Consider the following 113,674-nt stretch of genomic DNA (forward strand, 5'->3'; position numbering starts at 1 on the left):
TCGCGATCGCCCTCCAGCAGGGCCTGGAGCTGGGGCCGGTCGCCTCGGGCGCGGCCCTCGCGCCGATGGCGCTCGCCTTCTTCGCCGCCTCGCTCGCGGGGCCCCGTCTGGTGGCCCGCTGGGGCACCCGGGTCGTCCCGGCGGGCGCCCTGCTCCAGGCGGCCGGCCTCGGCACGATGGCCTGGACTGCCTGGTCCTCCTGGCCGGACGTCACCCCGTGGACGCTGGCCCCGGGCATGGCGGTGGCGGGCCTCGGCCAGGGGCTCCAGCTGCCGGTCCTGTTCCGGGTGGTCCTCGCCGAGGTCCCGGCGGACCGGGCGGGCGTGGGGAGCGGGGTCATGGTCACGACCCAGCAGGCGGCGCTCGCGCTGGGCGTGGCGACGCTGGGGTCGCTCTTCCTGACGCTGGCGGCGACGGTCCCGATGGGCACGGCCCTGGCGGCGACCCTCCTCGTCCAGCTGGCGCTGGCCCTCTTCACCGCCGCGTACGCGCTCCGTCTGCCGAGGACGACGGCCTGAGCGGACACGACGGAGGGCCCGGGCCGCTGGCGTGCGGCCCGGGCCCTCCGGTGCGGTCTGCTACTCGGCGGCGCCGTCCTGGTTGCGCTCGCGCATCTTCTGGAGGAGGTCCTGCTTCTTCTCCTCCGCGGAGCGGAGGTCGGCGGCGCGGCCCTGCCGGGCGCCGTTCTGTTCGGCGCGGGACAGCTTCTTGCGCTGTCCGCCGACGCCGAGGAGGTTGTTACGGCCCTTGGCCATGGGGTGCTCCCCTTCGGTGAGGTGTGCGGTGGTCGTCGGTCCGCCGGGGCGGCGCCGCTCTCACTCGTAGATCGGGAGATGTGCGTGCATGCCCGCACGGTAGCGGTGCGGGCGGGCCCGGCGCACCCGGTTTTCCGTTCCCGGACGCGGGGGAGCCCCCGGTCCGGGTCCGGACCGGGGGCTCCTCCGCGGGTGACGCGGCCGTCCGGTTCAGCAGCCGATGAGGCGGGTGGCGAGGTAGCCCTGGATCTGGTCCAGGGAGACGCGCTCCTGCTTCATGGTGTCGCGCTCGCGCACGGTCACCGCGTTGTCCTCGAGGGTGTCGAAGTCGACGGTGATGCAGTACGGGGTGCCGATCTCGTCCTGGCGGCGGTAGCGGCGGCCGATGGCGCCGGCGTCGTCGAAGTCGATGTTCCAGTTCTGCCGCAGGTCCGCCGCGAGGCCCTTGGCCTTCGGGGAGAGCTGCGCGTTGCGGGAGAGCGGCAGGACCGCGGCCTTGACCGGGGCCAGGCGGTGGTCGAAGCGCATGACGACGCGCTTCTCCATGACGCCCTTGGCGTTGGGGGCCTCGTCCTCGGTGTACGCGTCGAGGAGGAAGGCGAGCATGGTGCGGCCGACACCGGCGGCGGGCTCGATGACGTACGGCGTGTAGCGCTCGCCGGACTCCTGGTCCAGGTACGTCAGGTTGGCGCCGGACGCCTTGGAGTGGGCGGTCAGGTCGTAGTCGGTGCGGTTGGCGACGCCCTCCAGCTCGCCCCACTCGCTGCCGCCGAAGGAGAAGCGGTACTCGATGTCGGCGGTGCGCTTCGAGTAGTGGGAGAGCTTCTCCTGCGGGTGCTCGAACCAGCGCATGTTCTCCTCGCGCAGGCCGAGGTCGGTGTACCAGTTCCAGCGCTGCTGCATCCAGTACTCCTGCCACTGCTCGTCCTCGCCCGGCTTGACGAAGAACTCCATCTCCATCTGCTCGAACTCGCGGGTCCGGAAGATGAAGTTGCCCGGAGTGATCTCGTTCCGGAAGGACTTGCCCATCTGCGCGATGCCGAACGGGGGCTTCTTCCGCGCGGTCGTCTGCACCTGGGCGAAGTTGGTGAAGATGCCCTGGGCGGTCTCGGGACGCAGGTAGGCGATGGAGCCGGAGTCCTGGGTCGGGCCGAGGTGGGTGGAGAGCAGGCCGGAGAAGTTCTTCGGCTCGGTGAAGGTGCCCTTGTTGCCGCAGTGGGGGCAGTTGAGGTCGGCGAGGCCGTTCTCGGGGAGACGGCCGTGCTTCTCCTCGTACGCCTCCTCCAGGTGGTCGGCGCGGAAGCGCTTGTGGCAGGAGGTGCACTCGGTGAGCGGGTCGGTGAAGGTCGCGACGTGACCGGAGGCCTCCCAGACCTCGGTCGCCAGGATGACCGACGAGTCGATGCCGACGACGTCCTCGCGCGAGGTGACCATGTAACGCCACCACTGGCGCTTGATGTTCTCCTTGAGCTCGACGCCCAGGTGTCCGTAGTCCCAGGCGGCGCGCTGACCGCCGTAGATCTCACTGCAGGGGAAAACGAAGCCACGGCGCTTGCTCAGGCTGACGATGGTGTCGATCTTGTCGGCGGCCACGGTGCTCTCTTCATTACGACGACGAAGTGCGAATGCCACAGGTTACCGGCGCCCATGGGCCCGGTATCAAATCGGTATGCCGGTCGCTCCGGGGTGGCCGGGACCACACCCCTGAACCGCCCCGGGCAATTGACAACCGTTTCCAATTTTGTTGAAAATGAGTGTCATGAACGTACGCCGTCTGATACCCACCACCGCCGTCGCCGGAGCCGTCGCCCTGGGCCTCGTCACCCTCACCGCCTGCGGCGGGGACTCCTCGGCCGCCGACAAGGGGACGGACGGCAAGCTGGACGTCGTCGCGTCGTTCTACCCGGTGCAGTACCTCGCCGAGCAGATAGGCGGCGGCCACGTGGCCGTCCAGACCCTGACCAAGCCCGGCGTCGAGCCCCACGACCTGGAGCTCAAGCCCCGGCAGATCGGCGAGCTCTCCGACGCCGACGTCCTCCTCTACCTCAAGGGCGTCCAGCCCGCCGTCGACGAGGCCATCGCCCAGGCCGGCGTGAAGCACACGGTCGACGCCGCCACCCTCACCACCCTCGAAGCCCACGGCACCGGCGAGGGGCACGCGCACGAGGGCGAGGAGCACGCGGGCGAGGAGCACGGCGAGGCGTCCCACGAGGGGCACGACCACGGCTCCGAGGCCGGCGCCGACCCCCACGTCTGGCTCGACCCCGTGAAGTACGCCGAGGTCGCCAAGGGCGTCGGCGCCGCCTTCGCGAAGGCCGACCCCGACCACGCCGCCGACTACGAGAAGAACACCGCCGCCCTGGTGAAGAAGCTCGGCGACCTGGACACCGAGTTCGAGACGGGCCTGAAGAACACCGCGACCCGCACCTTCATCACCACCCACTCCGCCTTCGGCTACCTCGCCGAGCGCTACCACCTGGACCAGGAGGGCATCTCCGGCGTCGACCCCGAGTCGGAGCCGAGCCCCGCCCGCGTCAAGCAACTCCAGGACATCGCGAAGGAGGACAAGGTGACCACCGTCTTCTTCGAGACCCTCGCGAGCGACAAGACCGCGAAGACCCTGGCGCGGGACACCGGTCTGAAGACCGACGTCCTCGACCCGCTGGAGGGAATCACGGACCGGTCCGAGGGCGATGACTACATCGAGGTCATGCGCGCGAACCTCGCCGCGCTCAAGACCGCCCTCGGCGCCAAGTAGGAGGACCCCACCGTGCGCGACGACGACCCCGTCATCTCCGTCCGCGGCGCCACCGCGGCGCTCGGCGCCCGGCCCGTGCTGCGCGGCGTCGACCTCACCGTCCGCCGCGGCGAGGTCGTCGCCCTGCTCGGCGCCAACGGCTCCGGCAAATCCACCGCCGTCCGCGCGGTCATCGGCCAGGTACCGCTGACCGGCGGCTCCATCGAGCTGTTCGGCACCGAGCGGAAGCGGTTCCGCGACTGGGCCCGGGTCGGCTACGTCCCTCAGCGCACCACGGCCGCCGCCGGCGTCCCCGCCACCATCCGCGAGGTCGTCTCCTCCGGCCGGCTCTCCCGCCGGAAGTTCGGCTGGGCGACCAAGGCCGACAAGGCCGCCGTCCAGCGGGCCATCGACCTCGTCGGGCTCGCCGACCGCGCCGGGGACTCCGTCTCCGCGCTCTCCGGCGGCCAGCACCAGCGGGTCCTCATCGCCCGCGCGCTCGCCTCCGAACCCGAACTGCTGATCATGGACGAGCCGATGGCCGGCGTCGACCTCGCCAGCCAGGAGATCCTCGCCGAGACCCTGCGCGAGCAGGTCGCCGGCGGGACCTCGGTCCTCCTCGTCCTCCACGAACTCGGCCCGCTGGAGCCCCTCATCGACCGCGCGGTCGTCCTCCGCGACGGCTGCGTCGTCCACGACGGCCCGCCGCCCGAGGCCCTCGGGCAGCACGCCCTGCCCGGCCACGACCACGTCCACCCCCACGCGGCCGGAGAGCCGCTCCGCACGGGACTGCTGACCTGACCATGGACTTCCTCGAACCTGCCTTCATGCAGCGGGCGCTCCTCGCGGCCGTCCTCGTCGGCATCACCGCCCCCGCCGTCGGCATCTACCTCGTCCAGCGCCGCCAGGCGCTGATGGGCGACGGCATCGGCCACGTGGCCATGACCGGCGTCGGCCTCGGCTTCCTGCTCAACTCCAGCCCGGTCTGGATGGCGACCCTCGTCGCCGTCGCGGGCTCCGTCGCCATGGAGCTGATCCGGGCGTACGGCAAGACCCGCGGCGACCTCGCGCTCGCCCTGCTCTTCTACGGCGGCATGGCCGGCGGCGTGCTGCTGATCAACCTCTCGCCGACCGGCTCCAACGCCAACCTCACCTCGTACCTCTTCGGCTCGCTGTCCACCGTCTCGTCCGAGGACGTCACCGCCATCTCGGTCCTGGCCGCCTTCGTGGTCCTGGTCACCGTCGGACTGCGCCGGCAGCTCTTCGCCGTCAGCCAGGACGAGGAGTTCGCCCGGGTCACCGGACTGCCGGTGCGGCTGCTCAACCTGCTGATCGCGGTCACCGCCGCCGTCACCGTCACGGTCGCCATGCGGGTCGTCGGCCTGCTCCTGGTCAGCGCGCTGATGGTGGTCCCGGTCGCGGCCGCCCAGCAGCTGACGAAGTCCTTCCGGGCCACCTTCGTGATCGCCGTGGCGACGGGCGTCACCGTCACCCTGGCCGGCACCGTCACCACGTACTACGCCGACGTCCCGCCCGGCTCGACGATCGTCCTCTACGCGATCGGCGTGTTCGTCCTCCTCACCCTCCTCGCCGCCCCGCTCGCCCGCCGGCGGGCCCGGGCCGCCGCGGCGGCGGCCGTCGACGGCTGCGACACCACGGTCCCCGCGGGGCGCGAACCGACCGACGACGTCAGGGTCTGACCGGGCCCAGGGGGGACTGGCAGAATGGCGGGGGCAACGGATACATCAAGGAGGCCCCCGTGGCGACGGCAGGACCCCCCGTACGCGGCCGCTCGACCAGGCAGCGCGCTGCCGTGTCGGCCGCGCTGAGCGAGGTGGACGAGTTCCGCAGCGCCCAGGAGCTGCACGACATGCTCAAGCACCGCGGCGACTCCGTCGGCCTGACGACCGTCTACCGCACCCTCCAGTCCCTCGCGGACGCGGGCGAGGTGGACGCGCTGCGCACCAGCGACGGCGAGACCGTCTACCGCCGCTGCTCGTCCGACGACCATCACCACCACCTCGTCTGCCGCGCCTGCGGCAAGGCCGTCGAGGTCGAGGGCCCGATGGTGGAGCAGTGGGCCGAGACGGTCGCGGCGGAGCACGGCTTCGTGAACGTGGCGCACACCGTCGAGATCTTCGGCACCTGCGCGGAGTGCGCGGCGAAGTAGCCGGGAGCCGACAGGGAACGGGCCCGCACCGGACGATTCCGGTGCGGGCCCGTTCCGCTCTCCCGCCGGCCGCCTACGCCTTGTCGAGGACGGCGAGGTCCGCCGGGTCGACGCCGCCGAAGCGGCGGTCGCGCTGGGCGTACTCGACGCAGGCGCGCCACAGGTCGCGGCGGTCGAAGTCGGGCCACAGCACGTCCTGGAAGACCATCTCGGCGTACGCGCTCTGCCAGATCAGGTAGTTGGAGGTGCGCTGCTCGCCGCTGGGCCGCAGGAAGAGGTCGACGTCCGGCATGTCCGGGTAGTACAGGTACTTCTGGATCGTCTTCTCGGTGATCTTCGCCGGGTCGAGCCGGCCCGCCCTGACGTCCTCGGCGAGCGCCTGCGCCGCGTCCGTGAGCTCGGCGCGCCCGCCGTAGTTCATGCAGAAGTAGAGCGTGAGCTTCGTGTTGTCCTTGGTCTGCTCCTGGGCGACCTGGAGCTCCTTGGCGACCGACTTCCACAGCTTGGGCATGCGGCCCACCCAGCGGACCCGGATGCCGAGCTCGTCGAGCTGGTCGCGGGTCTTGCGGATGAAGTCGCGGTTGAAGTTCATCAGGAAGCGCACCTCCTCGGGGGAGCGCTTCCAGTTCTCGGTGGAGAAGGCGTAGAGCGAGATCGCGCCGACGCCCATCTCGATGGCGCCCTGGAGCACGTCGAGCACCTGCTCGGCGCCGACCTTGTGCCCCTCGGTGCGGGGCAGTCCGCGCTCCTTGGCCCAGCGGCCGTTGCCGTCCATGACGATCGCGACGTGCTGCGGCACGAGCTCGCTCTGCAGCTTCGGCGGGCGGGCGCCGGACGGGTGCGGCTCGGGGGTCCTGTACTCCCGACGCTGGCGCCCGAGGAGTCGTGCGATGGCCATGACGTGGTCTCTCCTAGCTTTTCTCTACGTACCGCAGGGAGCGCAGGCCGCGCTCCAGGTGCCAGTGCAGATAGGCGGACACGAGTCCGCTGCCCTCCCTGACGTGACGCGGCTCGCACGCGTCCGCCGTCGCCCAGTCGCCGGTGAGCAGGGCGCTGAGCAGGCCGATGGCCTCCGCCGAGGGTACGACGCTTCCGGGTACGCGGCAGTCGCCGCATATGACGCCGCCCGCGCCGACCGAGAAGAAGCGGTGCGGGCCGTCGAGGCCGCATTTCGCGCAGTCCGAGAAGCTGGGCGCGTAGCCGTTGACGGCGAGGGAGCGGAGGAGGAAGGCGTCGAGGATGAGGTGGGGGGCGTGCTCGCCGCGGGCGAGGGTCCGCAGTCCGCCGACGAGCAGGAGGTACTGCTGGACGGCCGGCTCTCCCTCGTGGTCGGTGAAGCGCTCCGCCGTCTCCAGCATGGCGGTGCCGGCGGTGTAGCGGGCGTAGTCGGTGACGATGCCGCCGCCGTACGCGGCGATGGTCTCGCTCTGGGTGCAGAGCGGCAGGCCGCGGCCGACGAGGTCGCTGCCCCGGGCGAAGAACTGCACGTCCACGTGGGAGAAGGGTTCGAGCCGTGCCCCGAACTTGGACTTGGTCCGCCGCACGCCGCGCGCGACGGCCCGCACCCGCCCGTGGCCGCGCGTGAGGATCGTGATGATGCGATCCGCCTCGCCCAGCTTCTGGGTGCGCAGCACGACGCCGTCGTCACGGAACAGACTCATGGGGCCCATTCTCCCGTACGGGGGCGGCGGCGCGGGCCGCCCGTCTCCGGGGGAGCCCGCCGCTTCAGGGGACCTCGCCGCGGCTGCGGGCGTTGGCGTGCGCGGTGGCGGCGCTGAGGCGCTCCGCGGAGGTGGCCTCGCGGACCTCCTCGGGGGCCACGTCCCACTCCCGCCCGCCGCCGAGCGGGCGGATCTGGACGTAGGGGCCCTCGTGGCCCATCACCCTCGCGACCCGTCCGGTGCGGATCTCGACGACGTACGCACCGATCTGCAGTGCCATGACCGGCCCTCCTCCTCGGCGGCCCCGGGCCGGCGGGGTGCGCCGGGCCGGGCCACCGTGCGGTGTCCCTTGCGAAGGAGCGGCCGAGGGGACGGCGGAGCGGCGGGGCCGGCTGCCGCCGGTCGGGCGGAGGGGATTCCCTCCGCGCCGCTCCGGCGCGATTCCGGCTCCGCGCGCCGCGCTCGCTCCGACTTCCCCCGTGGTCGTTCTCTTCTGGTGTCTTCCTTCACCAACGTATGCCTTTCTGAATCCATTTCCCGCTTCCCCACTCCCGGGGGACCCGTGCTCCGTAGAATCGTCGGACGCACCAGGGGAGTTCGGGACGTTCCCGCACGTCGACGGGGGCGGGATGTTCGAGCGGATGATTCGATTCGCGGCCGTCGGGTCGGTCGTGGAATCGCTGAAGTCCCGTAAATCCGGAGGATTGTCGAACTGCCGTCCCGGGGCGTCGGGGAATTGTTCCCGGCGCCTTCGGTTTTCGCTCCGGCGTGCGCCGGGGGCGCGCGAAGGGAGCGCGCGGGACGGCCCCGGTCGGGAAGCCTTCCGGGGACCCGGACGTGGTGCGGGGCGGGCCGGTGCCCCTACGATCGGCGCGGGAGCGTCGCCCTGCCGCCCGGAGGCGCCCCGGGTCCGACCGACGGCGGCGGAGGAACGCGGACGATGACGGCCACCCCTTCTCTGGTCCTGCACGGTGGCGAATCGGTTCTCCACTTCTCCGGCGGGCCGGTCACCCTGTGCCGGCCGGACAAGGAACACCACATACCGCTGGCGGCGATCTCCTTCGTCCACGCCGAGGGGCGGTCGCTGGCGGTCGTCCTGACGGCCTCGGGCGCGAACGAGCCGACGATCTACCGCGTCACCGGCGTCGACGAGGCCGCCGCGCTCGCCTTCGCGGAGGCCGTGACGGCCGCGCTCCCCGCCGACCCCGCCCCCGACGGCGCCGCGCTCGTCGTCACCCGCACGCCCGCCGCCCCGGAGTCCGCCGGGCCGGCCGGGGCCCGCGGCGGGCCCTGGAAGCCCGTCGCGGCCGCCGTGGTCGTGGCCGCGGCCGTGCTGCTGATCGCCCTGGCGGTGTTCGCCGCAAGGGGCTGACCCGGGCCCCTTCCCGGCTCTACGATCATGCTCATGCCGATACCCATCGCCTCCCTCCCGGTCCTCGTGGGCCGGGACGGGACCGCTCTGTCCGCCGAGAACGAAGGCCTGGTCCTCGACCTCCCGACGGAACAGATCGTCTTCACGGCCGACGGGCTCGGCCGGCTCCGCGCCGAGGGCCGGACGGTCCTGATCGAACTGCGGGCGAAGGCCGGGGCGACGCCGCGCGTCCACCGGATCGACGGCGTCGACCCGGACGAGGCGGTCCTCTTCGCCGACACGATCAACGAGCTGCTCGCCAAGCGGACGGACAACGACGACGTCGACGGCGCCCGCTTCGCCGCGATCCGCTCGCTGGCCCCGAGGTGGCGCCACAGGTTCGCCCGCCGGCTCCTCCGGGGCGTCCTCGCTCATCTGCTCGCGCTGATCGTGCTCGCGGTGGTCGCCGGATCCCTGGGCCACTGGGACGTCGTCATCGTGGAGATCCCGGTGGGCGGCATGAGCTGGCTGGCGCTCGGATTCGGCGCCTACGGGGTCGGGCACAGCCGGCGCGAGCGGTGGCTGGAGCGGCACGGGGTCGCGGTGACCGCCACCCGGGCCACCTCGCCGGGCGCGTACGTCTACCCCGACGGGACCGGCGACTACCGGATCTTCGTCCACGGCATGGCCGGCGCGGCCATCACCGTGTTCCACCCGCCGGAGGACCCGGCGGACGTGCTCGTGCCCTCGCCGCCGTTCACGCGGCTGGTGAACACGGTCGGCGGCGGCTTCCTGCTCGTCTGCGGAATCGCGGGCACGGTCGCGCTCGGGCTGCTGACCGTGTCCTCGTTCAGCACCCCAGGGTGACTTTGAGAAGTCATAAGTCTGCCTTATGAGGGCATAGACCAGGGTCGGGTACCGCTTCCCCCACGCGGTTAATTAGGGTGGCCTAAGTGCCGGCGGCTCCGCCGCACCCCGTATGCGAAGGGAACCAGTCATGCCCCGCCCCCTCCGGGTCGCGATCGTCGGCGCCGGCCCCGCCGGCATCTACGCCGCCGACGCGCTGCTGAAGTCCGACACCGCCACCGAGCCGGGCGTGTCCATCGACATCTTCGAGCGGATGCCGGCCCCCTTCGGCCTCATCCGCTACGGCGTCGCCCCCGACCACCCGCGGATCAAGGGCATCATCACCGCCCTCCACCAGGTCCTCGACAAGCCGCAGGTCCGCCTCTTCGGCAACGTGAACTACGGCACCGACGTCCACCTCGACGACCTGCGGTCCTTCTACGACGCGGTGGTCTTCTCCACCGGCGCCATGTTCGACCGCGAGCTGAGGATCCCCGGCGTCGAGCTGAACGGCTCGTTCGGCGCCGCCGACTTCGCCTCCTGGTACGACGGCCACCCGGACGTCCCGCGCACCTGGGACCTGTCCGCCGAGAAGGTCGCCGTCCTCGGCGTCGGCAACGTCGCCCTCGACGTCGCCCGCATCCTCGCCAAGACCGCCGAGGAGCTGCTGCCGACCGAGATCCCCGCCAACGTCCACGAGGGTCTGAAGGCCAACAAGGCCGTCGAGATCCACGTCTTCGGGCGCCGCGGCCCGGCGCAGGCCAAGTTCAGCCCCATGGAGCTGCGCGAGCTCGACCACTCGCCGAACATCGAGGTCATCGTCAACCCCGAGGACATCGACTACGACGAGGGCTCGATCGCCGAGCGCCGCAAGAACAAGCAGACCGACATGGTCGCCAAGACCCTGGAGAACTGGGCGATCCGCGACGTTGGCGACCGCCCCCACAAGCTCTTCCTGCACTTCTTCGAGTCCCCCGTCGAGATCCTCGGCGAGAACGGCCAGGTCGTCGGCCTGCGCACCGAGCGCACCGAACTCGACGGCACCGGGAACGTGAAGGGCACCGGCGTCACCACCGACTGGGACGTCCAGTCCGTGTACCGCGCCGTCGGCTACCTCTCCGACGAGCTGCCCAAGCTCCCCTGGGACACCGTCAGCGGCACCGTCCCGGACCAGGGCGGCCGGGTCATGGAGGGCGACGAGCACATGGCCTCCACCTACGTCACCGGCTGGATCCGCCGCGGCCCGGTCGGCCTCATCGGCCACACCAAGGGCGACGCCAACGAGACCGTCGCGAACCTCCTGGAGGACTTCGCCGCCGGCCGGCTCCTCACCCCGGCCAGCCCGGAGGCCGACGCGATCGTCGCCTTCCTGGAGGAGAAGGGCCTCACCTACACCACGTGGGAGGGCTGGTACGCGCTCGACGCCGCCGAGAAGGCACTGGGCGAGCCGCAGGGCCGCGAGCGCGTGAAGATCGTCGAGCGCGAGGACATGCTCCGCGCCAGCGGCGCCATCGACTGAGCCGACACGACACCGCGCGGGGAGGGGGCACCCACCGGGTGCCCCCTCCCCGCGTCCGGTCCGAGGCTGGACGGACCGGAAGGGATGAGGTCCGTGTCCCACCCCGTGGTCGCCCGGGCCCGGGGGCAGGCACGCCCGTCGCCCGCGAGGCTCGCCTCGCTGCGGCGGCCGAACGCCTCGGGCTCGCCGTCGCCCGGGACCGCTTCGAGGGGCTCGGAGCCGTGCCCGACGCCCGCCGCCCTGTGCCGCGCCCGCGCTCCGAGGCGGTGGATGCGGGAGCTCCCTGGGCTCCGGCGCCCCGGACGGCGTGTTCCGGCTCGACCGGAACGTCGGGCCGGGGCTCAGGAGACGGTGCGCGCGGTGGCGAGCAGCCGCAGGACGTCCTCGGGCGGCAGGCCGAGCGCCGTGCCGACGGTGCCCAGGACCTCCTGCTCGGCCGGGCTGTAGCCGCCGTCGGCCAGCGCGATCCCGGCCGCCTGGAGCAGCAGGGCCTCCCGGCCGGCCGGCTCCAGGTGCGGGGTGAGCGGGGCGACGGCCTCGTGGATCTCGATGGCGAGGAGGGCGCCCTCGGGGTTGATCTCGGGCATGAAGCGCCCGGTGTCCGCCTCCAGCGCCTCGACCAGGTCGACGAGCTGGACGGCCGTGCAGTCGGCGTACCCGGCGGAGCGGACGGCCCGCACGGCCCGGTCGAGGACCTCGCGGGAGCCGGTGCCGCCGGCCGCGAGGACGGCGAGGGCGACGGTGTGGACGGCGTCCCGCAGCATGGCCGAGAACCGGCCGGTGGTGGGCCGCTGCAGGACCTCGGTGCCGAAGCGGGTCCGGCACGCGGCGCACTCCACCACCGGCCCGGTACAGCCCCGGGGGACGAGCGGGACGCCGAGGACGGCGAACCGGCGGCGGCCGGTGCGCCGGCGGTAGTTGCGGTCGCCGCCGCACTCCTCGCAGAAGAACTCGCCGTCGCCGATGGTGTTCCAGGAGGTGCGGATCCCGCAGACGGTCAGCTTCCCACCACGTGTTTTCCTGGCAGAACGCACGCGCACCTCCTCAACGGCCCGGCTGCACTGCCGGTGCGTTGGCGTGATGTTAGCCACATCCTTGATGTGACGTCAGCACCTCGTCCGTACTTCGCACCGGAGATGGCCGAGACGTGACACCGGGGTTTCGGCCCGGCGGCGCCGCTTCGCGAAGGCCAGGCGGCCTTCACCGGGCGGAAGGGCGCCGACGGAGGCCCCGCCGGCGCCGGGGCCGATGGCCGAACCCGTCGTCGCGAGATCACCCTTCGGGGTGGTCGCGCCGGCGGGCGGGGCGGGGCGCGAAGACGGCGCACGGCGCCCCTCCCCCTCCGCGGGGGCGGGGCGCCGTGCGCCGGTGCGGGGTCAGCGCGCGGAGCGGTTGACCGCCGAGATGACCGCCTTCAGGGAGGCGCGGGTGGTGTTGGCGTCGATGCCGATGCCCCACAGCACCCGGCCGTCGATGGCGCACTCGATGTAGGAGGCGGCCTGCGCGGAGGCGCCCTCGCTCATGGTGTGCTCCTGGTAGTCCAGCAGGCGGGCGTCCACGCCGATCGACTGCAGGGCGTCGAAGAAGGCGGAGATCGGACCGTTGCCGGAGCCGGTCAGGACGGTGTCGACGCCGTCGACGACCGCCTCGACGCGCAGGGTGTCGGTGCCGTCCGTGTCCGAGGTGGACTGGCCGGAGCGCAGCTGGATGCGGCCCCAGGCGTTGTCCGGGTTGGGCAGGTACTCGTCCTGGAAGACGGACCAGATCTGCGCCGGGGTGACCTCGCCGCCCTCGGCGTCGGTCTTGGCCTGGATGATCCGGGAGAACTCGATCTGCATCCGGCGGGGCAGGTCCAGCTTGTGGTCGTTCTTCAGGACGTACGCGATGCCGCCCTTGCCGGACTGCGAGTTGACCCGGATGACGGCCTCGTAGGAGCGGCCGACGTCCTTCGGGTCGATGGGCAGGTACGGGACGGCCCACTCGATCTCGTCGACGGTCCTGCCCCGGGCGGCCGCGTCGGCCTCCATGGCGTCGAAGCCCTTCTTGATGGCGTCCTGGTGGGAGCCGGAGAAGGCGGTGTAGACCAGGTCGCCCGCGTAGGGGTGGCGCGGGTGGACCTCCATCTGGTTGCAGTACTCGCTGGTGCGGCGGATCTCGTCGATCTGCGAGAAGTCGATCTGCGGGTCGACGCCCTGGCTGAACAGGTTCATGCCCAGGGTGACCAGGTCGACGTTGCCGGTGCGCTCGCCCTGGCCGAACAGGCAGCCCTCGATGCGGTCGGCGCCGGCCATCAGGGCCAGTTCGGCCGCCGCCACGGCGGTGCCGCGGTCGTTGTGCGGGTGGACGGACAGGCAGATGTACTCGCGGCGGGTCAGGTTGCGGGACATCCACTCGAAGCGGTCCGCGTGCGTGGACGGCGTCGAACGCTCCACGGTGGCGGGCAGGTTGAGGATGATCTCGCGGCCGGGCCCGGGCTGCCACACGTCGCAGACGGCCTCGCAGACCTCCAGGGCGAAGTCCAGCTCGGTGTCGGTGAAGATCTCCGGGCTGTACTGGTAGCCGAAGGTGGTCTCCGGGCCCAGCAGCTTCTCGGCGTACTCCATCACCAGGCGGGTGCCGTCGACGGCGATCTGCTTGATGTCGTCCTTGGAGCCGCGGAAGACGACCCGGCGGAAGGTCGGCGCGGTGGCGTTGTACAGGTGGACGGTGGCGCGCTTGGCGCCGACCAGGGACTCCACGGTCCGCTCGATCAGGTCCTCGCGGGCCTGGGTCAGGACGGAGATGGTGACGTCGTCCGGGATCGCGCCCTCTTCGATGATGGAGCGGACGAAGGCGAAGTCGGTGTCGCCGGAGGACGGGAAGCCGACCTCGATCTCCTTGTAGCCCAGGCGTACCAGCAGGTCGAACATCTCGCGCTTGCGGGCCGGGGACATCGGGTCGATCAGGGCCTGGTTGCCGTCGCGCAGGTCGGTCGACAGCCAGCGGGGGGCCTTGGTGACGCGTCGCTCGGGCCAGGTGCGGTCGGGGATCTCGACGGCCTCGTAGCGGCCGTACTTGTGGATCGGCATCCCGGACGGCTTCTGCGTGTGCGTCGCGTTGGTGACCGGCGTCGGACGGCTGATGAAGGGCGACTGAGACATTGCGTAGGGCTCCTCGGGGGGTCCTTGGAAGGGACGGCCGACTGTCGAACGCAACACCGAAACCCGCGGGGAGGGGGTCGGCCTACGACTACAGGCCCTCGCCGCGGCAGCTAAGGAGAAGCAGCCCGAAACGCATGATGTGCGTCACCATAGCCCAGGCCGGGGGAAGGCGGACGTCCTGTTTCAGTATGCGGGACGGCCCTGTCGTCAAGCCCTGAAGGTGACCCATCACTCCATTTCACCAATCTCCGTCACTTCTCGTGACAGGTCCGTCGCGCAGTGCCACATTGCCGCTATGACCTCGTCCTTCTGCACGATCGTGCCGCCCCACCTCCTGGAGCACCTCGCGGCCTCGGCGAACCCCGCCGTCGCCGAGGCCGCCCGCCGCACCCTGATCACCGACGCCTCCGCCCGCGCGGCCCGGATCCGGTCCGGTGCGGCCGCCGGCGCCGCCGCACCGTCCGCGGAACCCACGGCCCCGCACCGGACCGTGTTCGACGCCCAGCGCCGCACCAGGCTGCCCGGGGTGAAGGTCCGCGACGAGGGCGACGAGGCGACGGCCGACGCCACCGTCAACCGCGCCTACGCGGGCCTCGGCGCCACCTTCGCGCTCTTCCGGGACGCCTTCGGGCGGGACTCCATGGACGGCGCCGGCCTCCCGCTGCTCGCGACCGTCCACTACGACGAGAAGTACGGCAACGCCTTCTGGAACGGCGAGCAGATGGTGTTCGGCGACGGCGACGGCGAGATCTTCCTCGACTTCACCCTTCCCGTGGACGTCATCGGCCACGAACTGGCGCACGGCTTCACCCAGTACACGGCGAACCTGGAGTACTTCAGCCAGTCCGGCGCGCTCAACGAGTCCGTCTCCGACGTCTTCGGCTCGCTGGTGAAGCAGTACGCGCTCGGCCAGACCGCCGACCAGGCCGACTGGCTGATCGGCGAGGGGCTCTTCCACCCGGACGTGGAGGGGAAGGCGCTGCGCTCCATGAAGGCGCCCGGAACCGCGTACGACGACGACGTCCTCGGCAAGGACCCGCAGCCGGCCCACATGGACGACTACGTCCGCACCGGCCAGGACAACGGCGGGGTGCACATCAACTCCGGCATCCCCAACCGCGCCTTCTACCTGGTGGCGACCGAACTCGGCGGCCACGCCTGGGACCGGGCCGGGCGGATCTGGTACGACGTGATGACCGGCGGCGCCCTCACCCCCGAGACCCGCTTCGCCGAGTTCGCGGCGGCCACGGTGGCGGCGGCCAAGGCGCGGTACGGCGACGCGGCGGAGATCCAGGCCGTGACGAAGGCGTGGGCGGCCGTGGGCGTCCCCACCGACTGAGCCGGGCTGGTAGACAGGGCCCATGCGGATTCGAGTGCGGCGCACCGGTGGTTTCGCGGGCATCGAGCGGTCGGCGGAGGTGGAGGTCACGGGCCCCGAGTGGGAGTCCCTGGCCTCCGCCGTCCTCACGGCGCCGGAGGACGGCGGGCGCGTCCCGGACGGCTTCGCCTACGAGATCACGATCGACGCCCGGACCATGAGGTGCGCCGACCCGCACCTCACGGACGCCCAGCGCGCCCTCGTGACGAGGGTCCTCGAAGAGGGCGCGTGAGCCGGGCGTAGGCATCACCGGCGGTGACGACGCCCGTGGTCAATACCCCCGGCGTCCGAACAGACGGCCCCAGAAGCCGGGGCGTCTCTCCTCGCGCGGCCGGGGCTCCCGCACCTCCAGGGACCAGTCGCCGTCCGCCTCCCGCACCTCCACGAGCAGCGGTCCCTCGGGCAGCCTCCCGGTGGCCCTCAGGGGCGGGCCGTAGGTGGTGCCCAGCGGGGCCGGGGACGGGGCGGGGGCGCCGGGACGACGCGGCCCGTGGCCCCGGACCCGGAGGCTCGCGTGCGGCTTCGACGGGCTCAGCCGGGAGACCAGCTCGCCGGCGGCGCCGGTGTGCAGCAGCACCTCGGTGCCCCGCCCGGTGGCGGCCTCGCCGAGCGGGCGCACCCCGGCGACGGGACGGATCACGATCACCCACTCGGCGCGGTCGTCGCAGTCGACGCGGAAGCGCAGCGGGTAGAGGTTGTCGCACCACATCACCCGCCGCTCGAACCGCCGGGACGTGTCCGAGTCCCCGAGGTCGACGGCCGGCCTGCCGTCCCAGTCGATGGAGTCGAGGTCGAAGTGGCCCCGGCCGGTGCGGGCGAACTCGACCAGGACGTACCCATGCGGGACCGTCTCCGCCATGGCGAACCTGGCGCCGCCCCGCCCCGCGTACACGAGGTCCTCGAAGGTGCCGCCGAGGCCGGCGACGGCCGCGGCCGCCTCCGCGGTGGGGGCGGTCGAGGGGGCGATCGGGTCCGCCCACCAGCCGCCGTCCGCCGGGTCGATCCGGTGCGGGGGCCGGGCGGTGCCCTCCCCCGCCGGGCCGGAACCGGCGGACGAGCCGACCCCGACGGACGAGCCTGCCCCGGTGGCCGGTGCGCCGTCCGCCGCGGAGCCCGTGCCCGGGCCCGGGGCCGTATGCCGGTCCGGGCCGGGGCCCGGCGACTTGCCGACGCCCTCGATCCGCCGTGCCCGCCCGGGATCCGGCGGGCCCTCCCCCTTGCTGATCTCCGTCACGGCGTCATGCTGGCACGCCGCCGCCGGGGAGTCGACGGTCCGGCGCGGTCCGCTAGAAGCCGAGGCGGCGCAGCTGCTTGGGGTCGCGCTGCCAGTCCTTGGCGACCTTGACGTGCAGGTCGAGGAAGACCGGGGTGCCGAGGAGGGCCTCGATGTGCTTGCGGGACTTCATCCCGACCTCCTTCAGGCGGCTGCCCTTGGGGCCGATGATGATGCCCTTCTGGCTGGGACGCTCGATGTACACGTTGGCGTGGATGTCGAGCAGCGGCCGGTCGGCGGGGCGGCCCTCGCGGGGGATCATCTCCTCGACGACGACCGCGATGGAGTGCGGCAGCTCGTCGCGGACGCCTTCGAGCGCGGCCTCGCGGATCAGCTCGGCGACCATGACCTGCTCCGGCTCGTCCGTGAGGTCGCCCTCCGGGTAGAGCGGCGGGGACTTCGGAAGGAGCGGGATGAGCAGGTCGGCGACGAGCTGCACCTGCTTGTCGCCGACGGCGGAGACGGGCACGATCTCCGCCCACTCGATGCCGAGCTCGCGGCCGAGCTGGTCGATGGCGATCAGCTGCTCGGCGAGGGTCTTGGAGTCGACGAGGTCGGTCTTGGTGACGATGGCGACCTTGGGGGTCTTCTTGATCTCGGCGAGCTCCTTGGCGATGAAGCGGTCGCCGGGGCCGAGCTTCTGGTCGGCGGGCAGGCAGAAGCCGATGACGTCGACCTCGGCCCAGGTGGTGCGGACGACGTCGTTGAGCCGCTCGCCGAGGAGGGTGCGCGGCTTGTGGAGGCCCGGGGTGTCGACCAGGATCAGCTGGGCCTCCGGGCGGTGCACGATGCCGCGCACGGTGTGCCGGGTGGTCTGGGGGCGGTTGGAGGTGATCGCCACCTTCTGACCGACCAGAGCGTTGGTGAGGGTGGACTTGCCCGCGTTGGGGCGCCCGACGAAGCAGGCGAAGCCCGCCCGGTGGGGGGCGGTGTTCTCATCGGTCACTTCACTGCGCACGCTCATGGGGGCCATTGTCCCCGATGCGCGGCCCGGTCACGCACTCAGTGCCCCCGGCGGGCCCGGTGGCGTCGGATCCGCCACCCCGCGAGGCCTCCGGCGGCCCCCAGGGCGAGCACCGCGGCGGCGAGCCAGGGCACCGCAGGGGTGCGGGCGCTGCGTGGATGGCGCAGATCTGACGGACCGTCGGACCGTCCGCCGCCTATGGACGCGCAGACGGCACGGGAAGGCAAGAGAAGTCGCGGAGATCCTTCACAAACGCGCAAAGGGTCCGGCCGTGGCCGGACCCCTCCGCGGGAGGAAGCCGCTCTCAACCGGCCGTGAGGGCCGAACGCAGCTGCCCGTCGGGCCCCGCGAGCAGCACCGGCGTCGCCGGCCCGCCCAGGTCCCGCACCGCCGCCCGGTCCTCCTCGGACGCGGTCTCGGCGGCCGACACCACGGCCGCCGCCTCCAGCGACCGCGCCCCGCTCGCGACCGCCATCGCCACGGCGGTCCGCAGCGCGCTCAGCTTCAGCGACTCCAGCTCCACCGTGCCCGCCACGTACGTACGGCCGGTCTCGTCCCGCACGGCCGCGCCCTCGGGCACTCCGTTGCGGGCGCGGGCGCTGCGCGCCAAGGTGATGATCTTCAGGTCCTCGGGGCCGAGGTCGCCATGCTCACTGCCGATTGTCATGGAGCGAGCATAGGTCGGAGCGCCGGCTCAGCCCGCCAGCGGGTACATGGCCCCCCGCCGCCCCTCCGGCGACACCAGCCACTCCAGCTTCTCGGCGGTCCGCGCCTCCGGCAGCGGGGTGTGCAGCACGATCACCAGGTCGGGCCGGGCCGGCACCCTCAGCTGGGTGGCCTCCACGTGGAGCGAGCCGGCCAGCGGATGCTCCAGGACCTTCCGGGTCTGACCGCCCGGCATCACGTCCCGCTGCTCCCACAGCTCCGCGAACTCGGCACTCGCCGCCCTGGCCTCCTCGACCACCGCCCGGAACCCCTCGTCCTCCGGGCTCTCCGAGCACGCGGCCCGGAACTGCGCCACCACCTTCGGCGCGAGCTCCGTCCAGTCGCTCGACCGGGCCCGGTAGATCTCGTCCGTGAAGAAGGAGATGAGGCAGTTCTGGACGATCTCCGGCCGCATCCCCAGCACGATGGACGCCGAGTCGTTGTACATGACCGTGTTCCAGTAGGCGTCCATGATGTGCGCCGGAAAGGGCATCCACGCCTCGATGAGCCGCCGCAACCCGTGGCACATGTCCCGCGCCCCCGGATCGACCTCCGGCGCCGGCGGGTTCAGCCCCGCCAGGACGTACAGATGGCGGCGCTCCGCCGGGCTGAGCCGCAGCACCCGCGCCACCGCGTCGAGGACCTGCGGCGAGACGGTGATGTCGCGGCCCTGCTCCAGCCACTGGTACCAGGACACCCCGACCCCGGCGAGGACGGCGACCTCCTCGCGGCGCAGTCCTGGTGTGCGGCGGCGCGCGCCGCCGTCCGGCAGCCCCACCTCCGCGGGACTCACCCGGGCCCGCCGGCTCATCAGGAACTCGCGCAGCTCGGCCAGTCGGTGCGCCTTGCCGTCGGCGCTCTCCAGCGCTGTGGCCACGTGTGCTTCCTCCCCCGGACGCGTGGTGGTGCGACCAACAGGATAAGTTCCCGCTCCCCAGCGTTGTTCCCGGACCACGAGAGTCCTGGTCATGGCAACCGTGTCCTCTCCCCCGTCCGCCCCCGTCGCCCCCGCGCCGGCGCCGCCCGCGCTCACCGGCCGCGCCCGGCTCGTCCTGGTCGTCCTGTGCGCCGCCCAGTTCATGGTGTCGCTGGACTTCTCGGTCCTGAACGTCGCGCTGCCCGTGCTGGGCGCCGACCTCGGGCTCAGCCCCTCGGCCCTCCAGTGGGCCGTCACCGCCTTCGCCCTGCCGTCCGGCGGCTTCCTGCTCCTCTTCGGCCGGATCGGCGACCTCTACGGCCGCAAGAGGCTGTTCCTCACGGGCCTCGCGGTCTTCGGCGCGGCCTCCCTGCTCGCCACCTTCGCCTGGAGCCCGGCCTCCTTCCTCACCGGTCGCGCCCTCCAGGGCGTCGGCGCCGCCGCGATCGTCCCGACCGGCATGTCCCTGCTGACCACCACCTTCCCGGAGGGCCCGCTGCGCGACCGGGCGCTCGGCATCTCCGGGACCCTGCTCTCGCTCGGCTTCACCATCGGCATGGTCCTCGGCGGCGTCATGACCGACACCCTGGGCTGGCGCTCCACCATGGGCCTGCTCGCCCTCTTCAGCGCGCTGGTGCTGCCCCTCGCCCCCCGGCTGCTCTCCGAGTCCCGCACCCCGGAGCGACCCCGGCTCGACGTGCCCGGCGCGGTGACCGTCACCGGCGGCCTGCTGTCCCTGATCTACGCCCTGTCGACGGCGGCCGAGCGCGGCTTCGGCGGCGCGGACGTCCTGGTCACCCTGGCCTCCGGCATCGCGCTGCTCGTCGCCTTCGCGGTCGTGGAGTCCCGCAGCTCCGCCCCGCTGGTGTCACTGCCGATGCTGCGCCGGCGCACGGTCGCCTTCGGCAACCTGGGCGGCCTCGTCACCTTCTCGATGATGTCGACCGTCATCTTCGTGCTGACCCTGTACCTCCAGGAGACCCTGGGCCTGTCCAGCTTCGCCACCGGCCTGGTCTTCGGCGTCCAGGGCGTCGTGTCGGTCTTCGCGGGCACCGTCGCGCCCCGGCTGATCGGCCGTTTCGGCGCCCGTCGCGCGCTGGCCGCGGCGCTCGCCGGGCAGGGCGTCTTCGTGGCGGCCCTGCTGGGGATCGGCTCCGGCTCGGGCGCCGTCTTCGCGGGCGTCGCCGTCTCGGTCGCCTCGATGTTCCACCTGGTCGCGATCATCTCGTACGGCGTCACCGTCACCTCGGGCGTCCCGGACGACCAGCAGGGCCTGGCGACCGGCCTGGTCACCACCACCCAGCAGGTCGGCCTCACCGTCGGCATCCCGATGCTGGGCGTCCTCGCCACCACCGGCGACAGCCTGTACGACGGGGTGCGGACGGTCATCGCCCTGGACGCGGCGATCGTCCTGGGCGCGGCCGTCCTCGTGGCCCTGGGTCTGCGCCGCTCCCGGTGAACTACGGCCGGTCGAGCCGGAGCCTTACCGCCTTGGGCAGGCCCGCGACGACCAGGTCGTACGAGTCCTCGATGAGCTCCCGGACCATCCGGTCCGGGAGCCCGGCCACCTCGACCGTGTTCCAGTGGCGCTTGTTCATGTGGTAGCCGGGGGTGATCGCCGGATGCTCCTCGCGGAGCCGTACGGCGTCCTCCGGATCGCACTTCAGGTTGACCCGCAGCGGCTCGCCGTCCAGCCAGGACAGCGCGAAGAGCTTCCCTGCCACCTTGAACACCGAGGTGTCGGGGCCGAACGGGAACTCCTCCCTGGCGTCGTTGAACTCCAGGCAGAAGGCGCGCAGCTGCTCGGGGGTCATTCCCCGCCCTCCTCCTCCGCGCCGGCCGGGGCGACCGGCTCGACGAGCACGGTGACGATCTTGTTCCGGCGGCCGGCCGGGGCCTCGGCGGTGAGCCGCAGCTCCCGTCCGTCCGGCAGGGCGACGACGGCGGAGGCGCCGGAGATCGGGACGCGGCCGAGGGCCTTGGCGAGCAGGCCGCCCACGGTCTCCACGTCCTCGTCGTCGAACTCGTCCGGGCCGAAGCCGTACAGCTCGCCCAGGTCGCCGATGTCGAGGCGGGCGGTGACCCGGTGGCGCTCGTCGCCGAGCTCCTGGACGGGCGGCAGCTCCCGGTCGTACTCGTCGGTGATCTCGCCGACGATCTCCTCCAGGATGTCCTCGATGGTGACGATGCCGGCGGTGCCGCCGTACTCGTCGATGACGACGGCGACGTGGTTGCGCTCCTGCTGCATCTCGCGCAGGAGGTCGCCCGCGTTCTTGGTGTCGGGGACGAAGGCGGCGGCGCGCATCGCGGTGGAGACCAGGTCGGCCTCGGCGTCGCGGTTGATGTGCGTCTTCCTGACCAGGTCCTTCAGGTAGACGATGCCGACGATGTCGTCCTCGTTCTCCCCCGTCACCGGGATCCGGGAGAAGCCGGAGCGCAGCGCCAGGGTGAGGGCCTGCCGGACGGTCTTGTACCGCTCGATGCAGACGAGGTCGGTGCGGGGCACCATGACCTCGCGGACGAGGGTGTCGCCGAGTTCGAAGACCGAGTGCACCATGCGGCGCTCCTCGTCCTCGATCAGCGACTCCTGCTCGGCGAGGTCGACCATCGCCCGCAGCTCGGCCTCGGAGGCGAAGGGGCCCTTGCGGAAGCCCTTGCCTGGGGTGAGCGCGTTGCCGATGAGGATCAGCAGTTGCGGGACCGGCCCCATGATCCGGGCCAGCGGGACGAGGACGTACGCGGCGGCGGTCGCGGTGTTCAGCGGGTGCTGGCGGCCGATGGTGCGCGGTGAGACGCCGACCGCCACATAGCTGACCAGGACCATCACGGCGATGGCGACGAGGAGCGCTTCCCAGGTCTCGGGGAAGTACTCCAGGCAGGCGTAGGTGACGAGGACGCCGGCCGCCATCTCGCAGGCGACGCGGACGAGCAGCGCCACGTTGAGGTAACGGGTGGGGTCGGAGGCGACCTGGGAGAGCTTCTCCGCGCCGCGCCGTCCGGAGCGGACGGCCTCGGCGGCGCGGAAGCCGGAGACGCGGGCGAGCCCTGCCTCGGCGCAGGCGGCGAGCCAGGCGACGACGACCAGGGCGACCGCGCCGAGGATCAGCTGGATGCTCATCGGGCGCGCGCGGTCAGTTGATGGTGGGGGCCGGCGACGGGCCGGTGAGGCCCCGCTCGGCGCGCCAGCCGTCGACGATCGCCGCCTGGAGGCCGAACATCTCGGCCTTCTCCTCCGGCTCCTCGTGGTCGTAGCCGAGCAGGTGGAGGACGCCGTGGACGGTGAGGAGCTGGAGCTCCTCGTCCATGGAGTGGTTCGTCGGGGCGTCCTCGCCCTGCTTCTTGGCGACCTCGGGGCAGAGCACGATGTCGCCGAGGAGGCCCTGCGGGGGCTCCTCGTCGTCCTTGGCCGGCGGGCGCAGCTCGTCCATCGGGAAGGACATGACGTCCGTGGGGCCGGGGAGGTCCATCCACTGGATGTGGAGCTGCTCCATCGCCTCCGCGTCCACCACGATCACCGAGAGCTCGGAGAGCGGGTGGATGCGCATGCGCCCGAGGGCGTAGCGGGCGACGTCGAGGATCGCCTGCTCGTCGACCTCGGTGCCGGACTCGTTGTTGACGTCGATCGACATGTGCGGTGCTTCTACTTCCCGTTGCGGCCGGTGCGCTGCTCGTTGGCGCTGTCGTACTTCTCGTACGCGTCGACGATACGGCCGACGAGCTTGTGCCGGACGACATCGTGGGACGTGAGCCGCGAGAAGTGGACGTCGTCGACGCCGTCGAGGATGTCCTGGACCTGGCGCAGACCGCTCTTGGTGCCGTTCGGCAGGTCGATCTGGGTCACGTCACCGGTGATGACGATCTTCGAGTCGAAGCCGAGGCGGGTGAGGAACATCTTCATCTGCTCGGGGTTCGTGTTCTGCGCCTCGTCGAGGATGATGAACGCGTCGTTGAGCGTCCGTCCGCGCATGTACGCCAGCGGCGCGACCTCGATCGTCCCGCTCGCCATGAGCTTGGGGATGGAGTCGGGGTCGAGCATGTCGTGCAGCGCGTCGTAGAGCGGCCGCAGGTACGGGTCGATCTTCTCGTACAGGGTGCCGGGCAGGAAGCCGAGGCGTTCGCCCGCCTCGACCGCCGGGCGGGTCAGGATGATGCGGGTGACCTGCTTGGACTGGAGGGCCTGGACGGCCTTGGCCATGGCCAGGTAGGTCTTGCCGGTGCCGGCGGGGCCGATGCCGAAGACGATGGTGTGCTTGTCGATGGCGTCGACGTACCGCTTCTGGTTGAGCGTCTTGGGGCGGATGGTGCGGCCCCGGCTGGAGAGGATGTTCTGGGTGAGCACCTCGGCCGGGGTCTCTTCGGCGCCCTCGCCGTTCTCGCTCGCCTTGAGCATGGCGATGGAGCGTTCCACTGCGTCCTCCGTCATCGGCTGTCCGGTGCGGAGCACCAGCATCATCTCGTCGAAAAGGCGCTGGATGAGGGCGACTTCCGCGGCGTCGCCGACAGCGCTGACCTGATTGCCCCGGACGTGGATGTCCGCCCGGGGGAACGCCTGCTCGATCACGCGGAGCAGCGCGTCTCCGGAGCCGAGGACGGTCACCATGGGGTGCTTGGCGGGCACCGCGAAGTGGGCCCGGGCCTCGCCCGGCGTTCCGTTGGGAGCTGTGGGTGTCTGCGTCATGGGCCGGCCCTCTGGCCTGCGCCTACCTCCTGCTGCGCGGTTCTCGCTGCTCGACAACCTCTCGCCCCCAGCCTACGACCTGGTACCGGTGTGCCCTAAGCGGTTTACGAGACAGGTGCCCGGAAGCCGATGGTGGGAACCGCGCGGCGGGGCGGCCAGGGGCGCTCGGGGACCGGCAGCAGGTCTTCGAGGAAGGCGTAGCGGGCCCGCAGGGCCTCCGGGTCCTGGCGGTCGTCGCGCTGGACGAGTTGCCACCAGGCGGCGATCTCGGGCCAGGTGGGGGCGGAGAGCGAGCCGCCGAACTCCTGGACGGAGAGGGCGGCGGTGAGGCCGGCGAAGGCGAGCCGGTCGGCGAGCGGCCAGTCGGCGAGGGTGCCGGTGACGAACCCGGCGACGAAGACGTCGCCGGCGCCGGTGGGGTCGAGCGCCTCGACGCGGATGGCGGGGACCTCCGCGGTCTCCCCGGTGCCGCCGTCGACGGCGTAGGCGCCCTCGGCGCCGAGGGTGACGACGGCGTAGCGGACCTTGTCGGCGAGCGCGCGGGCGGCGGCCCGGGGGCAGTCGGTGCGGGTGTAGCGCATCGCCTCGGCCGCGTTGGGCAGGAAGGCCTCGCAGTGCTCCAGGTCGGTCAGGGCCGCCAGGTCCCAGCGGCCGGTGTCGTCCCAGCCGACGTCGGCGAAGACCCTGGCCCCGTCCCGGGCGGCGCGGGCCACCCACTCCTCGGTGCGGCCGGGCGCGAGGGAGGCGACGGCCGCGCGGGCGCGCGGCGGGCTGACCGGGGCGCCGTCGGGCCGGGGTGCCTCGTGGCCGTGCGAGACCATCGTCCGCTCGCCCTCGTAGGCCATGGAGACGGTGACCGGGGAGTGCCAGCCCTCGACGGTGCGGGAGAGCGTCAGGTCGATGCCCTCGCCCTGTTCGAGGGCGTCCCAGCAGTACTCGCCGTAGTGGTCGTCCCCGAAGGCGGCGGCGAGGGAGGTGCGCAGGCCGAGGCGGGCGAGGGCGGTGGCCATGTTGGCGACGCCGCCGGGGCTGGAGCCCATGCCGCGGGCCCAGGACTCGGTGCCGCGGACGGGGGCGCTGTCGAGGCCGGTGAAGATGATGTCGAGGAAGACGGTGCCGGTGAGGAAGACGTCGCAGGCCGGGTCGGCGGGCGCGCGGACCGTCTCCAGCGGGTCGACTCCGCCGGGCTCCCCCGGCCGGTCCTCGCGCGGGTCTCCTCCGGCTGTGTTCACGGACGCCTCCCCGGTCGTGGTGCGGCGGGATCGGCAAGGGGTGCCGATCCGGCCAGTGTGCCCGAAGCGAGGGAGGCGGAGGGGGACGACGCGAAGAGCGGGACGACGCCGGGCGCCGTGATTACCCCCTTCCACCACTATCAAACACATTGTGTCGTACATCACGGAATGAATCGGCGAACAGCACCTTCTCCGCCCATTCGGTTGCTTGATACACATGGTGCCGCGACCCCGTGGCTCACCCGGGCGCCGTCTCATCCCCCTGTTCAGCTCCTGGAACGCCCATGCCGCCGCGCCCGCGTGCCCGTGGGGCGCTCGCCGCCCTCGTCGCCCTCTTCACGGCCGGCTATCTCGCCCCGTACCTGCTCCCCACCGTCGTCGGCCGGCTCGCCGCCGGACTCGGCCTCGGCCCCTCCCGGGCCGGCCTCATCGGCTCGGTGCTGCTGCTCGCCTCGGCCTCCGCCGGGTTCACGCTCGCCGCCCGCGTCCACCGGATCGGCCCGCGCCGGGCGGCCCGCCTCGGGCTGCTCGCCATGGCCCTCGGGTACGGCTCCGCCGCCGCGACCGGCACCCTGCCGCTGGTCGTCGCCGGGGTCGTCCTCGGCGGCTTCGGCTCCGGCACGGCGACGGCGGTCGCCGCCTCCGGGATCGCCGGGCGGGCCGAACCGCAGCGGGCGTCCACCCTGGGCCTGCTGTCGGTCTCGGCGACGGCCGGCGCGCTGTACCTCACGCTGCCGAGGCTCGGCGGCGGCCACGCGCCGCCGCTGCTCGCGCTCGCCTGCGCGGCGCTCCTCGTCTGGCCGGTCACGAGCCGTCTGCCCGGCGGCACGGGCGCGCACCGGGACCTTCCCGCGGCGCGGGCCACCGGTCCACTGCCCCACCGCCGGGCGGGCGCGGTGCTGGCCGCGGGCCTGCTGTGCTGGTCCCTCGCCCAGAACGCCCTCTGGGGCGTCAGCGGCCGCATCGGCACGGTCCAGGCGGGCCTCTCCGAGGTCACGGTGGGCGCGGTCTTCGCCCTCGCGCTCGGCGCGGGCCTGGCGGGCGTCACCGCGGCGGGCGCGCTGGGCCCCCGGCTCGGCCGGGCGGTCCCGATCGGCGCGGGCACGGCCCTGATCGCGATCTGCGTCCTGCTGAGCGCGACCGCCGAGGGGCTCGCGTCCTTCGCCACGGGCGAGATCCTCTGGAACGCCCTCTACCCGGTCGTCCTCTCCTACCTCCTGGGCCTCGCCGCCTCCCTGGACCCGCGGGGCCGCTGGGCCGTCCTGGTCGGCTCGGCCTCCTCCCTGGGCACGGCCTGCGGCCCGGTCACCGGCAGCCTCCTCTCGGCGACGGCCGGCTACCCGGGCATGGGCGCGACGCTGGCGGCCCTGCTCCTGCTGGTGGCGGCGCCGCTGACGGCGGTCGCCCGCCACGCCTCGGGCCGACCTCTGGTCCCCGGCTCCATCCGCCGCCGCGGCGGCGCACCGGCGGCCGCGCTCGCCGCCACGGCCGCCACCCCGACGACCCTGCTCCCCCAGATCGGCGCCCCCGAACAACCGCTCACCCCACACCACCCGAAGCGACCGTCCCACGCCACCCCCGCCCCCCTGCACCTCACCGCCTGACCCCAGACGGCACCCGCTGCCGCTGCGCCCTCACCACCTGGGGCCAGACGCACTCGCCGTCCTGCGCCCTCGCCACCTGGGCAGGGGCGCAGGCGCCACCCCAGGCGGGGAGACGCCCCCGGTGGGGGTGTCAGAAGGTGTAGGTCTCCACTTCGGCGAGGTAGCGCGCGCGGCGGGGCTCGTCGTCGTCGAGGAAGGCCGCTTCGAAGGAGTGCCGCGCCAGCACCCGCAACTGCTCCGGGCCCAGCGCCAGCGCCTCCCGCACCGCCGCGTAGTTGTCACCGACGTACCCGCCGAAGTACGCCGGATCGTCCGAGTTCACCGTCACCAGCAGCCCCGCGTCGAGCATCGCCCGCAGCGGATGCTCCCCGAGCTCGTCGATGACCCGCAGCCGCACGTTCGACAGCGGACAGAGCGTCAGCGGCACCCGTTCGCGGGCCAGCCGCTCGACCAGCGCGGGGTCCTCCATGCACCGCAGCCCGTGGTCGATCCGCTCGACGCCGAGGACGTCGAGCGCCTCGCGGACGTACTCCGCCGGCCCCTCCTCGCCCGCGTGGGCGACCCGCCGCAGGCCGAGCCGCGCGGCCTCCTCGTACACCTCGCGGAACTTCGCCGGCGGATGCCCGACCTCGGCCGAGTCGAGACCGACGCCCGTGATCCGGTCGAGGTACGGCTTCGCGGCCTCCAGCGTGGCGAGCGCCGACGCGGCGGACTCGTCGCGCAGGAAGCACATGATGAGCCGGGTGGAGATCCCGTACCGCTCCTCGGCCCGGTCGAGCGCGGCGGCGAGCCCCTCGACGACCGTGCCCATCGGCACGCCCCGCGCCGCGTGCGCCTGCGGGTCGAAGAAGATCTCGGCGTGCCGGACCCCCTGCGCGGCGGCCCGCTCCAGATAGGCGTCGGCGAGCGCGGTGAAGTCCTCCGGGGTCCGCAGGACCGCCATCAGGGCGTAGTACAGGTCCAGGAAGGACTGGAGGTCGCTGAAGCGGTACGCCTCGCGCAGTTCCTCGGTGGTCGCGTACGGCAGGGTGACGCCGTTCCGCTCGGCGAGGGCGAAGGCCAGCTCGGGTTCGAGGGTGCCCTCGATGTGGAGGTGCAGTTCGGCCTTGGGGAGGGGCATGGGTGGTGCTCTATCTCTTCGGTACGGGGACCCTCATGAGGTCCTGGGCAATGCTGAGCTCGCCCTCGAATCCGGCGGCCCTGGCCTGCCGTTCGAACTCCGACGGGTCGGAGTAGCGCTGCGAGAAGTGGGTGAGGACGAGGTGCCGGACATCGGCGTCCCGTGCGACGGCGGCGGCCTGCCCGGCGGTGAGGTGGCCGTGGTCCCGGGCGAGCCGGACGTCCTCGTCGAGGAAGGTGGACTCGATGACGAGCATGTCGGCGCCCTCCGCGAGGGCGTGGACGCCGTCGCAGAGCCTCGTGTCCATGACGAAGGCGAAGCGCTGCCCGCGCCGGACCTCGCTGACCTCCTCCAGCGTGACGCCGTCGAGGACGCCTTCGCGCTGGATGCGCCCGACGTCCGGCCCCTTGATGCCGTGCGCGGCGAGCCGTTCGGGCAGCAGCCGCCGCCCGTCGGGCTCGACGAGCCGGTAGCCGAGGGACTCGACGGGGTGGGAGAGCCTGCGTGCCTCCAGGGTGAAGGCCTCGGTGACGGCGACGCGGCCGTCCTCGGCGACCGGTGCCTCGGTCAGTTCGACGGACTCCCGGTAGGCGGTGGCGTACCGGAGCCGTTCGAAGAAGTGCTGTCCGCTCGCCGGGTAGTGGGCGGTGACCTGGTGCGGGACCTGGTCGAGGTTGATCCGCTGGATCACCCCGGCCAGGCCCAGCGAGTGGTCTCCGTGGAAGTGCGTGACGCAGATCCGGTTCAGGTCGTGCGCGGCGACCCCGGCCCGCAGCATCTGCCGCTGGGTGCCCTCGCCGGGGTCGAAGAGGAGGCCGTGACCGTCCCAGCGCAGCAGGTAGCCGTTGTGGTTGCGGTGGCGGGTCGGGACTTGGCTGGCGGTGCCGAGGACGACGAGTTCGCGGACGGACACGGCGCGGCCCTATCCGGGGGGCCAGTTGAGGCCGCGACCGCCCAGCACGTGGGCGTGCGCGTGGAAGACGGTCTGGCCGGCGCCGACACCGGTGTTGAAGGTGATGCGGTAGCCGCTGCCGTCGACCTTCTCCTGCTCGGCGACCTCGCCGGCCTCGCGGAGCACGTCGGCGGCGACGCTCGGCGCGGCGGCGGCGAGCGAGGCGGCGTCCGGGTAGTGGAGGCGCGGGATGACGAGCACGTGGGTGGGCGCCTGCGGGTTGATGTCGCGGAAGGCCAGCGTGGTCTCGGTCTCGCGGACGAGTGTCGCCGGCACCTCCCCGGCCACGATCTTGCAGAACAGGCAGTCGCTCTGCGGCTCTCCGGCCATGCTGCGGGCCTCCTCGCCTCCGATGGTCATTGTCCTCGCATGCTATCCGGCGGTCCGGGTCAGTCCTTGGGCATCCGCCGGTTGAGGGCCGAGCGGCTCACCCAGTACGTGATGATCACGGCCCAGAAGAGCGGGGTGCCGAGCCCCGCGACGACGCCGGAGTCGAAGCTCCACAGGGCCAGGGTGACGGCCGAGTACAGCCCGAGCAGCCCGACGGCGGCGGCCATCGCGAGGACCGGACGGCAGTTGCGGGCGACGAGCAGCAGCGGGCGGCGCAGTCTCGGCGGCACCCGGCGGCCCATCCACACGGCCCAGCCCGCCCAGGCGCCGACGAGCACGGCCGCGCCGATGACGAAGGGCACGACGGCGTCGGCGCCGGTGGCGCCGGTGCGGATCGGGGCGGAGCCGACGGCGGAGGCGATGAAGCCGAGGAGGGCGACCCAGCGGGCGCCGGCGGCCGTGCCCCAGGCCATCGCCTCCAGGTTGTAGCGGGCCTTGGTGTCGCCGAGGTCGAGGGCGGCGGAGGCGACGAAGCCCTCGGCGGCCTGGGTCCAGGCCCCGCGCCGCAGCCAGCGGCGGCGCAGTCTGAGGAGGGAGAGGTTGTTGTGGGCCTCGCTGCTCTGCGGGTTGAGCCGCAGGGTCGTCTCGTACGCCGTCCGGGCGGTGGCGTGGTCGCCGCGCCGCTGGGCGGTGAGGCCGACGAGGAAGTGGGCGGCGTCCTCCTCGGGGCCGAGGGCGACGGCGGTCCGCGCGGCCTCGTAGGCGGCGGCGGTCCTGGCCCGGTCGCGGCCGCGGCCGGCCTCGGCGGTCTCGGCGAGCGCGGTGCCGAGCGCGTAGTGGCTGCCCCAGAAGTGCGGGGCCAGCTGGACGGTGCGGTGGGCCGAGGCCTCGGCGTCCCCGTACCGCTTGAGGGCCAGGAGGATCTGGGTGCGCATCAGGTGCGCCATGATCAGCTCGGGTTCGGCGCGCAGCGCCTGTTCGACGGCGACGAGCGCGTCCGCGTGGTGCCCGGCCCGGTGCCGGCACCGGGCGAGCAGGGTGAGCGCGTCGGCGTCGTCGGGGTCCTCGGCGAGGTGCCGGGCGGCGAGCTCCCCGGCCTGCTCGTACCGGCCGGCCTCGTAGAGCGCCTCGGCGCGGGCGAGCGCCGAGGGCGTGGCGGGGCCGGCGGGCGTGGCGGGAGTGGTCACAGCTTGCGCTTCCGCTTCAGGTAGGCGAGGAGGTCGTCGTAGAGACCGCCCTCGTTGGCGAACATGGCGACGTTCCGCGCGGCGGCGAACCAGGGCTCGGTGGAGGGCCGGATCTGCTTGGCGGCGCCGAGCAGGTCCTTGGTGGTGATGAGGCGGACGGAGCCGGTGCGGGCGGAGTCGAGGAGGGCGGCCTCGGCGGCGGTCTCGCAGACGTGCGCGAGGTCGGCGCCGGAGAAGTCCTCGGTGGCCTTGACGAGCTTGCCGAGGTCGACGGCCTCGATGGGCCGCTCGCGCAGGTGGTAGCGGAGGATCGCCTCGCGGGCGGCGGCGTCGGGCGGCAGCACGAGGAGGGTGCGGTCGAGGCGGCCGGGTCGGCGCAGGGCGATGTCGACGTCCCAGGGGACGTTGGTGGCGGCGAGGACGAAGACGCCTTCGTTGCCGGAACCGGAGGCGATGCCGTCGAGCTCGGTGAGGAGCTGGTTGACGACGTTGCGCAGCCCGTTGTTGTGGGTGCGGGAGCGCTTGCCGCCGAGGGCGTCGAGCTCGTCGAGGAAGACGACGCAGGGGGCCTGGCGGCGGGCGGTCTCGAAGATGTCGTGGATGTTCTTCTCGGAGGCGCCGATCCACATGTCGAGGACGTCGGAGAGCGAGACGGTGAGGAAGTTGGCGCCGAGCTCTCCGGCGACGGCCCGGGCGATGAAGGTCTTGCCGCAGCCGGGAGGGCCGTACAGGAGGAGTCCGCCGCGCAGCGACTTGCCGTAGAGGCGGCGGAGTTCGGGGTTGCGCATGGGGGCGAGGAAGGCGGCTTCGAGCCGTTCCTTGACGTCGGTCATGCCGCCGACGTCGGCGAGGCGGACGGCTCCGGGCGCGTCCACGTCCCAGGCGGCGGCGTCCCCCGCGAGCCCGTCGCCCTCGGCCTGCGGCTCCTCCAGGAACCGCGGACCGACGACGTCGGACACCTGTTCCTCGGCGGCGGCCCAGTCGAAGGAGGGCTTCTCCTCGGGAGCGGGAGCGGGCGGGGTCGCCGGGACGGGCGGAACCGCGGTCACCTGCGGGGGCGGCGCCACGGGCGGGGTCTCCGCCACCGGGGGAGCCTCGGGCGCGGCCGGCGGCAGCCCCATCGCGCGGACCATCAGCGCGCGGGCGGCGGCGTCCCCCGGCGCGTGCTGGAGGGCGACGGCGGCCTCCGTGACGGCTTCGTCGCCCCGCCCGTCCGCGAGGAGGAGTTCGGCGAAGTGGAGGCGCAGGGGCACGTCGCCGGGGGCGGCGGCGACCGCGGCGCGCAGACTGCGGATCAGGGGGGACTCGTCGGCCATGCGGCTCAGCCTAGAAAAGACCCGCGCCGCTTGGACAGCGGGTCCCCGATCTGTGGAAAACCACCCCCCGGCCGCCCCCTGTGGACAACCGGCTTCGTGACGGGCTCGCCGCCGGTCTCAGCCCCAGCGGCCGGTGCGGCCGAGGACGAGGGCGGTGGCCGCCGTGCCCGCCGTGGAGGTCCGCAGCACGCTCCGGCCGAGCCGGAACGGCCGGGCTCCGGCCGCCTCGAAGGCGGCCAGCTCCTCCGGGGAGACCCCGCCCTCGGGGCCGACGACGAGCACGATCGAGCCCTTCGCGGGGAGTTCGGCGGTGGCGAGGGCGCCGCTGGGGTGGTCGCGGTCCTCGTGCAGCACGGCCGCGAAGTCGGCGCCGGCGAGCAGCTGGGCGACCTGCTTGGTGGTCATGAGCTCGGCGACGTCGGGGAAGCGCGTGCGGCGGGACTGCTTGCCGGCCTCGCGGGCGGTGGCGCGCCACTTGGCGAGCGCCTTGAGGCCGCGGTCGCCGCGCCACTGGGTGATGCAGCGGGAGGCGGCCCACGGCACGATCGCGTCGACGCCGGTCTCGGTCATGGTCTCGACGGCGAGTTCGCCCCGGTCGCCCTTGGGGAGGGCCTGGACGACGGTGATCCGGGGCTCCTCCGCGGGCTCCTCGTGCGCGGCCGTCACCTCGACGGTCAGCCGGTCCTTGCCCTCGGTGTCCCGCACCAGGCAGTCGGCCCAGTGTCCCCGGCCGTCGGTGAGGACGAGCTCCTCGCCGGCCCGGAGGCGCTTCACGGAGACGGCGTGCCGTCCCTCGGGTCCCTCCAGGACGTGGGTGCCGGCGCCGGGCACGGCGTCGACGACGAAGACGGGGGCGGTCATGAGGCACTCCTGAGGGCCGGGTCGGCGAGGGTGTCGAGGGCGGTGTCGAGTTCGGCGGCGAGCACCCGGACGAGTTCTCCGGCGGGCAGCTCGCGGGCGAGGCGGTGCCCCTGCCCGGCCCACAGGGCCATGCCCTGGGCGTCCCCGGCGGTGGCGGCGGCCTTCCGCAGCGGGGCGGTGAGGTGGTGGACCTCGGGGTAGGCGGCGGGGGCGTACGGGCCGTGCTCGCGCATGAAGCGGTTGACGAGCCCGCGGGCCGGCCGCCCGGAGAAGGCGCGGGTGAGGGCGGTGCGGTGGAAGAGCGGGTCGGTCAGGGCCCGCTTGTGGAGCGGATGGGCGCCGGACTCGGGGCACACGAGGAAGGCGGTGCCGAGCTGGGCGGCGCCGGCCCCGGCGGCGAGGACGGCGGCGATCTGCGCGCCGCGCATCAGCCCGCCGGCGGCGACCAGCGGCAGGGTGGTGGCCTCCCGGACCTGGGCGAGCAGGGCGAGCAGCCCCGTGCCGCGTTGTTCGTCGTCGGGGTCGTCGCGGTACGTGCCCTGGTGGCCGCCCGCCTCGACGCCCTGGACGCAGAGCGCGTCGGCGCCGGCCGCCTGGGCGGTCCGGGCCTCCTCGGCGGAGGTGACGGTGACGATCGTGTACGTACCGGCGCGGTCGAAGGCCTGGAAGGTCTCGGGCTTCGGACAGCCGAAGGTGAAGGAGACGACGGGGACCGGGTCCTCCAGGAGGATCGCCAGTTTGGACTCGTACCCGTCGTCGCGGCCGCCGTCGGTCTCGCCGAGGGCGGTGCGGTACCAGCCGGCCTCCCCGGCGAGCTGGTGGCGGTAGACCTCGATGGCCGCCGGGTCGGCGCCGGGGTCGGTCTGGGGCATGAACACGTTGACGCCGAAGGGCTTTCCGGTGAGCCCGCGGACCTGCTTGATCTCCTGGTAGAGGCTGCCGGCCGTCTTGTACCCGGCGGCGAGGAAGCCGAGCGCGCCGGCCTCGGCGACGGCGCCGACGAGCTCCGGACAAGAAGCGCCACCCGCCATGGGGGCCTGCACGATCGGGTACCGGAAGAGATCGTTCAGTGCGGTGGTGGACATATGGGCATCGTGCCATGCCCGTTGTGGGCACGGGAAAGGGGCGGCACCCGGAGTGCCGCCCCTCTCACTCACCGATCATGCCGGCCGGGTCTCAGCGCCCGTTGAAGGCGTCCTTCAGGCGCGAGAACAGACCCTGCTGCCCGGGCTGGAACTGGCCCGTGGGCCGCTCCTCGCCACGCAGCCCGGCCAGCTCGCGCAGGAGGCGCTCCTGCTCGGGGTCGAGCTTGGTCGGCGTCTGGACCTCGACGTGGACGATGAGGTCGCCGCGGCCGTTGCCCCGCAGGTGGGTGACGCCCCGGCCGTGCAGCGGCACCGACTGCCCGGACTGGGTGCCCGGGCGGATGTCGATCTCCTCCAGGCCGTCGAGCGTCTGCAGCTGCACCTTGGTGCCGAGCGCCGCCGCCGTCATGGGGAGGGTGACCGTGCAGTGCAGGTCGTCGCCGCGCCGCTGGAAGACCTCGTGCGGGGTCTCCTGGATCTCGACGTACAGGTCGCCGGCGGGGCCGCCGCCGGGGCCGACCTCGCCCTCGCCCGCGAGCTGGATCCGGGTGCCGTTGTCGACACCGGCGGGGATCTTCACCGTCAGGGTGCGGCGGGACCGCACCCGGCCGTCGCCCGCGCACTCGGGGCACGGGGTGGGGACGACGGTGCCGAAGCCCTGGCACTGGGGGCAGGGCCGGGAGGTCATGACCTGGCCGAGGAACGACCGGGTGACCTGGGAGACCTCGCCGCGGCCGTGACACATGTCGCAGGTCTGCGCCGAGGTGCCGGGGGCGGCGCCCTCACCCGAACAGGTGCCGCAGACGACGGCTGTGTCGACCTGGAGGTCCTTGGTGGTGCCGAAGGCCGCCTCGTCGAGGTCGATCTCCAGACGGATCATGGCGTCCTGGCCGCGGCGGGTCCGCGAGCGCGGCCCCCGCTGCCCGGCCGTGCCGAAGAAGGCGTCCATGATGTCGGAGAAGTTGCCGAAGCCGCCCGCTCCGAAGCCGCCCCCGCCGCCCATGCCTCCGGACGAGGAGAGCGGGTCGCCGCCCAGGTCGTAGACCTGCTTCTTCTGCGGGTCCGAGAGGACCTCGTAGGCGGCGTTGATCTCCTTGAACCGCTCCTGCGTCTTCGGGTCCGGGTTGACGTCCGGGTGAAGCTCGCGGGCGAGGCGGCGGAAGGCCTTCTTGATCTCGTCCTGGGAAGCGTCGCGGCGCACACCGAGTGTGGCGTAGTAGTCCGTGGCCACTTACGACTCCGCCAGGATCTGTCCGACGTAACGTGCCACTGCGCGTACCGCTCCCATCGTTCCGGGGTAGTCCATGCGGGTCGGTCCGACCACGCCGAGTTTGGCGACTGCCTCGCCGCCCGAACCGTAGCCGACGGAGACGACCGACGTGGAGTTCAACCCCTCGTAGGCGTTCTCATGGCCGATGCGTACGGTCATGCCCGATTCCTTGACCTCGCCGAGCAGCTTGAGGAGCACGACCTGCTCCTCGAGGGCCTCCAGGACGGGCCTGATCGTCAGCGGGAAGTCGTGTCCGAAGCGGGTGAGATTGGCGGTGCCGCCGATCATCAGCCGCTCCTCGTGCTCCTCCACGAGCGTCTCCAGGAGCGTCGCCAGCACGGTCGAGACCGTGGCGCGCTCCTCGGCCTCCTCGAAGGAATCGGGGAGGTCCTGCACCAGCTGCGGCACGTCGGCGAAGCGACGGCCGCCGACCCGGCTGTTGAGCCGGGCCCGCAGATCGGCGAGGGAGGTTTCGCCGAAGGGCGCCGGGCAGTCGATGACCCGCTGTTCGACCCGCCCGGTGTCCGTGATCAGGACGAGCATCAGCCGGGCCGGGGCCAGCGACAGCAGCTCGACGTGACGGATCGAGGAACGGGTCAGCGACGGGTACTGCACGACGGCGACCTGCCGGGTCAGCTGCGCGAGCAGCCGCACCGTGCGGCCCACGACGTCGTCGAGGTCCACGGCGCCGTCGAGGAAGTTGTGGATGGCGCGCCGCTCGGGGGTCGACAGCGGCTTGACGCCCGCCAGTCGGTCCACGAAGAGGCGGTAGCCCTTGTCCGTGGGGATCCGTCCGGCGCTGGTGTGAGGCTGGGCGATGTACCCCTCCTCCTCCAGCACCGCCATGTCGTTGCGCACGGTGGCGGGCGACACGCCCAGCTTGTGGCGCTCGGTGAGCGCCTTGGAGCCGACCGGCTCCTCCGTCCCGACATAGTCCTGGACGATGGCGCGCAGTACCTCGAGTCTGCGTTCGCTGAGCACGCGCACACCTCCCGTTCCGGCCGTTCCGGTTGCTCCGCTTTTGGCACTCGCCCTGCCCGAGTGCCAGGAAACCCCCGGCCAGTGTACGACCGGGGCCGTCGCTCCTGGCAAGGAGGCGGACCCGCTAGCGTCGGAGGCATGGACATCGACGAAGCGGTCTGGGCGGCGCAGGGGTGGGAACGGCTCGCGGCCGGAGTGGGCCGCCGACGGCTCCCCGGCTGGGACGCGACCACCGGACTCGTCGTGGGGGACAAGGCCGTCCTGCTCTACGACACGGGCTCCACCCTCGCCGAGGGCGCCGCGATCCGGGCCCAGGCGGAGGCGATCACCGGCGGCCGGCGCGTGACGCACATCGCACTCGGCCACCCCCACTTCGACCACGTCCTGGGCACCGCCGCCTTCGCCGGCGCGGAGGTCTTCGGCGCGGTCGGCACGGACGAGCTCCTCGCCTCCGCCCGCACCCGCGAGGAGCTGTACGAGGACGCGGTGCGCCAGGGCGCCGACGAGCGGGCCGCGGCGGAGGCGGCGGAGGCCCTGGTGGCCCCCCGGCACACGGTCACCGGCGAATGGACCCTCGACCTCGGCGGCCGGCAGGTCCTCCTGGCCAACCTGGGTCCGGCCCATTCCGGCCACGATCTCGCCGTCTTCGTCCCCGGCGAGCGCGAGACCGTCTTCTGCGGCGACCTCGTCGAGGAGTCCGGCGAACCCCAGGCGGGCCCCGACGCGGCCGGCGCCCACTGGCCGGACGCCCTCGACCGCCTCCTCGCCCTGGGCGGCGAGGACGCCCTGTACGTCCCCGGCCACGGCGCCGTGGTGGACGCGGCCTTCGTCCGACGCCAGCGCGATGAACTGGCACGCCGCTTCGGGGTGTCGTAGCGTCACGAGACGCGCGGCCGCGCCCGGGGCCCGACACCCCGACCGCCGCGCCCTGGCCGAAACCCGCCCAGCGCACCCGGAGGACCGGACCCCTTGCGCCACTACGACCCCGACCTCACCCCCTCCTGGAAGAAGCAGGCCCCCGTCCCCGAGGTCCCGGCCGACCCCGACCTGGTGGTCGAGGAGGTCTCCACGGGCTTCTGCGGGGCGGTGATCCGCTGCGAGGCGGGCACGGTGACGCTGGAGGACCGCTTCGGCAAGCACCGGGTCTTCCCGCTGGACCCGCGCGGCTTCCTCCTGGACGGCCGCGTGGTGACCCTGGTGCGCCCCGCCTCGCCCGGCCCGTCCCGCCCGGCCCGTACGGCCTCCGGCTCGATCGCCGTCCCCGGCGCCCGGGCCCGGGTCGCCCGCGCGAGCCGCATCTACGTCGAGGGCCGCCACGACGCCGAGCTGGTCGAGCGGGTCTGGGGCGACGACCTCCGCGTCGAGGGCGTGGTCGTGGAGTACCTCGAAGGCGTCGACCACCTGCCGGCCATCGTCGCCGACTTCGCCCCGGGCCCCGACGCCCGCCTGGGCGTCCTCGTCGACCACCTGGTCCCCGGCTCCAAGGAGTCCCGCGTCGCCGCCGAGGTCGCCTCGGAGCACGTCCTGGTGGTCGGCCACCCCTACATCGACATCTGGCAGGCGGTGAAGCCGTCGGTGCTCGGCATCCCGGCCTGGCCGGACGTCCCCCGGGGCCAGGACTGGAAGACGGGCACCTGCCGGGCCCTGGGCTGGCCGTCGGACAACACGGGCGCCGTCTGGCAGGCCATCCTGAAGCGGGTCGGCTCCTACAAGGACCTGGAGCCGGCCCTCCTGGGCCGCGTGGAGGAGCTGATCGACTTCGTGACGGGGTAGCTCCCCCTCACGGGCGTACGTCCCCCGGGAGCGGAACGGCGCACCGGGGCGTTTCCTCGGACCGGGCCGGATCGGCGTGCGTGCCGGGCGTCGCGAGCCCGGCATGATCCGAAAGACCCGCCCTAGTCCACCAGGTCCCGCACCACCGCGTCGGCCAGCAGACGCCCCCGCAGCGTGAGCACGGCCCGCCCGGCGGCGTAGGAGCCGGTCTCCAGGAGGCCGTCGGCGAGCGCCCGCTCGGCGGCCGCCCGCCCGGCGGGCTTGAGCACCGACAGCTCGATCCCCTCCCGGAGCCGCAGCTCCAGCAGGATCCGCTCGACCCGCCGGTCCTCCTCCGCGAGCACCTCCCGCCCGGCGCCGGGCGACTTCCCGGCCCCGAGCGCCGCCGCGTACGCGCCGGGGTGCTTGACGTTCCACCAGCGCACCCCGCCCACGTGCGAGTGGGCGCCGGGCCCGGCCCCCCACCAGTCCGCGCCGCGCCAGTACAGCTCGTTGTGCAGGCAGCGCCCGGCCTCCGAGGTCGCCCAGTTGGACACCTCGTACCAGGAGTACCCGGCCGCCTCGAAGGCCTCGTCGGCGATCAGGTACCGGTCCGCGTGCACGTCGTCATCGGTCATGGGCACCTCGCCGCGCCGGATCCGGCGCGCCAGCTGCGTCCCCTCCTCGACGATGAGGGCGTACGCGCTCACGTGGTCGGGGCCGGCCCCGATGGCCGCGTCGAGCGAGGCCCGCCAGTCGTCGTCGGTCTCCCCCGGCGTGCCGTAGATCAGGTCGAGGTTGACGTGCTCGAAGCCGGCCGCCCGGGCCTCCGCGACGCACTCCTCGGGCCGCCCGGGCGTATGGGTCCGGTCGAGGATCCTCAGCACGTGCGGGCGCGCGCTCTGCATGCCGAAGGAGATCCGGTTGAACCCCCCGGCGCGCAGCTCGGCGAGGTACTCCGGGTTCACGGACTCCGGATTCGCCTCGGTCGTCACCTCGGCGTCGTCCGCGAGCCCGAACTCGTCCCGGATCGCCCCCAGCATCCGTACGAGGTCGCCGGCGGCGAGCAGGGTGGGCGTGCCGCCGCCGACGAAGACCGTCCGCACCGGCCTCGGGTCGTCCCCGAGGACCTTGCGGGCGAGCCGGATCTCCTCGACGACCTGCCCCGCGTAGTTGTCCCGCGAGGCGAGCACCCCGCCGGCACCGCGCAGCTCGCTCGCGGTGTACGTGTTGAAGTCGCAGTAGCCGCACCGGGTGGCGCAGTACGGCACGTGCAGATAGAACCCGAGCGGTCGCTCCCCCGCGCCCTCCAGGGCGTGCGGGGGCAGCGCCCCGTCCTCGGGCATGGGCTCACCATCGGGCAGTACGGAAGGCATGGGACCCATTGTCCCGTACCGCCCGCCCGTACCGCCCCGGACGGCGGCGGCCCGCGCCGGTCAGGCCTCGCGCGAGCCCGTGTACATGTCGTCGATCAGGTTCTTGTACTCGCGCTCGACGACCGGGCGCTTGAGCTTCAGGGACGGGGTGAGTTCGCCGTGCTCGATGTCCAGGTCGCGGGGCAGGAGGCGGAACTTCTTGATCGTCTGCCAGCGCTGGAGGCCCTCGTTGAGGCGGTCGACGTAGCCCTGGATCAGCTTGACGGTCTCCGGGGCGGCGACGACCTCGGCGTACGACCGGCCGCCCAGGCCGTGCTCGGCGGCCCAGCCGAGGAGGGTGGGCTCGTCGAGGGCGATGAGGGCGGTGCAGTAGTTCCGGTCCGCGCCGTGGACGAGGATGTTGGAGACGAAGGGACACACGGCCTTGAACTGGCCCTCGACCTCGGCCGGGGCGATGTACTTGCCGCCGGAGGTCTTGATGAGGTCCTTCTTGCGGTCGGTGATCCGCAGGTAGCCGTCGGCGGAGAGCTCGCCGATGTCGCCGGTGTGGAACCAGCCGTCGGCCTCCAGGACCTCGGCGGTCTTCTCGGGGAGGCCGTGGTAGCCCTCCATGATGCCGGGGCCGCGGAGCAGGATCTCGCCGTCGTCGGCGATGCGGACCTCGGTGCCGGGGAGCGGCTTGCCGACGGTGCCGGTGCGGTAGGCCTCGCCGGGGTTGACGAAGGAGGCGGCCGAGGACTCCGTCAGGCCGTATCCCTCCAGGATGTGGACGCCGGCGCCGGCGAAGAAGTAGCCGATCTCGGGGGCGAGGGCGGCGGAGCCGGAGATGCAGGCGCGCAGCCGGCCGCCGAAGGCCTCGCGGATCTTGGCGAAGACGAGGGTGTCGGCGACCTTGTGCTTGGCGGTGAGGCCGAAGGGCGCGGAGGCGGTACCGGTGCGGCGGAAGTTGTCCTGGGTGACCTTGGCGTACTCGCGGCCGACGCCCGCGGCCCACTGGAAGATCTTGTACTTGGCTCCGCCGCCGGCCCGGGCCTTGGCGGCGACGCCGTTGTAGACCTTCTCGAAGATGCGGGGGACGGCCGCCATGTAGGTCGGCCGGACCACCGGCAGGTTCTCGATGATCTTGTCGACGCGGCCGTCGACGGCGGTGACGTGGCCGACCTCGATCTGGCCGGAGGTGAGGACCTTGCCGAAGACGTGGGCCAGCGGCAGCCACAGGTACTGGACGTCGCTCCGGGTGACGAGGCCGGTGGCGGCGATCGCCTTCGCCATGTACGACCAGTTGTCGTGCGGGAGACGGACGCCCTTGGGGCGGCCGGTGGTGCCGGAGGTGTAGATGAGGGTGGCGAGCTGCTCGCGGGTGATCGCGGAGACCCGCTCCTTGACCGCCTCGGGGTGCTTCTCCAGGTACGCGGCTCCGCGCGCCTCCAGCTCGGCGAGGGTGAGGACCCACTCCGCGGAGGTGTCGGCGCCCTCGGGGTCGATGACCACGACGTGGTGGAGGCCGGGCAGCTCGGCGCGGCGCTCGACGGCCTTGGCCAGCTGGGCGGCGTCCTCCGCGATGAGCACCTTGGACTCGGAGTCCGAGAGGATGAAGGCGGACTCGTCGGCGTTGGTCTGCGGGTAGACCGTGGTGGTGGCCGCGCCGGCACACATCACGCCCAGGTCGGCGAGGATCCACTCGACGCGGGTGGCGGAGGCGAGGGCGACCCGCTCCTCGGGCCGGACGCCGAGGTCGACCAGGCCGGCGGCGATGGCGAAGACCCGCCGGGCGGCCTCGCCCCAGCTGAGCGACTTCCAGTCGTCCGGTCCGGTGCCGGAGGCGGCGGGCACCGGGTAGCGGTAGGCCTCCGCGTCGGGTGTGCGCTCGACCCGTTCGAGGAAGAGAGCCGCGACGGAGGGCGGCCGGTCGTCGATCTGGATCTGGTTGTCGCTCACGTCGTCCTCCGGGCGGCGGCGATGCCTGTTGGCGGTGCGGTGGTCATACAACTGCGGATGTGCGGCCACGGCCGCGTAACTAACTCACGAGTAACCTGTGGGGGGCTTCAGATTAGAGCGCCGACGTCCGGTGCGTAAGAGCCTGTGGATAACGGTGGATAACGAACGGGCCCGCGCGCCGGAGGCACGCGGACCCGTTCGTGACGAAGAGGTGGCCGATTCCTGCCACTCCTTCCCGTCACTTCTTCGACTTGCCGCCGGACTCGTCGCTCGACAGGACGGCGATGAAGGCCTCCTGGGGCACCTCCACCGAGCCGACCATCTTCATGCGCTTCTTGCCTTCCTTCTGCTTCTCCAGCAGCTTCCGCTTACGGGAGATGTCACCGCCGTAGCACTTGGCGAGGACGTCCTTGCGGATGGCGCGGATGGTCTCGCGGGCGATGACCCGGGAGCCGATGGCGGCCTGGATCGGCACCTCGAACGCCTGCCGCGGGATCAGCTCGCGCAGCTTGGCGACGAGCCGCACGCCGTACGCGTACGCGGCGTCCTTGTGGGTGACGGCGGAGAAGGCGTCGACCTTGTCGCCGTGCAGCAGGATGTCGACCTTGACCAGGCTGGAGGCCTGCTCGCCGGTGGGCTCGTAGTCGAGGGAGGCGTAACCGCGGGTCTTGGACTTCAGCTGGTCGAAGAAGTCGAAGACGATCTCGGCGAGGGGCAGGGTGTAGCGGATCTCCACCCGGTCCTCGGAGAGGTAGTCCATCCCGATCAGCGTGCCGCGGCGGGTCTGGCAGAGCTCCATGATCGCGCCGATGAACTCGCTGGGGGCGAGGATCGTGGCGCGTACGACGGGCTCGTACACGTCGCTGATCTTGCCCTCGGGGAACTCGCTCGGGTTGGTGACGGTGTGCTCGCTGCCGTCCTCCATCACCACGCGGTAGACCACGTTCGGCGCGGTGGCGATCAGGTCGAGCCCGAACTCGCGCTCCAGCCGCTCGCGGATCACGTCGAGGTGGAGGAGGCCGAGGAAGCCGACGCGGAAGCCGAAGCCGAGCGCGGCGGAGGTCTCCGGCTCGTAGACCAGCGCGGCGTCGTTCAGCTGGAGCTTGTCGAGCGCCTCGCGGAGATCCGGGTACTCCGAGCCGTCCAGCGGGTAGAGACCCGAGAAGACCATCGGCTTCGGGTCCTTGTAGCCGCCGAGGGCCTCGGTGGCGCCGTGGTGCAGGGAGGTGATCGTGTCACCGACCTTGGACTGGCGGACGTCCTTCACACCGGTGATGAGGTAGCCCACCTCACCGACGCCCAGACCGTCGGACGGCGTCATCTCCGGGGAGGAGACGCCGATCTCCAGCAGCTCGTGGGTCGCGCCGGTCGACATCATCCTGATGCGCTCGCGCTTGTTGAGCTGTCCGTCGATGACACGGACGTAGGTGACGACGCCCCGGTACGAGTCGTACACGGAGTCGAAGATCATCGCGCGGGCGGGCGCGTCGGCGACGCCGACCGGCGCCGGGATGTCCCGGACGACCCGGTCGAGCAGCGCCTCGACGCCCATGCCGGTCTTGGCGGAGACCTTGAGGACGTCCTCCGGCTGGCAGCCGATGAGGTTGGCCAGCTCGTCGGCGAACTTCTCCGGCTGGGCGGCCGGCAGGTCGATCTTGTTGAGGACCGGGACGATGGTGAGGTCGTTCTCCATCGCCAGGTAAAGGTTGGCGAGGGTCTGCGCCTCGATGCCCTGCGCCGCGTCGACCAGCAGGATCGTGCCCTCACAGGCGGCCAGCGATCGCGACACCTCATAGGTGAAGTCCACGTGCCCGGGGGTGTCGATCATGTTGAGGATGTGCGTCCGCCCCTGCTCCGGCCCCTCGCTCGGGGCCCAGGGCAGCCGGACCGCCTGGGACTTGATCGTGATGCCGCGCTCACGCTCGATGTCCATCCGGTCGAGGTACTGGGCGCGCATCTGCCGCTGGTCGACCACACCGGTCAGCTGGAGCATCCGGTCGGCGAGCGTGGACTTGCCGTGGTCGATGTGCGCGATGATGCAGAAGTTGCGGATCAGAGCCGGGTCGGTACGGCTCGGCTCGGGCACGTTGGTAGGAGTCGCGGGCACGCAGGGTTCTCGTCTCGGGGCGGTGTTCGGAACGGGTACGTAGCCCCCATCGTCCCATGCCCACGCCCGAGCGTCCGGTTCGGGCGCCGTGCGGCCTCGTTTGGGCCGCCCGGAGCGCGCCTGATACCGTGGACAGCTGTGTCTCGTGTGCCCTCTCAGCTGCGTGGCACATCCTGAAGAAACATCGAACCTGTAAAGGCTCTTTCAGTGGCGAACATCAAGTCCCAGATCAAGCGGAACAAGACCAACGAGAAGGCGCGCCTGCGCAACAAGGCCGTCAAGTCGTCGCTCAAGACCGCGATCCGCAAGGCCCGTGAGGCTGTCGCCGCCGGCGACCTCGAGAAGGCCACTGTGGCCGCCCGTGCCGCCTCGCGTCAGCTCGACAAGGCTGTCTCGAAGGGTGTCATCCACAAGAACGCCGCCGCCAACAAGAAGTCGGCGCTGGCTGTCAAGGTCGCCTCCCTCCAGGGCTGAGACCGGATCTCCTGATCCAGGCTCCACCGGCCGCCGGGACCCAGCGGACCCTCTCTACCGCTCCCGCCCGGCCACCCGCCCCGTACGCGAGACGCGTTCGCCACGCGTGTACGGGACACCTCAAGCACCACCCGAAAGGCCCCGCCCCCTCCTTCCCCAGGAGGATGCGGGGCCTTTCGGCTTGAGCGGGGGCGGCTGGGGGCCGGGGCGGGGGAGTGGGGTGGTGGGGCCTTCTAGCTGGGGCGCTGCGAGGGGGCGCAGGGGCGGGGTGGCCGGGCCTTCTGGATGGGCGCCGCGGGGGCAGGGGGTGGGGTGGGCGGGCTTTTGGTGGTGGGCGTTGCCCGAGGGGGGCAAGGGTGTGGCGGGTGTCCTTGGCCTGGGTGCTGTCGGGGGTGCAGCGGAGGCGGCCTTCTGGCTCCGGCGCTGACGGGTGCCGGGGAGGGGTGGGCGACCTTCTGGCTCGGGCGCTGCCTGGGGGGCGCCGGGGCGGATGGGCCCCGAGGCGGCACGCCGCGACGCGGGGCACGGACGGGGACGCCTCGGCGTGCCGGGCCCGTCGGCCCGCCGCGCACCGCGGCCGCGGCCCGGCCCAGCAGGGCCGGCGGCCTCACGCGGCAGCGCGCGGCTCCCGACGGGGCCCGGACGGGTCTGGCCGCCGCGCGGCAGGCCGCGCCGAGGCCCGTATCGCGTGGCCGCGGAGGACGCCGTCAGGCGCGGCGGGCTCTGGCGGCTCGGGCGACCGCGACGACCGCCTTCTCCAGCGCGTACTCGGGGTCGTCCCCGCCGCCCTTCACCCCCGCGTCCGCCTCCGCGATCGCCCGCAGGGCCATCGCGACGCCGTCCGGGGTCCAGCCCCGCATCTGCTGCCGCACCCGGTCGATCTTCCACGGCGGCATGCCCAGCTCGCGCGCGAGATCGGCGGGCCGCCCGCCCCGCGCGGAGGAGAGCTTGCCGATGGCCCGCACCCCCTGCGCGAGCGCGCTCGTGATGAGCACGGGCGCGACCCCGGTTGACAGCGACCAGCGCAACGCCTCCAGCGCCTCCGCCGCCCGCCCCTCCACGGCCCGGTCGGCGACGTTGAAGGACGAGGCCTCGGCCCTCCCGGTGTAGTACCGCCCGACGACGGCCTCGTCGATCGTGCCGTCGACGTCCGCCGTCAGCTGCGCGACCGCGGAGGCCAGCTCCCGCAGGTCGCTGCCGATGGAGTCGACGAGCGCCTGGCACGCCTCGGGCGTGGCGGACCGCCCGAGCGCCCGGAACTCCTGCCGTACGAAGGTCAGCCGCTCCGCCGGCTTCGTGGTCTTGGGGCAGGCCACCTCCCGCGCCCCCGCCTTGCGCGCCGCGTCGAGGAGTCCCTTGCCCTTCGCCCCGCCGGCGTGCAGCAGGACGAGCGTGATGTCCTCGACGGGCGCGTCGAGGTACCCCTTCACGTCCTTGACGCTCTCCGCCGAGAGGTCCTGCGCGTTCCGCACGACCAGCACCTTCCGCTCGGCGAAGAGCGAGGGGCTGGTGAGCTCGGCGAGGGACCCCGGCTGGAGCTGGTCGGGGGTGAGGTCCCGTACGTCGGTGTCGGCGTCGGCGGCCCGCGCGGCCGCCACCACCTCCCGGACGGCACGGTCGAGGAGCAGGTCCTCCTGGCCCACGGCGAGCGTGACGGGGCCGAGGAGGTCGTCGCTGGAAGTCTTTCTGGTGGCCATCGCGATCCAGCATCCCACGGGCCACCGACAGCGAACCCCGCCACCGCTCCGGCGGCGCCCCGCGCGAGAATGGCCGGGTGAGTGAACGACACGTACTGGTGCTCCCCGACCGCGACGCCGCCGAGGAGCTCACCGAGGAGCTGTCCGCCCGCTTCGGGGTGACCGAGGAGCCGCAGCTGGTCCGCGACGCGCTGGCCGGCGAGGACGACGCCGAGGACGCGCAGTGGCTGGTGGTCGTCGAGGACCCGGACGGTCGCCTCGACCCCACGGCCCTGGACGGCCTGGCCGCCGAGTACGAGGGCTGGCTGGAGGCCCCCTGACCGGCCCGGCCGTGCGCCCGTCTAGCGCGGGCGGCCCGCCGTCTTCGGCACGATCTGCACGTCGAGGTCGATCGCGATGCTGGATCCGACCGCCGCGATCCCGCGGGCGAGCAGCGTCTGCCAGGTGAGGGTGAAGTCCTCGCGGTGGAGTTCGGTGGTGGCCCGGCAGGCGCCCCGGGTCTCGCCCTCCAGGCCGCTGCCGAGGCCGAGGTACTGGGTGTCCAGCGTGACGGTGCGGTTCACGCCGTGGAGGCTGAGCGCGCCCGTGACGTTCCAGCGGGTGCCGCCGCGGTGGGTGAAGCGTTCGCTGAAGAACTCGATGGTCGGGTGGACGCCCACGTCGAGGAAGTCACCGGAGCGCAGGTGGTCGTCGCGCATCTGCACCCCCGTGTCGATCGAGGCCGCGTCGATGACGACGTGCATCGCCGACTGCTCCATGCGCTCGGCGATCCGTATCGCTCCGGCGAAGCCGTTGAACCGCCCGTGGATCCGCGCGAGGCCGATGTGCCGGGCGGTGAACCCGATCTGGGAATGCGCGGGGTCGATCTCCCAGTCGCCGGGCTCGGGCAGCGGCGGCTGCGGGGCGACCTGGAGCAGGACGTCCCCGAGGTCCGCGTGGACGCCCTGGTCGATCACGGCGGTGGCGTGGTGCGGCGTATAGCCGTCGGAGGTGACGGCGAGCCGGTACTCGCCGGCCGGCACGGTGGCGAGGAGGGTGCCGTACGGGTCGGTCTCCCCGCCCAGCACCTTCCGGCCGGCCGTGTCCGTGAGCGCGAACTCGGCCTGCCGCAGCGGCTCGTGCACGGGGTCGAGGACCCGGCAGCTCAGCACTCCCGCCGAGGCCGGTACGGCGTATCCGGCGAGCGCCCCGCCCCGGACGCCGCCACCGCTCCCCCGCTTGCCGAAGAGGCCACCGAACATTCTTCACGCACCCCCGTGCGACTCGTTCACCATGCAACGAGTTCGCATTCGATCACCCATGGGGCGTTCGAGGCAAACGCGACCTTGTGACCGCCGAGTCCGAATTACGGGTTCCGCGTGCCTTCCTCCCGCGGCGCGGGCCCGGCCGGCAGCGCGTCGAGCGCGATCCCGAACAGCTCCCGGTACGCCTCCCGCAGCTCTTCGTCCGTCCCGAGCTCCCGTTCCGTACGCTCCCCCGCCACGGTCCGGTACAGCTTCCGGCCGCCGATGCTGACCCGGCCGTCCTCGGTGAGCAGCGAGCAGATCGTCCCGCGCGTGAAGTGCGACTCGGGCGAGGTCCGGTGGTACCAGGCGCCGGCCTCGAAGTCCGCGAGCACCCTCGGCCGCGCCTCCAGCCGGTACTGCGGCTTTCCGTCCCGCACCACGTCCAGGTCCCCGTCCGTGCCCGGCACGTCCTCGATCACGAAGACGCCCGAGGGGTCGGTCTGCTCCCCGCGCTCGTCGAAGGCGAGCGGAAGGTGGCTGTGGTCCCCGAAGCCCACGTCGGCCAGCCAGCGTCCTCCGTCCGCGTCCTCCACGAGCAGCGCCATGTGGTCGTACGGGATCCCCACCCGCCCGTCCGGGCCGAGGACCCGCGCCTGGAGCAGCTCGGTCCGGTAGCCGAGTGCCCGGAGCAGCGCGGCGAACGCGGTGTTGAGCTCGTAACAGAACCCGCCCCGCCGAGCCTCGACCACCTTGTCGACGAGCGCCTTCTCGTCGAGGACGATGTCCTGCCCGAGATGGATCGAGAGGTTCTCGAAGGGCACGGTCAGCAGGTGCCTCAGGTGCAGCTCCCGCAGCGCCCCGGCGTCCGCCCGCTCCGGCCGGGCGGCCCCGATGCGTTCCAGGTAGCGCTCCACGGCCGTGTTCGGCAGGCCCTCGGGCTTTTCATGATCAGTCATGGGGGCAGTCTGCCGGTCCGCCGGCGTCACGGGGTGGCGACGGCCGATTCCCGCTCCTGGGTCGGCAGTTCACGCATGCGCGCCAGGGGCGAGGGCAGCAGCCACAGGACCGCGAAGACGCCGCCCACCGTGGCGATCCAGAGAGTGGGCCGGAGGCCGATCACGGTGCCCAGCACGCCTCCGGCGAGAGCCCCGAGGGGGCGGAAGCCGTGGTTGAGGGTGCGGAAGGCTCCCATGACCCTGGCGCGCATGGTCGCGGGGATGAGCGCCATCTGGAAGGAGCCGGCGGCCACGTCGACGATCATCACGCCGACGCAGGACAGGAACTCGGCGGCGAACAGCACGCCCACGACGAGCGGCAGCGGTCCGTCCGCCGCGGGTATGAGGACCAGCGGCAGGGTGAAGCCGACGAAGCCGGCGACGAGGGAGCCGCCGATGCCGAGCCGGCGGACGACCGCCCCGCTCCACAGCGCCCCGAGCAGACCGCCGACCGCTCCGGTGCCGAGCACCAGGCCGAGCAGGCCCGCCCCGAGCCCGAGGTCCTGGGTCACGTAGAGCACGAACAGGGTGTGGAACATGTAGTTGAAGAACTGGACGGTGCCGGAGGCGGCGAAGAGCGCCCGCATCGACGGCTCCCGCAGCACCCAGCGCATCCCCTCCGTGAAGTGCCCCTTGGCCACGGGCGCCGGGGCGGGCTCGGCCGGCCGTATCTTCGCCAGGTATCCCGCCGACACGAGATAGGTGAGGGCGTCCGCGAGCAGTGCCAGGGGCGCGGTGAGCACCTGGACGAGGACGCCACCGATGCTGGGTCCCGCCAGCCAGGCCATCGAACGGCTGCCGTTCACGAGTGAGTTGGCCTGCACATACCGCTCGGCCGGGACGAGCGACGCGAACAGCGTGGAGTTGCAGACCTCGAAGAGCACCGACAGCGCGCCCACCCCGAAGGCGACGAGGTAGAGCTGGCCGAGGGTCAGCAGGTCGAGGGCGTAGGCGACGGGCAGGGTGAGCAGCAGCGCGGCCCGCCCCAGGTCCGTGGCGATCATGATCCGGCGGCGGTGGGCCCGCCGGTCGGCCCAGGCGCCGAAGGGCAGGTTGAGCAGCAGCGCCGGAAGGAGTTCGAGGGTCTTGAGCCAGCCCATCTGGGCCGCGTCGGCCCCGAGCACGAGCACGGCGGCGAGCGGCAGCGCCATCAGGGAGATCTGGTCCCCGACGAGCGAGACGGTCTGCCCCGTCCAGTAGCGGCGGAAGGTGCGCTCGCGCAGCAGCGCCGGAACCCGTGCGGTGAGGCCCATTCTCGTCACTCCTCGACGTCGTCGGTGTCAGGGTCCAGGTAGGCGATCTTCAGGAAGCTGACCGGCTGCGCGCCCTCGGGCCGGGCGGCCGGATCGTCCTCGCGGTGGAGGTAGGCCCCGAGCAGCTCGTCGATCCGCTCGCCGAGGGCGCGGAGCTCGTCGGGGGTGAGGTACACCAGCGCGTCCCCGAACAACTCGGCCTCCCGCCACTCCTTGGTGACGCCCGTCCGGTTCTCCAGGACCTGGGCGAACCGCCCGAAGTAGCGCTCGGCGACGGCCACGTTGAGCTCGTCGGTCGCCTGCGCGACCGAGGGGTCCTCGCTGTAGCCGGGCCACTCGGTGTACCGGGCGGTGGCCCGCCAGGGCTTCTCCCTGCCGCGCCCGCCAGGGGCCTCCTCAACGAGGCCGTACTTGGCGAGTATCCGCAGGTGGTACGAGCAGCTGGCCACCGATTCGCCGGTCAGTTCGGCGGCCCGGGTGGCGGTGAACGGTCCGTGCCTGCGCAGCTGTCCGACCAGGGTCATCCGCAGGGGGTGGGCGTAGGCCCGCAGCGCCCGGGGGTCGGTCAGCCTGACGCTGTGGCGCTTCTCGCCCTCGGGGTGCGACGCGTTGTTCTCCGTCATGATCTAAAGCTATCTATAGAAAGGCTCCTTTACAACCATTCCTTTAGATGCGCTTACTCCCTCGCGGGTCACCAGCCGCGCGCCACCGCGACCAGCCCCCTCCCCGCGCCCGCCACCGCGATCGCCCCGTCCTCGTCCGTCCGCAGCACCCGCGCCCCGCCCGCCCGCAGCGCCGCCAGCGTCCGCGGGGACGGATGCCCGTACGGGTTGTCCCTGCCGGCGGACACCAGCGCCAGCCGCGGCCGCACCGCGCCCGTCAGCCCCGGGTCCTGGTGCGCGGACCCGTGATGGGCGACCTTGAGTACGTCCACCGCGCCCAGCTCCGGATGGGCCCGCCACAGCGCCCGCTGCGCCGGTGGCTCCAGATCGCCGAGCAGCAGCACGCTCACCCCGCCGGGCCCCCGGACCAGCAGCGTGACGCTGGCGTCGTTCGGCCCCCCGTCCGGCGGTGCCGGCCCGGCCGGCGGCCACAGCACCCGCCACTCCAGCGCCCCGGCCCGCCGCCGCTCCCCCGGTTCCGCCCGCACCACCGGCACCCCGGCGGCACTCGCCTCCCTCCGCACGAACTCCGCCTGCCCGGGAGGCTCTTCGAGACCCGTCGTCTGGATCGCCCCCACGCTCCGTCCCTTCAACACCCCTGGAAGCCCGGCCACATGGTCGGCGTGGAAGTGGGTCAGCACCAGCAACGGGACGTGGCTCACCTCCAGTTCGCTCAGGCAGCGGTCCACCGCCGCCGGGTCCGGCCCCGCGTCCACCACCACCCCCGCACCCCCGCCGGCGGCGAGCACCGTGGCGTCTCCCTGGCCGACCTGGCACATCGCGAACACCCAGCCGGGCGGCGGCCAGCCGCTGACCCAGCGCACCAGCGGCACCGGACGGGCCACCACGAGCACCAGCAGCAGCACCACCCCGACCACCGGCCACGTCCGGTGCCGCAGCCGCCGCACCCCGGCCACCACCGCGACCGTCACGAGCGCCAGCGCCGCCCCTCCCCACCAGCCGCCGGGCCACGCCAGCTCCGCACCCGGCAGCGCCGCCCCCGTCCTGGCCACCCGGGCGATCCACCCGGCCGGCCACCCCGCCACCCACGCCAGGCTCTCCGCCCCCGCTCCCCACACCGGCGCCACCGCGAGCGCCCCGAAGCCGCACACGGTCGCGAGCGCCACCGCCGGCTCCGCGAGGAGGTTCGCCGGAATGGCGACCAGACTCATCCGGGCCGAGAAGACCACCACGACCGGCGCGCTCACCGCCTGCGCCGCCAGCGCGGCGGCCAGCGCCTCCGCGAGCCGCCCCGGCACCCCACGCCGCCGCAGTGCCTCGCTCCACCCCGGCGCCACCACCAGCAGCGCCCCGGTCGCGAGCACCGACAGCAGGAACCCGTAACTCCGCGCCAACCAGGGGTCGTACAGCACCAGGACCAGCACCACCGCGGCCAGCGCCGGGATCAGCGACCTCCGCCGCCCGGTGGCGATCGCGAGCAGTGCCACCAGCCCGCAGGCCGCCGCCCGCAGCACGCTCGGGTCGGGCCGGCACACGACGACGAACGCCACCGTCAGCCCCGCCCCCGCCAGCGCCGTGCCCCGCAGCGAGAGCCCGATCCTCGGCGCCAGCCCGCCCCGCTCCACCTGCCGTGCCCGCCCCGGACGCCCGACGAGGAGGAGCAGCACGATCGAGAGGTTGCTTCCCGAGACCGCCAGCAGATGCGTGAGATCCGTGGCCTCGAAGGCGTCCCGCAGCTCGGTGCCGATCCGCGAGGTGTCCCCCACGACCAGGCCCGGGAGCAGCGCCCGCGCGTCCGGCTCCAGCCCGTCGGTCGCCGCCCGCAACCCGGCCCGCAGCTCGCCGGCCGTCCGCTGGAGGGCGCTCGGCGGCGCCACGATCCGCGGCGGCCCGGCCCGGGACTTCAGGACGGCCGCGTAGGGGTCGCCGGGTTCCCTGGGCGGCGCGAAACGTGCGGCGACCCGCAGCCGCGTGGACGGCAGCAGCCGCAGCCAGGCGTCCCGCCCCTCCCCCGGCGGCACGATCAGGAGCACCGGCGCACGGGTCCGCACGACCGCCCCGTCGGTCCGCTCCACCCGGACCACCTCGCCGTCCATCACCACCGACACGGGCACCATCGCCCGCCCGCTGACCCGGGGCCGAGTGAGCCGGGGATCCGAGGTCACCGTCACCTCCGCCCAGCCCCGCCGGTACTCCTCGGCCAGGACGGGAACCGGCCCCCGCCGCAGGTCCGCCGCGTGCAGCCCCGCCGAAGCGGCACCGGCCGCGGCGCACAGCAACACCCCCGCCCACGCCGTGGCCCGCAGCCGCCACCCCGGCGACACGTGCCCCCGTCCCCCTCCGCTCGACGCATCTCCTCCCGACGCACCGCCCGCCCCTCCGCCGGACGCACCGCCCGACCCTCCGCCCAACGCACCTCCCGCCCGTCCGTCCCGAACGGGATCCCGCCCCCTCGTCAGCCACCGCGCCACCGCCGGCGTCAGCAGCGCCGCGGCTCCGGCCAGGCAGATCCCCACGCCGGCCACCGCCCACCAGCCCGCCACGCCCAGTGCCGCCGCGGCGGCCGCCCACGCGGCCAACGCGGGCGGAACGAGCCGCAGATCGGCCGGCTCCTCCTGCCACGTCCCCTGGTCCCGCGTCATGGCCGCACCAACGGCTGAAGGTCCGCGAAGCGGCGCTCGCCGATCCCGTCGACCTCGCGCAACTCCTCGACCGAGCGGAAACCGCCCCGCTCCGTACGGTGGTCGACGATCCGCCGCGCGAGTACCGGCCCCACGCCCGGCAGTCCGTCGAACTGCTCGGCCGTCGCCGTGTTGAGGTTCAGCGGCGCAGCGCTGCCGCCCGGCCCTGCTCCCGGCCCCGCCGCCGGGGCCGCGCCGCCCCCGCCGGCGGGCGCACCGGGCACCCCGACGAGCACCTGCTCACCGTCGAAGAGGACCCTGGCCCGGTTGAGCCCCGTCAGGTCCGCCCCCGCCCGCACGCCCCCCGCGGCCCGCAGCGCGTCCGCGACCCGCGACCCGGCCGGCAGCGTCAGCACCCCAGGGCGGCGCACCTTCCCCGCCACATCGACCACGACCTCCGCCGCGGCCGCGCCTCCACCGGGACCCGCACTGCCACCGGGACCCGCGCCTCCACCGGGACCGGCACCCTCACCTGGCTCGGCGGGCGCCGACGCCGACGCTGTCGCCGACACGGGCGAGGCGGCCGCCGGTGCGACGCCCACGAGCTCCGGCGCCCGCACCTGCTCCGGCCGCCCCGCCCAGAAGAATCCGCCCGCCGCGCAGGCCGCCACCACGAGGACCACGGCGAGCGCCGCCAACGACCTCGGCTCCAGGCCGCACCGCGTCTGCACCCACAGCGGAAGCCGCTCCCGCACCGCCGCCCGCCATCGCCGCTCCCCCACGGGCTCATCGATCACGGCCTCCTCGCCCACCACCGGCTCCACGACCGACGGCAACGACGGCGGCGGTGAGGGCGGTGAGGGCGAGGGCGGAAAGAGCGCGTCCCCCCGCTCCCGCACGACGCCGGCGTCACCCCCGGCCGGGCCGGGCCGGGTCAGGGCGCGGCGCACCCGAGCCCGCCGCCTCGCCCGCCCGGGCGGCGCGCCCCGCCCAGGCCCCACGGGCCCGGGCCCGCTCCCGGCGGCACGGGACGGGGACGTAGAAGGAACGGAGAACGAAGCCGTACGAAGATCCATGTCTGCGACGGTAGGAGCCGCCACAGCCCCGTGCCGTCGCCCTCCGGCTTCCGTGGACAGCGATGGCTCTGTGGACAACTCCCTCACCCACACGGGTGAGAGAGCCGGTCTCAGCGCGGGGAGACGACCAGCGCGAGCAGTCCCGGCCCGGTGTGGGCGCCGATCACCGCGCCGACCTCGCTGACGTGCAGCTCCCCGATGCCGGGGACGCGGGACCGCAGGCGTTCGGCCAGCGCGTCGGCCCGCTCCGGCGCCGAGAGGTGGTGGACCGCGATGTCGACGGGCCCGGACCCGGCCTGCTCGACGGCCAGCTCCTCCAGCCTCGCGATGGCCTTGGACGCGGTCCGCACCTTCTCCCGCAGCTCGATGCGGCCGCCGTCGAGTTCGAGGAGCGGCTTCACCGCGAGGGCGGAGCCGAGCAGCGCCTGCGCCGTCCCGATCCGCCCGCCCCTGCGCAGATAGTCCAGGGTGTCGACGTAGAAGTAGGCCGAGGTGTCGCCGGCCCGCTTCTCGGCCGCCGCGACGGCCTCCTCCAGCGAGCCCCCGCCCTCCACGACCTCCGCCGCCGCGAGCGCGCAGAATCCGAGGGCCATGCCGATCATGCGGGTGTCCACGACCCGCACGGGAACGGGCGCCTCCTTCGCCGCGAGCACGGCGGCGTCGTAGGTGCCGGAGACCTCGGCGGAGAGATGGAGCGAGACGATCCCTTGCGCTCCCGCGTCCGCGGCCTCGCGGTAGGCGGCGGCGAAGACCTCGGGGCTGGGCCGGGAGGTGGTGACGGACCGCCGCTTCTGCAGCGCCTCGGCGAGCGATCTGGCCGAGATCTCGGTGCCCTCCAGGAAGGCGCGGTCGCCGATGACGACGGTCAGCGGGACCGCGGTGATGGCGTGCCGCTCCATCGTCTGGGGTGGCAGGTAGGCCGTGGAATCGGTGACGATCGCGACATGCCGGGACATGAGCGGGAGGTTACCCGCCGAGACCGCCGCTCGGCAGCCCGGCCCCGGTCACAGCCGCTCCTTCGGCACCGTGGAGCGACATGCGCCGCCCTTCTCGCGCGTCTGGGGTCAGCCCGCGGACTCCGGTCGTGCCGTCTTCTCCCACGGGTAGGGGGTCGTCCGGGGGTCGGGGGCCGTGATCGCCTGCGGCGTCTCCGCTGCCTGCCGCTGCGGCTGCTCCGGAGTGCCCGGGGCCGACTCGTACCAGGCCGGCTGCGACGTCTCCGTCCCGCTGGGCTCCCGGTCCACGGTGGTCCAGTGGCGCAGCGCGCCCGTCTCCACGTCGATCTGGGCGCTCAGCGTCTCCAGGTCGTCCTCGGCGAACCGGCGGGCCCGGTCATGGGCGGCCCGCCGCAGCGCGTCGGCCGAGCCGGTGATCCGCTCGGTCCGCTCGGTCAGGGTGGCCAGCTGCCCGGCCACGTACGCCTTGTCGGGCTCCCGCTCCAGCCGCTTGAGGTCCTCGTCCAGTTCGCGCCCGTGCGCGCTGAGCCGGGCGAAGAGGTCGAGCGACTCCCGCAGCGAGGCGTCCTCGACGGCCCCCGCCTGGAGCGCGTCCTGGGTGGCGCGCATCGAGCCGCGCAGCGCCAGCCGCAGCTTCGCCAGCTCGGCGGCGACGCCGACCTGTCCGAAGCTCTTGGCCTTCAGCGTGGTGTCCTCGACGGTGCGCCTGGCCTGGTCGAGGGTCCGGTCGACGCCGCGCTTGGCCGCCTTGGCCACCTTGACCGTGGCGTAGACCCCGAGCGCCACGAAAGAGAGGAAGAGCAGCGCCAGGATCGTGACAATCGCGGCTTCCATGGTGTGTCGCTCCTCGGCTCCGTCGGCGTCCCACGGCTGTGGTTCTTCCACGGTAAACGGAACGGGCAGGCTGAGGGTTCCATCGGAACCCCCAACCTGCCCGTAGGGGAAACCCCCTAGCCCCGTCGGACCGCTCGGGTCTCACAGGGCTCCCGGAGCACCGGGGCCGCTCAGGCCACGATGTTCACCAGCTTCGGCGCGCGCACGATCACCTTGCGGATCTCGGCCCCGCCGAGGGCCGCGACGACGTGCGGGTCGGCCAGCGCCAGCGCCTCCAGCTCGGCGTCGGTGATCGACGGGGAGACCTCCAGGCGGGCCTTGACCTTGCCCTTGATCTGCACGACGCAGGTCACGGTCTCGTCGACGACGTACGCCGGGTCGGCGACCGGGAACGCCTGGTGGACGACCGAGTCGGTGTGACCGAGGCGGTGCCACAGCTCCTCCGCGATGTGCGGGGCGAGCGGGGCGACCAACAGCACCAGCTGCTCGGCGACGGTGCGGGAGACCGCGCCGCCGGCCTTGGTCAGGTGGTTGTTCAGCTCGGTGATCTTGGCGATGGCCGTGTTGAAGCGCATCGCGGCCATGTCCTGCGCGACGCCGTCGATGGCCTTGTGCAGGGCGCGCAGCGTGTCCTCGTCGGGGGCGCTGTCGACGACGGTGGCCTCGCCGGTCGCCTCGTCGACGATGTTGCGCCACAGCCGCTGGAGCAGCCGGTACTGGCCGACCACGGCGCGGGTGTCCCACGGGCGGGAGACGTCCAGCGGGCCCATCGCCATCTCGTACAGGCGCAGGGTGTCGGCGCCGTACTCGACGCAGATCTCGTCCGGCGTGACGGCGTTCTTCAGGGACTTGCCCATCTTGCCGAGGACGCGGCTGACCTTCTCGCCCTCGTACCAGTAGGCGCCGTCGCGCTCCTCGACCTCGGCGGCCGGCACGGCGATGCCGCGGGCGTCGCGGTAGACGAAGGCCTGGATCATGCCCTGGTTGTAGAGCTTGTGGAAGGGCTCGGCCGAGGAGATGTGGCCCAGGTCGAAGAGGACCTTGGACCAGAAGCGGGCGTAGAGCAGGTGGAGCACGGCGTGCTCGGCGCCGCCGACGTACAGGTCGACGCCGCCGGTGGGCATGCCCTCGCGCGGGCCCATCCAGTACTGCTCGATGGCCGGGTCGACCAGCTTCTGGTCGTTGTGCGGGTCGAGGTAGCGCAGCTCGTACCAGCAGGAACCGGCCCAGTTGGGCATGGTGTTGGTCTCGCGCCGGTACTTCTTCGGCCCGTCGCCCAGGTCGAGGGTGACGTGCACCCACTCCTCGTTGCGGGAGAGCGGGGTCTCGGGCTGGGTGTCGGCGTCGTCCGGGTCGAAGGTCCGCGGCGAGTAGTCCTCGACCTCGGGCAGCTCCAGCGGCAGCATCGACTCGGGCAGCGCGTGGGCGACGCCGGCCTCGTCGTAGACGATCGGGAAGGGCTCGCCCCAGTACCGCTGGCGGCTGAACAGCCAGTCGCGGAGGCGGAAGTTGACGGTGCCCTCGCCGATGCCGCGGTCGGCGAGCCAGGCGGTGATCTTCGCCTTGGCGTCGACGACGCCCAGGCCGTCCAGGGAGATCTCGTCGCCGGTGGAGTTGACCAGCTTCGCCTCGTAGGAGGCGAAGGCGTCGTCCCAGGTGGACGGGTCGGTGCCGCGGTCGTCGTTCGGCTCGACGACACAGCGCATCGGCAGTTCGAAGGCGCGCGCGAAGGCGAAGTCGCGGCTGTCGTGGGCGGGGACGGCCATGATGGCGCCGGTGCCGTAGCCCATGAGGACGTAGTCGGCGATGAAGACGGGGACCTGCTCGCCGCTGACCGGGTTGGTCGCGTACGCGCCGGTGAAGACGCCGGTCTTCTCCTTGGCGTCGGCCTGGCGCTCGACGTCGGACTTGGAGGCGGCCTGCTTGCGGTAGGCGTCGACGGCCTCCGCGGGGGTGGCGTGGCCACCGGTCCACACGTCGTGGGTGCCCTCGGGCCAGGCGGCCGGGACGATCTTCTCGACCAGGTCGTGCTCGGGGGCCAGGACCATGTAGGTGGCGCCGAAGAGGGTGTCCTGGCGGGTGGTGAAGACGGTGATGGCACCGGTGTCGCCGACCTGGAAGTCGACGCGGGCGCCCTCGGAGCGGCCGATCCAGTTGCGCTGCTGCAGCTTGATGGCCTCGGGCCAGTCCAGGCCGTCGAGGTCGTCCAGCAGACGGTCCGCGTAGGCGGTGATGCGCATGTTCCACTGGCGCAGCTTCGACTTGAAGACCGGGAAGTTGCCGCGCTCGGAGCGGCCGTCGGCGGTGACCTCCTCGTTGGCGAGGACGGTGCCCAGGCCGGGGCACCAGTTGACCGGCGCGTCGGAGGCGTACGCCAGGCGGTACTCGCCCAGGACCTCGGCGCGCTCGGCGGCGGAGAGCTCGGCCCACGCGCGCGTGGAGCCGGGAACCTCACGGGTGCCGTTCTCGAACTGCTCGACCAGCTCGGCGATCGGGCGGGCCTTGGCGGCCTCGGTGTCGTACCAGGAGTTGTAGATCTGCAGGAAGATCCACTGGGTCCACTTGTAGTACTCGGGGTCGATCGTGGCGAACGACCGGCGCTTGTCGTGGCCCAGGCCCAGCCGGCGCAGCTGGGCCTTCATGTTCTCCATGTTGGCCTCGGTGGACACGCGCGGGTGCGTGCCGGTCTGCACGGCGTACTGCTCGGCGGGCAGGCCGAAGGCGTCGAAGCCGAGGGTGTGGAGCACGTTGTGGCCGGTCATGCGCGCGTGGCGGGCGAAGACGTCCGTGGCGATGTAGCCGAGCGGGTGGCCGACATGGAGGCCCGCACCGGAGGGGTACGGGAACATGTCCATGATGAACTTCTTGGGGCGGGCGGCGACCTCGGGGTCGCCCGCCAGGTCACCGGAGGGGTTCGGCGCCTCGTAGGTGCCCTCGGCGTCCCAGACGTCCTGCCAGCGTGCCTCGATGTCGGCGGCCATGGCCGCCGTATAGCGATGCGGGGCCGCCGTCTCGGCGGCCGTGTTGATCTCGGTCATGGTCCTAGAAGCTCCATCGATCGTCTCTGCCCACTGCCACGAACTGCCCACGAAATGAAAAATCCCCTCGCACAGGAGGGGACGCCGCGCCGACTCCGACGGGGTGTCTTCCGCCCGTCGGGACTGGTCAGCGCGGCTCGATAAGCAGGAGGCGTACGGCACGCATGGCGCCAGGGTACCGCAGCGCTCACACGGGCCGCATCGAAGTCCACGGGCCGGGCGGGAACGACGAAGCGGGCCATCCGATCCGGATGGCCCGCTTCTCTTTTGTGGAGCTAAGGAGAATTGAACTCCTGACCTCCTGCATGCCATGCAGGCGCTCTACCAACTGAGCTATAGCCCCTCGTATTGCGGCGTTCAGCTTACCGCAGAAGTGCGGAGAGCCATCCGGAGTGGATGGCCCATCTGCCTTCTGTGGAGCTAAGGAGAATTGAACTCCTGACCTCCTGCATGCCATGCAGGCGCTCTACCAACTGAGCTATAGCCCCTCGTGATCGTCCGCCCGGCTCCCTCTCGGGTCTTCCTCGCGGCGACGGACAGAACAGTAACCGGCCGCCGGGCAGAACTCCAAATCCGTTTCTCCGGCACTGTCGGAGGCTCCGGGTAGGGTCGCCCCCTGTGTCCCCCTCCGTGTCCACCTCCATCCCTTCCCCGTCCCGCGCCCGGCCGTGGCCCCTGGTCGCCGCCGCGGCGGCGTGCCTGATCTCGTTCGCGGCCTTCTGGGTGGCGCAGCGCGTCGCCCACGTGAACATGCTCGACGTCATGGTCTACCGGGCCGAGGCCGAGACCCTGCGGGCCGGCGGCGACCTGTACGCGATGCGCGCCACCTCGGCGAACCTGGCGATGACCTATCCGCCGTTCGCCGCCGTGCTGTTCCTGCCGCTGACCCTGGTGGGCGTCCCGCTGATGCGGACGCTCTCCACCGCGGGGAACCTGCTGCTCGTGGTGGCCCTGGTGCGGCTCTCGCTCGAGCTGGTCCGCCCGGTGCTCGCCTCGCCCGCGCGGCGGGCGGACCTGTGGCGTACCACCCTGGGGGTCGCGGCGGTCGTGGTCTGGTGCGAACCGGTGTGGACGACCCTCCGGTACGGGCAGATCAACCTGCTGGTCGCCGTGGCGGTGCTGTGGGACCTCACCCGCCGCGAGGGCAGCCGCTGGGCCGGCCTGGGCATCGGCCTGGCGACCGCGGTGAAACTCACACCGGGCCTCTTCGTGGTGCTGCTCCTGGCCGCGGGGGTGCTGCTGTGGCGGCGGGACCGGGGGATGAACCAGTGGCTGCGCACCGCGCTGACCGCTACCGGGGTCTTCCTGGTCACGACGCTGGCCATGGCCATGGCGCTGCCGGCGGACTCGAAGACCTTCTGGACGCGGACGCTCTTCGAGACCGGCCGGGTCGGACACGCCGAGGAGACCGCGAACCAGTCCCTCAGCGGGGTCCTGGCCCGGCTGATGCACACCGACGCGCCCGGCCTGTGGTGGCTCGCGGCGGCGGTCCTGCTGGGCGGCGCGGGGATGGCGCTGGCGGTGCGGGCGGCGGTGCGGGGCGACAAGCCGGTGGCCGTGGTCGTCACCGCCTTCACGGCGCTGATGGTGTCGCCGATCTCCTGGTCCCACCACTGGGTCTGGTGCGTGCCGCTGCTGATCCTGCTGTACGACCGCACGCGCGCGTGGTGGGTGACGGGAGCGGTGGCGACGACCTTCGTCTCGTTCGCCCTGTGGTGGGTGCCGCACGACCCGGGCCGTCCCGAACTCGACCAGAACGCGGGCCAGATGGTCCTGTCGGCGGTCTATCCGCTGACGGCCCTGGCGGTCTTCGCCGGGTACGCCCTGGCGGTGCGGAGGTCGCCGCGCGCGGCGGTGCCGGAGGTTGCCGGGGAGCCGTCGGCGGTCCGGGAGCGTCAGGCCGTGGCGAAGGAGTAGAACCGCTTCAGGGTGCAGTGTTCGTCGAGGAGCCGGCCGTAGATCGGCTCCCCTTCGAGCTCGCGGTAGGTCTCGATGGGGTCGCCTTTTATGATCAGCGCCCGCGCGCACTCCTCGCACCAGTACTGGTACTCGGGGTTGACGGGGTCCATGTCCCGCACGATGGGCGTGCCGCTGCCGCACCAGTCGCACTTCCGCCTGTGCGCACCCAAGGCCACCCTCCCGTCCGGACCTGATCCCCCTCCGGCCGTCCGATTCTGCCATGGCCGGGCGGCCCTCAGAAGTGACAAAACAACAGATCCCGCCCCCCTGTCGGGGAACGGGATCCGGTGACTGTGGAGCTAAGGAGAATTGAACTCCTGACCTCCTGCATGCCATGCAGGCGCTCTACCAACTGAGCTATAGCCCCTCACGTTCTCGGCGCTCAGCGCCGCGAACAAGAAGAACTTTAGCCTGTGACCTGCCGGAAAGTGAAATCCGGGCTGTCCGGTGGCGCTGGGGCCCGGCCGGGACGTCAGGTGTCGTCGCCGAGGACCGGCTCGGGCAGCGAGCCCGCGTTGTGCTCCAGGAGGCGCCAGCCGCGCGCGCCCTCGCCGAGGACGGACCAGGAACAGTTCGAGAGGCCGCCGAGTCCCTCCCAGTGGTGCGGGTCCAGGCCGAGGAGCCGGCCGATGGCGGTGCGGATGGTGCCGCCGTGGCTGACCACGACCAGGGTGCCCTCCGCCGGGAGCTTGTCGGCGTGCTCCAGGATCACCGGGGCGGCCCGGTCGGCCACCTCGGTCTCCAGCTCGCCGCCGCCCCGGCGGACCGGCTCGCCGCGCTTCCAGGCGGCGTACTGCTCGCCGAACCGCGCGACGATCTCCTCGTGCGTGAGGCCCTGCCACTCCCCCGCGTACGTCTCGCGCAGCGCGGCGTCGTGGGCGACCGTGAGGCCGGTGAGGGCGGCCAGCTCGGCGGCGGTGGCCGCCGTCCGCTTCAGGTCGGAGGCGACGATCGCGTCGGGGCGGAGGGCGGCGAGCAGCCGGGCGGCGCGGCGGGCCTGGTGGACGCCGGCCTCGGTGAGCTCGATGTCGGTCGAGCCCTGGAAGCGGCGCTCCAGATTCCAGGAGGTCTGGCCGTGGCGCCACAGGACGATGCGGCGGCCGGTGCCGCCCTTGGCTGCGCTCAGCTCAGCTCACCGTCCGCAAGGTCGGCGCCGGTCAGGGCGGCGTGCTCGGCCGCCTTGCCGCGGGTCTTGACGGCGTCCTCGGGCAGGGGCAGCTCGGGGCAGTCCTTCCACAGCCGCTCCAGGGCGTAGAAGACCCGCTCCTCGCTGTGCTGCACGTGGACGACGATGTCGACGTAGTCGAGGAGGATCCAGCGGGCGTCGCGGTCGCCCTCGCGGCGGACCGGCTTGGCGCCGAGTTCCTTCTGGAGCCGCTCCTCGATCTCCTCGGCGATCGACTTGACCTGGCGGTCGTTGGGCGCGGAGGCGAGCAGGAAGGCGTCGGTGATCGACAGCACGTCGCTGACGTCGTACGCGATGATGTCGTGGGCGAGCCGGTCGGCCGCCGCCTGGGCGGCGGCGTGGACGAGTTCGATGGAGCGATCCGTGGCGGTCACAAGCAGGCTTTCGTCGGCGGGCGGGTACCCCTCCAGGGTCTCACGGACCGCCGACGACCCCGCAAACGATTACGACGCGCCCGGAATCTCGTAGTCCCGGCCGAGGACGACGGTGACGGCGGCGTTGCCCGCGGGCTTGCCCTTGACGACCGATCCGGCCGGCAGTCCGAGGGTCTTGGCGACCTCGGCCGCGGTGGCCTTCTGGGCGTCGTCGCCGTAGACGACCTGGGATTTCGGCCGGCTGTCGGTCTTGCTGCCGCCGACGAACGCGTAGCCGCCGTTGATCAGGGCGACCTTGGCCGCCTCCACGGCGTCCTCGCCGGTGGCGTCCTTGACCGAGACCCGCGGCACCCCGCCGGCTTCGACGGCGGTGACCTTGCCGCCGAGGATGTCCCTGACGACGCTGTCGCCGGCACCCTCCGCGAGCGTCCCGTCCTCGCCGACGGGAAGGAGCGCGGTCTTGTAGGCACCGGTCTTGGCGTGGTCGGCGAGCTTGGCGAGGGAGGCGCCGAGGTCCTTCTCGGGGAGGGAGGGATCGGCGATCTGCTGGAGGAACTCGATGGCCGTCGTGGCGTTGGCGGGGTCGCTGGGCATCTTCTTCAGCATGCCGTTCACGACCTGGCCGAAGCGCTGGAGCTGCTTGGCCTCGGCCTCGCCGGCGGCGCGGTAGGTGGCGTAGGCGACGGCGCCGCGGCCGGTGAGGGTCTGCTTCTCGCCCTGTGCGACGAGCGGGTCGGCGCCCTTCTTGCCCTTGGGGTCCGGGACGGCGGTGTCGGTGTCGACCTCGATGCCGCCGAGGTACTCGACGAGGTTCTCCAGGTACGGGGAGTCGAGGCGCCAGGTTCCGGCGATCTTGGCACCGAGGAGGGTGTCGAGGGCTTCGCGGGTGCCGCTGGAGCCGTCCTCCTCGACGGACTTGCCGAGAGTCGTGGCGGAGCCTTCGGAATCGGACACGGCGAGCGCGTTGGGCAGCAGGACGGTGGTGCCCTGCTTGGTGGTGGAGTTGTCCACGAGGAGCGCGGTGGAGGTGCCGCCGCCCTGGATGTCGTGGAGGTGGAGGACGATGGTGTCGCGCCGCTGCGGGCCCGTGGCCGCGGCCTCGTCCTTCTGCGCGGAGTCCCCGGTGCCGGGGAGGAGGCCGGCGGACCAGAGGTAGCCGACGCCGCCGATGACGGCGACGGCCAGGACGACGACGAGGGCGATCACCCGGTGGCGGCCGCGCCGACGGGCCTCCTCGCGGCGCTCCGACCGGCTCTCGGTGAACTTGAGCCAGTCGATGACGTCCTCGGAGTCCTCGTCGGGCTCCTCGATGAAGGAGAACTGCTCGGTGCGGTACTCCCGGTCCTCACCGGCGTCCGCCCTCCGGGACGCCGCGGGCGCCACGGGCGCCGTGTGCTGGGCGGGCGGTTCGGGGGCGGGCCGCTGGCCGGGGACGCCCGTCGGGGCGGCCACGGGCGCGGCGGGCTCGGCGGCCTGCCACTGCTGCGCGCCGTGCTGCCCGCCGCCCCCGTAGGGCGCGTACGGGTCGTAGGCGTGCTGCTGCGGGGCGTAGCCCTGGTCCTGCTGCGGTGCGGCGTAGGCGTCGTACGAGTGCGACTGGGGGCTCTGGTGCTGCTGGTGCTGCTGGTGCTGCTGGGGGGCCTGGGGCTGGGCGTAGGGGTCGTAGCCGTACGACTGCTGCTGCCCGGCGTACGGGTCGTAGGCGGCCTGCTGGGGGGCCTGGGCCGGCTGCTGGTACACCGGCTGCCCGTACGCGTCGTAGCCGATGATCTGCGGCTGCGGATAGTACGGGTCGTACGGGTTCTGCTGGTCGTTCACCGGTGCCCCTCCCCGGGACTCACTCGCCGCGGTACAGCTGGCGCTTGTCGATGTAGCGCACCACGCCGTCCGGGACGAGATACCAGACGGGGTCGCCCGCGGCCACCCGCGCGCGGCAATCGGTGGACGAGATGGCGAGGGCGGGGATCTCGACGAGGGAGACTCCGCCCTTGGGCAGTCCGTCGTCGGTGAGGTCGTGACCCGGTCGGGTGACGCCGATGAAGTGGGCGAGGGAGAAGAACTCGTCCGCGTCGCGCCAGGTGAGGATCTGCGAGAGCGCGTCGGCCCCGGTGATGAAGAAGAGGTCGGAGTCGGCGTTGAGCGAGTGCAGCTCACGCAGGGTGTCGATGGTGTAGGTGGCGCCGCCGCGGTCGATGTCGATGCGGCTGACCGAGAACTGCGGGTTGGACGCGGTGGCGATGACCGTCATCAGGTACCGGTCCTCGGCGGGCGACACGGCCTTGTGGCTCTTCTGCCACGGTTCGCCGGTCGGTACGAACACCACCTCGTCCAGGTGGAACAGGGCGGCGACCTCGCTGGCCGCCACCAGGTGTCCGTGGTGGATCGGGTCGAACGTCCCGCCCATCACGCCGAGACGGCGCTTGCCGCTGCCGCCAGTAGGCACTTCCTGCTCTCCCATGCGTGCAGAGCCTACTGGCACGGCGGCGGACGCCGACTCGGCGGCCTCCCGGTCGGCGTCCGGCTCAGCGGTCGCGGTTGAAGCGGGTGGTGATCCAGAGCAGCAGCATCAGCGCGAGGAAGGCGCCACCGCCCGTGAGGTACGGGTTGAGGCTGTCGTGGTTGCCACCGTGCTCGGCGCCCTCGGAGGCAAGCGTGACGAGGTTGGCGGCGGTGCTGTGGAGGCTCATCTTCGGCGGGACCTATCCGATCGGGGGTGGGAGCGGAGACTTCGCGCACATCGTATGCGGGCGGTCGCGGCCCGCTCACGCCGACTCAGGCGTTGGCGTCCCCGGCGTCCCCGGACGCCCCTCGGGCGGAGGTGTCCCCGGACCGCTCGGAGGGGTCATCGTCGGCGCGGCCGCGCCCGTATCCGCGGAGCAGGAACCAGGCGAGGAGGGCGCCGCCGACCATCGAGACCAGCAGCACGACGCGGAGCGTGTCGCCCGCGCCCTGCTGCGCCGCGGCGGCGATCCCGGTGAGGGCGGCGGTGGCCTCGGCGATGTCGGGCATGCGGGTCGTGCTCCCTCGTTGTCCACAGGGCCCGAGTTGTCCACAGGCTCTCCGCCCACGGTAGCGCCCTCGCCTAGGGTGGGTCGTGTCAGGGGGACGAGCACCGACTCGTACGGATGGACAGGGGGCGTTCATGACCGAGAACCACGACCGGAACCACGACGGGAAGCCGCACGGAAGCGTGCCGAGCAGGCAGCGCAAGCGGTTCCCCGGCATCTCCTCGCGGGCCTACGAGCATCCGGCGGACCGTTCGGCGCTGGTGGCGCTGCGCAAGCTGAGCGGTTTCGACACGGTGTTCAAGACGCTGAGCGGGCTGCTGCCCGAGCGCAGCCTCAGACTGCTCTACCTCTCGGACTCCGTCCGGGTGAGCGACGCGCAGTTCTCGCACCTCAACGACATGCTGCGGGACGCCTGTTACATCCTGGACCTGGACAAGGTCCCCCCGATGTACGTGACGCAGGACCCGGTGCCGAACGCGATGTGCGTGGGCCTGGACGAGCCGGTGATCGTGCTGACGACGGGCCTCGTCGAGCTGCTCGACGAGGAGGAGATGCGGGCGGTGGTCGGCCACGAGGTCGGACACGCCCTGTCGGGCCACGCGGTCTACCGGACGGTGCTGCTCTTCCTGACGAACGTGGCGCTGAAGGTGGCCTGGATCCCGCTGGGGAACGTGGCGGTGATGGCGCTCGTGACCGCGCTGCGCGAGTGGTTCCGCAAGTCGGAGCTGTCGGCCGACCGGGCGGGCCTTCTGGTGGGACAGGACCCGCGGGCCTCGATGCGGGGTCTGATGAAGATCGCGGGCGGCAACCATCTGCACGAGATGAACGTGGACGCCTTCCTCGCCCAGGCGGACGAGTACGAGAAGGCCGGTGACCTGCGGGACTCGGTCCTGAAGATCCTCAATGTGCTGCCGCGCTCGCACCCCTTCACCACGGTGCGGGCGGCGGAGCTGAAGAGGTGGTCGGAGAGCCGGGACTACCAGCGGCTGATGGACGGCCACTACCCGAGGCGTTCGGAGGACAAGGACACCTCGGTCACGGACTCCTTCCGGGAGTCGGCGGGGCACTACGCGCAGACGGTCAAGGACAGCAAGGATCCGCTGATCAAGCTCGTCGGCGACATAGCCGGCGGGGCCGGCGACCTCGCGGGCGACCTGGGCGGACGGCTGCGGACGGTGTTCGGCGGCGGCGCCCCGAAGGACTCCGGCGGGCGGACCGACGGGGACTCCGGCAAGGACGCCGGTGGGGGGCCGGGCGAGGGGGCCGGGGAGTAGGCGGCGCGCCGGGCGACGGGGCAGGGTCGTCGGGCCCGATCCCCAGACCCGGTCGCCAGGGGCCGGGGTGTCAGAGGCTCGGCCGTCATAGGCCCGGTCGTCAGAGGCGCCTTCATAGGCCTGGTCGTCATAAACCCAGTCGTCAGAGGCCCGGTCGTCGAGGCCCGGTCGTCAGGGGTCGGTCATCAGGGCCGGGGCTGGGCGGCCGGGGCGAGGGCTCCGCAGAGGGCAGGGGCGGCCGGTCGGTCCGCGGCGTAGGGGTCGGTGAGGGCCGGGCGGGACGCCGCCGGGGCCTCGGCGCCGGCCAGGAGCGGCCTCAGGTCGCCGCCGGTGTCCTCGCCGCAGGCCTGCGGTCCGGCCTCGACGGTACTGGTCAGCAGTTCGGCGCGGTGCATGCGCAGGTCCTCGCGGTCGAAGCGGAGGTGCAGGGTGCGGTGGACCGTGAAGAGGGAGGCCTCGGCGGGCTCGCCCGGGCCCTGGACGGCGGGCCGCAGGGCGTAGGTGAAGGTGTGGTCGGCGATGACGTCCAGGGTGTCGGTGGTGTTCTCCGCGAAGCGAAGGGTGCCCTGGACGCGGGGCGCGGGCTCGGCGACGGAGACCTGACGGGGATCGAAGCGGACCACCCAGGCGGCGAGGGCGTGCCGGCCGTCGTCGGCGGGTGATTCGACGCTTCGGTCGAACTGGGCGAGCTGGTCGGGATCGAGCAGCAGGCGGGCGGGGCGGACGGTCCGGCCGGTGAGGACGTCGGGTTCCAGGGAGGAGGCGACGAGGTAGTCCTTGGCGATGCTGAGGGCGGTGACGACCTGGCCCTCGGAGAAGTGGGTGGTGCGGGCGGCGACGGGGAGGTTGATGCCGGCGGCGCCGGAGCGGTACTCGGCGGCGGGGCTGCGGGCGAGGAGCCGGGCCGGGTCTCCGCCGGGGACGGGGCCCTGAGGGGCGAGGGGGACGACGATGGTGCGCAGCGGTTCGGCGCGCTGGTCGAGCGGGGGCTGGTAGGGGTTGCGCAGGCCGAGATAGACGGCCGTGCCGAAGGCGAGGAGGATCAGCAGGACCAGCAGGAGGGCCTGGCCGGAGCCGGCGCGGCGGTCGGCGGGGCCGGGGCGGCTGCGGACGGCGAGCGCGTGCTCGCCCATCCGTTCCTGGGCGGAGTACTCCTGGAGCTGGGCAGCCCGGACGAACGCCTCGTCGAAGACGACGGCTCGGTACTCGTCGTCACCGCCGGGGAGTCCCTCGGGAATCCCCTCAGGCGGGTCGCCACGCCCTGCCATACCTTCAGGGTAGGTCGGCGGGGGCTTCGGTAAACGCCCAGGTACACGACAAGTTCGCAAGTTTTCCGCCGTCGGGGTGACGGTCCCGGCGGGGGGTGCGGCCGTCCGGGTGGTGGGGTCAGGGTGTGCCGGGTGCGACGGAGGCCGAGGGGGGTGTTCGCCCGGTGCCGGCCGGGCTGCCGGAGGCCGGCGGGGCGGCGGCCGTGGCCGGGATGCCGGTGAGCACGGGGACCGGGGGCGCGGCGGCCGGCGAGGCGGCGGGCGGGGCCGGGTTGGGCGCGTCGACGCCGGTGGAGGCCGGGGGGACCTGGTCCTGCCGGTTGGCGGCCGCGCCGCGGTAGACGGCGGAGAAGGCGAGGGCGACCATGCCGATGCCCATGAGGAGGGCGAGGAGCCAGGCGACGGGCCGGTGCCAGCGGGCGCTGCCCCGGTAGGGGCGCAGGGCGCCGCCGTGGCGGCCGTAGGGGCTGGCGTCGTCGCCGATGTCGTCGGGTTCGTAGGTGGGGCCGACGGGGTCGCGGCCGTCGTCGTAGAGGTCGTCGTCGCCGGCGGCCCGCAGGGCGCGCGCACGGGCGGATTCGGCTTCGGCGCGGGCCTGGGCGGCGGCGAGGAGGCGTTCGACGGCCGTCGGCTCGTGGACGGTGGCGGCCCGGACGAACTCCTCGTCCAGGACCACGTCCCAGTGGCCCTCGGCGGCGCCTCCGCGCTCGCCGTCGGGCTCCCAGCCGTTCGGGGACGGCCTGCCCCCCACGTCGTCCGGCACGGATTCAGATTAGACCGGGGATGTGGTTTTGGGCAGGGAGAGTGGGAAGTCTCCCCGCCCGTGCGGAAAGGCCGAAAGGGGGGATGCGGGGTGGTGTTACCGGATGTGACCGTCGCCGGTCACGATGTACTTGGTGGAGGTGAGCTCCGGGAGGCCCATGGGGCCGCGGGCGTGGAGCTTCTGCGTGGAGATGCCGATCTCGGCGCCGAAGCCGAACTGTCCGCCGTCCGTGAAGCGGGTGGAGGCGTTCACGGCGACCGTGGTGGAGTCGACCAGCTGGGTGAAGCGGCGGGCGGCGGGCTGCGAGGTGGTGACGATGGCCTCGGTGTGGCCGGAGGTCCAGGTGCGGATGTGGTCGACGGCCTTGTCGAGGGAGTCGACGACGGCGGCGGCGATGTCGTGGGAGAGGTACTCGGTCTCCCAGTCCTCGGGGGTGGCCGGGACGACGGTGGCCTTGGTGCCCTCGGCGTGGGCGAGGACCCGCTCGTCGGCGTGGACGGTGACGCCGGCCTCGGCCAGCGCGTCGAGGGCGCGGGGCAGGAAGGCGGCGGCGACGTCCTGGTGGACGAGGAGGGTCTCGGCGGCGTTGCAGACGCTGACCCGGTGGGCCTTGGAGTTGATCAAAATGTCGACGGCCATGTCGAGGTCGGCCTCGGCGTCGACGTAGACGTGGCAGTTGCCGGTCCCGGTCTCGATGACCGGGACGGTGGACTCCTCGACGACCGTGCGGATGAGGGAGGCGCCGCCGCGTGGGATGAGGACGTCGACGAGGCCGCGGGCGCGCATCAGCTCGCGGACGGAGTCGCGGGACTCGCCGGGGACGAGCTGGACCGCGTCGGCGGGCAGTCCGGCGCCGTCGACGGCGTCGCGGAGGACGGCGACGAGGGCGGTGTTGGAGGCGTACGCGGAGGAGGAGCCGCGGAGCAGGACCGCGTTGCCCGCCTTGAGGCAGAGGGCGGCGGCGTCGACCGTGACGTTGGGGCGGGCCTCGTAGATGATGCCGACGACCCCGAGGGGGACGCGGACCTGGCGGAGGTCGAGGCCGTTGGGGAGGGTGGAGCCGCGGACGACCTCGCCGACCGGGTCGGGCAGGGCGGCGACGTGGCGGACGTCGGCGGCGATGGCGCGGATCCGCTCGGGGGTGAGGGTGAGCCGGTCGACGATCGACTCGCTGGTGCCGGCCTCGCGGGCCTTGGCGACGTCCTCGGCGTTGGCCTCGACGATCTCCGCGGTGCGGGCCTCGAGGGCGTCCGCGATGGCGAGGAGGGCGGCGTCCTTGGCCGCGCGCGGCAGTGGCGCGATCTGTGCGGCGGCGCCGCGGGCCTGGTGGGCGGCCCGGGTGACCGGGGTCAGGTCGTCGAGGGGCGTGAGCGAGGTCATGCCCGCAGGGTACTGGTACGGGCGGGCCGACCCCGTACGTACGACGGGCGCATCCCGCAGTGCGAGACGCGCCCGTGCCACCGTACGGACCACGGGGGCCCGGCCCGTCAGGACCCGGGCCCCGGAAGGGTCAGTAGGGGTGGACTCCGACCGGGGCGGCGGGCGGCGGGCCGTAGCCCTCCGCGATCCGCTGGTGGTACGTCTCCCGGTCGATGACCTCCAGACCGACGATCTCCCAGGGCGGGAGCTTCGCGGTCTGCCGGTGCTCGCCCCAGAGCCGGAGGGCGACGGCGGCCGCGTCGTGCAGGTCGCGGGCCTCCTCCCAGTACCGGATCTCGGCGTGGTCGTTGGCGTACCGGCTGGTCAGCAGGAAGGGGTGGTCGTGGGCGAGCTGTTCGAGCCCGCGCCGCACCTCCTGCAGCGGTGCCTCGACACCGGACACGCTCAGCGTGACGTGCCACAGCTTCGACAGCGGGCGCTCTCCCGCGCCGCCGTCGCCCGTGTCCGTCCCGGCTGCTGTGCTCCTGCCCTCCGTGGCCCTGTCCCGTGCCGCGTCGAAGTCGGCTCCGGCCTCGACACTCGTCAGGGCGCGTTCGGCCGTCCCGCGGGGCATGGCCCCTGGGCGCGCTCGTCTCACCGGCGGCCTCCTGTGTGATGCGTGTGGTGCTGTACCCCGCGTTGTTCGTTGCCCCCGAGACAAAGTTGACCAGCCCGAGCCGCCGCATGGGGCGGTTTTGGTAAAGGTCCCTTCCGGATGGCAGGAGTTTCAGCCGTTTCGGCGGCGCCTTCGCAAGGGCTTCCGGACCCGTTTCCGGCCGGATGTCCGTTCGGTCCTGGCGGGATCCCGTCCGGGTGCCGTCCGGTTCCGGTGCGGTGCCGGGTCCGGTTCCGGCCAGGGCCGGGCCTGGTGGAGCCCGGCGGCGACCCCGTGAGGGACCGGCCTCAGCCCAGGACGACGAGGTCGTCGCGGTGGACGACCTCGCGCTCGTACTCGGGGCCGAGCTCCCTGGCGAGTTCGTGCGTGGAACGGCCCAGCATCCGGGGGAGCTCCTTGGCGTCGAAGTTGACGAGGCCGCGGGCGACGGGCTGGCCGGCGCCGTCGCGGAGCTCGACCGGGTCTCCGGCGACGAAGTCGCCCTCGACGGTCGCGATGCCCGCGGCGAGCAGCGACTTCTTGCCCTCGACGACGGCCCGGACGGCTCCGTCGTCGAGCCCGAGGGAGCCCTGCGGGGTGGAGGCGTGGGCGAGCCAGAGGAGCCGGTCGGCGGAGCGGCGGCCGGTCCGCCGGAAGCAGGTGCCGGTGTCGCGGCCGGCGAGGGCGTCGGCGGCGCGGCTGGCGGAGGTGAGGACGACGGGGATGCCGGCGGCGGCGGCGATCCGGGCGGCCTCCACCTTGGTGACCATGCCGCCGGTGCCGACGCCCGCCTTGCCCGCGGAGCCGATCTCGACGTGCGCGATGTCCTGCGGGCCCGCCACCTCGGCGATCCGGGAGGTGCCGGGCTTGGCCGGGTCGCCGTCGTAGAGGCCGTCGACGTCGGAGAGGAGGACGAGGAGGTCGGCGCGGACGAGGTGGGCGACGAGGGCGGCGAGCCGGTCGTTGTCGCCGAAGCGGATCTCGTCGGTGGCGACGGTGTCGTTCTCGTTGACGACCGGCAGCGCGCCCATGGCGAGGAGCTGGTCGAGGGTGCGGTAGGCGTTGCGGTAGTGCGCGCGGCGGCTGGTGTCGTCGGTGGTGAGCAGCACCTGGCCGACGCGGACGCCGTAGCGCGCGAAGGAGGCGGTGTACCGGGCGACGAGGAGGCCCTGGCCGACGCTGGCGGCGGCCTGCTGGCGCGCCAGGTCCTTGGGCCGGCGGGTGAGGCCGAGCGGGGCGAGGCCCGCCGCGATGGCACCGGAGGAGACCAGGACGATCTCCTTCTCGCCGCCGCTGCGGACCTTGGCGAGGACGTCGACGAGGGCGTCGACCCGGTCCGCGTCGAGGCCGCCCGCGGCGGTGGTGAGGGAGGAGGAGCCGACCTTGACGACGATCCGGCGCGCCTCGGTGACGAAGGGACGCACGACGGACGACACGGCCTCCTGACCGGCGACCTGCGTGGCCTGAGACGAGGAGGCCGAAGACTGCGCGGCCGAAGACGCCGAGGCCGGCGACTGGGCGGCCGAACTCCGCGGGTCCGGAGACCGCGGATCGGTGGACTGCGGGTTCGGGCTCTGCGGGGTCACGTCCTGTCGGTTCACGTCCTGCTGCCCCGCCGCCATATCCGTCGCCACCTGCGCCGTCCTCACTCGCTGTCCTGGCGCCGTGCGCTCCGGCACGGTCGCGAGGGGCAATCTACGCGAGCCGGGACGGCTGCCGCTCCTCCGTTTCGTCCTCCGGACCGGAGCCGTCCGGGCCGTGTCCCTCCGAACGGGAGCCGTCCGGGCCGTGTCCCTCCGAACGGGAGCCGGCCGGGTCGCGTGCCTCCGGACCGGGGGTCCGGCTGACGAGGATGCGGCGGGAGATCACGTACGTGAAGGGGATGGCGACGACGGCGGCCACGAGTGGCGCGATCCTGTCGTCCATTCCGGCCCAGGTGACGAGCGCATACAGGCCGGCGCTCTGCACCACGTAGTTGGTGACGTTGGTGAGGGGGAAGAGGGCGAACTTCTTCCAGGTGGGACGGGTGCGGTAGGTGAAGTACGTGTTGAGGAAGAAGGAGCCCACCATGCTGAGCAGGAAGGCGAGGGTGTACGCGGCGAAGTACGGCATCCAGGGGTGGAGCAGCAGGTAGCAGCCGAAGAAGGTGCCGGTGTTGATCCCGCCCACCACGCCGAAGCGGATGATCTGGCCGAGCTGGTCTCGCATGGGGCCCATCAGATCGCCGTGAGATGAACGGGGCGTGCCCGCCGGGCGACGCCCGCACGACGAACGGCCCCCTCGGGCGAGGGAGCCGCTCCGGAAGGGCCCCGGGAGGACCGCTCCCGGGGTGGGGCCGCTCCCGGGGTGGGCCCCTCCCCCGGCGGGGTCCTGAACAGCGGCGCCGCGGCCTGTCCTAGACAGCGACGCCGCAGCGTGTCCTACACGGCGGCGCCGCGGCGGGCGGTCCAGCCGGCCCAGGCCGATTCGATCATGTCGCGGACGTCGTGCCGCGCCTTCCAGCCCAGCTCGGCGGCGATGCGGCCGGCGGAGGCGACGACGCGGGCCGGGTCGCCGGGGCGGCGCGGGGTGACGACGGGCTCGGTGGCGTGTCCGGTGATCTCGTTGATCAGCGCGACCATCTCGGTCACGGAGACGCCCTCGCCGCGGCCGAGGTTGACGGTGAGGTCGCGGGGCTCACCGGCGTCGGCCCACTCGGCGAGCTTGCGGGCGGCCGCCAGGTGGGCGTCCGCGACGTCCTCGACGTGGATGTAGTCGCGGACGCAGGTGCCGTCCGGGGTGCCGTAGTCGTCGCCGAAGATCCGGGGCGCCTCACCGGCGTCGAGCCGCTCGAAGACCATCGGCACCAGGTTGAAGACGCCGGTGTCGGCGAGCTCCGGGGCGGCCGCGCCCGCCACGTTGAAGTACCGCAGGCAGGCGGTGGCGATGCCGTGCGCCTTGCCGGTGGCGCGGACCAGCCACTCGCCGGCGAGCTTGGTCTCGCCGTACGGGTTGATCGGCAGGCAGGGGGTCTCCTCGGTGACGAGGTCGACGTCCGGCATGCCGTACACGGAGGCGGAGGAGGAGAAGAGGAAGCTGCGCACGCCCGCGGCGGCGACCGCCTCCAGGAGGACGGTGAGCCCGAAGACGTTCTCGCGGTAGTAGTGCAGCGGCAGCTCGACGGACTCGCCGACCTGCTTCTTCCCGGCGAGGTGCACGACGCCCGTGACGCGGTGCTCGGCCAACATCCGGTCCAGCAGCTCGCGGTCCAGGACGGAACCGACCACCAGCGGCACGTCCTCGGGAAGCCGGTGCGCGTACCCCGTGGAGAGGTCGTCCAGGACCACGACCCGCTCGCCCGCCGCCGTCAGCGCCCGGACCACGTGCGCACCGATGTAACCGGCACCGCCGGTGATCAGAAAGGTCATGCCCCGCCACGCCCCTTGTCCGCCGCTGTCGCTGTCGCTGTCCGTCACTGTCCGCCGCGGCCGGCCCTGCCCGCCGCGCGGTGCCCACGCACCGGCACCCACCGTACCGACTGAGCCGGGCGACCGGGTCCCACCGCTCCGGAGGGGCCCCGGGCCACGCGTCATACTGGATGAGTTCATCCTTCCGTCCGGTCCCGTTCAAGGAGTCGACCGCAGTGCGAAATCCCGAGGCACCCAGGCTGCTTGGGGTCTACCGCCGAGCCGTACCGGAACGCGTGAGGCGGGCCATCGTTTCGCAGGTCGACGCCGACATGCGCCGCAAGGTGAAGATGCGCCTCGCCAGTGGCACCGCCGCCGCCGAGCGGCGGCGCGGCGACCGTCTCGCCAAGCGTTACGGGGCGTACACCACCGGCGCGGACCGCGCCGTGATCACGGTGGGCAAGGAGCCGAAGGTGGCGCTCGTCACCGACGGCATCACCCCGCTCCGCGCCCGCCGGGCCAATCTGGAGACCGTCCTCGCGGCCCTCGCCGCCGCCGGCGTCGAGCACTTCGCCGTCCGCGGCCAGTCGGACACCGCCTCCGCCGTGGCCGTCCGCGCCGAGGACCGCGCCACCGTCCTCGCCGCCCTGGCCGAGGCCTGCAGGACGCTGCCCGGCTATGTGGCGCCGCTCGGCGCCGCCGGCCCGACCACCCGCGGTTCCGAGCCCGGCTTCGAGCCGGCGACCTGGCAGCGGCTGGGCAGCTCCCCCGTCCTGCGCCTCACCTGGTACCACACGGACCCGACGCACCAGCTGACGCTCGGCGACACCTACGGCTGCGACGTCGAGTTCTGGACGCTGGAGGAGGGCGAGCTGACCGCGCCCCGCGCCGGCCGGATCGCCTCGGTGCTGCCGCCGTCCGGGGAGATCGTCCCGGTCCCGGAGCCGTACTTCACCAGCCTCGCGCCCCGGGCGACCGAGGGCGCCCCGGTCGTCCCCGCCCGCGCGGAGACGGCCGTCGTCCCGACCGACGAGGTCACCTTCCCGATCGACGTCGTCTACACCTGGGTGGACGGCGCGGATCCGGCCTGGCTGCGGCAGCGCGCCGCGTTCTCCGGCGAGGGCTACCACGCGGAGGCGGCGAACGCCGCCCGTTACCTGAGCCGCGACGAGCTCCGCTACTCGCTGCGCTCCCTCCACCTGTACGCCCCCTGGGTGCGGAACATCTACCTGGTGACCGCCGACCAGGTCCCGGAGTGGCTGGACACCGACCGGCCGGGCATCGAGGTCGTGTCCCACAAGGACGTCTTCCGCTCCCCCGATCTGCTGCCGACCTTCAACTCCCACGCGATCGAGTCGCAGCTGCACCACATCGAGGGGCTCTCGGAGCACTTCCTCTACTTCAACGACGACGTGATGCTCGGGAACGAGGTGACGCCCGGCGACTTCTTCCACGCCAACGGCATCACCAAGTTCTTCCCCTCGCCCGCCCTCGTGCCGCTGGGTGAGCGGACCGTCGACGACCCGCCGGTGGCCGCCGCCGGCAAGAACAACCGCCGCCTGATCCAGGAGCGGTACGGCGCGGTGCTCGTCCAGAAGATGAAGCACATGCCGCATGCGCTGAGCCGGACCGTGCTGACGGAGATCGAGACGGAGTTCGCCGCCGAGTACCGCCACACGGAGGCGAGCCGGTTCCGCAGCATCGACGACATCTCCATCGCGTCCTCGCTGCACCACTACTACGCCTTCCACACCGGCCGCGCGGTTCCCTCCCAACTGCCGTACTCCTACCTGGACCTGACCCACCCGTGGACCGAGACCCGGCTCGGCCGGCTCCTCGCCGCCCGGGACAAGACGGTCTTCTGCGTCAACGACACGGTGTCCACGGAGCAGGAGGTGGGCGAGCAGAAGGACCTGATCACCCCCTTCCTGGAGGCGTACTTCCCGGTCCCGAGCCCGTACGAGAAGTAGCCCGGCGGCACGAGCACGACGGCAGGAGCACGACAGCGCGAGAGAGGGGCGCCCGGACCGGAAGGTCCGGGCGCCCCTCTCTCATGGGTCGACGCCCGCAAGCCCGACGCCCGCGAGCCCCAGGGCCCGCAAGCCCGCGGCCCGCGAGCCCGTGGCCCCGTGGGCGTCAGTCGCGCTCGTACGGGGAGCGGACCGGGAAGTACGCCTCCAGGAACGCCCGCAGCACGCGGTCCCGCTCGTCCAGCGGGACCTCGGCCTCGGCGGACTCGCCGATGCAGATGACGTCCCGGTGGCGGGCGGCGAGGAGCCGGCTGAGCGCCACGTGGTGCTTGTAGTCGCCGATGTTGATGTACGCGGCGGAGATGCCGCCCGGCGCGCCCTTCGCCGTCAGGTAGGCGAAGTGGTGGTGGAGCGACGAGGTGATCGACAGGTCGGTCCGGCCGCGGAACGGCGTGGCCGCCGTGAGGGAGGTCTGCTCGGGCCAGCGCTCGGCGATCGCCTCCAGGACGCTGCGGCGCAGCGGGTGCGGCGTGTGGAGGAAGCCGTGCGTGGCGACCCGGCCGAACTCCTCTTCCAGGAGGGCCTGGTTGTTCTTGGCGGCGACGAAGTAGCCCTCGGTCTCCTCGGTGACCTCGCCCGGCGGGACGGCCGTCGGCGAGCGGAAGAAGAGCGAGTTGCCGTTCGACTGGAAGAACTTGCTCGGAGCCAGCGGGCGCGCGAAGAAGACGTCGTCGTTGACGTAGAGGAAGTGCTCGGAGAGCCCCTCGATGCGGTGCAGCTGCGACTCGATCGCGTGCGAGTTGAAGGTCGGCAGCCAGGACGGGTCGGCGAAGATCTCGCGGTGGCTGACCACCTGGATGTCCGGGTGCTCGGTGTTCAGCCACGACGGCACCTGGTCGTCCGTCACCAGGAAGACCTTGCGGATCCAGGGAGCGTGGGTGGCGAGCGAGCGCAGCGAGTAGCGCAGCTCGTCGCGGTTGCGGAAGCGGACGTCACCGGACTGGGCGTCGTCGGTGGCGAGTCCGGCGGCCTGCCGGGCGGCGTCGCGCTTCGCGCGCCAGGCCGGGTCCGTGTCGTCGACCCAGGTGTAGACGGCGTCGATCGGGAAGTCGACGTCCCACATCAGGCGCTTGGTCAGGACTTCGAGGGTCGGGTACTCGCGGTCGCCGACGGCGATCCGGGCGGTGCCGTCGAGCGAGGGCAGGCGCGGGCCGACCAGGGTGGTGCCGCGGGGGGCGGTGAACCAGTGCGGCTCCACCTCCTCCTGGGGCCAGAACTCGACGCTGCAGCCGTAGACCGGTCCGTACCGCAGGATGCGGCTGTCGCTGACGATCGGCTTGAAGACCCGTACGGCCGCGGCCTCGGGGGCGGACGCCAGCGTCTCCGCGAGACGGGCGCCGGGCGCGGCCGTCCTCGGCGCGACGAGCTCGGCGTACACGGGCTTGCCGTGCAGTTCGGTGCCGAGGGCGCGCAGCGCCCGCTCGCGGTCGGTGATGTCGACGGCGAGGCGGTGGCTGACGGTGGACGGGTCGTGCAGCAGGACGTAGGGGACGTCGTGGCGTTCGAGGGCCTCGGCGGTGATCTCCAGGTTGATCTGCCCGATGCGCCAGGCCGGGATGTCGTCCCGGACCTCGGCGAGGCGGCCGGCGGAGCGCACCAGGTTCTTGCGGTCCTGGGCCTGGAGGATGACCTCCCGCGCCTTCTGCTCGTCGGCGGAGGGCGCGAGCTTGCTGATCGGCGCGGCGACGGCGAAGCTCTTGCTCCCTCCGGCGGCGACGCGGCGGGCCGTCCGGTCGGCGCGGGCCGCGGCGCGGACCGGCTCGGGCTCGGCGCGGAGCGCAGTGAACAGCTCGTCCCACTGGGCGGTGATGACCTCGGGCGCGAAGCGCTCGCGGGCTCCCTCGCGGGCGGCGGCGCCGTAGGCGGCGCGCAGCTCGTCGTCGCCCATGAGCCGGGCCAGCGCCGCGCCCAGCGAGGCGACGTCGTCGGCGGGGACGAGCAGGCCGTCCACCTCGTGGCGGACGATCTGCGACGGGCCGGTCAGGGCGTCGTACGCGACGACGGGGACGCCGGCCGTGAAGGCCTCCAGCATGACCAGGCCGAAGGACTCGACGCGGGAGGGCATCAGGCAGATCGCGGCCTTCGCCCACTCCTCGGCCATCTGCTGGCTGCGGCCGACGAGCTCGATCCGGTCGTGCATGCCGAGGCTCTCGACGAGACGGCGCAGGTTGACCAGCTGGGGGCCGTCGCCGAAGAGGCGCAGCCGCCAGTCCGGGAACTCGTCGGAGAGCTCGGCGAAGGCCTGGACCGCGTGGTCGAGCTGCTTCTCCGGCACCATGCGGCCGGCCACGACGATGGTCTTGCTGCCGAGGTCGGAGCGCGGCCGGTAGCCGTCGGGCATCGCGTTCGGGATGGTGGCGAGGCGGGGCGCGGAGGCACCCAGGGACTCGGCGAACCAGTCGGTGGTGAGCTCGGTGAGCGAGACGAGGGCGTCGAGCCGCGGGGCGTGCGTCAGCAGCGGTTCGCCGGTGGCGCCGCGCAGCTGGGAGACGCGGTGCTCTTGGTGGACGGTGGCCACCGAGGAGGGGACGAGCTTCACGGCCGCGGCCATGAGGGCCGGCGTGGTCGTCACCAGGACGTCGGTGTCGAGGCCCGACAGGGCGGCCGTCATCTCGATGTCGGAGAGCCGGTCGAAGGTGGGCTCCCAGGAGGCCTCGATGAGCTCGCTGGGCAGCTTGGCGAGGGCCGCGCACTCCTCCGGGGTGAGGGAGGTCTCGCGGACCGGGCGCGGGGCGCGGCCCGTGCGGTCCACGAGGTAGCGGATGGGCAGGGCCTTCGCCTCCGGCAGGAAGGGCTCCTCGGCGGTCTTGAAGACGCTGAGGATCTCGACCTCGTGGCGCGGCATCAGCTGGGCGGCCTGGGTGTAGGCAGCCATCTCGGTGCCGCCCATCGCATCGCCCCAGGTGAGCAGGATGGTGATCTTCATGCGACTTCCTCTGCGCCGTCGGGGGCGCCTTCGAACGCGACGCAGGAAACGGCGAGCGCTCCGGCCGACGTGATGTAGGCATGCGCTCGGAGGAGCGTGCCGTCTTCCAGGGCGATGATCCTGAACGTGGTGCGGATCACCTGATGGCGCCGCCTCACGTCCGTGAGCCTGCGGCCGATCTTGAGGCCGGTGCGCCCGTGCGCGAGCTGCATGTCCCAGCGGTACGAGCGGCCGCCCGCCACCATCTCGGCCAGCGGCACGTCGAAGGTGAACGAGTCGCCGTCCCACTCCAGGGGGGCCTCGACCACCGTACCGCCGCCGCGCCGGACGGCCTGGGCCGTGTAGGCGGAGGTCGGGCCCTGGCGGGCGATGATCCTGCCGTGGACCACGATGCGGTCCCAGCGGAGGTCGAACCGGTCGAGCTCCGCCTGGTGCACGGGGGCACGGACCTTCAGGACGGCGAAGCCGTCGACGGAGCGCATGATCCGGAAGTGGGCGCCGCTGTCGGGCGAGGGCGAGACGGGGGCGGTCGGGCCGTCCGCGGCGGGGAGCGCCACGGCGCCGACACCGGCGCGCACCTCCCGGCCGTCGGCACCGGTGAGCACCACGCCGATGCGCCAGAGGCCGCCGAAGAGGGCGAGGCCGGCGCGGCCGGGGCCGTGCTCGGCGGGGGTGTCGGGGAGGTCGCTCCGGTCCGTGTACCGCAGGGCGGTGGTGGCGGTGAGGAGGCGGGTGCCGTCGCTCTGCGGCTCCACGGCGAGGTCGAGCCTCAGGTGGCGTCCGCCCCGCGCGAACTCCAGGTGGGCGGCGGTGACGTCGACGGCCGGAGGGGCGAGGAGGGCGACGTTCAGGGTGCGTCCGCCGAGGACGGAGAAGTGGACGGCCTTCAGGGCGGGGCGGGGCCGGAGGCCGCTCGCGAAGGCGGGGGCGGTCTGCAGGCGCTCGACCCTGCGGCGCATCCGGACGGCGACCCGGCGGGCTCGGTTGGCGGCACCCACCGCATAGGGCAGCAGTGAGTCACTCACGACGAATCCCGCGCTTCCACTCTGGACTGACAGTCAGCGCCACATAGTGTCAAGGGGGCAGAAGCCTTGGCAAGTCACGCCTCGGCGAGCGGCACGTGACCGCAATCACGTCCCCGGATGAACCCTGGATGGCGTTTTCCCCCTCTCTCTCAAGGGATCCTTGCTAGTCGAACACATAGGAAGCAACGGGGAGAAATGGGACGCTGGAGTTCGTTCGCCGACGCCGCGCTGTCTCGGCGCACGCTGCTGGCCTCGACCGCCGCCGCCACGGTGGCAGGAGTCGTCAGCGGCTGCGGGGAGACGAAGGCGTCCCCCGTGCACATCCCGGCCCAGGCCGACGGCCGGGCCGCCGGCCGCACGACGGTCAGCCGACTCGCCGCCACGGACGCGCGGGACGGGTTCGCCACGGCCGGCGCGCCCGCCGTGGTGCAGATCGTGGCGCACCCCGACGACGACCTGTTCTTCATGAACCCCGACGTCGTCCAGAACATCACCGCGGGCATACCCGTGACGTCCGTGTACATCACGGACGGCGGCTCGTTCGGGGTGAACACGATCCCGGGCCGGCCCGACCCGGAGCCGAACATACCCGCGTACATATCGTCCCGTCAGCAGGGACTGCGCCAGGCCTACGCGCTGATGCTCGGCGCCCAGCTCTTCACTCCGTGGCAGCGCTCCGTCCTCGCCCTGCCGGGCGGCCGCACCGCCGAGGTCAACCGGCTCGAGTACGGCGGCCGGACGGCCGAACTGATCTTCCTGAACCTGCGGATGCACGCCAAGAACGGCACGAGGACCGTCAACCTGACCCGGCTGTGGAGCACCCCGGGCGTGACGCTTCCCACCCAGTCGGCGCCGGAGTCGCCGGTGCGGCAGTCGTACACGTACACCCGCAAGGACCTCGTGGAGACGCTCGTCTTCCTGCTCTCCCGGCGCAAGCCCACCCTGGTCCGCACCCTCGACCCGGACCCGGACACCCAGGTCCACGACGAGCGGCACCCGCGCGGCAGCGACCAGCACGGCTTCTCCGACCACCCCGACCACACCGCCGCCGCGCTGTTCGCCTGGCGCGCGCTGGCCGAGTGGGGCTCGCGGACCGGGCGCGGCACGCTGGCGCCCGTCTTCCAGACGGAGGCGTTCCGCGGGTACTACAACCAGCGCTGGCCGAAGAACCTGCCGGCGTCGACGGTCGCCCTGAAGGCCCTTTACCTCAACGCGTACGGCGGCGAGCCCTCCTGGCAGTGCGGGAACGCGTCCGGCTGCGGCGACTACGCCTTCGGGCAGGACTCGGTCCTCAAGTCCATGAAGGGCTGGGCGCGCTCCACCCACCGCCGCTACCCGAACGCCGGTCCCAAGGCGGTCGCCGGGACCGACGGCGCGCTGACCGTGTACGGCGTCCTCGGCACCCGGCTCGCGCGCTGGACCGGGGACGTCTCCGGCCGGCAGAGCCCGCCGGAGGACCTCGGCGGCGGTCCGCTCGCCCCCTCCATATCCGTGGTGCGGCTGCCCGACGGCAGGGACCTGATCTTCGCCCTGCGCTTCTCCTCCCTGGAGGGGACCGCGGGGAAGAACCTGCGCGAGATAGTGATGCTGCGGCAGCGGCGGGCCGGGGGCGAGTTCGAAAGCTCCTGGGTACGCCTCGGCTCCCCCGAGAGCAGGCCGTGGCGGACCCGGCTGACCGGGCCCCCGACGGCGGTGCTCGGTTCCGACGGACGGGTCCACCTCTTCGCCAGGAACGGCGCCAAGGGCGTCAGCACCCGGGTGCTGCGGAAGGACGGCACGTGGACCCCCTGGACGGCGCTGCCCACCGGGCGCGTCCAGGAGGGGCTGACGGCGACGGTCGACGGGCGCGGGCTCGTCCACCTCTTCGCCACCTCCGCCACCTGGGTCGAGCACTGGAGCCAGCGCACCCCCTCCGGCGATCTGCTCAAGGGCACCCGGCGCCTGGCCCACCAGCCCGGTGACGTCCCCGACGCGATCACCGCCCCGGACGGCTCGGTGCTCCTCGGCTACCGGAGCGTCGCCAGCGACGAGGTCGTCATCGAGCGGCTGCCCGCGGGGCGGGCCAGGCGGTGGTCGACCGTGGCCAAGCCGAGGATGGGCGGCTTCGGCCGGGTCAGCCTCGTCGACGGCCGCACGGCCGCCTCGGGCGGCGGGGTCCTGGCCGTCCCCTCGGGCGCGCGGGAGGGGCTGGTGTACGACATCACCAGCGGCGGCCGCACCTCGCAGGTGGGGACCGGCACCCGCTCGCTCACGGTCGGCACCCCGGCGACCCTCACCGTCGGCGCCGCCCCCGGCACCCCGGTCTCCGTCACCCTGGGCCTCGACGGCCTCCCCCACATCACCCGCCTCCGCGACATCCGCGCCGGCTGACCGCACACACGCGAGAACCCCCGCCCGGCCGAGCCGAGCGGGGGTTCTCGCGTCTGTCCTAGAAGGGGTCGAACTCGTCGTACTCGCGGTCCGAGTCGTCGTGCTCCGCCTGCCGGTCGCGGCGGCGCTGGGCGGCCGGGCGGGGGGAGTCCAAGCGGTGGTCCTCGCCTCGGCGGCCGAGCATCTCGGCACCGGCCATGAGGGTGGGCTCCCAGTCGAAGACGACCGCGTTCTCCTCGGAGCCGATGGCGACGCCGTCGCCGGCGCGGGCACCCGCCTTCATCAGCGCCTCCTCGACGCCGAGGCGGTTGAGGCGGTCGGCGAGGTAGCCGACGGCCTCGTCGTTGTTGAAGTCGGTCTGGCGGACCCAGCGTTCGGGCTTCTCGCCGCGCACGCGGTAGACGTCCTCGGCCTCGTCGTAGGTGACGGTGAAGCCGGCGTCGTCGACCGCCTTCGGGCGGATGACGATGCGGGTCGCCTCCTCCACCGGCTTCGCGGCGCGGGCCTGCGCGACGATCTCGGCGAGGGCGAAGGACAGCTCCTTCAGGCCGGTGCGGGCGACCGCGGAGACCTCGAAGACGCGGTAGCCACGCTCCTCCAGGTCCGGGCGGATCATGTCCGCGAGGTCCTGGCCGTCCGGGATGTCGATCTTGTTGAGGACGACGAGGCGCGGACGGTCGTCGAGGCCGCCGTACTGCTTCAGCTCCTCCTCGATGGTGTCGAGGTCGCTGACCGGGTCGCGGTCGGACTCCAGCGTCGCCGTGTCGAGGACGTGGACGAGGACCGAGCAGCGCTCGACGTGGCGCAGGAACTCCAGGCCGAGGCCGCGGCCCTGGCTGGCGCCGGGGATGAGGCCGGGGACGTCGGCGATGGTGTAGACGGTCGAGCCGGCCGTCACCACGCCGAGGTTCGGGACCAGCGTCGTGAAGGGGTAGTCCGCGATCTTCGGCTTGGCGGCCGAGAGGACGGAGATCAGCGAGGACTTGCCGGCGCTGGGGTAGCCGACGAGCGCCACGTCGGCGACGGTCTTCAGCTCCAGGACGATGTCGTCGAGGTCGCCGGGCTCGCCGAGCAGCGCGAAGCCGGGGGCCTTGCGGCGCGCCGAGGACAGCGCCGCGTTGCCGAGGCCGCCGCGGCCGCCCTGCGCGGCGACGTACGTCGTGCCGTGGCCGACGAGGTCCGCGAGGACGTTCCCCTTCTTGTCGAGGACGACGGTGCCGTCGGGCACGTACAGGACGAGGTCCTGGCCGTCCTTGCCCGCGCGGTTGCCGCCCTCGCCGGGCTTGCCGTTGGTGGCCTTGCGGTGCGGCGAGTGGTGGTACTCGAGCAGCGTGGTGACGGACTGGTCGACGACCAGGATGACGTCTCCGCCGCGACCGCCGTTGCCGCCGTCGGGGCCACCGAGCGGCTTGAACTTCTCGCGATGGACGGAGGCGCAGCCGTGGCCCCCGTTACCCGCGGCGACGTGCAGCTCGACGCGGTCCACGAAGGTGGTCATGGTTCTGTGCCTCCAGAAAGCTATGTACGGGATTGTCTATCTAGTAACACGCGAAAGGCGGACCCGCTTCCCTGCCGGGAAGTGAGGTCCGCCTCCGCAAAGCGTCCGATCAGGCGACCGGGACGATGTTCACGACCTTGCGGCCACGGAAGGTGCCGAACTGCACCGAACCGGCCTGCAGGGCGAACAGCGTGTCGTCGCCACCGCGACCGACACCCGAGCCCGGGTGGAAGTGGGTGCCGCGCTGGCGGACCAGGATCTCACCGGCGTTGACGACCTGACCGCCGAAGCGCTTCACGCCGAGCCGCTGGGCGTTGGAGTCGCGACCGTTCCGGGTGGACGATGCGCCCTTCTTGTGTGCCATTGCTCAGTCCCTCTTTACTTCGCGGCCGTCGGGATGGACGTGACCTTGATCGCCGTGTACTGCTGACGGTGACCCTGGCGACGGCGGTAGCCGGTCTTGTTCTTGTAGCGCAGGATGTCGATCTTGGCGCCCTTGGTGTGGTCCACGACCTCGGCCTGGACCTTGATGCCCGCCAGGACCCACGGGTCGCTGGTCACGGCGTCGCCGTCGACGACGAGCAGGGTCGAGAGCTCGACCGTGTCGCCGGGCTTGGCGGTGGAAATCTTGTCAACCTCAACGATGTCGCCGACAGCAACCTTGTGCTGGCGACCACCGCTGCGCACGATGGCGTACACGCGGATCTCTCTCTCACTCGGTAATGGGGACCTCTGACGCCAGCCGCCCACGCGCGGGCCTGGGCCCACGGCGATCCGGATCGGACGAGCGGCCTCTCCCGACGAGCGGGAGGGGGGTGCTCAGAGGCGCGGCGCGTCATAGACACGCCGACGGTCTAGGTTACGGGCGGCTGGCACAGAGGGTCAAATTCGCCCGTGCGGGTGCGGACCGTCCCGGTGGGCCCCCTTCCGAGGGCCCACCGGGACGGCTCCGGCGTCAGTCCTGGGCCGGGGCCGCGGTCTTCTTGGCCGGGGCCTTCTTGGCCACGGTCTTCTTCGCCACCGTCTTCTTGGCCGCCGTCTTCTTCGTGGCGGCCTTCTTGGCCGTGGCCTTCTTCGCGGTCTTCCGGGCGGCCTTCTTGGCCGCCGGGGCGGCCTCGGTCTCCTCGGAGGGCGACTCGCCGGCCTGCTCGGCGGCCGGTTCGGCGTCGACAGCGGGGGCCTCGGCCGGGGCGGCCGTGGCCACCACGATCTCGGCGGCCTCGGCGCCGGCGGGGGCGCCCGCCGGGGCGGTGGCCTTGCGGACCACCCGGCGGCGGGCCCGCGGCGCGGCGGCCGCGGGGGCCTCCTCGGCGACGGGCTCGGCGACCGGCTCCGCGGCCGGGGCGGCCTCCACGGCGGGCTCCGGGGCCGCTGCGGCCTCCGGCTCCGGGGCCGCGACGACGGTCTCGGCCTCGGCGGCGGGTGCCTCGGAGGTCGAGACGACCGGCGAGGTCACCCGGCGGGTGGCCCGGCGGCGGGTACGCGGCGCGGGCGCCGCCTCCACGGTCTCCTGCGCGACCGGCTCGGCCGCCGGGGCCTCGGCGGCCGGGGCGGGCTCGGCGATCGGCGTCGGGGCCGGAGCCGGGGTCGCCGGCGCCGTCACCTTGCGCGTGGCACGGCGGCGGCCGCGGCCGCGGGTGGCGGCGGCCTCGGCCTCGGCGACGGAGCCGTACAGCTCCTCGTCCGGGGCGATCGGGACCGGCACGGCCACCGGAGCGGCCAGCTCGGCCGCGACCTCGGCCGCGGTCTCGGCCTCCGCCGGAACCTCGGCCTCGTGCGCCTCGTGCGCCTCGTGGGTGTGCTCGTGCGCGTGCTCGTCCCCGCCGCGGCCGCGCTTCTTCGCGCGCTTGCCGCCACCGCCGCCACCGTGGGTGGCCGGCTGCTCCATGTGGACGATGACGCCGCGGCCGTTGCAGTGGACGCAGGTCTCGGAGAAGGACTCCAGGAGGCCCTGGCCGACCCGCTTGCGGGTCATCTGCACCAGGCCGAGCGAGGTGACCTCGGCCACCTGGTGCTTGGTCCGGTCGCGGCCCAGGCACTCCAGGAGGCGGCGGAGCACCAGGTCGCGGTTGGACTCCAGGACCATGTCGATGAAGTCGATGACGACGATGCCGCCGAGGTCGCGCAGCCGCAGCTGGCGCACGATCTCCTCGGCCGCCTCCAGGTTGTTCCTGGTGACGGTCTCCTCCAGGTTGCCGCCCTGGCCGGTGAACTTGCCGGTGTTGACGTCGACGACGATCATCGCCTCCGTCTTGTCGATCACCAGCGAGCCGCCGGACGGCAGCCAGACCTTCCGGTCGAGCGCCTTCATCAGCTGCTCGTCGATCCGGTAGGTGGCGAAGACGTCGACCTCGCTGGTCCACCGCTGGAGGCGGTCGGCCAGGTCGGGCGCGACGTGCGAGACGTAGCCGTGGATGGTCTCCCAGGCCTCGTCACCGCTCACGATGACCTTCGAGAAGTCCTCGTTGAAGATGTCGCGGACGACCCGGACGGTCATGTCCGGCTCGCCGTAGAGCAGGCTCGGCGCGGAGGTCGAGATCTGGCTCGCCTTCTTCTGGATGTCGGCCCACTGCGCCTGCAGGCGCTCGACGTCGCGGCGCAGCTCGTCCTCGCTCGCGCCCTCGGCGGCGGTGCGCACGATGACGCCCGCGTCCTCGGGGACGATCTTCTTGAGGATGGTCTTCAGCCGGGCGCGCTCGGTGTCCGGGAGCTTGCGGCTGATGCCGGTCATCGAGCCCTCGGGGACGTACACGAGGTAGCGGCCCGGGAGGGAGACCTGGCTGGTGAGGCGGGCGCCCTTGTGGCCGATCGGGTCCTTGGTGACCTGCACCAGGACCGACTGGCCGGACTTGAGGGCGGACTCGATGCGGCGCGGGCCGTGGCCCATGCCGAGCGCCTCGAAGTTCACCTCGCCGGCGTACAGGACGGCGTTGCGGCCCTTGCCGATGTCGACGAAGGCGGCCTCCATCGACGGCAGCACGTTCTGGACCTTGCCCAGGTAGACGTTGCCGACGTACGAGGTGGCCTGCTCCTTGTTGACGTAGTGCTCGACGAGCACGTTGTCTTCCAGGACGCCGATCTGGGTGCGCTCGCCGTTCTGGCGGACGACCATGACGCGCTCGACGGCCTCGCGGCGGGCGAGGAACTCGGCCTCGGTGATGATCGGGACGCGGCGGCGGCCCTGCTCGCGGCCCTCGCGACGGCGCTGCTTCTTGGCCTCCAGGCGGGTGGAGCCCTTGATGGACTGCACCTCGTCGGACGGCTCGGCCTTCTCGCGGGCCGGGCGGGGCTCGCGGACCTTGACGACCGTGCGGACGCCGTCCTCCTCGGTCGCCTCGGCCTCGCCGGCGGCGTCACCGCTGCGGCGGCGACGGCGGCGACGGCGACGGGAGCTGGCGGAGCCGTGGAAGCCGGACTCGTCCTCCTCCTCGGCCTCCTCGTCCTCGTCGGTGGTCTCGGCGTGGAGCTCGTCGGCGTCCTCGGTCTCCTCGGACTCCTCCGCCTCGGCGGACTCGCCGCGGCGACGGCGGCGGCCACCACGACGGCGGCGGCGGGAGGGGCGGTCGCCGTACTCGTCGGCGTCCTCCGCCTCGTCCGCCTCGTCCGCCTCGGTCTCGTCGGCGACGTGCTCGACCTCGGGCTCGTCGGCGACGGTCGCGGGGACGGGCTCCACGGCGACGGGCTCGCCGCGACGGCGACGGCGGCGGCGCGAGCCGGTCTCGGCGCGCTCGGCGGGCTCGACGGCCTCGACCGTCTCGACGACGGTCTCCTCCGGCTCCTCCTCCTCGGCCTCGGTGGCGACGGCGGCGGCGAACGCGGCGGTCTCCGGCGTCTGGAACATGGGCTCGGAGAAGACCGGGGCCTGGAAGACGGCGACGGCCGGGCGCTCGACGCGGCGGCGGCGCGGGGCCTCCTCGGCCGTGACCGGCTCGGAGGTGAACTGGGGGGTGCTGACCCGGCGGCGGCCGCGGCCCCGGGTGGCGGCGGTCTCGGCGGCGGCGACGTCGGCACCGTGGGAGGCGATCTCCTCGACGGTGTCGGCGGGCAGGGACTCGCCGGAGGTGGGCGCGGCGAGCTCGGCCGCGACGTCCGGGGTGACCGCGGTCTCGGGTGCGGCGGCGCGGCGGGTGGCACGGCGGCGGGTGCGGGCCGGCGGGGCGGCCTCGACGGCCGGCTCCGCCTGCTCGGCGGCCGGCGCATCGGCGGCGGCCTCGGGCTCGGCGGTCTCCTCGGCCTCGGCCGGGGCGGTGGAGGTCACGGGCGCGGTGGCCTTGCGGGTGGCACGGCGGCGGGTGCGGGCCGGAGCGGCCTCGGCGACCGGCTCGGCGGCCGGGGCTTCGGCGGCGGGCTCCTCCGCGGCGGCCTCCTCGGCCGGGGCGGTGGAGGTCACCGGCGCGGTGGCCTTGCGGGTGGCACGGCGGCGGGTGCGGGCCGGAGCGGCCTCCGGCTCGGCAGCGGGGGCCTCGGTGGCCGGGGCCTCGGTGGCGGCCGGCGCGGCGGCGGGCGCCTCGGCGGCGGTCTCCTCGGCGACCGGCGCGGGCGCGGCCGTCTTGCGGGTGGCGCGGCGGCGGGTGCGGGCCGGAGCGGCCTCCGGCTCGGCGGCGGGGACCGGGGCGGTCTCCACGGCCTCGGTGGCCTCGGCGGTCTCGCCGGCGGCCGTCACCGGCGGGCCGGCGGGCCGAGAAGCGGCGCGGCGCCGGCGGCGCGGCGGCAGCTTGTCACCGGGGGCGTTGTCGTTGGTCTCGTTGGTCTCTTCGAGCATGCGGGCGGTTCTCCCGTCACGCTCCCGGGCGCCGCGTCGGATTCCGGTGGGCGGCACGGACGCGCGTCGTGCGCGGTGCCGCCGTCCGGGGCGCGGGCGCCGCACGGGAGCTGAATGTCTGGCTCGCCGGTTCCGTACGCCCGATTGCGTACGGCCTGGCGAAAGTCTCCTGGTCAGTGCGCTGCCCGACCCAGGTGGCTCCCGAGTGCCAGGGCTGCGCTCGACTCCGTCCCCTACGCGGGGCCTGCCTCCGGCGCCGTCGCCGGGGCGGTCGCGGCGGCCGTGGTTGCTGCGGCCGTGACTGCCTCGCGGTCGGGCGCGAGCGGGTCGGTCACCGTGCCGGACTCCTCGTCGAAGAGCCCCTGCGCCAGCCTGGTCACCGCTGCGGGGACCGGCGGCGCCAGGTCGGCCACAGCTCGGAGACCGGACAGGACGTCGTCGGGTCGCACGGCGGGTGTCACGTGCCGAACGACCAGCCGCAGTATCGCACAGGCATCGTCGGCGGGCCTATCACCCTGGGGATCACCCTGGGGACGGTCCGCGACGAGCTCGGCGACGGCGGAGCGGGTGTCGAAGGTGCGGATGCCGTTCTTGGTCTTGCGCTGAACCTCCACCGTCTCGGCCGCGAGGAAGGCCTCCACGGCCTTCCGCGCGTCGTCGACGGTGACGCCATCGAGCCGGAGCTCCCACACGGAGGCGGTGAGCCGGTCGGCGAGGCCCGAGGTGCGGGCCTCCACGGCGTCGGTGATGTCGAGGCCGGCCGGGAGGGACTCGTCGAGCAGGACCCGCAGGGTCTCGGGGTCGCGTCGCTCGGTGAGGGCGATCTCCAGGAACTCGGCCTCGGAGCCCGTACCCGTGGGGGCGGCGTTGGCGTACGACACCTTGGGGTGCGGGGTGAATCCGGCCGAGTACGCCATGGGCACCTCGGCGCGTCGCAGGGCGCGCTCGAAGGCGCGCTGGAAGTCGCGGTGGCTGGTGAACCGGAGGCGGCCGCGCTTGGTGTAGCGCAGACGGATGCGCTGCACCGCCGGTGCGGGCGGCGGGCCTTCGGGCTGTCGCTTGCCCAGTGGTTCTTCTCCTCGGTGCGGGGCGGGCGCGGGTGGCGCTCCGCCCGGAAGCTCTCGGGGCGTCCCGTGGGCTCCTGCCCGGACCACCCCCGCTCGATGCGGGGAGATCTCGGGGGCGGGGGCCGCGCCGGGGACGTTCTCTGTACTACCCAGAGTACGCGCCCGGGCCACCTCGGGTTCCCCGGCGGGGTCGGCGGCGGTTCAGCGGACGCCGCCGAAGAGCGCCGTCCGCGCCTCGCGGGCGGCGGCGCGCACGGCCCGGGCGGCGGCGGCGACGGGCTCCCCGACGTAGCGGCGCAGCCCGTGGCCGACGGGGGTGAGGACCGTCCGGTACACCCGGGCGAGGGGCCGGACGATCGCGTACCGGAGGGCCCGGCCGACGGCCCGGGAGATGCCGCCCGCGACCCGCCACGCCCAGGAGAGGACGGCGCCGACGACGCGGCAGGCGGGGCCGAGGGCGTGCCTCCAGAGCCACCTGAGCGGGGTGACGAGCAGCAGGTCGACGAGCCACCACAGGGCCCTGCCGACGGGGACGAGGACCCACTCCCACAGCCACCGGAGGGGGACGACGAGAAGGAGGTGGAGCAGCCACCCCACCGCTCGGCCGATCGGGGCGAGGACCCACTCCGACAGCCACTGGAGGGGGACGACCAGAAGGAGGTGGAGCAGCCACCCCACCGCTCGGCCGATCGGGGCGAGGACCCGGCGCCGGAGCTGCCGGCCGCACCAGGCGAGGGCGTCCCACAGCAGCCGGAAGGGCAGGACGACCACGAGGGCGACGGCGCGCGCCACTCCCGTGAGGCAGCCCGGATTTTCCGTGTTCATGCCCGGATGGACGACGACGGCCCGGCGGAGGGTTTCCCCTCCGCCGGGCCGTCACCAAGGCGTTACCGGTACCGGGCTACTTCACCACGGTCAGCGGCAGCAGCTTCTTGCCGGTCGGGCCGATCTGGATGTGGGTGTCCATCTGCGGGCAGACGCCGCAGTCGAAGCACGGGGTCCAGCGGCAGTCCTCGACCTCGGTCTCGTCGAGGGCGTCCTGCCAGTCCTCCCACAGCCAGTCCTTGTCGAGGCCGGAGTCCAGGTGGTCCCAGGGCAGGACCTCCTCGTAGGAGCGCTCGCGGGTGGTGTACCAGGCGACGTCCACGCCGTACTCGGGGAGGGTCTTCTCCGCGCACTCCATCCAGCGGTCGTACGAGAAGTGCTCGCGCCAGCCGTCGAAACGGCCGCCGTCCTCGTAGACCGCGCGGATGACGGCGCCGACGCGGCGGTCGCCGCGGGAGAGCAGGCCCTCGACGATGCCGGGCTTGCCGTCGTGGTAGCGGAAGCCGATCGAGCGGCCGTACTTCTTGTCGCCGCGGATCTTGTCGCGGAGCTTGAGGAGGCGGGCGTCCGTCTCCTCGGCCGACAGCTGCGGGGCCCACTGGAAGGGGGTGTGCGGCTTGGGGACGAAGCCGCCGATGGAGACGGTGCAGCGGATGTCGTTCTGGCCGGAGACCTCGCGCCCCTTGGCGATGACGTTGATCGCCATGTCGGCGATCTGGAGGACGTCCTCGTCGGTCTCGGTCGGCAGGCCGCACATGAAGTACAGCTTCACCTGACGCCAGCCGTTGCCGTACGCGGTGGCGACGGTCCGGATCAGGTCCTCCTCCGAGACCATCTTGTTGATGACCTTGCGCATGCGCTCGGAGCCGCCCTCGGGGGCGAAGGTGAGGCCCGAGCGGCGGCCGTTGCGGGTCAGCTCGTTGGCCAGGTCGACGTTGAAGGCGTCGACACGGGTCGAGGGGAGGGACAGGCCAACCTTGTCCTCGGTGTAGCGGTCCGCGAGGCCCTTCGCGATCTCACCGATCTCGGTGTGGTCGGCGGAGGAGAGCGAGAGGAGGCCGACCTCCTCGAAGCCCGTCGCCTTGAGGCCCTTCTCGACCATCTCGCCGATGCCGGTGATGCTTCGCTCCCGCACGGGGCGCGTGATCATGCCGGCCTGGCAGAAGCGGCAGCCGCGGGTGCAGCCGCGGAAGATCTCGACGGACATGCGCTCGTGGACGGTCTCCGCGAGCGGGACGAGGGGCTGCTTGGGGTACGGCCACTCGTCGAGGTCCATGACGGTGTGCTTGGAGACGCGCCACGGCACGCCCGAGCGGTTGGGGACGACGCGGCCGATGCGGCCGTCCGGCAGGTACTCGACGTCGTAGAACGCCGGGATGTAGACCGAGCCGGTCTTCGCGAGGCGGAGGAGGACCTCCTCGCGGCCGCCCGGCCGCCCCTCGGCCTTCCACCCGCGGATGATCTCGGTCATGTCGAGGACGGCCTGCTCGCCGTCGCCGATGATCGCCGCGTCGATGAAGTCCGCGATCGGCTCGGGGTTGAAGGCCGCGTGGCCGCCGGCGAGCACGATGGGGTGGTCGACCGTCCGGTCCTTGGACTCCAGCGGGATGCCCGCCAGGTCGAGGGCCGTGAGCATGTTGGTGTAGCCCAGCTCGGTGGAGAAGGACAGGCCGAACACGTCGAAGGCGCCGACGGGACGGTGGCTGTCGACCGTGAACTGCGGCACCTTGTGCTCGCGCATCAGCTCTTCGAGGTCCGGCCACACGCTGTAGGTGCGCTCGGCGAGGACGCCCTCGCGCTCGTTCAGCACCTCGTAGAGGATCATGACGCCCTGGTTGGGCAGGCCGACCTCGTACGCGTCCGGGTACATGAGCGCCCAGCGGACGTCGCACTCGTCCCAGACCTTGACGGTGGAGTTCAGCTCTCCACCGACGTACTGGATCGGCTTCTGCACGTGCGGGAGCAGAGCTTCGAGCTGCGGGAAGACAGACTCGGCAGCAGACATCTCGAACCTTCGTGAGCTGGCAGGGGGCGACTCTCAAGCGTACCCCCGCGCTCAGCGGCTCAGCGCCGCGCGGAGATCCGGGGCCGCGGCCCGCTCCCAGACGTCCGGCAGTCGCCGCTCCGCGGTCGCCGCGGCCGCCTCCTGCCTGGCGTACAGGACGCCCCAGGTGAAGGAGGGTTCGCCGGCCTCCTCCGCCTCGGCGGCGAGGTCGCGCAGGGCGCCCCGGGCGACGACGGCGTCCTGGTGGTCGCCGAGGAGACTCTGGACGGACTTCATCCTCCTGGAGAACTTCTTCGCGGGCTTGCCGAGGGTCGGTACGGCGGCGTCGGCGGCGTACCGGACCCGTTTGGCGGCCTTGCGGGCCTCGTGGAGGGCGAGGTCCCGGTCGTGGCCGGGGGCGAGGTCGAGGGCGGGGCCGATCCGGTCGGCGAGCCGCCGGTAGTCGCGCCGGATCGCCTTCGGCAGCACCTTCGCGGCCTTCTTCCGGGCGGCCGGCTTCAGCGGCGGGTCGGCGAGGAGCCGGTCGAGGGCGTCGAGGAGGGCGAGGTGGCGGGGCGAGTCGAGGGCGTCGAGGACGCGGCTGCGGGTGCCGGTGGAGCGGCTCCGGTCCCAGGCGCGCAGCCGGCCGCGGACCGGGCCGTGGATCCGTTCGCGGTCGAGCCCGTCGAGGGCCTCGGCGAGGCGGGCGGCGAGGACCTCCTGGTCGCGGGCGTGGCCGAGCTCGCCGGCGAGCCACTTCAGCTCGGCGCCGATCGGGTCGGTGACGTCCCGGTCGAGGACCTGGCGGTAGGTCTTGAAGGCGCTGCGCAGCCGCCGACAGGCGACCCGGAGCTGGTGGACGGCGTCGGGCAGGTCGCGGCGGACGGCGGGGTCGAAGCGGACGAGGGCGTCGATCTGCTCCCGTACGTACGCGAGGACCGCGGCGCGCGCGGTGCCGTCGCCGTCCGTCTCGGCCGGGTGCCGGGGCTCGGGGGCGAGGCCGGTCTCGTCGAGGGCGCGGGCCAGCTTGGAGGGGCTGTCCGAGGGGTGGATGCCGGCCTTCCGGAGGCGTTTCCCGACGGCGTCGAGGAGCGCCGGGTCGGCGTCGTCCGCGAGCTCGACCTCGATCTCGGTCCAGGCGGCCGTCCCGTCGCCGGCGAGGAGGCGGTCGGCGCGGACGGTGTCGACGGAGACCTCGGCCAGGATCGTGCCGTCCTCGCCCCTGAGGTGCCGCACGTCGCGGGAGGAGCGGAGGCGGACGACGGGGACGACTCCGGCGTGCCGGACGCGGGAGCGCAGGAGCCCCGCCAGGGAGTCCGGGAGCGTCTCCGTGAGCGGGGCCCTGACCTCGTCGCGGACACCGGCGGCGACCGGGAACTTGAGGTGCCAGCCGGCGTCGGCGCCGCCGGTGCGGCGCCGGAGGGTGAGGGAGTCGGCGGCGAGCCGGAGGTCGGCCGTGTCGTAGTAGACGGCGTCGAGTTCCGTGACGCCCTCGGCCGTCACGGACGCGACCCCGGTCGCCCGGGTGAGGTCCGGCAGCCGGGTGTCCGCGGTGGCTTCGTACTTCCGCTCGATCTCGCGCTTGGTCTCCGCCATAGGGGGAATCTAACCGCCGGGCGGCGCGGTATGCGTCGGTTCCGGCGGTCGGGGCGTCAGGCGGTCATGGGTCGTTGCACCCGGATCGACTGGAGGAGCCCGACGGCGATCCATACGGCGAACATGGAGGATCCGCCGTAGGAGACGAAGGGCAGCGGGAGGCCGGCGACCGGCATGATGCCGAGGTTCATGCCGATGTTCTCGAAGGACTGGAAGGCGAGCCAGGCGATGATGCCGGCGGCGACGATGGTGCCGTACAGCTCGGTGGTCTCGCGGGCGATCCGGCAGGCCCGCCACAGGACGACGCCGAGGAGCAGCAGGATGAAGCCGGAGCCGACGAAGCCCAGTTCCTCGCCGGCGACGGTGAAGACGAAGTCGGTCTGCTGTTCGGGGACGAACTGGCCGCTGGTCTGGTGGCCGTTGAAGAGGCCGGCGCCGTACAGGCCGCCGGAGCCGATGGCGATGCGGGCCTGGTTGGTGTTGTAGCCGACGCCGGACGGGTCGAGCTCGGGGTTGGCGAAGGCGGCGAAGCGGTTGATCTGGTACTCGTCGAGCATGCCGAGGGTGGTGACGAGGACCGCGCCGGCGACGCCGGAGCCGATGAGGCCGAGCACCCAGCGGTTGGAGGCGCCGGAGGCGAGCAGCACGCCGAGCACGATCACGATCATCACCATGACCGAGCCGAGGTCCGGCATGAGCATGATGATGCCCATGGGGAGGGCCGCGAAGACCAGGGACTTGGCGACGGTGCCGTGGTCCGGGTGGAGCTGGTCGCCCGCGTCCACCTTCGAGGCCAGCAGCATCGCCATCACCAGGATGATCGTGATCTTCACGAACTCGCTGGGCTGGAGCGAGAAGCCGCCGCCGATCACGATCCACGCGTGCGCGCCGTTGATGGTGGCGCCGAGCGGGGTGAGGACGGCGAGGATCAGCACGATCGACAGGCCGTAGAGGACCGGGACGGCCCCGCGCAGGGTGCGGTGGCCGAGCCAGACCGTGCCGATCATCAGCGCCACGCCGATGCCGGTGTTGAGCAGGTGCCGGAAGAGGAAGTAGTACGGGTCCCCGTTGTTCAGCTCGGTACGGCCCCGGGTCGCCGACCAGACCAGCAGCGAGCCGATCAGGGAGAGCGCCAGGGCCGACAGCAGGATCGGCCAGTCGAGCCGGCGCAGCACCGAGTCGCGGGCGGTCAGCCGGGCGACCGCGCCCCGCTCGGGGGCGTACCGGGAGACGGAGAAGGTGCTCCGCGTCGTCATCGGGTCAGTCCCTCCTGTTGGCGGGCGTGCCCGCGAGCGGCGGCGGCGCGGCGCCGTTCTGCTTCGTCGGGTCGACCAGCTGGGACTTGGGGTCGTACGCCTTGATCGTCGGGGCGTCGATGGTGCCGTCGGCGTTGACCTTCGGCAGCGTCTTCTGCGGCTTGGGCAGCAGCGCGCGCTTGAGGTCCTGGTTGCCCGCGTCGTCGAGGCCGTAGAGGGCGTCGTAGATGTTGCGGACGGCGGGGCCGGAGGCGCCGGAGCCGGTGCCGCCCTGGGAGATGGTCATGACGATGGTGAAGTCGTCGGTGTAGGTGGCGAGCCAGGAGGTGGTCTGCTTGCCGTAGACCTGGGCGGTGCCGGTCTTGGCGCGCATCGGGATCTTGTCCTGCGGCCAGCCGCCGAAGCGCCAGGCGGCGGTGCCACCGGGTTCGACGACCGAGCGCAGGCCCTTGTCGAGGTCGCGGATGGTCTTGGCGCCGACCGGCAGCCTGCCGTGGGCCTTGGGCTCGATCTCGCGGACCCGCTTGCCGTCGGGGCTGATGATCGCCTTGCCGACGGAGGGGTCGTAGAGGGTGCCGCCGTTGCTGATGGCCGCGTAGATGGTGGCCATCTGGATGGGGGTGACGAGGACGTCGCCCTGACCGATGGCGAAGTTGATGCTGTCGTAGGCCTTCAGCTGGTTGCCTTCGAGGCAGTTCTCGTAGGCGATCTGCTCGACGTAGCTGCCGCCCTTCTTGCCCTGCTTGCACCAGGCGTCCTTGTTGGCCTCCCAGAACGCCTGCTTCCACTGGCGGTCCGGGATGCGGCCCTTGACCTCGTTGGGCAGGTCGATGCCGGTCTCCGAGCCGAGGCCGAAGTCGCGGGCGGTCACGTAGAACCAGTCCTTGGCGTCCTTGTTCGCCGTGATGCCGCCGTCCTTCTGCCACTCCTTGTGGCCGAGGGCGTAGAAGACGGTGTTGCACGAGAACTTGAGGGCGTCGCCGAGGGTGATGGGGCCGTGCCCCTGGGACTCGAAGTTGGCGAAGCTGCGGCTGCCGAGGCTGTAGGAGGCGCTGCAGTTGTACTTGTCGTCGAAGTCGTAGCCGGCCCGGACGGCGGCGCTCGCGGAGATCACCTTGAAGATGGAGCCGGCCGGGGCCTGGCCCTGGATGCCGCGGTTGAGCAGCGGGTAGTTGGACTTCTTGCTGGTGAGGGCGGCGTAGTCGGTGGCGGAGATGCCGCCGATCCAGACGTTGGGGTCGTAGTCCGGCTGGGAGGCCATGGCGACGACCCGGCCGGTCTTGGTCTCCATGACGACGACGGCGCCGGAGTCGGCCTCGTACTTGCGTCCGGTGATCTTGTCGGTCTCGCCGCGGACCGTCTTCATCGCCTGCGCGAGCTCGTACTCGGCGACGGCCTGCACGCGGGCGTCGATGCTGGTGACGAGGGTGGAACCGGCCACGCCGGGGTCGGACCTGGTCTGGCCCATGACGCGCCCGAGGTTGTCGACCTCGTACCGGGTCACGCCGGCCTTGCCGCGCAGCTCCTTGTCGTAGGTGCGCTCGATGCCGGAGCGGCCGACCTGGTCGGAGCGGAGGAACGGGGAGTCGGTGTCCTTGGCCTTGGTGATCTCGTCGTCGGTGACCGGCGAGAGGTAGCCGAGCACCTGGGCGGTGCGGGCCTTGCCGGGGGCCGGGTAGCGGCGGACGGCGGTGAGCTCGGCGGTGATGCCGGGGAAGTCCTCGGTGCTCTCGCGGATGGTGAGCGCCTGCTGGACGGTGGCCTCGTCGGTGACCGGGATCGGCTGGTAGGGCGAGCCGTTCCAGCAGGGCTTGGGCGTCTTGGAGTCGCAGAGCCGGATCTTGTTGGCGACATCCTCGGGCTTCATGTTCAGGACGCCGGCGAGCCGGGTGAGGACGGCTTTGCCGTCGTCCTTCATCTTCATCAGCTCGGTGCGCGAGGCGGAGACCACGAGCCGGGTCTCGTTGTCGGCGAGCGGGACGCCGCGGGCGTCGAGGATGGAGCCGCGGACGGCGGGGGTGACGACCTGCTGGATGTTGTTGCTCTTGGCCTCGTCGGCGTACTCCTTGCCGTTGCGGATCTGGAGGTACCAGAGCCGGCCGCCCAGGGTGAGCAGCAGCGAGAAGACGAGGACCTGGATGACGACGAGCCGGGTCTGGACCCGGGGGGTCCTTCCGGTCTCGGGGATGTTGCTCATGCTGCCGTTGCCCCCTCGGTCACAGTCGCTTGACTCCCTTGATGCGTCCGGCCCGGCCGGCGCGGGTCCGGGCGGCCTTGACGCGCAGGCCGCCGCGCTGGGTGCCGATCCTCAGGCCGGTGCCGGAGGAGAGCCAGCCGGAGGCGACGTCGCCCGCGCCCGCCCCCGTGGCGTCGGCGACCGGGTCGTTCTCGGCGCGCCGGGCCAGGGCCATGACGAGCGGCACCGTGAAGGGGGCCAGCAGCAGGTCGTAGAGGACGGCGGTGAAGAGCAGGGAGCCGAGGCCGACGTGGCGGGCGGCGGTGTCGCCGACGAGGGCGCCGACGCCCGCGTAGAGCAGGGTGGAGCCGACGGCGGCGCCGACGACGGCGGCCATCGGGCCGACGGCGGAGGTGAACCGGCCGTTCTCGGGCCGGACCAGGCCGACCAGGTAGCCGACGACGCAGAGCACGAGGGCGTAGCGGCCGGCGGCGTGGTCGGCGGGCGGGGCCAGGTCGGCGAGGAGGCCGGCGGAGAAGCCGACGAGCGAGCCGGTGACGGGGCCGTGCACGAGCGCGAGGGCGACGACGGTGAGGAGGACGAGGTCGGGGACAGCGCCGGGGAGCTGGAGCCGGGCGAGGACGGAGACCTGGACGACGAGGGCGACGACGATCAGGGTCGCGGAGAGGAGGATGCGGTTGAGCTTCACGGTGTCGCGTCCCCCTGGTCGTCCGGGTTCTGAGCCTGTGCCGGGTCCTGCGCCTGGTTCTGGTCCTGCGTCTGGTCCGGGTCCTGCGCCTGGCCCGGGTTCTGGGCGGGTCGCTGGGCCTGGTCCTGCGTCTGGTCCTCGTTCCGGAGCGGCTGTTCGGCCTTCTCCCCCTGGGCCTGCTCGCCCTCGGCCGGCGGCTTCGCGGTGACCGTGACGGTGACGGTCGGCGCGGGCTTGGGCTTCCGCGGGAGCACCGTGTCGCGGGGGTCGGAGCGCGGTGCCTGGACGACGACGCCGACGATGTCGAGCTTGCTGAAGCCGACGTACGGGCGGACGTAGACGTTGCGGGTCAGTCCGCCGCCCATCGGGTCGACGCGGATGATCTCGCCGACGGGCACCCCGGGCACGAAGGGCCGGGCGCCGGCGGAGCCGAAGGTGACGAGGCGGTCGCCCGGCTTGACCTTCGCCTTGCCGTTGAGGAGCTGGACGAGCAGCGGACGGTCGCCCTGGCCGGTGGCGAAGCCGAGTTCGTCGGTCTTCTCCATCCGGGTGCCGACGGTGAAGTCGGGGTCGTTGGCCAGGAGGACCGTGGAGGTGGTCGGGCCGACGGTGGTGACCCGGCCGACGAGTCCGGCGCCGTTGAGGACGGTCATGTCGCGCTGGATGCCGTCGCGGGCGCCGACGTCGATGGTGATCGTCCAGGAGAAGCCCTGGGCCGACCCTATGCCGATGACCTGGGCGCCCTTGATGCCGTACTGGCCGGCTCCGGCGGTCTTGAGGAGGGAGTCGAGTTCGCGCAGCCGGTTGCGGTTGCGGTCGTCGCTGCCGAGCTCGACCTTGAGCTCGGCGTTCTCCTTCTCCAGGGCGGCGATCCGGGTGTTGCGCTCGCCGGAGTCGCGGACGGCGCCTATGGCGTTGCCGATGGGGTCGACCGCCGACGCGACTCCGTTCTCGACGGGGCCGAAGACGGCGGCGGCGGCCTGCCGGGCGCCGTCGACCGGCGACTCCTGGCCGCCGCGGATGTCCACCGTGATCAGCGCGAACGCGATGGCGACCAGCAGCACCAGGAGCAGCCGGCTCTCTCGTGTGTCCCTCACGTGCGGCGGCCGTGCCCTTCCTCGTGGTTCGTTGTGCAGGTGTTCGTACCGTACGGGCTCGCGCCCGGCCGTGGGGTCAGCGGCGCGGCTGGGCGTCCAGGACCTGCTGGAGGGCCTCGAACTCCTCGACGCACTTGCCGGATCCGAGCGCCACCGAGTCCAGCGGGTCCTCGGCGATGTGGATCGGCATGCCGGTCTCCCGGCGCAGCCGCTCGTCGAGGCCGCGCAGCAGGGCGCCGCCTCCGGTGAGAACGATGCCGCGGTCCATCACGTCACCGGAGAGCTCCGGCGGGCACTTGTCGAGGGTGGTCTTCACCGCGTCGACGATGGCGTTGACCGGCTCCTCGATGGCCTTGCGGACCTCGGCGGCCGAGATGACGACGGTCTTGGGGAGGCCCGAGACGAGGTCGCGGCCGCGGATCTCGGTGTGCTCGTCCTGCTCCAGGTCGTACGCCGAACCGATGGTGATCTTGATCTGTTCGGCGGTGCGCTCGCCGAGGAGGAGCGAGTACTCCTTCTTGATGTGCTGGATGATCGCGTTGTCCAGCTCGTCGCCGGCGACCCGGATGGACTGTGCCGTGACGATTCCTCCGAGGGAGATGACCGCGACCTCGGTGGTTCCGCCGCCGATGTCGACGACCATGTTGCCGGTGGCCTCGTGGACGGGGAGGCCGGAACCGATGGCGGCGGCCATGGGCTCCTCGATGATGTGCACCTGGCGGGCGCCGGCCTGGGTGGAGGCCTCGATGACCGCGCGGCGCTCGACGCCGGTGATGCCGGAGGGCACGCAGACCACGACCCGGGGGCGGGCGAGGTAGCGCCGCTTGTGGATCTTGAGGATGAAGTAGCGGAGCATCCGCTCGGTGATCTCGAAGTCGGCGATGACGCCGTCCTTCAGCGGGCGGACGGCGACGATGTTGCCGGGGGTCCGGCCGATCATCTTCTTCGCCTCCGCACCCACCGCGAGGATTCCGCCGGTGTTGGTGTTGATCGCGACGACGGACGGCTCGTTGAGGACGATGCCTCGACCCCTGACGTACACCAGCGTGTTGGCGGTCCCGAGGTCGACAGCCATGTCACGGCCGATGAACGACATGAAGTTCCCCTTGTTTCCCATGGCTGAGGGTGGTGCGGCGAAGAGTTTTCATCGTAGTGCCGCTCACGCGGATGACGCGCGCTGGCCCACCTCTGTATTAGGTGACGGTAGGACGCGGCGATCCGTTCCCGGGTTCGGCGTTCATATGCCTGGGGGCGGCCGAATTCCTTCGGTCGCCCCACAAACGGCTGCCGTTCGGCTGACGGGTGGTCAGCCGGAGGGCGGGTCCGGCCGTCAGACCAGACCGGGGAAGAAAATCTTCAGCTCGCGCGCGGCGGACTCCTCGGAGTCCGACGCGTGGATGAGGTTCTCGCGGACGATGGTGCCGAAGTCGCCGCGGATGGAACCCGGGGCGGCGGCGATCGGGTCGGTCGGGCCGGCCAGCTGGCGGACGCCCTCGATGACCCGCTCGCCCTCGACGACGAGCGCGACGACCGGACCGGAGGACATGAAGCCCATCAGCGGCTCGTAGAAGGGCTTGCCCTTGTGCTCGCCGTAGTGCTGCTCCAGCGTCTCCTGGTCCAGCTCGCGCAGCTCCAGGGCCGCGAGGGTCCAGCCGGCCTTGCGCTCGATGCGGCCGATGATCTCGCCGACGAGGCCGCGGCGGACCGCGTCGGGCTTGAGCAGGACGAGCGTGCGCTGGCTCACGGGGGGAACTCCTTCGGGAGGTTTGTGCGGGCCTGACGAATCTACAGGGCCCGCACCGCTCTCCGTCACGCAGCGTCAGGCCCTGCGGAGCCCTGGGCCGTGGCGTTCGAGGCGGCCCAGCGGGCCTTGATCTCGTCCACCTTGCGCCCGTAGTGCACCGAGCACCACCACAGCACGGCGAAGACGGCCCCGAGGAAGTACATGACGGGCACGAAGAAACCGCTGACGATCAGCCCGATCTGCAGCGCCCAGCCGAGCTGGACACCCCCGGGACGGGTGATCATCCCGCAGAGCAGCACCGACAGGACCATCGCGACCCCGCACACCCACCAGACCGTGGAGGTGGCGAGGGACGCGTCCTTCATGGCGACGAGACCGGCGAAGCCGATGACGAAGAACTCGCCGATGAGAGTCGAGGAGCAGAGCGTGCGCATGTCCGGGTCAGCCCCTCTTGAGCAGCAGCCGGGCGTCGCCGACCGTGAAGATCGAACCGGTCACCAGCACACCGGCGCCGCCGTACTCGGCCTCCTCCTCGGCGAGCGTGATCGCCGTCTCCAGGGCGTCGGGCAGCCTCGGCTCCACGACGACCCGGTCCTCGCCGAACACCTCGACGGCGACCGCGGCGAGCGCGTCGACGTCGGTGGCGCGGGAGGTGGAGTTCTGGGTGACGACGACCTCGGCGAAGATCGGCTCGAAGGCCTCCAGAAGCCCGCGGGCGTCCTTCTCCCCGCTGGTGGAGACGACGCCGATGAGCCGGGAGAAGCCGAAGGCCTCGGAGACCGCCTCGGAGGTGGCGCGGGCGCCGTGCGGGTTGTGCGCGGCGTCGAGGATGACCGTCGGGGAGGAGCGGACGACCTCCAGGCGGCCCGGTGAGGCCGTCTGGGCGAAGGCGCGACGGACGGTCTCGACGTCCAGGGTGCGGGCGTGCTCGGCGCCGATGCCGAAGAAGGCCTCGACGGCGGCGAGCGCCACGGCCGCGTTGTGCGCCTGGTGGGCTCCGTGCAGGGGCAGGAAGATGTTGTCGTACTCGCCGCCGAGGCCGCGCAGCGTCAGCAGCTGGCCGCCGACGGCCACCTCACGGGAGACCACGCCGAACTCCATGCCCTCACGGGCCACGGTGGCGTCGACGTCGACGGCCTTCTTCAGGAGCACCTGGGCGGCGTCGACCGGCTGCTGCGCCAGGATGACGGTCGCGCCCTGCTTGATGATCCCGGACTTCTCGCCGGCGATCTCGCCGGTGGTCGAGCCGAGCCGGTCGGTGTGGTCGAGGTCGATGGGGGTGACCACGGCGACGGAGCCGTCGATCACGTTGGTCGCGTCCCAGGTGCCGCCCATGCCGACCTCGACGACGGCCGCGTCGACCGGGGCGTCGGCGAAGGCCGCGTAGGCCATGGCGGTGAGGACCTCGAAGAAGGAGAGGCGGTACTCCTCCCGGGCGTCGACCAGCTCCACGTACGGCTTGACGTCCTGGTACGTCTCGATGAACCGCTCGGCGGAGATCGCGGCGCCGTCCAGGCTGATCCGCTCGGTGATCGTCTGCACGTGCGGCGAGGTGTAGCGCCCGGTGCGCAGCTCGAAGGCGCCGAGCAGGGACTCGATCATGCGGGCGGTGGAGGTCTTGCCGTTGGTGCCCGTGATGTGGATCGAGGGGTACGCGCGCTGCGGCTCCCCCAGGACGTCCATCAGCGCCGCGATCCGCTGCACCGAGGGGTCCAGCTTGGTCTCGCCCCACCGGGTCGCGAGCTCGGCCTCGACCTCCCGCAGCGCCTTGTCCAGCTCCGGGTCCTCGGGGCGGGTCGGCACGGGGTCGCCCTGCGGCGGACCGGCCACGGCGCGCAGGGTGCGGCTGCCGGCCTCGATCACCGCCAGGTCGGGGTCTCGGTCGGTGGCTTCGCCGACGAGGTCGTCGAAGTCGTCGTCGATGTCGTCGGCGGGCTCGTCGGCAAAGTCGCGTCGGTCGCTCGGGTCACTCACGGGGTCAAGTCTACGGAGGCGCACCGACAGGAGCGCGGACCCACCCCTCTCGGCGCCCGCGGCCCGCCGTACGCCGGGGGGGGGCGACCGCCTCGGCGACCGTCTCGGCCGTCGCCTCCGCGACCGTCTCGGCCACCGCCTCCGCGAGCGCCTCTGCCGCCGCCTCCGCGACCGACTCGGCCACCGCCTCGGTCGCCGCCTCCACGACCGTCTCGGCGTCCGCCTCGGCGTCCGCCTCCGCGACCGCGGGGCGCCTCAGCCCGGCAGGCCCGAGGGGAGGGTCGCGCGGACCTCGTAGCCGCCGTCCTTCTCGCCGGCCGCGAGGGTGCCGCCCATGCTGGCGACCCGTTCGTCCATCGAGACGAGTCCGGTGCCGGTGGAGACCGGGGCGCGGTCGGGCGGGGTGTCGGGGAGGGGGTTGCGGACCTCGATCCACAGCTCCGGTCCCACGACGCCGATCGCGACCCGGACCGGTAGGCCGGGGGCGTGCTTCGCCGCGTTCGTCAGGCACTCCCGGACCACCCGGTGGACCGCGGTCTGCCGCAGCGGCGACAGCGCCTTGACCTCCTCGGCGATGTCCAGCTCCACCGGGCTGCCCATCCGCTCGCTCTCGGCGGCGAGGTCCGCGAGCCCCTCCAGGCCCGGCGTGGCGCCCTCCCGGTCGGCGCGCCGCACGAGCGTCTCGTTCAGCATGAGGTGGGCGCGCCGGGCGGTGTCGGCGAGCTCCTCGAAGTCCTTCTGGTGGGCGTCGCCCCGGGCCCGTACGGCGAGCACCTCGGCCCGCACCGCGAGGACCGTCAGCTCGCGTCCGACCAGGTCGTGGACGTCCCGGCCGACCTGGATCCGCTCCTCCTGGACGGCCTGCCGGGCCGCGGCCTCCCGCCGCTGGTCCTCCAGGGCGCGGACCAGGTCGTGGCGGTGGGCGGCGACGCCGACGCCGGAGGCGAGCACGCCGATGGGGACGACGAGGCTGAGGAAGTCGCTGAGCGTCTCCCCGTGGTGCAGGCCGGACCATCCGGGCACGGCCTGGAAGTAGCCGTAGGCCACCGCGACGTACAGCAGGGTCGCGCCGACCGCGACCCGCCGGCCCCGGAAGCGGCCGAGCGAGTACAGCGCGAACTGGATCATGGTCACCTCGTGGAGCCAGCCCATCAGGCCGAGCGCCACGAGATACGGCACCCACGGCGCCCGCCTGCGCAGCAGCAGCGTCGCGGCGCCGGCGCCGAGCACCAGGGTGGCGGTGACGCCGGTGAGGGAGTTGTCCTCCCGGGCGAGCCCCGGCACGTCCAGCAGCATCAGCGCGAAGGCGCTCAGCGCGGCGACGGCGTCGAGCGCCCGCGGCGACCCGGCCCACCGGTCCACACGGCGACGCAGCGCGGGGACGGCGGGGAGGCGGGACATGTGTCCATCATCCAGGGTCCTTGGTCCCGACGCCGTGGACCCGAAGTCCCCTCTGCTGTGAATTCAGGCACTTCGCCCCCGTCCGGGTGACCGCTCGACCGCCTCGCCGCGCCGCTCGGAACCGGCCGAGCGCGCTCCCTCGCGGACGCCTTCCGCCGCGGCCGTCACCCGGACCGCCGACCACCATCCGGCGGACGCCCGGATCCCCCGCGGCGCCCCTGGCCGGCCGCCGCCGCTTCCCTGCCGCGGCCGAGGACGTCTCCGGGCGGGGCAGGAGGCCCGGTGACACCCCGGACACGCGGAAGGGCCCGGGACCGTGTCGGTCCCGGGCCCTTCCGCGTGCGGTCACGCCTGCGGCAGCTTCTCCAGCTGGGTCTGGATGCGGGCGATGTCCTCGTCCGCCTTGGCGAGGCGGCCCTTGATCTTGTCCACGACGTTGTCCGGCGCCTTGGCGAGGAAGGCCTCGTTGCCGAGCTTGGCCTCGGCCTGGGCCTTCTCCTTCTCGGCGGCGGCCAGGTCCTTCGCGAGGCGCTTGCGCTCGGCGGCGACGTCGATCGTGCCCGACAGGTCGAGCGAGACCGTGCAGCCGGCGACCGGCAGGGAGGCGGTGGCCTCGAAGGCCTCGCCCTCCGGCTGGAGGCGCAGGATCTGGCGGATGGCCGCCTCGTGGGGGGCGAGGGCGGTGCCGTCCAGCTCCAGGCGGGCCGGGACCTTCTGGCCCGGCTGGAGGCCCTGGTCGGAGCGGAAGCGGCGGACCTCGGTGACGACCCGCTGGACCAGGCCGATCTCCTTCTCCGCGGCCTCGTCGCGGAAGCCGGAGTCCTTCGGCCACTCGGCGATGACGACCGACTCGCGGCCCGTCAGCGTGGTCCACAGGGTGTCCGTGACGAACGGGACGATCGGGTGGAGCAGTCGCAGGGTGACGTCGAGGACCTCGCCCAAGACGCGGGCGGAGACCTTGGCCTGCTCACCGCCGTCGAAGAAGGTCGTCTTCGACAGCTCCACGTACCAGTCGAAGACCTCGTCCCACGCGAAGTGGTAGAGCGCGTCGGCCAGCTTGGCGAACTGGTAGTCGTCGTAGTAGGCGTCCGCCTCGGCGACGACCTTGTTCAGGCGGGACAGGATCCAGCGGTCGGTCGCCGACATCGCGGAGGCGTCCGGCAGCGGGCCCTCGACCGTCGCGCCGTTCATCATCGCGAAACGGGTCGCGTTCCAGATCTTGTTGGCGAAGTTGCGGGACGCCTGGACCCAGTCCTCGCCGATCGGGACGTCGACGCCCGGGTTGGCGCCCTTGGCCAGGGTGAAGCGCAGGGCGTCGGAGCCGTACTTGTCCATCCAGTCCAGCGGGTTGACCGTGTTCCCGAACGACTTCGACATCTTCTTGCCGAACTCGTCGCGGACCATGCCGTGGAACGCGATCGTGTGGAACGGCGGCTGACCGTCCATCGCGTACAGGCCGAACATCATCATCCGGGCGACCCAGAAGAACATCAGGTCATAGCCGGTGACCAGGACGGAGTTCGGGTAGAACTTCTCCAGGTCCGGCGTCCGCTCCGGCCAGCCGAGCGTGGAGAACGGCCACAGGCCGGACGAGAACCACGTGTCGAGGACGTCGGTGTCCTGCGTCCAGCCCTCACCCGTGGGCGCCTCGTCGTCGGGGCCGACGCAGACCAGCTCGCCGTTCGGGCCGTGCCAGACGGGGATCCGGTGGCCCCACCACAGCTGGCGCGAGATGCACCAGTCGTTGAGGTTGTCGACCCAGTCGAAGTAGCGCTGCGACATGTCGGCCGGGTGGATGTCGACCCGACCGTCGCGGACCGCGTCACCGGCGGCCTTGGCGAGGGTCTCGACCTTGACCCACCACTGCATCGACAGACGCGGCTCCAGCGTCGTCTTGCAGCGCGAGCAGTGGCCGACGGAGTGGACGTACGGGCGCTTCTCGGCGACGATCCGGCCCTCGGCGCGCAGGGCGGCGACGATGGCGGAGCGGGCCTCGAAGCGGTCCAGGCCCTGGAAGGGTCCGTGGGTGGTGATCACGCCGCGCTCGTCGAGGACCTCGATGGATTCGAGGTCGTGGCGCTGGCCGATGGCGAAGTCGTTCGGGTCGTGCGCCGGGGTCACCTTGACGGCGCCGGTACCGAACTCCGGGTCGACGTGGGTGTCGGCGACGACCGGGATCGTACGGTCGGTGAGCGGCAGCTTGATCTGCTTGCCGATCAGGTGGGCGTAGCGCTCGTCGTCGGGGTGGACGGCGACGGCGGTGTCGCCGAGCATCGTCTCGGCGCGGGTCGTGGCGACGACGATGGTGTCCTCGCCCTCGCCGTACTTCATGGAGACGAGCTCGCCGTCGTCGTCCTGGTAGTCGACCTCGATGTCGGAGATGGCCGTCAGACAGCGCGGGCACCAGTTGATGATGCGCTCGGCGCGGTAGATCAGGCCGTCGTCGAACATCTTCTTGAAGACGGTCTGGACGGCGCGGGACAGGCCCTCGTCCATGGTGAACCGGTCCCGGCTCCAGGCGAGGCCCTCACCGAGGCGGCGCATCTGGCCCGCGATCTGGCCGCCGGACTCGGCCTTCCACTCCCAGACGCGCTCGACGAAGGCTTCGCGGCCCAGGTCGTGGCGGGACTTGCCCTCCTTGGCGAGCTCGCGCTCGACGACGTTCTGGGTGGCGATGCCGGCGTGGTCCATGCCGGGCTGCCACAGCGTCTCGAAGCCCTGCATGCGCTTGCGGCGGGTGAGGGCGTCGATCAGCGTGTGCTCGAAGGCGTGGCCCAGGTGGAGGGAGCCGGTGACGTTCGGCGGCGGGATGACGATGGTGTACGCGGGCTTCTCGCTCTTCGCGTCCGCCTCGAAGTAGCCGCGCTCTACCCAGCGCTCGTACAGCGGCCCCTCTACCTCGGCCGGCGTGTACTGGGTCGGCAGTTCGGTGGTGGGCGCTGTCTGCTGCTGAGTGTTCTCGGTCACGGGCCCAGTTTAGAGGGGCGAGGGTCGAGTCCTGAAACGCGTTGGTTCGGTAACGGTGTGCCCCCCGGCGCCCCATCGCCGATGGCTTTCCGCCAGGATGTTCGCTACGCATAAACGTCCTGTGAGGGGAAGCAGTCGATGAGCTACAACCAGCCGGGTCCGTACGGGGGCCAGCCCCAGCAGCCCGGGCCGTACGGCCAGCCGCAGGGTCAGCCCGGTTACGGCTACCCCCAGCAGGCGCCCCAGGGCGTGCCGCCGCAGCAGCAGCCGTACGGCTACCCGCAGCAGCAGCCGAACCCGTACGGCCAGCAGCCGCAGTACGGCGCCCCCCAGGGCCCCGGCGGCTACGTCCCGCACCCGCCCGCCCCGAAGAAGTCCAAGACCCCGCTGATCATCGGCGCGGTCGCGGTCGTCGCGGCGATCGCGGTCGGCGCGTACTTCCTGATCGGCGGGGGTGGCGGCAACTCGGATGTGGCTGCCGACACGAAGGGCTACAAGCTGACGCCTCCGGCGGCGGTGGACGACTTCAAGAAGTCCAAGGACGGCGACAGCTCGTCGATGGACGACAAGGACAAGAAGGAAGCCGAGACGTACCTCGGCATGAAGAACCCCCAGGAAGCGAGTGCCTCGTACAAGAGCGGATCGGAGTCCGATCCGCTCAAGGGCAAGATGCTGAGCCTGAACGGCCTCTGGGGCGAGATCTCCGACCCCGAGAAGGCGATCGACGGCTTCTTCCAGAAGACGAAGGAAGACTCCAAGGAAGGAAAGCAGGAAGAGGAGGGCTTCACGGTCGAGCTGCAGGGCGAGCCCGCGGCCGTGACGCCGAGCGGCTTCAAGGGCGCCCTGATGAAGTGCCAGAACGCCAAGTTCAAGCCTTCGGGCAGCGGTGACTCGTCTGCCCTCATGGCCAAGGAGTTCGAGGTCCCGATCTGCGTCTGGGCCGACTACAGCACCCTCGGTTCGGTGAACGTCATCGACATGCAGCAGATCATGGGCACCGGCCAGGCGGTTCCCCAGGCCGACGTCGCAGCCCTCGCCGCGAAGCTCTACAACACCTCGCGCACCAAGGTCTGACGGCGCCGCCCGAACCAGGCCTACGCGGGCAGCCGCATCGGCGGTGAATGCGAAGGGGGTTACCGAAGCAATCGGTAACCCCCTTTCTTCTGGTCCGTCAGGCACGAAGACATGCGATGCGTGCCGTCGTCAGGTCCACCCTGATCGACGCAAGGCCCGTGAGGCAATGCGGGTTCGGCGTGTCTATGGGCGTCCACCGAATGGCCGGGTTGTTGCAAGCGGCGCGGACCTTGGGCCCGATCACGTACCCCTTGCTCTTGACGTAGTTCACGCACCCGACCTGATCGGCGTGCGCAGCCGTCGCGGTGGCGAGCGGCACCACCAGCGCCGCAGCGGTAAGACTTACGGCTGTCACGATCGACCTGACCCTCATCGCACTTTCCTCCAGGATTCCCTGCCGCACATGCTGCGGCCTCACCTGGAAAAGGTGATCACACAGCAGCCGCTCTTCCCCGGAAGTTCATCGCACCAGGCCGATGATCACCGAACATCGGCCGAAAAGAAGGGGCGCCCCCGCCGGAAATCCGGTGGGGCGCCCCTTCGGGGTGTGGTGCTGGTTACGCCGACTTCTCGTGGCGGCCGTCGTTCTTGACGATCCTGGGGACCAGGGTCGGGTTGACGTTGTTGCGGACGACGTCGGCGGTGATGACGACGCGGGCGACGTCCTTGCGGGACGGGACCTCGTACATCACCGACTGGAGGACCTCCTCCATGATGGCGCGCAGGCCGCGCGCGCCGGTGCCGCGGAGGATGGCCTGGTCGGCGATGGCCTCCAGGGCCGGGCGGTCGAAGTCCAGCTCCACGCCGTCGAGTTCGAAGAGGCGCTGGTACTGCTTCACCAGCGCGTTGCGCGGCTCGACGAGGATCTTCAGGAGGGCCTCGCGGTCCAGGTTGTGGACCGAGGTGATGACGGGGAGACGGCCGATGAACTCGGGGATCATCCCGAACTTCACCAGGTCCTCCGGCATGACCTCCTGGAACTGGTCGCTCGCCTCGATCTCGCGCTTGGAGCGGATGGTCGCCCCGAAGCCGATGCCCTTGGCGCCCGCCCGCGACTCGATGATCTTCTCCAGGCCGGCGAAGGCGCCGCCCACGATGAAGAGCACGTTCGTCGTGTCGATCTGGATGAACTCCTGGTGCGGGTGCTTCCGGCCGCCCTGCGGCGGGACGGAGGCCGTGGTGCCCTCCAGGATCTTCAGGAGGGCCTGCTGCACGCCCTCGCCGGAGACGTCGCGCGTGATCGACGGGTTTTCGCTCTTACGGGCGACCTTGTCGATCTCGTCGATGTAGATGATGCCGGTCTCGGCCTTCTTGACGTCGTAGTCCGCGGCCTGGATCAGCTTGAGCAGGATGTTCTCGACGTCCTCGCCGACGTAGCCGGCCTCCGTCAGCGCCGTCGCGTCGGCGATGGCGAACGGGACGTTGAGCATCCGGGCCAGCGTCTGGGCCAGGAGCGTCTTGCCGGAGCCCGTGGGGCCCAGCAGCAGGATGTTGGACTTGGCCAGTTCGATGGCGTCGTCACGGCCCTGCCCGCCGCCGTTCTCGCCGGCCTGGACGCGCTTGTAGTGGTTGTACACAGCGACCGAGAGGGCCTTCTTCGCCGGCTCCTGGCCGACGACGTAGCCCTCCAGGAACTCGTAGATCTCGCGGGGCTTGGGAAGTTCCTCCCAGCGCACCTCGCTCGTCTCGGCGAGTTCCTCCTCGATGATCTCGTTGCAGAGGTCGATGCACTCGTCGCAGATGTACACACCGGGTCCCGCGATGAGCTTCTTCACCTGCTTCTGGCTCTTTCCACAGAACGAGCACTTGAGCAGGTCGCCGCCATCACCGATGCGTGCCACGAGGTGCTTCCCCTTCGCCTGGGAGCGCTTGGTTCAGCGACTCCTGGTGCCTCATATTCGACGGTACCTTGCCGGGCCCCCCGTTCGGGCCCCCCTTGGCACGGTTCACATGGTCGTGATTCGGCCACGCGCGCCGCGTGAACCGTGCCGAGGGAAGGTCGGGCGTCAGTGCGCCGCGGCGGACGTGCTCTTGCGGGTCGAGACGATCTGGTCGATCAGGCCGTACGCGAGGGCGTCCTCGGCCGTCAGGATCTTGTCGCGCTCGATGTCGTCGCGGATCTTCTCGATCGGCGTCGTGGAGTGCTTGGCCAGCATGGTCTCCAGCTGGTCACGCATGCGCAGGATCTCCTTGGCCGCGATCTCCAGGTCGGAGAGCTGCTCGCGGCCGGTGCCGCCGGAGGGCTGGTGGATCAGCACGCGGGCGTTCGGCAGCGCCATCCGCTTGCCGGGGGTGCCGGCGGCGAGCAGCACGGCCGCGGCGGAGGCCGCCTGGCCCATGCAGACCGTCTGGATGTCCGGCTTCACGAACTGCATCGTGTCGTAGATGGCCGTGAGCGCGGTGAAGGAGCCGCCGGGGCTGTTGATGTAGATGGAGATGTCACGGTCCGGGTCCATCGACTCCAGGCACAGGAGCTGCGCCATGACGTCGTTGGCCGAGGCATCGTCGATCTGCACGCCGAGGAAGATCACGCGCTCCTCGAAGAGCTTGGCGTACGGGTCGTACTCGCGGACGCCCTGCGAGGTGCGCTCGACGAAGCGGGGCACGACGTAGCGGTTGTCCATCGGCGCGCCGGTGTACAGGCCGCTCGGGGAGAGGTTGTTCTGCATGTGGGTGTTCACCGTCCTGGTGGCGTTCGGCGGGGGGCTGGGTCTCTTCGGCGGGCCGGTGACGCTCAGGCGCCCGTGCCGCCGCCGCCCGGAACACCCGCGGCGTGCGTGATGATGTCGTCGATGAGGCCGTACTCCTTGGCCTCCTCCGCGGTGAACCAGCGGTCGCGGTCGCCGTCGCGGATGATCGCCTCGACGGTCTGGCCGGAGTGGTGCGCGGTGATCTCGGCCATGCGCTTCTTCGTGCGAAGGAGGTACTCGGCCTGGATCTTGATGTCGGAGGCGGTGCCGCCGATGCCGGCGGAGCCCTGGTGCATCAGGATGTCGGTGTTCGGCAGCGCGAAGCGCTTGCCGGGGGTGCCGCCGGTGAGCAGGAACTGGCCCATCGAGGCCGCCATGCCCATGCCGATGGTCACGACGTCGTTGGGGATGTACTGCATGGTGTCGTAGACGGCCATGCCGGCCGTCACCGAGCCACCGGGGCTGTTGATGTAGAGGAAGATGTCCTTCTCCGGGTCCGCGGCCAGGAGGAGCATCTGGGCGGTGATCTTGTTGGCGATGTCGTCGTCGACCTGCTGGCCGAGGAAGATGATGCGCTCGCCGAGCAGCCGGTTGTAGACATGGTCGCCGAGGCCGCCACCGATGGACGGCTCACCCGCGGCGTAAGGCTTCAGATTCGTCACGTATCCACCTGCTCGTCTCCGACGGCCCCCGGGCCGTCTCAGCGTCTCGTTCAGAGGGCAGTGCCCCCGTATCCATGGACCCTAACGCGCAGGTGGGACAACGCCATCCCGGTTCCCGAACTGTTCGCTGGGAGCGCAAGGTAGTTGGCGGCGCATAAAGGGCCCCCGTACGTCCACGGGCCCGGACGCACAGCTGTGCGTCCGGGCCCGTGGCGCGGTGCGGAGCGCGCGAGGCGGGGCCTCGGCGTCGGCCTGGTGGGGCCTACTTCTCCTCGGCGGCCTCGGCCTCGCCGGTGGCGGCCTCGGCCTCGTCCTCGTCGTCGGAGAGGTCCACGACCTCGCCGTTGGTGTCGACGACCTTGGCGGCCTCCACGACGACCGCGAGGGCCTTGCCGCGGGCGACCTCGCCGACCAGCATCGGCACCTGGCCGCCCTGGACGACGGCCTGGGCGAACTGGTCGGGGGACATGCCGGAGGAGGCGGCACGGCGGAAGAGGTGCTCGGTGAGCTCCTCCTGCTCGACGTTCAGCTCCTCCTTGGAGACCAGCTCGTCGAGGAGGAACTGGGTCTTGATGCCCTTGACCGCCTGCTCCTTGGTCTCGGCCTCGAACTCCTCGACCGTCTTGCCCTGGAGCTCCAGGTACTTCTCCAGGCTCAGGCCCATCTGGCCGAGCTGGTGGTGCTCCAGGTTGTGCTTGCGGGTGTTGACCTCGTCCTCGAGGAGCTTCTCGGGGACGGGGATCTCCGCCAGCTCCAGGAACTTCTCCAGGACGCGCTCCTGGGCCTGGGTGGCCTGGTCGAACTGCTTCATGTTCTCGAGGCGCTTGCGACTGTCGGCCTTGAGCTCTTCGAGGGTGTCGAACTCCGAGGCCATCTGCGCGAACTCGTCGTCGAGCTCGGGGAGCTCGCGGGCGGCGACGGCGGTGACCTTGACGGTGACCTCGGCCTCCTTGCCCGCGGCCGAGCCGCCCTTCAGCTCCGAGGTGAAGGTGGCCTCGCCGCCGGCCTCCAGGCCGGTGACGGCGGCGTCGATGCCGTCGAGCAGCTCGCCCGAGCCGATGGTGTACGAGACGCCGTCGGCGATGCCGTCGGGCAGCACCTCGCCGTCGACCTTGGCGGTCAGGTCGACGGTGACGACGTCACCCTCGGCGGCGGGGCGCTCGACCGGGTTCGTCGAGGCGAAGCGCTCGCGGAGCTGCTCCACGGACTTCTCGACGTCCTCGTCGGTGACCTCGATGGCGTCGACCTCGACCTCGATGCCGGAGTAGTCCGGGATCTCGATGGTCGGGCGGACGTCGACCTCGGCGGTGAAGGAGAGCAGCTCGCCGTCCTTCAGCTCCGTGATGTCGACCTCGGGCTGACCCAGCGGGTTGACCTCGGCCTCGGTCACGGCCTCGTTGTAGAACTTCGGGAGCGCGTCGTTGACGGCCTCCTCAAGCACGGCACCGCGGCCGAAGCGCTGGTCGATGACGCGCGCGGGGATCTTGCCCTTGCGGAAGCCCTTGACCGTGACCTGCTGGTTGATCTTCTTGTACGCCGCGTCGAGGCTGTCCTTGAGCTCCTCGAAGGGCACCTCGACAGTGAGCCGAACCCGGGTCGGGTTCAGGGTCTCCACGGCGCTCTTCACGGTTCGGTCTCCTTGTGGCTGATTCCTGGATTCCGGACGGGCCGCGCGGGGCGGTTCCGGCCGATGGGCCCGGTCAGAAAGACACACGGGCACGCAGCTTGCATAGTAACCGCACGTGGGACGGCGCCCACAACGTGATCAAGAACCCGCGAGGTCGGAGCCCCGGGCGCGCGGGGCGCGGATCATGCTGGTCGGGGTGGCGGGATTTGAACCCACGGCCTTCCGCTCCCAAAGCGGACGCGCTACCAAGCTGCGCCACACCCCGTCGGTGCGACACGTAGGGTACATGCACGCGGACGCTGCGACGCCCCCCGATTTCCGGGGCGTGCACGGACGGCTCCGGACCGGCTACGATGCTTTCCGTGCCGCGGCCTTCCGGTCACCGGCGCGTGCTGTGCGGGCGTAGCTCAATGGTAGAGCCCTAGTCTTCCAAACTAGCTACGCGGGTTCGATTCCCGTCGCCCGCTCTGTGTACGGCTCCGGGCCCGGTTCCTCGTCGAGGGACCGGGCCCGGAGCCGTTTTCCGTCAGAACCTGATGGCGCTGATCGTCTGGGTTATGGAGTTCAGGAAGCGCTGGATGTCGTCGGCCATGCCCGTGGAGGCGAGGAAGAAGCCGAAGAGGACGGCCACCACGGCGGGGCCGGCCTTGAGGCTGCCTCCGCGGATCAGCACCACGAGGACGATGGCCAACAACAGCACCACGGACAGCGATATCGCCACAACTGATCACACCCTAGGTCGGTCCGGCCTGGCCCCGGGGTGCGTATCCGGACACCCCCGCGCCCCTATCGTGCCACCAACCTCGTTGCCCCCGACGGCGGGTGACGAATCGTGGGACGTCGGGCGGGGCCGGTGGGTTCAGGCCGGGCGGGAGATGATGAGGAGGGCGCGGTCGTCGTTGACGTCCTTGGCCACCGCCTCGATGAGGTGCCAGGCGACGCCCTCGAAACCGGCCGGAACGCAGCGGTCGGCCTCGCCGGTGAG

At 72.4% G+C, this 113,674-nt stretch carries 99 protein-coding genes and 5 tRNA genes (2 of these 104 cut by a window edge); 22 read left to right on the plus strand and 82 right to left on the minus strand.

The genetic code is table 11. From position 1 onward, the window contains the following. Positions 1–518 carry the final stretch of an MFS transporter gene (locus ACFZCF_RS03415; protein WP_388440674.1) on the plus strand. 925 nt of this gene lie to the left of the window's left edge, so 518 of the gene's 1,443 nt are visible here — the last part of the coding sequence; the start codon falls outside the window, past its left edge; it ends in the stop codon at positions 516–518. A 60-nt stretch (positions 519–578) separates the two neighbouring features. Here ACFZCF_RS03415 and ACFZCF_RS03420 read toward each other — a convergent pair whose 3' ends face one another. Next, positions 579–755: a DUF6243 family protein gene (locus ACFZCF_RS03420; protein WP_388440677.1), complete on the minus strand. Its 177-nt coding sequence runs from the start codon at positions 753–755 to the stop codon at positions 579–581. A 210-nt stretch (positions 756–965) separates the two neighbouring features. Continuing rightward, the gene (locus tag ACFZCF_RS03425; RefSeq protein WP_388440680.1) at positions 966–2,348 is read right to left on the minus strand and encodes a glycine--tRNA ligase; all 1,383 of its coding nucleotides are present in this window, start codon (positions 2,346–2,348) and stop codon (positions 966–968) included. 166 nt (positions 2,349–2,514) lie between these two features. On the opposite strand from ACFZCF_RS03425, the gene ACFZCF_RS03430 reads away from it, so the two are divergent. The 4 genes from ACFZCF_RS03430 to ACFZCF_RS03445 are packed head-to-tail and all read left to right on the plus strand — an operon-like array spanning position 2,515 to position 5,662. Further along, entirely contained in the window at positions 2,515–3,513 is a 999-nt protein-coding gene (locus ACFZCF_RS03430; RefSeq protein WP_388440683.1) for a metal ABC transporter substrate-binding protein, read from the plus strand. A 12-nt stretch (positions 3,514–3,525) separates the two neighbouring features. Then, entirely contained in the window at positions 3,526–4,293 is a 768-nt protein-coding gene (locus tag ACFZCF_RS03435) for a metal ABC transporter ATP-binding protein (protein WP_388440686.1), read from the plus strand. A gap of 2 nt (positions 4,294–4,295) precedes the next feature. Further along, the gene (locus ACFZCF_RS03440) at positions 4,296–5,192 is read left to right on the plus strand and encodes an iron chelate uptake ABC transporter family permease subunit (protein WP_391284319.1); all 897 of its coding nucleotides are present in this window, start codon (positions 4,296–4,298) and stop codon (positions 5,190–5,192) included. A 59-nt stretch (positions 5,193–5,251) separates the two neighbouring features. Next, positions 5,252–5,662 (plus strand): Fur family transcriptional regulator, encoded by a 411-nt coding sequence (locus ACFZCF_RS03445; RefSeq protein ID WP_189946780.1) that lies wholly within the window; start codon positions 5,252–5,254, stop codon positions 5,660–5,662. Between the two features lie 73 nt (positions 5,663–5,735). On the opposite strand, the gene ACFZCF_RS03450 is transcribed toward ACFZCF_RS03445, so the two are convergent. The 3 genes from ACFZCF_RS03450 to ACFZCF_RS03460 all read right to left on the minus strand — a co-directional run bounded on the left by ACFZCF_RS03450 (position 5,736) and on the right by ACFZCF_RS03460 (position 7,603). After that, complete coding sequence (locus tag ACFZCF_RS03450) at positions 5,736–6,560, minus strand: isoprenyl transferase (protein ID WP_391284321.1); 825 nt, start codon at positions 6,558–6,560, stop codon at positions 5,736–5,738. A 13-nt stretch (positions 6,561–6,573) separates the two neighbouring features. Then, positions 6,574–7,323 (minus strand): DNA repair protein RecO, encoded by a 750-nt coding sequence (recO, locus tag ACFZCF_RS03455; protein WP_388440696.1) that lies wholly within the window; start codon positions 7,321–7,323, stop codon positions 6,574–6,576. 64 nt (positions 7,324–7,387) lie between these two features. Then, a complete protein-coding gene (locus ACFZCF_RS03460) occupies positions 7,388–7,603 on the minus strand; it encodes a hypothetical protein (protein ID WP_169084979.1) in 216 nt (71 codons plus the stop codon). A gap of 660 nt (positions 7,604–8,263) precedes the next feature. On the opposite strand from ACFZCF_RS03460, the gene ACFZCF_RS03465 reads away from it, so the two are divergent. The 3 genes from ACFZCF_RS03465 (at position 8,264) to ACFZCF_RS03475 (ending at position 11,039) form a co-directional block, all read left to right on the plus strand. Beyond that, complete coding sequence (locus ACFZCF_RS03465) at positions 8,264–8,695, plus strand: hypothetical protein (protein WP_391284324.1); 432 nt, start codon at positions 8,264–8,266, stop codon at positions 8,693–8,695. A gap of 33 nt (positions 8,696–8,728) precedes the next feature. Continuing rightward, on the plus strand, positions 8,729–9,541 hold the full coding sequence (locus ACFZCF_RS03470) for a hypothetical protein (RefSeq protein WP_391284326.1): 813 nt from the start codon (positions 8,729–8,731) through the stop codon (positions 9,539–9,541). 130 nt (positions 9,542–9,671) lie between these two features. Beyond that, entirely contained in the window at positions 9,672–11,039 is a 1,368-nt protein-coding gene (locus tag ACFZCF_RS03475; protein WP_391284328.1) for an FAD-dependent oxidoreductase, read from the plus strand. A gap of 341 nt (positions 11,040–11,380) precedes the next feature. On the opposite strand, the gene ACFZCF_RS03480 is transcribed toward ACFZCF_RS03475, so the two are convergent. Continuing rightward, complete coding sequence (locus ACFZCF_RS03480) at positions 11,381–12,073, minus strand: TerB family tellurite resistance protein (protein WP_391284329.1); 693 nt, start codon at positions 12,071–12,073, stop codon at positions 11,381–11,383. A gap of 342 nt (positions 12,074–12,415) precedes the next feature. Then, the gene (gene leuA / locus ACFZCF_RS03485) at positions 12,416–14,179 is read right to left on the minus strand and encodes a 2-isopropylmalate synthase (RefSeq protein ID WP_388440711.1); all 1,764 of its coding nucleotides are present in this window, start codon (positions 14,177–14,179) and stop codon (positions 12,416–12,418) included. A 295-nt stretch (positions 14,180–14,474) separates the two neighbouring features. Here leuA and ACFZCF_RS03490 point away from each other — a divergent pair, with 295 nt between their 5' ends. Next, positions 14,475–15,518, plus strand: a complete 1,044-nt coding sequence (locus ACFZCF_RS03490; protein ID WP_391284331.1) for a M4 family metallopeptidase — start codon at positions 14,475–14,477, stop codon at positions 15,516–15,518. A 22-nt stretch (positions 15,519–15,540) separates the two neighbouring features. Further along, positions 15,541–15,789 (plus strand): protealysin inhibitor emfourin, encoded by a 249-nt coding sequence (locus ACFZCF_RS03495; RefSeq protein WP_391284334.1) that lies wholly within the window; start codon positions 15,541–15,543, stop codon positions 15,787–15,789. Between the two features lie 39 nt (positions 15,790–15,828). Here the strand turns inward: ACFZCF_RS03495 and ACFZCF_RS03500 are convergent, their stop codons facing one another. The 4 genes from ACFZCF_RS03500 to ACFZCF_RS03515 all read right to left on the minus strand — a co-directional run bounded on the left by ACFZCF_RS03500 (position 15,829) and on the right by ACFZCF_RS03515 (position 19,376). Continuing rightward, positions 15,829–16,791: a hypothetical protein gene (locus ACFZCF_RS03500; protein ID WP_391284336.1), complete on the minus strand. Its 963-nt coding sequence runs from the start codon at positions 16,789–16,791 to the stop codon at positions 15,829–15,831. Positions 16,792–16,843: 52 nt separating this feature from the next. Beyond that, positions 16,844–17,803 (minus strand): GTPase Era, encoded by a 960-nt coding sequence (era, locus tag ACFZCF_RS03505; RefSeq protein ID WP_388440723.1) that lies wholly within the window; start codon positions 17,801–17,803, stop codon positions 16,844–16,846. Positions 17,804–18,098: 295 nt separating this feature from the next. Next, complete coding sequence (locus ACFZCF_RS03510; protein ID WP_391284338.1) at positions 18,099–18,461, minus strand: cytidine deaminase; 363 nt, start codon at positions 18,459–18,461, stop codon at positions 18,099–18,101. A gap of 27 nt (positions 18,462–18,488) precedes the next feature. After that, positions 18,489–19,376 (minus strand): helix-turn-helix transcriptional regulator, encoded by an 888-nt coding sequence (locus ACFZCF_RS03515; protein ID WP_388440732.1) that lies wholly within the window; start codon positions 19,374–19,376, stop codon positions 18,489–18,491. A gap of 91 nt (positions 19,377–19,467) precedes the next feature. Here ACFZCF_RS03515 and ACFZCF_RS03520 point away from each other — a divergent pair, with 91 nt between their 5' ends. Next, positions 19,468–20,874 carry an MFS transporter gene (locus ACFZCF_RS03520; RefSeq protein ID WP_391284341.1) on the plus strand — a complete coding sequence of 469 codons (1,407 nt, stop codon included), beginning with the start codon at positions 19,468–19,470 and terminating at the stop codon, positions 20,872–20,874. A gap of 1 nt (position 20,875) precedes the next feature. On the opposite strand, the gene ACFZCF_RS03525 is transcribed toward ACFZCF_RS03520, so the two are convergent. The 5 genes from ACFZCF_RS03525 to ACFZCF_RS03545 form a co-directional block, all read right to left on the minus strand. After that, positions 20,876–21,229: an MmcQ/YjbR family DNA-binding protein gene (locus ACFZCF_RS03525; RefSeq protein ID WP_388440738.1), complete on the minus strand. Its 354-nt coding sequence runs from the start codon at positions 21,227–21,229 to the stop codon at positions 20,876–20,878. Further along, complete coding sequence (locus tag ACFZCF_RS03530) at positions 21,226–22,533, minus strand: CNNM domain-containing protein (RefSeq protein WP_391284343.1); 1,308 nt, start codon at positions 22,531–22,533, stop codon at positions 21,226–21,228. The genes ACFZCF_RS03525 and ACFZCF_RS03530 overlap by 4 nt, the downstream gene beginning before the upstream one ends. Before the next feature lie 13 nt (positions 22,534–22,546). Next, entirely contained in the window at positions 22,547–23,044 is a 498-nt protein-coding gene (gene ybeY / locus ACFZCF_RS03535) for an rRNA maturation RNase YbeY (RefSeq protein WP_391284346.1), read from the minus strand. Between the two features lie 11 nt (positions 23,045–23,055). Continuing rightward, on the minus strand, positions 23,056–24,093 hold the full coding sequence (locus tag ACFZCF_RS03540; protein WP_388440745.1) for a PhoH family protein: 1,038 nt from the start codon (positions 24,091–24,093) through the stop codon (positions 23,056–23,058). A gap of 104 nt (positions 24,094–24,197) precedes the next feature. Continuing rightward, entirely contained in the window at positions 24,198–25,325 is a 1,128-nt protein-coding gene (locus ACFZCF_RS03545) for a PfkB family carbohydrate kinase (protein WP_391284348.1), read from the minus strand. Between the two features lie 284 nt (positions 25,326–25,609). On the opposite strand from ACFZCF_RS03545, the gene ACFZCF_RS03550 reads away from it, so the two are divergent. Continuing rightward, entirely contained in the window at positions 25,610–26,929 is a 1,320-nt protein-coding gene (locus ACFZCF_RS03550; protein WP_388440751.1) for an MFS transporter, read from the plus strand. A 130-nt stretch (positions 26,930–27,059) separates the two neighbouring features. Here the strand turns inward: ACFZCF_RS03550 and ACFZCF_RS03555 are convergent, their stop codons facing one another. The 9 genes from ACFZCF_RS03555 to hrcA form a co-directional block, all read right to left on the minus strand. Beyond that, positions 27,060–28,049: an adenosine deaminase gene (locus ACFZCF_RS03555; protein ID WP_391284350.1), complete on the minus strand. Its 990-nt coding sequence runs from the start codon at positions 28,047–28,049 to the stop codon at positions 27,060–27,062. Between the two features lie 10 nt (positions 28,050–28,059). Further along, positions 28,060–28,962 (minus strand): ribonuclease Z, encoded by a 903-nt coding sequence (locus ACFZCF_RS03560; protein WP_391284352.1) that lies wholly within the window; start codon positions 28,960–28,962, stop codon positions 28,060–28,062. A gap of 9 nt (positions 28,963–28,971) precedes the next feature. Beyond that, on the minus strand, positions 28,972–29,331 hold the full coding sequence (locus ACFZCF_RS03565) for a histidine triad nucleotide-binding protein (protein WP_388441791.1): 360 nt from the start codon (positions 29,329–29,331) through the stop codon (positions 28,972–28,974). Positions 29,332–29,390: 59 nt separating this feature from the next. After that, positions 29,391–30,518, minus strand: coding sequence for a tetratricopeptide repeat protein (locus ACFZCF_RS03570; RefSeq protein WP_388440760.1), 1,128 nt, complete (start codon positions 30,516–30,518; stop codon positions 29,391–29,393). Beyond that, positions 30,515–31,834 carry an AAA family ATPase gene (locus ACFZCF_RS03575; RefSeq protein WP_388440763.1) on the minus strand — a complete coding sequence of 440 codons (1,320 nt, stop codon included), beginning with the start codon at positions 31,832–31,834 and terminating at the stop codon, positions 30,515–30,517. Before ACFZCF_RS03575 ends, ACFZCF_RS03570 begins: the two co-directional genes overlap by 4 nt. A gap of 117 nt (positions 31,835–31,951) precedes the next feature. Then, on the minus strand, positions 31,952–32,695 hold the full coding sequence (locus tag ACFZCF_RS03580) for a 16S rRNA (uracil(1498)-N(3))-methyltransferase (protein WP_391284355.1): 744 nt from the start codon (positions 32,693–32,695) through the stop codon (positions 31,952–31,954). Further along, positions 32,692–33,780, minus strand: coding sequence for a nitronate monooxygenase (locus tag ACFZCF_RS03585; protein WP_388440769.1), 1,089 nt, complete (start codon positions 33,778–33,780; stop codon positions 32,692–32,694). The genes ACFZCF_RS03580 and ACFZCF_RS03585 overlap by 4 nt, the downstream gene beginning before the upstream one ends. 91 nt (positions 33,781–33,871) lie before the next feature. Next, positions 33,872–35,011: a molecular chaperone DnaJ gene (gene dnaJ, locus ACFZCF_RS03590; RefSeq protein ID WP_388440772.1), complete on the minus strand. Its 1,140-nt coding sequence runs from the start codon at positions 35,009–35,011 to the stop codon at positions 33,872–33,874. Beyond that, a complete protein-coding gene (hrcA, locus tag ACFZCF_RS03595) occupies positions 35,012–36,031 on the minus strand; it encodes a heat-inducible transcriptional repressor HrcA (protein ID WP_388440775.1) in 1,020 nt (339 codons plus the stop codon). A gap of 138 nt (positions 36,032–36,169) precedes the next feature. Between hrcA and ACFZCF_RS03600 the strand changes: the two genes are divergently transcribed. Further along, on the plus strand, positions 36,170–36,907 hold the full coding sequence (locus tag ACFZCF_RS03600) for an MBL fold metallo-hydrolase (RefSeq protein WP_388440778.1): 738 nt from the start codon (positions 36,170–36,172) through the stop codon (positions 36,905–36,907). Positions 36,908–37,000: 93 nt separating this feature from the next. Then, on the plus strand, positions 37,001–37,804 hold the full coding sequence (locus tag ACFZCF_RS03605; RefSeq protein WP_388440785.1) for a DUF3097 domain-containing protein: 804 nt from the start codon (positions 37,001–37,003) through the stop codon (positions 37,802–37,804). 122 nt (positions 37,805–37,926) lie between these two features. Here the strand turns inward: ACFZCF_RS03605 and hemW are convergent, their stop codons facing one another. The 3 genes from hemW to lepA form a co-directional block, all read right to left on the minus strand. After that, a complete protein-coding gene (gene hemW, locus ACFZCF_RS03610) occupies positions 37,927–39,168 on the minus strand; it encodes a radical SAM family heme chaperone HemW (RefSeq protein ID WP_388440788.1) in 1,242 nt (413 codons plus the stop codon). Between the two features lie 51 nt (positions 39,169–39,219). Next, positions 39,220–41,097: an AMP-dependent synthetase/ligase gene (locus ACFZCF_RS03615; RefSeq protein WP_388440792.1), complete on the minus strand. Its 1,878-nt coding sequence runs from the start codon at positions 41,095–41,097 to the stop codon at positions 39,220–39,222. 238 nt (positions 41,098–41,335) lie between these two features. After that, positions 41,336–43,204: a translation elongation factor 4 gene (gene lepA / locus ACFZCF_RS03620; RefSeq protein ID WP_388440795.1), complete on the minus strand. Its 1,869-nt coding sequence runs from the start codon at positions 43,202–43,204 to the stop codon at positions 41,336–41,338. A 207-nt stretch (positions 43,205–43,411) separates the two neighbouring features. On the opposite strand from lepA, the gene rpsT reads away from it, so the two are divergent. Beyond that, positions 43,412–43,678, plus strand: a complete 267-nt coding sequence (gene rpsT / locus ACFZCF_RS03625) for a 30S ribosomal protein S20 (RefSeq protein WP_043221497.1) — start codon at positions 43,412–43,414, stop codon at positions 43,676–43,678. 707 nt (positions 43,679–44,385) lie between these two features. Here the strand turns inward: rpsT and holA are convergent. Next, the gene (gene holA / locus ACFZCF_RS03630; RefSeq protein WP_388440798.1) at positions 44,386–45,375 is read right to left on the minus strand and encodes a DNA polymerase III subunit delta; all 990 of its coding nucleotides are present in this window, start codon (positions 45,373–45,375) and stop codon (positions 44,386–44,388) included. A gap of 77 nt (positions 45,376–45,452) precedes the next feature. On the opposite strand from holA, the gene ACFZCF_RS03635 reads away from it, so the two are divergent. Next, positions 45,453–45,695 (plus strand): hypothetical protein, encoded by a 243-nt coding sequence (locus ACFZCF_RS03635; protein ID WP_362175435.1) that lies wholly within the window; start codon positions 45,453–45,455, stop codon positions 45,693–45,695. A 21-nt stretch (positions 45,696–45,716) separates the two neighbouring features. Here ACFZCF_RS03635 and ACFZCF_RS03640 read toward each other — a convergent pair whose 3' ends face one another. The 11 genes from ACFZCF_RS03640 to ACFZCF_RS03690 all read right to left on the minus strand — a co-directional run bounded on the left by ACFZCF_RS03640 (position 45,717) and on the right by ACFZCF_RS03690 (position 58,485). Then, complete coding sequence (locus ACFZCF_RS03640; protein ID WP_391284364.1) at positions 45,717–46,616, minus strand: YceI family protein; 900 nt, start codon at positions 46,614–46,616, stop codon at positions 45,717–45,719. 104 nt (positions 46,617–46,720) lie between these two features. Next, positions 46,721–47,557 carry an arylamine N-acetyltransferase gene (locus ACFZCF_RS03645; protein ID WP_391284366.1) on the minus strand — a complete coding sequence of 279 codons (837 nt, stop codon included), beginning with the start codon at positions 47,555–47,557 and terminating at the stop codon, positions 46,721–46,723. A 26-nt stretch (positions 47,558–47,583) separates the two neighbouring features. Then, the gene (locus tag ACFZCF_RS03650) at positions 47,584–48,849 is read right to left on the minus strand and encodes an MFS transporter (RefSeq protein WP_391284368.1); all 1,266 of its coding nucleotides are present in this window, start codon (positions 48,847–48,849) and stop codon (positions 47,584–47,586) included. Positions 48,850–48,854: 5 nt separating this feature from the next. Further along, positions 48,855–49,472, minus strand: coding sequence for a winged helix-turn-helix domain-containing protein (locus tag ACFZCF_RS03655; protein ID WP_388440811.1), 618 nt, complete (start codon positions 49,470–49,472; stop codon positions 48,855–48,857). 68 nt (positions 49,473–49,540) lie between these two features. Then, positions 49,541–52,114 carry a ComEC/Rec2 family competence protein gene (locus ACFZCF_RS03660; RefSeq protein WP_391284371.1) on the minus strand — a complete coding sequence of 858 codons (2,574 nt, stop codon included), beginning with the start codon at positions 52,112–52,114 and terminating at the stop codon, positions 49,541–49,543. Beyond that, complete coding sequence (locus tag ACFZCF_RS03665; protein WP_391284373.1) at positions 52,111–52,890, minus strand: helix-hairpin-helix domain-containing protein; 780 nt, start codon at positions 52,888–52,890, stop codon at positions 52,111–52,113. Before ACFZCF_RS03665 ends, ACFZCF_RS03660 begins: the two co-directional genes overlap by 4 nt. A 389-nt stretch (positions 52,891–53,279) precedes the next feature. After that, on the minus strand, positions 53,280–54,125 hold the full coding sequence (locus ACFZCF_RS03670; RefSeq protein WP_391284376.1) for a DegV family protein: 846 nt from the start codon (positions 54,123–54,125) through the stop codon (positions 53,280–53,282). Positions 54,126–54,233: 108 nt separating this feature from the next. After that, complete coding sequence (locus ACFZCF_RS03675; RefSeq protein WP_391284378.1) at positions 54,234–54,959, minus strand: hypothetical protein; 726 nt, start codon at positions 54,957–54,959, stop codon at positions 54,234–54,236. A 170-nt stretch (positions 54,960–55,129) separates the two neighbouring features. Continuing rightward, positions 55,130–57,997, minus strand: a complete 2,868-nt coding sequence (gene leuS, locus ACFZCF_RS03680; protein ID WP_391284379.1) for a leucine--tRNA ligase — start codon at positions 57,995–57,997, stop codon at positions 55,130–55,132. A 270-nt stretch (positions 57,998–58,267) separates the two neighbouring features. Further along, positions 58,268–58,340 (minus strand) — tRNA-Ala (locus ACFZCF_RS03685). A 72-nt stretch (positions 58,341–58,412) separates the two neighbouring features. Further along, a tRNA-Ala gene (locus ACFZCF_RS03690) sits at positions 58,413–58,485 on the minus strand. 142 nt (positions 58,486–58,627) lie between these two features. Here ACFZCF_RS03690 and ACFZCF_RS03695 point away from each other — a divergent pair. After that, a complete protein-coding gene (locus ACFZCF_RS03695) occupies positions 58,628–59,914 on the plus strand; it encodes a glycosyltransferase 87 family protein (RefSeq protein ID WP_391284777.1) in 1,287 nt (428 codons plus the stop codon). Here ACFZCF_RS03695 and ACFZCF_RS03700 read toward each other — a convergent pair. The 8 genes from ACFZCF_RS03700 to ACFZCF_RS03735 all read right to left on the minus strand — a co-directional run bounded on the left by ACFZCF_RS03700 (position 59,893) and on the right by ACFZCF_RS03735 (position 64,525). Next, complete coding sequence (locus ACFZCF_RS03700; RefSeq protein ID WP_026277450.1) at positions 59,893–60,126, minus strand: hypothetical protein; 234 nt, start codon at positions 60,124–60,126, stop codon at positions 59,893–59,895. The two genes, ACFZCF_RS03695 and ACFZCF_RS03700, sit on opposite strands and share 22 nt — an antisense overlap. A 124-nt stretch (positions 60,127–60,250) precedes the next feature. Then, positions 60,251–60,323 (minus strand) — tRNA-Ala (locus tag ACFZCF_RS03705). Between the two features lie 105 nt (positions 60,324–60,428). Then, on the minus strand, positions 60,429–61,082 hold the full coding sequence (locus ACFZCF_RS03710; protein WP_391284779.1) for a histidine phosphatase family protein: 654 nt from the start codon (positions 61,080–61,082) through the stop codon (positions 60,429–60,431). Then, the gene (rsfS, locus tag ACFZCF_RS03715; protein ID WP_388440830.1) at positions 61,079–61,516 is read right to left on the minus strand and encodes a ribosome silencing factor; all 438 of its coding nucleotides are present in this window, start codon (positions 61,514–61,516) and stop codon (positions 61,079–61,081) included. The genes ACFZCF_RS03710 and rsfS overlap by 4 nt, the downstream gene beginning before the upstream one ends. A 69-nt stretch (positions 61,517–61,585) precedes the next feature. Then, entirely contained in the window at positions 61,586–63,334 is a 1,749-nt protein-coding gene (locus ACFZCF_RS03720; RefSeq protein WP_391284382.1) for a LytR C-terminal domain-containing protein, read from the minus strand. Between the two features lie 19 nt (positions 63,335–63,353). Further along, positions 63,354–63,974 (minus strand): nicotinate-nucleotide adenylyltransferase, encoded by a 621-nt coding sequence (nadD, locus tag ACFZCF_RS03725; RefSeq protein ID WP_189946731.1) that lies wholly within the window; start codon positions 63,972–63,974, stop codon positions 63,354–63,356. Positions 63,975–64,038: 64 nt separating this feature from the next. Continuing rightward, a complete protein-coding gene (locus ACFZCF_RS03730; protein ID WP_043221514.1) occupies positions 64,039–64,203 on the minus strand; it encodes a hypothetical protein in 165 nt (54 codons plus the stop codon). Between the two features lie 85 nt (positions 64,204–64,288). Further along, positions 64,289–64,525, minus strand: coding sequence for a hypothetical protein (locus ACFZCF_RS03735; RefSeq protein ID WP_391284799.1), 237 nt, complete (start codon positions 64,523–64,525; stop codon positions 64,289–64,291). 133 nt (positions 64,526–64,658) lie between these two features. Between ACFZCF_RS03735 and ACFZCF_RS03740 the strand changes: the two genes are divergently transcribed. After that, positions 64,659–65,798: a M48 family metalloprotease gene (locus tag ACFZCF_RS03740; RefSeq protein ID WP_391284384.1), complete on the plus strand. Its 1,140-nt coding sequence runs from the start codon at positions 64,659–64,661 to the stop codon at positions 65,796–65,798. 185 nt (positions 65,799–65,983) lie between these two features. Here ACFZCF_RS03740 and ACFZCF_RS03745 read toward each other — a convergent pair whose 3' ends face one another. The 7 genes from ACFZCF_RS03745 to galE form a co-directional block, all read right to left on the minus strand. Further along, entirely contained in the window at positions 65,984–67,066 is a 1,083-nt protein-coding gene (locus tag ACFZCF_RS03745; protein ID WP_391284387.1) for a hypothetical protein, read from the minus strand. Between the two features lie 118 nt (positions 67,067–67,184). Continuing rightward, complete coding sequence (locus tag ACFZCF_RS03750) at positions 67,185–67,829, minus strand: hypothetical protein (RefSeq protein ID WP_391284389.1); 645 nt, start codon at positions 67,827–67,829, stop codon at positions 67,185–67,187. A 96-nt stretch (positions 67,830–67,925) separates the two neighbouring features. Further along, positions 67,926–69,209 carry a glutamate-5-semialdehyde dehydrogenase gene (locus ACFZCF_RS03755; protein WP_391284391.1) on the minus strand — a complete coding sequence of 428 codons (1,284 nt, stop codon included), beginning with the start codon at positions 69,207–69,209 and terminating at the stop codon, positions 67,926–67,928. A gap of 130 nt (positions 69,210–69,339) precedes the next feature. After that, positions 69,340–69,846, minus strand: a complete 507-nt coding sequence (locus ACFZCF_RS03760; protein WP_382949988.1) for a hypothetical protein — start codon at positions 69,844–69,846, stop codon at positions 69,340–69,342. Positions 69,847–70,151: 305 nt separating this feature from the next. Next, positions 70,152–71,279: a glutamate 5-kinase gene (gene proB / locus ACFZCF_RS03765; protein ID WP_391284394.1), complete on the minus strand. Its 1,128-nt coding sequence runs from the start codon at positions 71,277–71,279 to the stop codon at positions 70,152–70,154. Between the two features lie 259 nt (positions 71,280–71,538). Further along, positions 71,539–72,051 carry a GtrA family protein gene (locus ACFZCF_RS03770; protein WP_388440858.1) on the minus strand — a complete coding sequence of 171 codons (513 nt, stop codon included), beginning with the start codon at positions 72,049–72,051 and terminating at the stop codon, positions 71,539–71,541. Positions 72,052–72,263: 212 nt separating this feature from the next. Then, positions 72,264–73,250 carry a UDP-glucose 4-epimerase GalE gene (gene galE, locus ACFZCF_RS03775; RefSeq protein WP_391284397.1) on the minus strand — a complete coding sequence of 329 codons (987 nt, stop codon included), beginning with the start codon at positions 73,248–73,250 and terminating at the stop codon, positions 72,264–72,266. 215 nt (positions 73,251–73,465) lie between these two features. On the opposite strand from galE, the gene ACFZCF_RS03780 reads away from it, so the two are divergent. Continuing rightward, positions 73,466–75,199 (plus strand): stealth family protein, encoded by a 1,734-nt coding sequence (locus ACFZCF_RS03780; protein ID WP_388440864.1) that lies wholly within the window; start codon positions 73,466–73,468, stop codon positions 75,197–75,199. 166 nt (positions 75,200–75,365) lie between these two features. On the opposite strand, the gene ACFZCF_RS03785 is transcribed toward ACFZCF_RS03780, so the two are convergent. Together ACFZCF_RS03785 and ACFZCF_RS03790 are read right to left on the minus strand one after the other, a co-directional pair. Continuing rightward, entirely contained in the window at positions 75,366–78,185 is a 2,820-nt protein-coding gene (locus ACFZCF_RS03785; RefSeq protein ID WP_388440867.1) for a stealth conserved region 3 domain-containing protein, read from the minus strand. After that, the gene (locus tag ACFZCF_RS03790; protein WP_388440870.1) at positions 78,182–79,210 is read right to left on the minus strand and encodes a hypothetical protein; all 1,029 of its coding nucleotides are present in this window, start codon (positions 79,208–79,210) and stop codon (positions 78,182–78,184) included. Before ACFZCF_RS03790 ends, ACFZCF_RS03785 begins: the two co-directional genes overlap by 4 nt. A gap of 195 nt (positions 79,211–79,405) precedes the next feature. On the opposite strand from ACFZCF_RS03790, the gene ACFZCF_RS03795 reads away from it, so the two are divergent. Further along, complete coding sequence (locus tag ACFZCF_RS03795; RefSeq protein ID WP_388440874.1) at positions 79,406–81,580, plus strand: PIG-L family deacetylase; 2,175 nt, start codon at positions 79,406–79,408, stop codon at positions 81,578–81,580. A gap of 58 nt (positions 81,581–81,638) precedes the next feature. On the opposite strand, the gene obgE is transcribed toward ACFZCF_RS03795, so the two are convergent. The 18 genes from obgE to ACFZCF_RS03885 form a co-directional block, all read right to left on the minus strand. Then, positions 81,639–83,078, minus strand: coding sequence for a GTPase ObgE (obgE, locus tag ACFZCF_RS03800; RefSeq protein ID WP_388440877.1), 1,440 nt, complete (start codon positions 83,076–83,078; stop codon positions 81,639–81,641). A 109-nt stretch (positions 83,079–83,187) separates the two neighbouring features. Further along, the gene (gene rpmA, locus ACFZCF_RS03805; RefSeq protein WP_030494090.1) at positions 83,188–83,442 is read right to left on the minus strand and encodes a 50S ribosomal protein L27; all 255 of its coding nucleotides are present in this window, start codon (positions 83,440–83,442) and stop codon (positions 83,188–83,190) included. Between the two features lie 14 nt (positions 83,443–83,456). After that, the gene (gene rplU, locus ACFZCF_RS03810) at positions 83,457–83,777 is read right to left on the minus strand and encodes a 50S ribosomal protein L21 (RefSeq protein WP_030494089.1); all 321 of its coding nucleotides are present in this window, start codon (positions 83,775–83,777) and stop codon (positions 83,457–83,459) included. Positions 83,778–84,033: 256 nt separating this feature from the next. Continuing rightward, on the minus strand, positions 84,034–87,840 hold the full coding sequence (locus ACFZCF_RS03815) for an Rne/Rng family ribonuclease (RefSeq protein WP_391284402.1): 3,807 nt from the start codon (positions 87,838–87,840) through the stop codon (positions 84,034–84,036). Positions 87,841–88,073: 233 nt separating this feature from the next. Next, positions 88,074–88,865: a TIGR03936 family radical SAM-associated protein gene (locus tag ACFZCF_RS03820; RefSeq protein ID WP_388440885.1), complete on the minus strand. Its 792-nt coding sequence runs from the start codon at positions 88,863–88,865 to the stop codon at positions 88,074–88,076. Positions 88,866–89,108: 243 nt separating this feature from the next. Beyond that, entirely contained in the window at positions 89,109–89,732 is a 624-nt protein-coding gene (locus ACFZCF_RS03825) for a hypothetical protein (RefSeq protein ID WP_391284404.1), read from the minus strand. 76 nt (positions 89,733–89,808) lie between these two features. Further along, on the minus strand, positions 89,809–91,737 hold the full coding sequence (locus ACFZCF_RS03830; RefSeq protein ID WP_388440891.1) for a TIGR03960 family B12-binding radical SAM protein: 1,929 nt from the start codon (positions 91,735–91,737) through the stop codon (positions 89,809–89,811). 51 nt (positions 91,738–91,788) lie between these two features. Continuing rightward, on the minus strand, positions 91,789–93,312 hold the full coding sequence (locus ACFZCF_RS03835; RefSeq protein WP_391284406.1) for a CHAD domain-containing protein: 1,524 nt from the start codon (positions 93,310–93,312) through the stop codon (positions 91,789–91,791). A 56-nt stretch (positions 93,313–93,368) separates the two neighbouring features. Continuing rightward, complete coding sequence (gene rodA, locus ACFZCF_RS03840; protein WP_388440898.1) at positions 93,369–94,568, minus strand: rod shape-determining protein RodA; 1,200 nt, start codon at positions 94,566–94,568, stop codon at positions 93,369–93,371. Between the two features lie 4 nt (positions 94,569–94,572). Beyond that, complete coding sequence (mrdA, locus tag ACFZCF_RS03845) at positions 94,573–96,765, minus strand: penicillin-binding protein 2 (protein WP_391284409.1); 2,193 nt, start codon at positions 96,763–96,765, stop codon at positions 94,573–94,575. A gap of 19 nt (positions 96,766–96,784) precedes the next feature. Then, entirely contained in the window at positions 96,785–97,453 is a 669-nt protein-coding gene (gene mreD, locus ACFZCF_RS03850) for a rod shape-determining protein MreD (protein WP_388440904.1), read from the minus strand. Further along, entirely contained in the window at positions 97,450–98,550 is a 1,101-nt protein-coding gene (mreC, locus tag ACFZCF_RS03855) for a rod shape-determining protein MreC (RefSeq protein WP_391284410.1), read from the minus strand. The genes mreD and mreC overlap by 4 nt, the downstream gene beginning before the upstream one ends. Before the next feature lie 76 nt (positions 98,551–98,626). Continuing rightward, the gene (locus tag ACFZCF_RS03860; protein WP_019886273.1) at positions 98,627–99,646 is read right to left on the minus strand and encodes a rod shape-determining protein; all 1,020 of its coding nucleotides are present in this window, start codon (positions 99,644–99,646) and stop codon (positions 98,627–98,629) included. Between the two features lie 234 nt (positions 99,647–99,880). Beyond that, complete coding sequence (gene ndk, locus ACFZCF_RS03865; RefSeq protein WP_056558929.1) at positions 99,881–100,294, minus strand: nucleoside-diphosphate kinase; 414 nt, start codon at positions 100,292–100,294, stop codon at positions 99,881–99,883. A gap of 65 nt (positions 100,295–100,359) precedes the next feature. Continuing rightward, entirely contained in the window at positions 100,360–100,728 is a 369-nt protein-coding gene (locus tag ACFZCF_RS03870) for a DUF4233 domain-containing protein (protein WP_388440910.1), read from the minus strand. Between the two features lie 7 nt (positions 100,729–100,735). Continuing rightward, the gene (locus ACFZCF_RS03875) at positions 100,736–102,268 is read right to left on the minus strand and encodes a glutamate ligase domain-containing protein (protein ID WP_391284413.1); all 1,533 of its coding nucleotides are present in this window, start codon (positions 102,266–102,268) and stop codon (positions 100,736–100,738) included. A gap of 255 nt (positions 102,269–102,523) precedes the next feature. Beyond that, positions 102,524–103,669: an ATP-binding protein gene (locus ACFZCF_RS03880; RefSeq protein WP_391284415.1), complete on the minus strand. Its 1,146-nt coding sequence runs from the start codon at positions 103,667–103,669 to the stop codon at positions 102,524–102,526. Positions 103,670–104,014: 345 nt separating this feature from the next. Then, a complete protein-coding gene (locus tag ACFZCF_RS03885; protein WP_391284417.1) occupies positions 104,015–106,636 on the minus strand; it encodes a valine--tRNA ligase in 2,622 nt (873 codons plus the stop codon). Between the two features lie 138 nt (positions 106,637–106,774). Here ACFZCF_RS03885 and ACFZCF_RS03890 point away from each other — a divergent pair, with 138 nt between their 5' ends. Further along, positions 106,775–107,710 carry a hypothetical protein gene (locus tag ACFZCF_RS03890; RefSeq protein ID WP_391284419.1) on the plus strand — a complete coding sequence of 312 codons (936 nt, stop codon included), beginning with the start codon at positions 106,775–106,777 and terminating at the stop codon, positions 107,708–107,710. Between the two features lie 557 nt (positions 107,711–108,267). Here ACFZCF_RS03890 and clpX read toward each other — a convergent pair. The 5 genes from clpX to ACFZCF_RS03915 form a co-directional block, all read right to left on the minus strand. Next, positions 108,268–109,551 carry an ATP-dependent Clp protease ATP-binding subunit ClpX gene (clpX, locus tag ACFZCF_RS03895; RefSeq protein WP_383461290.1) on the minus strand — a complete coding sequence of 428 codons (1,284 nt, stop codon included), beginning with the start codon at positions 109,549–109,551 and terminating at the stop codon, positions 108,268–108,270. A gap of 165 nt (positions 109,552–109,716) precedes the next feature. Beyond that, positions 109,717–110,379, minus strand: coding sequence for an ATP-dependent Clp protease proteolytic subunit (locus ACFZCF_RS03900; RefSeq protein ID WP_388440926.1), 663 nt, complete (start codon positions 110,377–110,379; stop codon positions 109,717–109,719). A gap of 65 nt (positions 110,380–110,444) precedes the next feature. Next, positions 110,445–111,062: an ATP-dependent Clp protease proteolytic subunit gene (locus tag ACFZCF_RS03905; protein ID WP_030755469.1), complete on the minus strand. Its 618-nt coding sequence runs from the start codon at positions 111,060–111,062 to the stop codon at positions 110,445–110,447. A gap of 262 nt (positions 111,063–111,324) precedes the next feature. Continuing rightward, entirely contained in the window at positions 111,325–112,689 is a 1,365-nt protein-coding gene (gene tig, locus ACFZCF_RS03910; RefSeq protein ID WP_388440930.1) for a trigger factor, read from the minus strand. Positions 112,690–112,877: 188 nt separating this feature from the next. Then, positions 112,878–112,954: transfer RNA gene (locus ACFZCF_RS03915), tRNA-Pro, on the minus strand. A 131-nt stretch (positions 112,955–113,085) separates the two neighbouring features. Here ACFZCF_RS03915 and ACFZCF_RS03920 point away from each other — a divergent pair. Beyond that, a tRNA-Gly gene (locus ACFZCF_RS03920) sits at positions 113,086–113,156 on the plus strand. A gap of 59 nt (positions 113,157–113,215) precedes the next feature. On the opposite strand, the gene ACFZCF_RS03925 is transcribed toward ACFZCF_RS03920, so the two are convergent. Both ACFZCF_RS03925 and ACFZCF_RS03930 read right to left on the minus strand, forming a co-directional pair. Beyond that, positions 113,216–113,410, minus strand: a complete 195-nt coding sequence (locus tag ACFZCF_RS03925; RefSeq protein WP_388440934.1) for a hypothetical protein — start codon at positions 113,408–113,410, stop codon at positions 113,216–113,218. A 138-nt stretch (positions 113,411–113,548) separates the two neighbouring features. Further along, a protein-coding gene (locus tag ACFZCF_RS03930; RefSeq protein ID WP_388440937.1) for a PP2C family protein-serine/threonine phosphatase crosses the window boundary here: on the minus strand, positions 113,549–113,674 show its final stretch. Its footprint extends 1,020 nt past the window's final position; the window shows 126 of its 1,146 coding nt (coding positions 1,021–1,146); the start codon falls outside the window, past its right edge; it ends in the stop codon at positions 113,549–113,551.

This window comes from Streptomyces sp. NPDC007945 (assembly GCF_042958885.1).
Classification (GTDB): Bacteria; Actinomycetota; Actinomycetes; order Streptomycetales; family Streptomycetaceae; genus Streptomyces.

What these genes read in the sequence shown, in the direction of transcription:
- ACFZCF_RS03420 (WP_388440677.1), bottom strand. Translation starts at nt 755, where the DNA reads ATGGCCAAGGGCCGTAACAACCTCCTCGGCGTCGGCGGACAGCGCAAG.
- ACFZCF_RS03430 (WP_388440683.1), top strand. Translation starts at nt 2,515, where the DNA reads ATGAACGTACGCCGTCTGATACCCACCACCGCCGTCGCCGGAGCCGTC.
- ACFZCF_RS03440 (WP_391284319.1), top strand. Translation starts at nt 4,296, where the DNA reads ATGGACTTCCTCGAACCTGCCTTCATGCAGCGGGCGCTCCTCGCGGCC.
- ACFZCF_RS03450 (WP_391284321.1), bottom strand. Translation starts at nt 6,560, where the DNA reads ATGGCCATCGCACGACTCCTCGGGCGCCAGCGTCGGGAGTACAGGACC.
- recO (WP_388440696.1), bottom strand. Translation starts at nt 7,323, where the DNA reads ATGAGTCTGTTCCGTGACGACGGCGTCGTGCTGCGCACCCAGAAGCTG.
- ACFZCF_RS03460 (WP_169084979.1), bottom strand. Translation starts at nt 7,603, where the DNA reads ATGGCACTGCAGATCGGTGCGTACGTCGTCGAGATCCGCACCGGACGG.
- ACFZCF_RS03465 (WP_391284324.1), top strand. Translation starts at nt 8,264, where the DNA reads ATGACGGCCACCCCTTCTCTGGTCCTGCACGGTGGCGAATCGGTTCTC.
- ACFZCF_RS03470 (WP_391284326.1), top strand. Translation starts at nt 8,729, where the DNA reads ATGCCGATACCCATCGCCTCCCTCCCGGTCCTCGTGGGCCGGGACGGG.
- ACFZCF_RS03475 (WP_391284328.1), top strand. Translation starts at nt 9,672, where the DNA reads ATGCCCCGCCCCCTCCGGGTCGCGATCGTCGGCGCCGGCCCCGCCGGC.
- leuA (WP_388440711.1), bottom strand. Translation starts at nt 14,179, where the DNA reads ATGTCTCAGTCGCCCTTCATCAGCCGTCCGACGCCGGTCACCAACGCG.
- ACFZCF_RS03490 (WP_391284331.1), top strand. Translation starts at nt 14,475, where the DNA reads ATGACCTCGTCCTTCTGCACGATCGTGCCGCCCCACCTCCTGGAGCAC.
- ACFZCF_RS03495 (WP_391284334.1), top strand. Translation starts at nt 15,541, where the DNA reads ATGCGGATTCGAGTGCGGCGCACCGGTGGTTTCGCGGGCATCGAGCGG.
- era (WP_388440723.1), bottom strand. Translation starts at nt 17,803, where the DNA reads ATGGCCCCCATGAGCGTGCGCAGTGAAGTGACCGATGAGAACACCGCC.
- ACFZCF_RS03510 (WP_391284338.1), bottom strand. Translation starts at nt 18,461, where the DNA reads ATGACAATCGGCAGTGAGCATGGCGACCTCGGCCCCGAGGACCTGAAG.
- ACFZCF_RS03520 (WP_391284341.1), top strand. Translation starts at nt 19,468, where the DNA reads ATGGCAACCGTGTCCTCTCCCCCGTCCGCCCCCGTCGCCCCCGCGCCG.
- ACFZCF_RS03525 (WP_388440738.1), bottom strand. Translation starts at nt 21,229, where the DNA reads ATGACCCCCGAGCAGCTGCGCGCCTTCTGCCTGGAGTTCAACGACGCC.
- ACFZCF_RS03530 (WP_391284343.1), bottom strand. Translation starts at nt 22,533, where the DNA reads ATGAGCATCCAGCTGATCCTCGGCGCGGTCGCCCTGGTCGTCGTCGCC.
- ybeY (WP_391284346.1), bottom strand. Translation starts at nt 23,044, where the DNA reads ATGTCGATCGACGTCAACAACGAGTCCGGCACCGAGGTCGACGAGCAG.
- ACFZCF_RS03540 (WP_388440745.1), bottom strand. Translation starts at nt 24,093, where the DNA reads ATGACGCAGACACCCACAGCTCCCAACGGAACGCCGGGCGAGGCCCGG.
- ACFZCF_RS03550 (WP_388440751.1), top strand. Translation starts at nt 25,610, where the DNA reads ATGCCGCCGCGCCCGCGTGCCCGTGGGGCGCTCGCCGCCCTCGTCGCC.
- ACFZCF_RS03555 (WP_391284350.1), bottom strand. Translation starts at nt 28,049, where the DNA reads ATGCCCCTCCCCAAGGCCGAACTGCACCTCCACATCGAGGGCACCCTC.
- ACFZCF_RS03565 (WP_388441791.1), bottom strand. Translation starts at nt 29,331, where the DNA reads ATGGCCGGAGAGCCGCAGAGCGACTGCCTGTTCTGCAAGATCGTGGCC.
- ACFZCF_RS03575 (WP_388440763.1), bottom strand. Translation starts at nt 31,834, where the DNA reads ATGGCCGACGAGTCCCCCCTGATCCGCAGTCTGCGCGCCGCGGTCGCC.
- ACFZCF_RS03580 (WP_391284355.1), bottom strand. Translation starts at nt 32,695, where the DNA reads ATGACCGCCCCCGTCTTCGTCGTCGACGCCGTGCCCGGCGCCGGCACC.
- ACFZCF_RS03585 (WP_388440769.1), bottom strand. Translation starts at nt 33,780, where the DNA reads ATGTCCACCACCGCACTGAACGATCTCTTCCGGTACCCGATCGTGCAG.
- ACFZCF_RS03600 (WP_388440778.1), top strand. Translation starts at nt 36,170, where the DNA reads ATGGACATCGACGAAGCGGTCTGGGCGGCGCAGGGGTGGGAACGGCTC.
- hemW (WP_388440788.1), bottom strand. Translation starts at nt 39,168, where the DNA reads ATGGGTCCCATGCCTTCCGTACTGCCCGATGGTGAGCCCATGCCCGAG.
- holA (WP_388440798.1), bottom strand. Translation starts at nt 45,375, where the DNA reads ATGGCCACCAGAAAGACTTCCAGCGACGACCTCCTCGGCCCCGTCACG.
- ACFZCF_RS03640 (WP_391284364.1), bottom strand. Translation starts at nt 46,616, where the DNA reads ATGTTCGGTGGCCTCTTCGGCAAGCGGGGGAGCGGTGGCGGCGTCCGG.
- ACFZCF_RS03645 (WP_391284366.1), bottom strand. Translation starts at nt 47,557, where the DNA reads ATGACTGATCATGAAAAGCCCGAGGGCCTGCCGAACACGGCCGTGGAG.
- ACFZCF_RS03650 (WP_391284368.1), bottom strand. Translation starts at nt 48,849, where the DNA reads ATGGGCCTCACCGCACGGGTTCCGGCGCTGCTGCGCGAGCGCACCTTC.
- ACFZCF_RS03655 (WP_388440811.1), bottom strand. Translation starts at nt 49,472, where the DNA reads ATGACGGAGAACAACGCGTCGCACCCCGAGGGCGAGAAGCGCCACAGC.
- ACFZCF_RS03660 (WP_391284371.1), bottom strand. Translation starts at nt 52,114, where the DNA reads ATGACGCGGGACCAGGGGACGTGGCAGGAGGAGCCGGCCGATCTGCGG.
- ACFZCF_RS03670 (WP_391284376.1), bottom strand. Translation starts at nt 54,125, where the DNA reads ATGTCCCGGCATGTCGCGATCGTCACCGATTCCACGGCCTACCTGCCA.
- ACFZCF_RS03675 (WP_391284378.1), bottom strand. Translation starts at nt 54,959, where the DNA reads ATGGAAGCCGCGATTGTCACGATCCTGGCGCTGCTCTTCCTCTCTTTC.
- leuS (WP_391284379.1), bottom strand. Translation starts at nt 57,997, where the DNA reads ATGACCGAGATCAACACGGCCGCCGAGACGGCGGCCCCGCATCGCTAT.
- nadD (WP_189946731.1), bottom strand. Translation starts at nt 63,974, where the DNA reads ATGGGAGAGCAGGAAGTGCCTACTGGCGGCAGCGGCAAGCGCCGTCTC.
- ACFZCF_RS03730 (WP_043221514.1), bottom strand. Translation starts at nt 64,203, where the DNA reads ATGAGCCTCCACAGCACCGCCGCCAACCTCGTCACGCTTGCCTCCGAG.
- ACFZCF_RS03735 (WP_391284799.1), bottom strand. Translation starts at nt 64,525, where the DNA reads ATGCCCGACATCGCCGAGGCCACCGCCGCCCTCACCGGGATCGCCGCC.
- ACFZCF_RS03740 (WP_391284384.1), top strand. Translation starts at nt 64,659, where the DNA reads ATGACCGAGAACCACGACCGGAACCACGACGGGAAGCCGCACGGAAGC.
- ACFZCF_RS03745 (WP_391284387.1), bottom strand. Translation starts at nt 67,066, where the DNA reads ATGGCAGGGCGTGGCGACCCGCCTGAGGGGATTCCCGAGGGACTCCCC.
- ACFZCF_RS03755 (WP_391284391.1), bottom strand. Translation starts at nt 69,209, where the DNA reads ATGACCTCGCTCACGCCCCTCGACGACCTGACCCCGGTCACCCGGGCC.
- ACFZCF_RS03770 (WP_388440858.1), bottom strand. Translation starts at nt 72,051, where the DNA reads ATGCGAGACCAGCTCGGCCAGATCATCCGCTTCGGCGTGGTGGGCGGG.
- galE (WP_391284397.1), bottom strand. Translation starts at nt 73,250, where the DNA reads ATGACCTTTCTGATCACCGGCGGTGCCGGTTACATCGGTGCGCACGTG.
- ACFZCF_RS03785 (WP_388440867.1), bottom strand. Translation starts at nt 78,185, where the DNA reads ATGAAGATCACCATCCTGCTCACCTGGGGCGATGCGATGGGCGGCACC.
- ACFZCF_RS03795 (WP_388440874.1), top strand. Translation starts at nt 79,406, where the DNA reads ATGGGACGCTGGAGTTCGTTCGCCGACGCCGCGCTGTCTCGGCGCACG.
- obgE (WP_388440877.1), bottom strand. Translation starts at nt 83,078, where the DNA reads ATGACCACCTTCGTGGACCGCGTCGAGCTGCACGTCGCCGCGGGTAAC.
- rpmA (WP_030494090.1), bottom strand. Translation starts at nt 83,442, where the DNA reads ATGGCACACAAGAAGGGCGCATCGTCCACCCGGAACGGTCGCGACTCC.
- ACFZCF_RS03815 (WP_391284402.1), bottom strand. Translation starts at nt 87,840, where the DNA reads ATGCTCGAAGAGACCAACGAGACCAACGACAACGCCCCCGGTGACAAG.
- ACFZCF_RS03825 (WP_391284404.1), bottom strand. Translation starts at nt 89,732, where the DNA reads ATGAACACGGAAAATCCGGGCTGCCTCACGGGAGTGGCGCGCGCCGTC.
- ACFZCF_RS03830 (WP_388440891.1), bottom strand. Translation starts at nt 91,737, where the DNA reads ATGTCTGCTGCCGAGTCTGTCTTCCCGCAGCTCGAAGCTCTGCTCCCG.
- ACFZCF_RS03835 (WP_391284406.1), bottom strand. Translation starts at nt 93,312, where the DNA reads ATGGCGGAGACCAAGCGCGAGATCGAGCGGAAGTACGAAGCCACCGCG.
- rodA (WP_388440898.1), bottom strand. Translation starts at nt 94,568, where the DNA reads ATGACGACGCGGAGCACCTTCTCCGTCTCCCGGTACGCCCCCGAGCGG.
- mrdA (WP_391284409.1), bottom strand. Translation starts at nt 96,765, where the DNA reads ATGAGCAACATCCCCGAGACCGGAAGGACCCCCCGGGTCCAGACCCGG.
- ACFZCF_RS03860 (WP_019886273.1), bottom strand. Translation starts at nt 99,646, where the DNA reads ATGTCGTTCATCGGCCGTGACATGGCTGTCGACCTCGGGACCGCCAAC.
- ACFZCF_RS03870 (WP_388440910.1), bottom strand. Translation starts at nt 100,728, where the DNA reads ATGCGCACGCTCTGCTCCTCGACTCTCATCGGCGAGTTCTTCGTCATC.
- ACFZCF_RS03880 (WP_391284415.1), bottom strand. Translation starts at nt 103,669, where the DNA reads ATGTCCCGCCTCCCCGCCGTCCCCGCGCTGCGTCGCCGTGTGGACCGG.
- ACFZCF_RS03890 (WP_391284419.1), top strand. Translation starts at nt 106,775, where the DNA reads ATGAGCTACAACCAGCCGGGTCCGTACGGGGGCCAGCCCCAGCAGCCC.
- ACFZCF_RS03900 (WP_388440926.1), bottom strand. Translation starts at nt 110,379, where the DNA reads ATGCAGAACAACCTCTCCCCGAGCGGCCTGTACACCGGCGCGCCGATG.